Below are 115,343 nucleotides of genomic sequence, written 5' to 3' on the forward strand. Positions count from 1 at the left end.
AAATAATTTTGCCTCCCATAGAATTGGCAAAGGAGCTTATAACTTGTAGTAGCTTATTCTTTGCTTTATCAGGGATATCACTAAATTTACCATTAGTAAAAAAATATTGTTTATATTCAAGCTTTTGATCTTCTGCTAATTTATTATCCCAAATTTCCTTTGTATTAATATTAATCATCTCCTAATATTCTTTAATTATAATGGTTTTAAGTTAAACTTTTACAATATACTTTTAGATTTTTCATGCTCTTCTTCAAATCAAACATATAATATAAATATAATTTTTAAAATGAATTCTCATCTTTACTTTTTTATTTTTATTTCATAAATATTTCCAATAAACCTTAATATCAAAATAACAAGTATGATTGAAAAATATCTTACGAGCAACATAAGCTTTAATTTTATTTGTGGTATGCTTCTGCGTATCGGTTAATGATGCGGTTTTTAATTATATAATTTCATTTAATAAGGTAATGAACAGTTTTTTGATAAATGTTATTCTTCTAAAATTCTTTTTAATTTACACACTAAAAAATATCCTCCTTAACAATAATAAGTTATTTAAATTATTGATTAAGGAGGATATCTTTATATCTATTTATTTCTCAATCTAGAACTAGATTTTTATCGTGCTTTCAGTTCATTTCCTGTCATCCATTTATGATTTTTAATGATTTTACCATTATCTTTGGATTTGTAATCAACTACGTAAACAGTCGTCTTTTTCACGTTATCTATATTGGCTGTAGCACCTTTCATACCAGACATATGACTTGCTTCTAATTTAACAGTATCGCCCTTACTAAATCCATCTTTAGGTGCATCTTTGATCTCTTCGTTTACGACCCATTTATGATTGTTTACTTTTTCATTTCCATTTGTGGGTTTATAACTTACAACATAGGCATATGTTTTATACGCACCTTTTACAGTAGCTTCTGCACCTTTCATACCTGGCATATGTCCTGCTGTAATCGTTACTTTATCTCCTACTTTAAATTCACCCTCATTAGTCGATGTCATATCTTCAGGAACTTTACTTTCATCATTATGCTTCATATGGCTCTCACTTTTTTGGTCATTAGTGTCTTTATCTTTTTCATCATTATTGGAGCAAGCTGATAATATTAGTAATGATCCTAATATCATAAAAAATAATTTTTTAATCATAATAAAACTCCTATCTTTTATTTTAATTTTAATGTAAAGGCATTAATTGCAACGATAACCGTACTTAGTGACATTAAAATAGCACCTAAAATCAAGCCGATAAATGCTAAAATACCAGCTGCTAAAGGTACAGCAACAATATTATAACCTGCACCCCACCATAAGTTTTGCACCATTTTTCTCATAGTATTATTTGAAAGGGTCAAGAAATGAATAATATCTGATGGATTACTTTTAACAAGTATGATATCACCTGAATCTACTGCAACATCTGTGCCTGCACCAATTGCTATACCAATATCGGCTCTTATAAGACTCGGCGCATCGTTGATACCGTCTCCGACCATCATGACTTTATTACCGTCACTTTGATAATCTTTTATAATGCTTTCCTTATCTTCTGGCATGAGTTGTGCGTGGACATCACTAATACCTAATTCTTTTGCGACAGCGTGTGCCACTTCATTATTATCACCTGTAAGCATGACTGGTGTAATATTTCTTGATAGTAAATCAGCTACCATTTGTTTTGAGCTTTCTTTAATTTGATCTCCTTGAGCAATCATGCCAATGACTTGTTGATCCTCAATTAAATAGCTGATTGAATTACCTTGTTGAGCTAATTTAGTAAACAAGTCATCGTCATAATTAAGTTTATGTTTATCAAGATAAGAGACATTTGTTATTTTATATGTTTTATTATCAATTAGACCTTCTAATCCGACACCCGGAATATTATTAACGTCTTGTGGATTAGTAAATGAAACATTTTTACTTTTCGCAAAATCAACAATACTTATAGCTAATGGGTGATTAGATTGACTTTCTAATGAGGCGAAAAGGCTTAATATTGTATCATTACTCAAATCATTTTTAAAGCTCTCATAATGATTCACAGAAAAGTTACCCTCAGTTAAAGTACCAGTTTTATCCATCATTACATAATCGATATGTTGAGCTATTTCTACAGACTCTCTATTTTTAATAATTAAACCATTATGTGCACCAATTGAAGTCGAACGTGCAGTGACTAAAGGTATTGCCAAGCCTAAAGCATGTGGACAAGCAATGACTAACACAGTTACAAGACGTTCTAATGCAAAATCAACATCATTTTGAATGAGCATCCAGACAATAAAAGAAATCACGCCAACAATTACAGCAAAGTAGAATAAATAACCCGCTACTTTATCAGATAACAATTCAGCACTAGATTTATCATTTTGTGCTTGATTAACAAGTCCCATAACTTGAGAAAGATATCCATCTTCTCCCACAGCTGTAACCTTGACTTGTATTGTTCCAGACCCATTAATAGAACCCCCGATGACGTTGTCATTTTGATTTTTTTGTACTTTTTTAGATTCTCCAGTGACTAGGGATTCATCTATAGATGTTTGTCCTTGAACGATAATACCATCTGTTGGAATGCTTTCTCCGGCTTTTACTTCGACGATATCATCAGTCATGATGTCTGATATTTTAACTTCTTCGCGTTGGCCATTATCCATAACTTTAATCGCACTATTAGGTAACAGTTCTGCCATTTTCTTTAAAGCATCTCCAGCATTTCCGACAGCATTCATTTCTATCCAATGTCCTAATAGCATAATTAAAATTAAGGTTGCTAATTCCCAAAAAAAGTCCATTGTATGACCAGTTGCACTACTAAAGTTATTCATATAAAAAGCATACAAGCTATAAATATAAGCTACTGAAATACCTAGGGCAACTAAGGTCATCATGCCTGGTTTTTTTGTAGCAATTTCATCTTTACCACCAGACAAGAACGGTTTACCACCATAAAAGAATAAAATTGTACTTAATACTAACACTACCCATTCAGAACCTGGAAATGTGAATTGAAAAGGTAAGTTAACACCCATCATTGGCGATAAAAGAATGATAGGTATTGCAAAAATTAATGAAACAAAAAACTTAACTTTAAAATTTCCATGATGATGTGCATGGCCACTATGATGATGTGAGGCATGGTTATCATGATGCATGTGATTGGAATGATTCATGTGATTTTGATGATTATGCTCTTCACCATTATTATTCAAATTAACCCCTCCTATTTATGAAAATATTATATTAGCTATACTTATACTATAACACATACCCCCTAGGGGTATAAACATTTTCGATTTATCTCCATTTATGGATTTATTTATATCATTCCGAAAATGATGTCTCCACGTCCTACATTAGACCTTGTCATCGATGTTTAAAACAAGGTTTTAATTAAATGTATTATTGCAAAAAGTATTATCTATATAGATATTTGTCTATATAGATGATAATCTATAATAAAGGAGGGATGACATCCATATGTCTTATAAGGAACTATCATTACAATTAAAAATTTTATCGGATCCAAGTCGATTAGAAATATTAGACTTATTATCTTGCGGTGAATTATGTGCTTGTGATTTATTAGCGTATTTTCAATTTTCACAACCTACATTAAGTCATCATATGAAAATTCTAGTAGATAATGAATTAGTATCTACACGAAAAGACGGTACTAAGCGCATGTACCGACTTAATCATAAGTCCTTAGATTCAATCAACAATGAATTAACTTATATTAGCTCTCCTACTCAACAATGTATGTGTAAAAAGATAAAGACAGGTGAATGTACATAATGACTATTCTAGCGATTATTATTTTTCTTTTAACTCTCATGTTTGTTATTTGGCAACCTAAGGGGTTAGATATTGGTATTACAGCATTGTTTGGTGCTATCATCGCTATTATTACAGGCGTTGTCAGTCTCTCGGATGTTATTGAAGTTACAGGGATTGTTTGGAATGCGACGTTAACCTTTGTCGCTGTTATACTCATTTCATTAATTTTAGATGAAATTGGATTTTTCGAATGGGCAGCTATACATATGGTCAGAGCTTCAAATGGTCATGGGTTTAAAATGTTTGTCTACATTATGTTGTTAGGCGCTATTGTAGCAGCTTTCTTTGCGAACGATGGAGCTGCATTAATTCTCACTCCAATCGTGCTCGCTATGGTAAGAAATTTAGGGTTTAATCAAAAAGTCATTTTTCCTTTTATCATTGCAAGTGGATTCATTGCAGATACTACGTCTCTTCCACTAATTGTAAGTAATTTGGTTAATATCGTTTCTGCTGACTACTTCCATATTGGATTTATTGAATATGTAAGTCGCATGATGATTCCCAATCTATTCTCTTTACTTGCAAGTATTGTTGTATTATGGCTATATTTCAGAAAATCCATACCTAAAACGTTCGATACAGAAAATCTATCAGATCCTAAAAGTGTAATTAAAGATTCTAAGTTATTTAAGCTTTCATGGATAGTATTAGCAGTACTACTAGTTGGATATCTTGTTAGCGAGTTTATCCAAATTCCTGTATCAATTATTGCTGGTATTATTGCTTTTATCTTTGTACTGTTAGCTCGCAATTCCGAAGCTGTGCATACGAAACAAGTAATTAAAGGTGCACCATGGAATATTGTCCTATTTTCAATTGGTATGTATTTAGTCGTATTCGGCTTGAAAAACGTAGGCATCACCACAATTTTAGCTGATGCATTATCCAATATTTCAAGTTATGGACTATTCAGTAGTGTTATGGGCATGGGCTTTATATCTGCTTTGTTATCATCAATTATGAATAATATGCCTACAGTTTTAATAGATGCAATTGCTATCGGACAATCGAATGTAGTTGGAACAATTAAAGAAGGTATGGTTTATGCGAATGTCATAGGTTCTGATTTAGGACCTAAAATAACACCGATTGGTTCTTTAGCAACATTATTGTGGCTACATGTCTTAACACAAAAAGGTGTGAAAATTTCGTGGGGAACATACTTTAAAACTGGAATTATCATTACTATTCCAGTCCTATTTGTAACACTCTTAGGTTTATACCTTACACTAATCATATTTTAAGAAAAGAGGCTTTAATTATGGATAAGAAAACAATTTATTTTATATGTACTGGTAACTCTTGTCGTAGCCAAATGGCTGAAGGTTGGGGAAAGGAAATATTGGGTGAAGATTGGAATGTCTATTCTGCTGGTATAGAAACGCATGGTGTTAATCCTAAAGCAATAGAAGCTATGAAAGAAGTGGATATTGATATCTCAAACCATACATCAGATTTGATTGATAGTGATATTTTAAAACAATCAGATTTGGTCGTAACATTATGTAGTGATGCAGACGATAATTGCCCTATATTACCACCTAATGTTAAAAAAGAACACTGGGGCTTTGATGATCCAGCAGGAAAAGAATGGCCAGAATTTCAACGTGTTAGAGATGAAATTGGAAAAAGAATACAAGAATTCAAAGAAACGCTCGTTTAATGTGAGCGTTTCTTTATATTTAAGTCATACATTTTATTAATAATGATTTCATTTCTATATCTTTGATATAATAGTATGCCATTTTCCCATCCTTGTAAAAATCCAGCACGTCTCTTTTATACAGCGCTCTCAAATGATGTGATGTTGAAGCTATACTCAAACCTAATGTTATAGATAAGTCGCAAACACATAATTCTTTCTCTTTAATTAGAGCTAATATAATTTTCAGCTTATTCTCATCACTTATCTTTAATAATGTATTGATAAGCCGTTGAGTTTTTTCTTCTTTTAAAAATCTTAAAGCATAATTCACTTTTTCCTCATGAACACAAATGACGTCACAAATTTTATTGTTACTCATATTAAGTCACACCTTAATTTATAATATAAATCCTAATATTGTTTGTATGGTTTCATTTTCAATAATAATAAATAAGCCCAATGCTATGTAGATAACAGCCATAATCCAACGACTGAACTTCTCAACAATTTCACCCACACCAGGAATTCTAGCTAGTTTTTGTGCTGTGAATACTAAAAAGAAAATTAAAACTAAAAATACAATTAAGGTAGTCAGTAATTCAACAATATCCAATGTTACAAAATAAGGGACAAATAAACCAATATTATCTGCACCACAACTTGCAATTGTCACTAAAGAAACAGTTCCTACTAATTTGGACAAACCTTTTTCGTTTAATTCTTTTTTTGCTCTTTTTTCGCCTTCACAATCATCATAAATAGCAACTTTTATACCTAAGTAGATGGGGATCAAACCTAATAAACCTAATATCCATTTCTCTGGAACATAATTTAACACAAAAGCTAAAAATAAACTGACTAATATGAGGATAATCGATCCTAAATATTGACCTATATAAATATCCCTATATTCTTTTCTAGTCTTTGCTCTAGCAAAAAATATTAATAAAATCACTAATAAATCTACCGCAGTTGCAATATAAAGTATTGCCGCAGTTATAATAGTCTGAACCATAGAGCACCTCATTCAAATATACATTTGAATGAATTGTATCATATATTGCATATCTTATGAATAATAAATATTAGAACCGAAAAGTGACACTTTAACTGATAGTAAGGGGCTGTGTATATACGAGTGATTTATAGATTCTTTGAGAATACGACTTAAAGCGATTTTAATTTGTCAGTTCATTGCATTTTGTTTTTTTAACAATTTCAATAATAAGAAGCACCTTATAGAACCTTCCTCATATTTGTCTTACAGGCCACATTATTACATTAATGGTACAATGCCACATAATAATTATATGAAAATATAATTATTTTATTTATTCTTACACTCATACACGCAAATTAACTTATGCTTTTCTTAATTTAGAAGCTTATCACTATAGAAAAATTGAAAAGTAAATGTCTGATATGAGCTTATTTAAACAAAGAGCACATAAGCGTTGTCAAGAGAATCATTTGATATACGTCGATTTTAAGTGTAAATATTAAAAAATCGCCTGGAACAAAAGTAATGTTCCAGGCGTGGCTATGATAAGTCTTATAATAGTTTCGCAAGTGCGACCATGACAAATTGTAATGGTAAACGAATGACATGCTGCTTAACACTATCTGTTCTATCTCTTTCATCTTTATAAGAGATGTTCTTACGTGCAGCGTAAATATTTGCAGGAAATACGAGCCAAAGGAATCCTTGTACTACTTTTCTTACGCGTGATCTATTTTTAGCACCGAGTACATAAAAAACAATTATAAATTCTAATATGCCCGAACACTTAACTATTGCGTGTTTGAAAGGTAAATAGGACGCCACGATTTTTAAAAACATATCTTTATTTTTAAAGTGTGAAACACCACTTTTATAAAACAGTAAACTAAATATGAATCTTACGATGATATTTTTCATAGTCTTCTCTATTCTTCAGCGACTTTGACAACTTGTTTACCAAAATTCTCTCCTGTGAATAACTTTCTAAATGCAGAAGGTAAATTGTCAAAACCTTCATCTATCGTCACTTCAAATTTAATTTTACCTTCAGACACCCATTGTGCGAGTTGTTCGCTTGCTTCTTTAAAATGATCAGCGAATTGTGCTACTACAAAACCTTGCATCAATGCTTGATTTTTAATCAACGTTCCTTGGATACGTGGTCCAATATCGTCTTTTTCATTATTATATGCTGAAATTGCACCACATACCGGAACGCGTGCAAATCGATTTAAGTATTTAAACACTTCATCAGAAATTGCGCCGCCAACATTTTCAAAATACACATCAATACCATCTGGTACAGCCGCTTCGAGTTGCTGTGCGAAATCATCTTGTTTATAGTCAATGGCCGCATCAAATCCTAATTCATCTGTTAAATATGTTGTTTTCTGCTTACCACCAGCAATACCGACAACTTTTGCGCCTTTAATCTTAGCAATTTGTCCTACGACAGAGCCTACTGCACCTGATGCAGCTGACACGACAACCGTCTCGCCAGATTGTGGCTGACCAATTTGAAGCAATCCTGTATAGGCTGTCATTCCCGGCATGCCTAAAACACTCAAATATAAATGTAATGGTACATCTTTTGATGGCACAGGGGTCACATCGTCTCCATTCACTGTATTTATCTTTTTCCATGGTAATATGCCTGTGACATAATCGCCGACAGATAGACGTTCATCGTTCGATTGTGTGACTTTTCCAACAATATGACCTTGTAATGGCTCATTCACTTGGAAAGGTTGAACATAACTTTTTGTATCATTCATTCTGCCTCTCATGTAAGGATCTACAGATACATAAATGGATTCTACTTGAACCTCACCTGCATGTGGTTCTCGAGTTTCTATTGTTTCAAATCTAAATACATCGTCTTGAGGGATACTTTGTGGTCGTTTTGCAAGTACAACTTGTTGATTATTCATTTATTATTCCTCCAGATATTTAGTCGTTGCATCTAATAATTCCAAATCACCATTGATGATTTGGAATTCGTGACCTTGTAATACTTCATCAGTTAATACAGAAACAAGCACTTCTGCTACATCTTCTCTTGTAATAGACGGATTTTGTACATTTTCAAATTGCGCACTCATATTGAATTGTTGCGTTTCATGTTCGTTTGTTAAAGCGCCTGGATGCACGATGGTATATTTTAAATTTGCATGTCTTAAGTAGTCATCCGCATAATGTTTAGCAATGGTGTATGGTTTCAAGTCGCCTGACGCATCAAACGCTTCTCGGCGTGAGTCGTACGTTGATACCATAATAAAGTGTTGATGATCGATCTGTTCACTTGCTTTAATTGCTTTCACTGCACCGTCTAAATCTACAATGATTGTTTGATCGTCACCTGTGCTCCCACCAGAACCGACGGAAAAAAGGATTTGATCATACGATTTAAATAATTCTATTAATTCATCAATAGATTGTTTTGCGACATCAATGTAAGTTGCATCGATACCATCTGCTTTTAAAGCTTCAACTTGTTCTTCTTTCCTAACACCGGCAGTAAAATCAACATCTCTTGCTTTCAGTTTACGTACGAGATGTTGACCGACGCCACCATTAGCACCGATAATTAATGATTTCATGTGTATCGCTCCTTTATAAAATTATTGATTAGCTAAGATTTTTAAAGCATTTTCAGCAACTGCATGTCCTGATTGGGGATTTTGACCAGTGACAATGCGACCATCTACGACTGCAAAATTACTCCAGTCAGCCTCTTTTTTAAAATGTGCACCGTTACTAATAAATTCGTCTTCTAATAAATATGGCATGTATTCAGTTGTACCATTTGCTTGTTCTTCACTATTTGTAAAACCAGTCACATCTTTATGACGAACGAGATAATCGCCATTTTCTTTAATATCGAGTAGACCAGCCGCACCATGACATACAGAAGAGAGAACGCCTTGGTTATTGTAAATACTTAGCGCAATGTCGTTTAGTTCTTTGTTATTTCTTAAATCCCAAATCGCACCATGTCCACCTGCAAAGTAAATGGCTTGATAGTCGCTAGGATTAACCTCTTTTGGAGATAATGTTTGTCCAAATTTATTCATATAATCATGATCCGTGTAGTATTCCCAGTCCTCGGCTCCCATCATTTCAGGGCTAAGACTGATAGGATCAAGAGGCACATACCCACCATTCGGACTTACAAAATCAACATCATAACCTGCGTCATAGAAATCTTTCGCAAAGTGCGTAACCTCTGAGAACCACGCACCTGTAGGTCTTTCTAAATTATCGTATTTCGCAATGTTTGTTACAACAATTAAAGCCTTTTTCATTGTCTTTCCTCCTCATTCATGTTTATATAGAATACAATATCAGTTAAACCTTGGTTTAAGAGAAAGGATATGCTTACATGAAACAATATTACATTGAATATGTCTCAGATTATTGCAATATACCTAAAAGCAAACTGCGTTATTACGAGAAAAAGAGTATCTTAAAACACATCGACAGAGATAGCAATAACAAGCGTTTATACACAGACGACGATATCGAAATGATTAAATTTATCCAGTGCTTAAGCAATTTGAATATGCCATTAAAAGAAATCCGAAAAAACACAGACATGCTTTATCAAAACCAAATAGATGTCCCAAGCGTGTTACGCGCACACCTAGAATTCTTGAATGAACAACGGAATTTGATCAGTACACATATCGACTTAATTGAACAAAAATTACAAACTGCCATGACTGAGTGACGAGGGAAAAGGGAGTGTGTGAATTAAAAGAACGATGAGAAGAGTATGGAGGAATAGTTAATGAATAAGCATAAGGAAATTTTAGATTTTAAAGATGAAGTGTGTATGTAAAGGCGATAGGTGGATACGCAAAGCTGGAATGAGTCAGAAAATTGCGTCGGGTGGATAAGCTAGAATAGAATGAGTGGGCGATGGATGGATAGGCTAAAACGGTTATAATATACCTTATACCTAAAATTACAGAGTACTAAAACTATCTTATCTGACATCTCTTGACGAGTTCTGCTTATCGGTTGTTGATGGGGTTTTTTGTAATTGATTTTTCGTACAGCTAGATAAAACGATATATTACTACTATAAATACTTTACATCTAATATCAACTAGTAGCATAAATGCTTAATATATACAAAAAGCTCTCTCAAGTTGTAAGACTTAATAGAGTATATTATTTGTTATCTTTTTACATAAAATTACTTATTGGTACTTTTGTAATTTCAATTACTATCCCATTTCATAAAATATTCATATTCTTGAGTTTCTACTTCAAATTCCTTAGATCGTATTTCAAATTGATGTTTTGTATAAAAACGAATGGCTCCTTCATTCTTCTCATTTACATGTAAATTAAGTACATTATAATCGCTTTTTAATCTTTCCAATAAAAACCTTCCTATACCTTTATTACGGTAATTATCTGTAATAAAAAGACCTGCAATATATTGTTCAATCCACTTTATAACGAAATTACTTAATACAAATAATTATAACAAATCAAGAACCTATGTTCTCTCTATATATTCACAATTCTTAAGATATAATTATTTAAAAAATAGAAATGAGTGATTTAATGTATAGCAATTGGGGACGTGAGTTACAATCAATAATTGAAAATATAGATACGAAAGACGTAAAAGAAGTGATGAGTCAAGCAAGTAAGTCTTATGAGGAATTAAATAGTAAACGCTACACTCGTAACAAGGAAAAATATCCAATGATTTTAAATGACATAGTTAAATATGAATTATATCTTCTTGATGGATGCAATAATGTAGATGAGGAAAACAAACCAAAAAAGTGGGAAGATCATGATTTATTTGTGCCAACTAAAACTAACTTTTCAGCAAATTTCAAAAAGTTTTGTCTTGCACTTGGTATTGATTCTGAAAATTTTAAAATTGGAAAATTCTATGCATTTAAATATGATAGTAAACTTGTTATACATGATATATTGTCGAATAACTCTGATTATATCCATTTTTTAAAAAATGGCGTTAATAAAAAAGACTTAGAATCTACAAATAAAATTAATGATAACATATATTATTTTATAAAAAATGAAATTACTAATCCTATTGATTATAAAACTGCTATGACAAATTATTATTTATATTTCTTAATCGATTCAAATATCGAAGTTGGTATAAAATCTAAGGTTATCGATATTATAACAGCACCAAATGTTAGCAGTGCTCAAAAAATAGATATAATTAATTACTATATGGATGAATTAGATGAACTCAAGGACGAAGTTAATGCAAGATTAGCTGCAACCCAATCTTATAGCTATAGTGACTATTTAGAACAAGAATGCCGTGTTCAAATTGACGTAAACCTTGCAAAGTATTTAACTAAAAAAGAAACTCAAGCATCTGCCCCTAAATCCTTAGTAACTAGATTATTAAGTCAAAGCGAGCTAGTAGATCCACCAGAGTACACCAAAGAAAATCGCAACAAACTTATTTCTGAATTAAAAAAAGCTTTAAATTATCATTTAAAGAACAACAACGATAAAAATAACCTTGATGATTCTGAATATTTTTATATCACGTCAAAATAGTAACCATCATTATAGAAGTGCCGATTTTTCATCGGCACTTCTTTTTTGTCAATATATTTCTTCATAATTTTTGTCTGGAATTTTAAAGGTTATTTTACAGACTTACTCCTCACACTATTACCTATATAGTTATATATGTATTCGGCCGATACACAAATTAATACATTCGGAGGTAAATAATTATGAAGTACGAAGGTGAATATTTTGTAAAGCACACACCAAGTGTTCCATTTATCATTATTAGTAAGAATAGTAAATGGAACTCAGTTTATCTGAAAACAGGCCCGAATCCAAAGCGTCAAAAGCGTAATTGGAAAGGCGGTAACAACTAATGACGAACAACATATTCAAGCAATATCCATACTGGTTAGATTCAACTGCATGGTATGAACTTATTCGAGCAAAAAACAAAAATGACGAAGATAAGATAATTCGTTTATCTAGTCCAATCATCATAAAAAACAAATTTCTCGACCCTACTACAGGGGTTGAGAAATTGACTATCACGGATGGCAAAAATATTGAACGTATTGAAACGTCAGATATTCTAACGACACAAAAGTTACCTAGACTGGTTATGTTTGGGTTCAGCATCAATGAAAAGTACATTAAATCGCTAGGTAATGCACTACAATTAATGCGTCAATCACTACCCATTTCTACATTGTATACAGGTGTAGGTGTCTTACGTACTGATGAAGGTACTGTCATTTCATTAGATGAACCATATCTTTCAAAAGACATCGAGCAGTCTCAGGCTGATGAAATCATTTGTGAAACAAAGTATGACTTACAACCTAAAGGTACATTTGAAGGCTGGTGGAAAATGTATCTTGATGAAGTAAAAGGAAACTTGTTACTGGAGCTTGCTGTGATATTTGGTGTTTCTTCATTAGTGACTGCGTTCTTAAAAACAAAGCATGAAGTCGAATATTTTGGCACGATATTTTCATTTATGGGGAACTCTAGTACGGGTAAATCGACTGCAGCGGCATTAGCAGTTTCAATAGCAGGTAATCCATCTAAAGGTGACCAAACATTATTCAGAGGTTGGAACGGCACCCGTAATGCAATTGAAGGATACTTAAGTAACAACTTTGGTGTTCCTATTGTATTAGACGAATTATCAGCAGCGACCTTTAAAGATACCAATGGTTTGCTTTATTCGCTTGCAGAAGGTCAAGGTCGCCTACGTGCTAATCGAGAGGGAAATGTAAAAAAACCTCACCATTTTGGATCTAGTGTGATTAGTACAGCAGAACACACGATTTTTAAAGATGCTAGTGCAAATGATGGTTTGAGAGCAAGATGCATCGAAATTTCTGATGTCTTTACAACAAGCGCTGACAATGCAGACGCCATTAAAAAAGGAACATCAAAAAACTATGGACACGTAATGCCGTTAGTAGCTGAATACCTTCTAAATCGTGAATCTGAAGTAATCAAGTGGTTTTATAAAGAACATGATTGGTTCAAAGCACAGCTTAACAATGAAACAAACAATGTAGGTATACGTATGTTCAAGCGCTATGCCACCATTACGACTTCAGCACGAATATTAGAACGTGTAATCGCAACTCCTATCGATTTGGATGCAGTTAGAGAATATCTAGTTAGTTATCATGTAGATTCCGTAAGTGAGCGCAGTTTGGGATCCAAGGCGATTGATAGTGTAGTTCAGTTCGTGGCACGCAATCGTAGTAAGTTTGCGGAAAATGAAAAACTCTCCATAATGACTGAAAATTATGGCCTTATTGAGCTGAAAGACGATCACATTCAAGTCAAGATGCTTAAAGATGTTTTTAAACATATGTTAGAAGAAAACCAATACCAAGATGTAAAAAATGTAATAGATAGTTTAAGAGCAGAAGGATATATCCAGATGGATTCCGATCGGATAGCTATCAAACGTAATGTCAAAGATACTCAAGGCAAAACAAAAACGATCTTGTTCTACCATCTTGTATTGCCTAGTGAGTTTGCACCTGTTCTCGGTTTAAGCTCAAATTCTGAACCATTCACACCACCGCAATTTGATAATAATACAACAAATAAGGAATTACTCAACAAATTTGTTAAAGACGGTAGAGAATGGGAAGAAAAGGGCGATTTAGAACTCTAAATATGAATATCGCTACAACGCGCTATGTGCGTTGTAGCTCATTAAATTAATCGGAGACATAAAAATGAAAACAAAAGTCAACTTATTAAATTACACAATTGATTCGGTAGAAGTCGATGATCATCAAAAACCTATTGTCGTTAATTATATCGACAGATACTACCATATGCAACAATATGTATTAACTGAAACGGAACAGAAGCTACTAAAATTTTATCACTTGTACCCTGAATTCATAAATGAAAAAGAGATAACTGAACATATTGTTCCAAGTACACGGAGTGAACGAATAACAATGCAACATGTTATCAATTCAATATAATTTGATATTTGGAGGTTGAACCATATGGACGAATTAATCACATTACTCGCTGATTTAGTGATTGAAGAAATTAATCATGCTGATGACTAATAATAACGCCCAACACCAGGCAGGTGTTGGGCTCATCTATAAATTCGTTCATAAATATATATTATCACTTCGAAAGGAGGAAACAAGATGAAACAAGCAATTGGTTACTTACGACAGAGCACTACAAAGCAACAATCCTTAGCAGCTCAAAAACAAACCATCAAGGTATTAGCCGAAAAACATAATATTCAACACATTACCTTTTATAGCGATAAACAATCAGGACGTACTAATAAGCGGAATGGTTATCAACAAATTACTGAACTGATTCAACAGGGACAATGTGACGTATTATGTTGCTATCGTCTAAATCGACTTCATCGTAATTTGAAAAATGCATTAAAGCTCATGAAATTATGTCAAACGTATCATGTTCATATCTTAAGCGTTCATGATGGCTACTTCGACATGGATAAAGCATTCGATCGGCTCAAACTCAATATTTTCATCAGCTTGGCCGAACTAGAATCTGATAATATAGGCGAACAAGTCAAAAATGGAATCAAAGAAAAAGCGAGACAAGGTAAACTAATTACAACACATGCCCCCTTTGGGTATCACTATCATAATGGTACTTTCACAATAGACACAGTAAAATCACCAACAGTAAAAGCTGTGTTCAATTATTACCTTCAAGGTTATGGTTATAAAAAAATTGCGCAATACTTAGAAGCTGATGATAAATTCATTAATCGCAAGCCCTATCAAGTGCGTAATATTATCCTTAACCCTAATTACTGTGGCCGTGTTATCAATCAATACGGACAATATGAAAACATGTTCCCAGCTATTGTCAGTACAACGATATACGAAGAAGCTCAAGTTACCCGAACTCAGAAACAAGTCAAACGTAAGCCGTCAGAAAATCAACTCAAACAAAAAATCAAATGTCCCTATTGCCATTCGACACTCACAAACATGACCGTCCGAAAACCAAATCATTCATTGCGTTACTATGTCTGTCCGAAAAATATGAATAACGCTCGCTTTGTTTGTGAATTTAAAGGAATCAACGCACAAGAATTAGAAACAAGTGTTTTAGCGACTTGTCAGGACTTCTTTCAAAATCAACAGCTCTATTCAAAAATAAATCATACTATTCAACAACGACTCAAAAGACAAAGAGATATAGAAACTAAAACTACACTCAATCACGAGCAGCTGATAGAAAAATTAGCCCAAGGCAAAATTGATGCAGATACGTTCAGAGAACAATCGCAATCATTTCGACAACAGTCAAACCCTATAACATCAATCAATGCACATCAAATTCGAAAGGTTTTTCAAAATATCATACAACAACGTTTCACGTTAAACATGTTGTACCCTTACATTGATGAAATTCATATTACCAAAAATAAAACACTTACGGGTATCTATTTCAAAAATGAGCCCTTAAACATCGTCAATCAAACGGCGCAATCATCGATTGCTTAATCAGAAAGGATGAAAAAGTCATGCAACAACTCAAACAAAAACGTGTCGGTATCTATGTCCGTGTATCGACTGAAATCCAAAATACAGAAGGTTATAGTATTAATGGCCAAATCAATCAGATTAGAGACTACTGTCAATTTCACCATTTTGAAGTCACAGATATTTACGCTGATCGTGGTATCTCAGGAAAATCTATGAACCGTCCTGAGCTCCAACGTATGTTGAAGGATGCGAATGAAGGTCATATCGATTGTGTCATGGTGTACAAAACAAACCGACTGGCACGTAATACATCAGACTTACTCAAAATTGTCGAAGATTTGCATAAGCAAAATGTCGAATTTTTCAGTTTGTCTGAACGTATGGAAGTCAATACTTCTTCTGGAAAACTCATGTTACAAATACTTGCGAGCTTCTCTGAATTCGAACGCAATAACATTGTCGAGAATGTATTCATGGGACAAACCAGACGTGCACAAGAAGGCTATTATCAAGGGAATTTGCCACTAGGATATGACAAAATACCTGATAATAAACACGAACTGATGATTAATCAACATGAAGCGAATATCGTGAAATATATATTCGAATCTTATGCCAAAGGACATGGTTATCGTAAAATTGCCAATGCCCTCAATCACAAAGGATATGTTACTAAAAAAGGTAATCCTTTTAGCATCAATTCAATAACCTATATCTTAGTCAATCCATTCTACATTGGTAAAATTCAATTTGCGAAGTACAAAGATTGGAATGAAAAGCGTCGTAAAGGACTAAATGATAAACCTATTATAGCTGATGGTAAACACCCTCCTATTATTAGTCAAGAATTATGGGATAAAGTCCAATCACGCAAAAAACAGGTCAGTCAAAAACCTCAAGTTCATGGGAAAGGAACCAATCTATTAACAGGTATTATTCACTGCCCACAATGTGGTGCACCAATGGCAGCTAGTAACACAACGAACACATTGAAAGATGGTACTAAGAAGCGAATACGTTATTATTCTTGTAGTAACTTCCGAAACAAAGGCTCAAAAGTATGTTCTGCGAATAGCGTTAGAGCCGATGTCATTGAGAAATACGTTATGGATCAAATAATTGAAATTGTCAAAAGCGATAAAGTTCTCAAACAAGTTGTCGAACGTGTTAATCAAGATAATCAAGTCGATGTAGCTGCACTCAATCATGATATTGCTTATAAACAACAACAATTTGATGAAGTAAACATCAAACTTAAAAATCTCGTTCAAACCATCGAAGACAATCCAGACTTAACATCTGCACTCAAACCAACCATTCATCAATATGAAACAAAACTGAATGATATTACAAACCAAATGAATCAACTCAAGCAGCAACAAAATCAAGAGAAACCATCTTATGATACGAAACAAATCGCTGCCCTATTACAACGAATATTTCAAAATATAGAATCCATGGATAAATCACAGCTCAAAGCATTATACCTAACGGTTATTGACCGTATTGATATTCGTAAAGACGAGAATCATAAAAAACAATTCTATGTCACTCTCAAGCTCAATAATGAAATTATTAAACAACTTTTTAATAATAACAATCTAGACGAAGTGCTCCTCAGCACTTCGTCTTTGTTTTTGCCTCAAACACTCTACTTTCAAATATAATATCTATGTACTGTCCTTTCGTCATTCAATAACACTCATCTAACAAATATATTCAACACGCTAACAAATCATGGCTCAATGTGAAGCTTATATTGATATGACGAAAGAACATCTCAAAACAAAATATAAGTGGGATAGTAACGGGATTGGCTAACTTCATGTAGGAGAAGGATTACGCAAGCGTAATCCCAAAATCCCGTTATTATTTATAAATAAATAATATAAAAAGAAAAAGTAAGTCGTAATAACACCACCAAATCCAAATGATATATAAATATATACCTATATTTCCCAACAAATGAGCGGGATAACGGGATTTTCTTGTCATATCAATGTTTGTAGCAGTTTTTCATATGGGATTTTCTCTTATTCCCACCGGGATTCGTAATAAATGACAAATCAAATATATATTATCCCAATGATGTATATCAACTACATCACTATCACACTATCTAGGAGGCAACGATATGAAAACAACCACTCAAGAACTCAAACAATATATAACTCGTCTATTCCAACTATCTAACAACGAAACATGGGAATGTGAAGCGTTAGAAGAAGCAGCAGAAAATATACTTCCTACTCGTTTTGTAGACCATACCCCACTTGCGCATCTTACACTTGACACTTATACCTACTATAATGATGAGCTACATGAGCTAAGTATCTATCCATTTCTAATGTATGCTAATAATCAACTCATCAGTATTGGTTATCTAGATCATTTTGATATGGATTTTCTCTACCTCACTGATACTAAAAATACGATTATCGATGAACGTCATCTACTAAAAGAAGGAGGGAATCACCATGAATAATTGGATCAAAGTGGCACAAATATCTGTTACAGTCATTAACGAAGTGATTGACATCATGAAAGAAAAGCAAAATGGAGGAAAATAGTATGCAAATCAATCGATATATCACAAGAGGCATTAGTGAACACTTATCTCTAGACCTTCAAATCTTACTTTGGAACATGGTAAAAGAACGGGACAATCAACCTCAGACAGATTACCTACACATTTTTAAACTGCAAGAAGATGAGAATATACTCTCAATCACACATGAACAAGAACAACCTGCATACAAATTGGAATATCACTATACAAACTATGTAAAAAATCAAAATGCATTACCTAAGAAAGTCTACGTCATCCGAGAAGATGATGTAGACGTTTTTTATTATGTGATGCTTTTACCAGAAGAATACTAAAGGAAGTGATGATATATGAATACAATTAAAAGTACAATACACACAGAAGCTATATTCAGTAGTGATAAAAAACACCGCTACTTACTCAAAAAGACATGGGATGACAAGAAACCGGCTTGTACTGTGATAACGATGTATCCTCATTTAGATGGTGTATTATCACTCGATCTTACAACTGTTCTTATCCTTAACCAATTAGCGAATTCTGAACAGTATGGTGCTGTATATCTTGTAAATCTATTTTCCAATATTAAAACGCCTGAAAACCTTAAACATATCAAAGAGCCATACGACAAACATACAGACATTCACTTGATGAAAGCAATTAGTGAAAGTGACACAGTGATTCTAGCTTATGGTGCTTATGCGAAGCGGCCTGTTGTCGTCGAACGTGTTGAGCAAGTGATAGAAATGTTAAAACCTCATAAAAAGAAAGTCAAAAAGCTTATTAATCCAGTAACAAATGAAATCATGCATCCTCTTAACCCTAAAGCACGTCAAAATTGGACATTAAAATAAAAGGAGGATTATCTATGAACCATGACACTACACAATCAGACTGGCGAACGGTTGCTAATTGTTTAGCATCGCATGATTACGTTTCAATAGTAAAAGGACTAGTACATCATTTCGCAGCAATTGAAGATGAAAAGATTCTTGATAAAATCTATGATGATTTTATGAATGATGATTCTATAACAACGGTACTTAACAATAATTTTAAAGATATTATCAATCGCTATTTAACAAAATGAAATGTATATTTCAATAAAACTAGAGCATCCTTCACTTTACGGTGAGGGATGCTCTCAACTTATTTTTTTGGTATTTTCAATTAACATAATAGGTTTTTATCAGTATCAAATAAACATCTTTTGTAGTAAGCCTTGTTTACGGTATTCAGCTTCTGATGAAGCTAAACGAACACATTCAAGGCTTTCATTCATAATAATCCCCCTTATCAAATTTTAGTTTAGTAAGTAATCACTAACTATGCAAATAATATATGCTTTTTTATTAAATATCAAATACTTCCATTTCTAAATGTTGTTGACAAAACAAAATAAATGTATATCATAGTGAGTGAACACTCACCTAAATAAAAAAGGAGTTTTTTCTATGAAATTTATAAGAAATTATTGGCAATATTGTACATTTTTCATTTTTGTTGGACTTACATTCTATATGGGTTTTTGGGGTCATGAACAGTTATCGACTATACAAATTATTTTAATGTATAGCTTAGTTGCATTAGCTATACATCAATTTGAAGAATATGTTTTTCCAGGTGGTGCACCGTTAGTTATTAATAAAGCGACTTATGGTGAAAAAAATGATTATAAACACTATCCAGGAAATACATTGTCTATTAGTATCGTTAACATTAGTGCATATATTTTCTATATTCTAGCTATTATCTTTCCACAGTTTATATGGTTAGGATTAGCAACGATGATATTTAATATTGTTCAACTTTTCGGACATGGCATTTCAATGAATAAAGCGATGGGAACTTGGTACAATCCTGGTTTAGCTTCTAGTATATTTTTATTTACACCCATAAGTATTTATTACATTATTTATATTCATACTGAAGGTTTAGCAGATATTTTCAGTTGGATTGGTAGTATTATTACATTTATTATAATTATGATACTAACTGTAGTCTTACCAGTTCAATTATTAAAAGACAGAAATTCGAAATATGTCATTTCGAATTGGCAGATTGAAAGATTTAATAAAGTAAAAGAGCTATGTAAAATTTCAAGTAAAAAATAGGTGATTAACATGTCAGAAATTCAAAATATCAAAATAGATTTAGAAATGATATTAGAAAATCAAAAAATTACTCCTAGTAAGAAAAAAGTACTGTTAGCAAGCATAGACTTATTTTCAAAATATGGTTTCAATGCTGTGAGTACATCTAATATTGCTAAAAAAGCAAAGGTAAGTGAAGCGATAATATTTAAATACTTCAAAAATAAACGTGGCTTATTATTGTCAATAATTACACCAGTTATTGAACATTGTATTCCACAATACGAAAGTATATTTGCTGAAAATTTAAAAATTGAAAATCATAGTAATTTAAAAGATCTTGTTCATTTTGTTGTAAATGATCGTCTCAAATTTTTTAAACAAAACAAGGAGATTGTCAATATATTATTAAGTCAAATACTTATAGATGATGAAATCAAATCGTTATTAGCTACATCTTTAGAGCAAAATCATTCTAAAAATGCTAGTAAAATTTTTAAAATCTTTAAACAAACAGAAGAATTAGCATCAGATATAACTTATATTTCATTGTTGAGAATTATCATGGGACAATTACTGATGTATTTTGTCCAAATTTATCTATTTAAATCTACAACATTAGAACAAAACCATCTTGAATCTCAAATTTACAGATCTTTAAAACATGGAGAGGAATAATATAATGAAATTTTTATTGCGCCATTTCTATAATATTAGTGTATTTATTGGTATTATTATAATTTTACTTACAATAGTATTTTGGCAAGATCTAGTTGTTTTGCAACGTCTAGCATTACTTAATCTTGCAATATTAAATTTTCACTTCTTTGAAGAATTTGGTTTTCCAGGTGGCTTTCCTAAATTTGCAAATACAATGTTTGCATACAAAAATAGTCCTAGACCAGAGAGATTTCCATTAAATCAAATGTCTGCGTTTCTTACAAATTGGGGAACAGCATTAGTTTTATATATTCCACCTATAATTTTTCCAAATGAGTTATGGTTTGGTTTAGCGCCAATTATTTTTGGTGGTTTTGCTCAATTAATTATACATGGTATTGTAAATAACCGAATGTTAGGCACATATTACAATGCTGGTCTTTTGAGTGTATTAATTGGTCATTTACCGATAGCTATCATTTATATTTATTATATTCACACTCATAATATGGTTTCATTTTGGGATTATATTATTGGAATTATTATAATGGTTTTATGGTATGTAGTTGGTATTCGTGTCATTATTAACAAAAGTTTAGAGGATATGAATTCACCTTATCCATTTGCTCCTGAAGAAATGAAAAAATTTAAGCATTAAATATAGAGGGGTTTAATTATTAATATGATACTTAACTTTAGAAATAATGGATAATATACTTTATTTCAAACTGTTGGTAAAATTAAAGATTTTTATAGCAAATATTTATTGGGTGATTTTATGCTCATATAGCAAGTAAGTTACAAATAATAAAAATCAAGGAGCGAAAAGACCCTAAATATAATTTATATGTATATTATGTTTGGGGCCTTTTAGTTCTAACAACTGTATGAATTTAATACATATAATAAACGCTAATTTTGTAACAGCAATTATTATCTAAAGTATTACACTGCCATTCTTTTTTAAACTCTGAAAATCTTAGTTCTGGAGTATTTGTTTGGTCAGTCATATTTTAACACTCCTAGCCCTTTGAGGTAGTCGTTCATTTCTGATTCCACATTATATATTTACTCTTTCACTGCCTAATTCCACAAGTTGTTGAAATATTTCTAATGTGTATATCTTTTGATATATCATTCATTTAGCCATCTTAAAATTTAATCTTTTATTAAATATATCAAAATTTGGTATTAATTAATATTGTATGCTTTACTTTTAATCAATAAATTAATAAAAACCGCATCACTTATGATATGCTTCGCCACGCATGATTTTGAAGGCGCGGTAGATTTGTTCGATTAAGACGACGCGCATCATTTGGTGTGGGAAGGTCATTTTGCTGAAGGAGAGTGCATAATTGCTGCGGTTTAAGACGTCTTGGTGTAGACCGTTTGATCCTCCAATTATAAATACAAAGTCACTTTGGCCTTGAGTCATACGCGTTTGTAATTCGTTGGCCAGATCTTCTGATGACAACATTTTTCCTTGAATTTCTAATGTGATGACTGTGGATTGTGGTTTTATTTTAGCGAGTAGTCGTTGTCCTTCTTTTTCTTTGACTTGTTCTATTTCTTTGTCGCTCATATTTTCTGGGGCTTTCTCATCTGGTACTTCTATAATTTCAACTTTGGTATAAGATCCTAGCCGTTTCTCATATTCTGCTATTGCTTGTTTCCAATATTTTTCTTTTAGTTTTCCTACTGACAGGATTGTAATTTTCATTTTATCCTCCATGTAAATATGTATGATTTATCTAACTTATCCACAAGATATTCACTTGTGCACACTATTCCCTCTTATTATAACAATAATATTTATACTTTCTTAATTATTTTTGAGATTTATGCACATTTCCTGTGTAATAACCTGTTATTTTGTGGATAACTCTGTGTATAATGTGGGTATTTTTGTGTGTATTGTACACAATACTGGATAACTATGGACATTTTAGTGGATAACTTTGAGGGTGTCTAAGCTCAATAATTACATTTATAGCATATATAACCTACTTTTTAGACTAACTTACGTATTATTTTCCTCATTTTTCATTACTTTTCCACAGAATATTTTCAAAAAAAGAACCTACTTAAGAAAAATACTTAAGTAGGTCGGGTGTCTTACTGTTATTCAATTATAAAGTATAAATTGGTGTTGCTTGAGCTTTATCCGTATCGCAGAGAAGTACTTCTTTCTCTGTATCAATATCGTGTTCATTTAAAACTTGGCCTACACTCATACGAGCAAGGTCTTTCATGTTGTTATCTTGAGATAAGTGAGACAAGTAAATGCGCTTCGTGTTACCTGTGATGACATCTGTCATAGCGAGACCAGCATCTTCATTGGACACGTGTCCCATATCACTGAGGATACGTTGCTTTGTCTTCCAAGGATAACGACACATGCGTAACATATCAACATCGTGATTACTCTCGAACATGAATGCATCGCTACCACGAATCATACCTTTCATACGGTCTGACACATAGCCTGTGTCCGTCAGCATCGTGAATTTCTTATAGTTATTGTTGAAGATATAGAATTGTGGGTCAATCGCGTCATGTGAGACGTTGAATGACTCGATATCGAATCCTGCAATAGATTTTGTTTCATATGGATTGAAGATGAACTTCTGATCCATTGGGATACGACTGTCTTTCTTCTCAATGGCTTTCCAAGTGTTCTCATTCGCATATATTGGAAGGTTATATTTACGTGCGAGAACACCTAGACCTTTAATGTGATCAATGTGTTCATGTGTGACTAGTATGCCGTTTAGATCCTTGATATTTCGATCAATCTGGCTAAATAGCTCTTCCATTTTCTTGCCGGTTAGACCTACGTCTACTAGTAGGCTACCTTTCTCACTTTCTACGTAAGTGGCATTACCTGTACTACCACTTGCTAATACACTCATACGTATCAAGCGGCTTCATCCTTTCTAATATGTACAATCTGTATTTGTTTGAGAATTGTTTGTGTGGTGCGGGTAAGACGTGCATTTGGTTCTAGTAGTTCTTGAGTTTTATTTTACTTTTTTGCACGTTAATGTGAGTTATAAATGAGGTTTCGAGGTGTGTTGATTCTAAATATGAATTCTCGAAACGAAACGTTCTCTAAAATTCCTTTATATTATACTATACCAATTTTAGAAGGTGTGTGCCAATTGTCAGTTTATGAATAATTAGTGTCGCGAAGTATCATTTTTTGACTGCTTCGTCATAGCATAAAGAAACGACCACTCTGTTTCGGGGAGTGGTCGTTTTGTGTGTTGTGGTACGAGAAACGTCGCCGGAATGATAGACGGGCTTCAGTGAGCAGGTTTTTCGGCAGAAACTCTCAAAGTCTCGTCAAAACTAAAGAACAGTTTTGCTCGCTTTTCGATTCTGCTCAAAACCTAACCGCTCACTTCAGCACCTTAATTGACGGGCTTCGAAAAGCAGGTTGTTCGACAATAATACGCATCGCGCTAAAATTTGAGGAACAATTTTCGCTTGATGCTAGTTATTGCTCGCGACCTAAGCGCTTTTCTCAGCACCTAGTTAATAACTTTTGGGTTTTTGGTGGTGGCTTCGACGTAATAGGTTTCTATGTTGTCTTTGCCGTGGTGTTTAACTTTGATTTCCCAATTGGGTTGTAGTAATTGTACGTTGGTTTCTTTGACGACTGAGTAATAGCCTAGGCGTGCGTCGATGACTTGGTCGTTTCGTTTTAGATATCTGTTGAAGTAAAGTGCTTCGACGGCTTTTCGTGGGCTAATGACTTGTTTCTTTGTACTATTTGAACCTTCTGCGATATGGATATTATTCATCGCTGTTTGTTTGTAACTTGTTGCTTTTCCATCATTTAAATTAAAGGTTAAACGTGCTTTACTGTTATTCATAATTGGATAACCTTCAAAGGTTTGTTCGTAAGTGATTTTATCTGAACTTAGATCACTCAATTGATATTGTTTACCGTTATAAATACTATCTGCAATAAAATCTTTAATGTCTTTTAGGTTCTTATCGCTTACTTTCACAGTTTTGTCTATATCGCCTTCTAATGTCTTGTTTTTGTCTGATGTATCTAAGCTTGAATGTTCTTTAGCGTAGCTCGAGAAGTCTTTAGAGCGTGCTGTAATTTGTGCGAGTTTCGTATCCTTAACTTTCTTATTAAGTACGTCTGTAGGGACTTTAATTTCTTCTTGTTGAAAATTAACGTTGTTCCCACTTTCTGCGTCATTAATCTGTGCTTTATTGACTTTATCGATGTATATCATGACGAGTAAGATGTTGACGAGAATAAATACGAAAATGAATAGCGTCTTTGTGCGTTTCCAATTCATTTATTCAAGCCTCCCATCTTTATAGGCGTACCAATTGCCATCGTATTCTACGTACCATTGTGGTGTGAATTCACTGTTGCGTTGAACTTCTATATCATCTTTATCTGGTTTGTCATCCATATCATAGCCGACTGCAATGTTGGTTACCTTTTCAAAGTCAATATTATTATTATTGGCAAGTGCTGAACGAACGGATTCGGCTGTAGGTAATGTCTTAGGTTCTTCACTGTTCAGTTGAACGCTGCTCTTAAGTAATGAGCGTTGGTAATCGAAGACGCCTTTTTTACCCCATGTGACTTGAATTTCATTTAAATTCTGGTTGTTGAATGTAGGGTAACCATTCAAGAAGCGTTGGTAAGTCAGTTTACCTGTCTTATTATCTGTACTGAATAAACGATAATCTTCGTTAAGGAATCCACCATGGCCGTTGATAAATTCAAAGGTACCTGGAATTGTTTCTTCCATATTGCTTGAGCTTTTCGCGTCTTCAGATAGGTTTTTATAATGATACATTTCACTGTTATCGTCATAGTTCGCGACGCCTGTGTTGTTGTTATATGTTGTCGCACCACTTTGAGAGCTTCGTACGATAGTTGAATCTTCAAAGAGAATGGAATTCATTCGTTCGACGTTCATTGTTGAGAAGACCATACGATATGATTTTAAATCTTTAGGTTTACTTGGCGCGAAGACGTGTGTTGCTTTATCGATAGTGTCTTTATTAGTGATAATTTCAGTATATGGTTGCATATCTGACTTAATACTGTCTAAGGCGCTATCTATATTTTTACCTTGTGCTGATGTTTTTAATTTCACGACTTCGTGACGGTCTTTACTTATCGCATAAAGCACCACGTGATTGTCATTATCTTGGTCTATAAGTAATCGATTGAAGTTAAAGTGGTTGGGTACGTTCGCATCGATGTTCAATACCTGACTTAAGTATGTCGTTAAAGGTAAATCGTATGTGAAATCTAGCACGGTAAAGTCATTACTTAGTTCTGGTATAACAAGGTTATGATCTCTGCGCATATGTGACACAGATTTAACTTCTTGATTCTTCAATGGCTTCGTAATGCTATCAAGTGCATCACCTGTTGAGACCGTTCCTTGTGGTTTATCATCCTTTGAATGAATGATCTGAAATGGTGTAACCGTGCCTTCCATGCTTGCTGTCATAGGTTTACTTAGTGGTTTCGGCTCGTTCTTTTTACTGCTATCTGAGTTAGTAACATTATTGAGGTCAGGTGTATAGTTCCAGACCAAGTATGTCAAAACGATACTGATGAGTACGAGAAGACCTAGGATAATTGATTTAATATGTTCTTTACTATTCATCCCAATCACCGTCTTCAATGATTTCACAAGGAAGTGTGATGAAGATAGACGTACCTTGACCTTCTACGCTGTTTGCCCAGATGCGTCCATTGTGCGCTTCAACAATTTCTTTGGAAATTGCGAGACCGAGTCCTGTACCACCCATCTTACGTGTACGTGCTTTATCAACACGGTAGAATCTATCGAATATTTTATCTACTTTATTGATTGGAATTCCAATACCATTATCTTTTATACGAATGGTCATTCTATTGTAAAGTGCATTTTGTTTCACATGAAACTCAACACGTTTATCACCGCGTGAATATTTCATTGCGTTAGTGATGACGTTGTCGAATACTTGTGTCATCTTATCTGGATCGATTTCTGTGAATATTGTTTGTTGTGGGATTTCTCTTACGAATGTTGTATCTTTCGCTGCCATTTCATGTCGATTAATAATTTTATTAATGTACATGTTGAAGTCAACGATTTCTTTAGTAATTTGGTCTGACTCGTTGTCCATTTTGGATAATTGGAGTAAGTCGTTAACGAGTCGTATCATACGTTCTGTTTCTTCACGTGTAACGGATAAGAATTGTGGTGCAAGGCTTTCATCTTGCCAAGCGCCTTCTTCGAGTGCTTCGATATAGCTGTTCATTGATGTGAGTGGCGTACGTAGTTCGTGTGAAACGTTTGCTACGAATTCGCGACGTTCACGTTCAACTTGTTGTTGTTCTGTTACATCATGTAACACGGCAATGTAACCTGTGACGAATCCTGTTTCTTGCACGATGGTACTAAAGTTGACACGCGCAATAATGCCCTCTTCTTCGTTAATATCTAATAGGAAGGAATCATTGTTTTCTTGGATTTCGTCTAATGAGAATTCATTTTCAAGGTTAAGAAGACCGAGCATGTAGTAGCCGATGACGTCTTCTTTCGCGAGACCGAGCATCTTAAGCGCCATATCATTCGCAATACGCACGCGTCCACGGCGGTCTGTCGCGAGGATACCATCACTCATATGTGTGATAACTGAATCTAGACGTCGTTTCTCACTTTCGGTGTTGGCTTGCGCCTCTTGCACACGTTTAGATAGGTTGTTGAAGGCAAGTGCGAGCTCACCGATTTCGTCGTTACCATAAATCTTCACGCGTTGAGTATAGTTACCTTTAGACATCTCAACAGTCTGGTTACGCATATCGGTAATTGGTTTGGTAATCGTTCGGGCGATAAAGAAACCGAGGATTACTGTGATGAATAATGATATAGCTGTACCGACGATAAAGATTTGGTTAATGTTATTGAGTTGGTTATATACGTCGTTGATTTTCGATTCTATGTAAATATCACCGATAGTTTGTTTGTCGACTTTAACTGGTATGTTATAAACCCAGACACGTTCTTTACCACTACCATAGTCTTTAAGGACCATGTGGTTGTTGGTTTCACCGAGAGAAAGTGCCTTTTGGACGGAACCGTCATTCGCTTTTTGATTAATTAGACTACGGTTAGACTGCTTTGTCGTAGCCATAATAATTTGGTCTTTATCAACGAAGCGAATTTCTCCGATTTCTTGACGGTTGGCATATTCACTCAAAAGGTTTTGGATATCCTTTTGAGCGTTTACCGTACCTTTGTCATTATCGTTATAAACTTTTTCTATATTAACATCTAACTGCTTCGCATATTGCGTTATGTTCTTTTTAAAATTATCGAGTAATTCTTTTTCTAAACTATTAGTAAAATACAAACCGATGATTTGCATACCAATAATAATCAGTAATACATAAACAATAACGAGTTTAGTGTGAAGGGATTGTAATTGTTTAAGCCACTTCATAGGATGTTGCCTCTAATCATGTTGTTGGAGGAAGTATCCAACGCCTCTACGTGTCACAATGTATTCTGGGTGCGATGGATCGTCTTCAATTTTTTCGCGTAAACGACGAATCGTTACGTCAACTGTACGTACGTCACCGAAATAATCATAACCCCACACTGTTTGTAATAAATGTTCACGTGTCATTACTTGACCCATATGTTTAGAAAGGTAGTGGAATAATTCAAATTCACGATGTGTTAATTCGATATCTTCACCACGTTTTTTAATTGAGTAAGCGTCTGGGTAGATGACGATATCTTTGATTGTTATTTCGTTTGTAGCGCCACTCACTTCTTGAGCTGGTTGTGAATAATGGCGACGTAAGTTTGCTTTCACACGGGCGATAAGTTCACGCGTGCTGAAAGGTTTTGTTACATAGTCGTCTGCACCAAGTTCAAGTCCTAATACTTTATCAATTTCTGAGTCTTTCGCTGTTAACATGATGATTGGCATTTCGAATTTTTTACGTACTTCGCGACATACTTCCATGCCATCTCTGCCTGGTAGCATGATGTCTAAGAGTACGATATCTGGTTCTTCTTCATAGATTAAATCTACTGCATCGTTACCATCGTAAGCGCAGAATACTTCGTATCCCTCTTTCTTCAAATTAAATTCTAAAATATCAGCAATTGGTTTTTCATCGTCGACAACAACAACTTTTCTAGCCATATATTTTAACCTCTTTTCTCAAAGTGTAATTCTTCCGTTCGTTTAATTATGTGAAGGCTATATTTTTCTCTATTATACCTTGTGAAAGGTGATGTATGTAATATATATAGCGCATAGTTACCTAATATATAATTTACCATTTATGAACGGGTAATTCTATTTTTGTATTAAAAATTATAGAATAATATTATTTATAATTTTACCATTGAAATACTGTATTACAAAATATGTTGAACAGTTGCAAATAGCTCAAATTATCTATATATCAGTGTTTTCATTATTTTGTAATATAAATATTTGGTGTAAAACGTATGCTTATGCGATTCTCCCTTTTGAAAATGTAAACAAATAGCGTAAATGTTAAGTTTTTATTGCAACGTCATAGATATTGTAAAGTGAGCGTTATGTGTGGGTGAGGATGGAGTTATTACTTTATATGAGTGGATGGATTGTAATAGGAATAAAACGGATATGTAGGTATAAAAAAATGCCTACCCTATTGGGTAGGCAATACGGTCCCGACGGGAATCGAACCCGCGATCTCCTGCGTGACAGGCAGGCGTGTTAACCGCTACACTACGGGACCTATCATGGTGACTCCTACGGGACTCGAACCCGTGTTACCGCCGTGAAAGGGCGGTGTCTTAACCGCTTGACCAAGGAGCCGTTCTTAAGCACAAAATAGATTATAGCATAGCTCATCTTTTCGTGACAAGCTATTTTTTACATAAATTTAACAATATTTTTTAACGGTTAATAAATGAGAAATATTGCTATAAAAGTGTTGATGGCACCGTTTAAAACGGGATTAAATATAGCGCATTAAACTACTTTCTTCTATATAAATAAAGTAAGACCGACTCGTTGTAATGAAACGAGTCGGTCTTTTTGAAGCTAGGATATCATTTATGATCTCAGCTTTCTTTTATACTTTGTTTTACCATAATTGTTCTAATAGGTTTGTTTGTTCACGGTCTGGGCCTACAGAGAAGATTGAAATGTGTACGCCACATAATTCTGAAATACGCTCTAGGTATTTGCGTGCATTTTCAGGGAGTTCTTCTAGACTGCGACAACCTGTGATATCTTCTGTCCATCCTGGAAGTTCTTCGAAGATTGGTTTGCAGCGTCTTAATTGATCTAAGTTAGCTGGGTATTCAGTGATTTCTTCGCCATCTAACTCATATGCTGTACAAATCTTAACTGTATCTAAACCTGTTAAAACGTCAATAGAGTTGATTGAAAGGTCTGTGATACCACTTACGCGGCGTGAATGACGTAGTACCACTGAGTCAAACCAACCTACACGGCGTGGACGTCCTGTTGTTGTACCATATTCACGACCTACTTCTCTAATGTGATGACCATCTTCATCGAATAATTCTGTAGGGAATGGACCGTCACCTACACGTGACGTATAAGATTTACATACACCGATGACTTTAGAAACTGATGTAGGGCCTACACCTGTACCTACTGTGACGTTACCGGCAACTGGGTTACTTGACGTAACGAATGGGTAAGTACCGTGATCGATGTCTAACATGACGCCTTGGGCACCTTCGAATAATACTTTGTCGTCTGCAACATTAGCATCATCTAAGATTTTAGCTGTGTCAGTGACATATTCTTTTAAGCGTTGACCTGCTGCATAGTACTCGTCAAAGATTTCATCAAACGTAGGGCATGTTTCGTTGAACATTCCTTTGAAATAAGCATTTTTATATTCAATGTTTTCTTTAAGACGACGTTCGAATGTTTCTTTCTCTAATAAGTCTGCTACTCGAATACCAATACGTTGTGCTTTATCTACGTAAGCTGGGCCGATACCTTTTTTAGTTGTACCGATTTTATTATCTCCACGACGACGTTCTTCATATTCGTCTTGAGCTAGGTGATAAGGTAAGATGACTTGTGCACGGTTAGAGATACGTAAGTTGTTAGTTGAAATACCACGTTCATTTAAACCGTCTAATTCTTTCAATAATGCTACTGGATCTACAACTACACCGTTACCGATAACTGCTAATTTATCTTTATAAAAGATACCTGATGGTACCAAATGTAATTTGTATGTTTCTCCACCAAATTGAATTGTGTGTCCTGCATTATTACCACCTGAGAATCTAGCGATAACATCTGCTTGTTCTGCTAAGAAATCTGTGATTTTACCTTTACCTTCGTCTCCCCATTGTGTCCCAACTACTACGATTGATGACATAAGAGCACCTCCAAGTTTTTCTCGTTTAACCATTAGATATTCTACCAATATGCCTATAAGATTGCAAATAAAAATCGAACATTAAATTTGTTTAGGTTGTTTGCAATTGATTCATCTTGTTTTTGCTTTTTATACAGTTTCATCGTTGTGGTATCAGTTCTTTTGAGTTCATTTTCCGGAAAATGATATACATACTTCAAGTGATTGCAAAGAATGAAAACAAAATAAAAACCGTACAATAAAAATAAAAATAAGTTTATTGTACGGAAAAAATAAATTTTATGTCATTTCTGCATGAGCATAATCAATGTCTGTAAATTTATTATATTGTTTCATGAAATGAAGTTTCACAGTTCCTGTTGGGCCGTTACGTTGTTTAGCAATTATGATTTCAATTTCACCGTTATCATCATTCGTTTGTGGCTCAAAGCCTGCATCATCGTCATCATCTTCATCTTCGCCACGATTGTAGTAATCATCACGGTATAAGAAAGCAACGATATCAGCGTCTTGCTCGATAGAACCAGATTCACGAATATCACTCATCATTGGACGTTTATCCTGACGTTGTTCAACACCACGTGAAAGCTGACTCAGTGCGATAACTGGGCATTCTAGTTCACGTGCAATGGCTTTAAGTGTACGTGAGATTTCTGATACTTCTTGTTGACGGTTGTCTGAGAATCGAGAACCGCTACCTTGAATTAATTGTAGATAGTCAATCACTATCATATCTAAGCCGTGTTCTTGTTTAAGACGGCGACATTTAGATCGTAAGTCATTAATACGAATACCTGGTGTATCATCGATAAAAATCTTAGTTTTTGATAATTTACCAACTGCAATCGTAAAACGACTCCAGTCTTCTTCTGTCATCGTACCAGTTCTTAAGCGGTTTGAATCTACGTTACCTGAACTACAAATCATACGCGTTGCTAACTGGTCTGCACCCATCTCAAGCGAGAATATGCCTACTGTAAACATATCTTCATGTGTCGCAACTTTTTGAGCGATATTAAGAGCGAAGGCAGTCTTACCTACGGAAGGACGGGCCGCTAAGATGATTAAATCATTACGGTTAAACCCAGCAGTCATTTGGTCGAGATCTCTATAACCTGTTGGAATACCAGGCGTTTGACCACTATTTTGGTCGAGTTCTTCGGCAGTCTCATACACTTGTCCTAAGACATCTCTAATATCTTTAAACCCGTCACTTTCTCTTGTAGAAGAAAGTTCAAGGATACGTCTTTCGGCATCACTTAGGATTGTATCTAGTTCTAATTCATCATTATAGCCATCATTTGCAATACTATCTGCCGTTTGAATTAACTTACGTTTTAACGCGTGTTTAAAGACGATATCTGTATAATATTGAACGTTTCGCGTTGTTGGAACGTTAGTCGATAGCTCTGCGAGATATTGAGGGCCACCCGCTTCACTTAAGCTTCCATCACTAGATAGTTGATCCATAAGTGTGACAACGTCGATTTCTTTGTTATCTTCATTAAGATGCATCATTGCTCGGAAGATATGTTGATGGGCGCCTCTATAAAACGACTCAGGAAGGAGGACTTCCTGAGTTGTATTAATCAATTCTGGATCTATAATAATGGCACCTAAGACAGATTGTTCAGCTTCATTGCTATGCGGCATTTGATTTTGCTCATACATTCCATCCATTGTTTGCTTTACACCTCTTATTTCAATCCATCTTTGTTATTTTCGAAATTACTGTTCTACTGTGTGTACTCTAATTGTACCTTCTACTTCTTTATCTAATTTAACTGGCACATTTGTATAACCTAACGCGTGGATACCATGTGGTAAGTCCATTTTGCGTTTATCAATTTTAATATCATGTTGTTTATTTAATGCTTCGGCAATTTGTTTAGTACTGATTGAACCAAACAATTTACCGCCTTCACCTGTTTTAGCTGATACTTCAACTTCGATGTTTTCTAATTTTTCTTTAAGTGCTTTCGCATCATCGATTTCTTGTTGTCTGTCTGCTTCAGCACGTTTATTTTGTTGTTCTAATTGTTTTAAGTTACCAGGAGTTGCTTCTACAGCATAGTTGTTTTTAAGTAAGAAGTTGTTTGCGTAACCTACTGGTACGTCTTTTACTTCGCCTTTTTTACCTTTACCTTTAACATCTTGTTTGAAAATTACTTTCATGCGTCTTCACTCCTACTCATTTGTTCTGTAATTGCTTGCTGTAATTGTTCTATAGCCTCTTCTATAGTGACACCTTTAATTTGTGTGGCTGCATTTGTAAGGTGTCCACCACCACCTAATGCTTCCATCGTTAATTGAACGTTGATAGAACCTAGTGAACGTGCAGAGATACCAATGAGGTTATCTTCACGTTTAGCCACAACATAAGATGCCTCGATACCTTCTAAACTTAACAACTCGTCGGCTGCTTGTGCAACCGTAACAGGATGGTAGATTTTATCATTTGAACCATGAGCGATTGCTACGCCATGGTCTTGTAATTGAACCGTTCTAATGAGTTCTGAACGATTAATGTAAGTATCTACATCATCTTTTAAGAAGTGTTGCGTTAAGATTGTATCCGCACCATGTGCACGTAAATAACTTGCAGCATCAAATGTTCTTGAACCTGTTCTTAGTGTGAAGTTTCTCGTATCTACTATAATACCTGCATACATGACTGTTGATTCTAAACGTGTCAATCTTTGTTCAGTTGGTTGATATTCTAATAATTCAGTAACAAGCTCTGCAGTTGAACTTGCATATGGTTCCATATATACCAATAGTGGGTTTGAAATAAAGCTTTCGCCACGTCTGTGGTGGTCAATAACGACTTTACGGTTTGCTTTATTTAAGACATTTTCATCTAAGACCATTTCAGGCTTGTGCGTATCCACGACAACGACTGTCGTCTTAGACGTCATCATATCCCAAGCTTCATCTGATGTGACAAAGCGTTCTTTCAATTCTGGTTTCTTATCAATTTCGTCCATGACACGACGTAAAGTCGGATCAATATCTGAATCATTGAGAACGACAAAGGCTTCTAAATTATTCATTAATGCAAAACGTGAGACACCAATTGCTGCACCAATTGCATCTAAATCAGGGCGTTTATGTCCCATAATAATTACCTTGTCGCCTTCAGTTAAGATGTCTTTAAGTGCGTGAGAAATTACTCGGGCACGTACACGCGTACGTTTCTCCATAGGGTCAGTCTTACCACCGTAGAAGCGAACGTTACCATTCATATTTTTAATGGCAACTTGGTCGCCTCCTCGACCGAGTGCTAAGTCTAAACCAGATTGTGATAAATCCCCTAGGTCAATAAGGTTCTCTGTACCTTCACCGACACCGATACTTAAAGTGAGTTGTGCACGGTAACCAACACTTTTCTCTCTCAACTGACTTAAAATTTCAAAGTTTGAATCTTCAAGTTCTGCTAATATCTTTTGGTTAAGATATGCAACGAATTGATCAGAATTATAACGTTTGAAATAAATATTGTATTCTTGTGCCCATCTGCTAATGACACGTGTAACCATTGAGTTGATTTCTGAACGTTGTGTATCGTTCATATTCTGCGTAATCTCGTCATAGTTGTCTAAGAACAACGTTGCGATAATTGGCTTTGAATCTTCATACAACTCATTGGTATGTACGCTTTCTGTGATATCAAAGAAATATAAACAATGTTCATTCTCTGAATATCGCACATGGTAATGATAATTGTTATGTTCAATTTCTACTTCTTGTACTTTTTCTAATTGTTTCAATATGTTAGGAAAGACTTCGTTTACATTTTCAGAAATCACATTGGTTTCAACGTGTTCTGTCATGAATTGGTTCATCCATTCAATGTGGTTATCTTCATCTAACACAATCATCCCAATCGGCAAATGTTTGATTGCTTTATTGCTACTTGCCGAGATGTGACCACTTAAATCATCCACATAATTATCCATTTTAAGAAAAGCTTGTCTCAATAACACGCCACTAATGATAATCATCACGACGAGGATTGCTGCAGCAATGCCAGCGACGATTTGGTTGAAAATAAACCATACGATGACTAATGCAATGGCTGTAAGTACCATTAGTATAAAAGGTATGAGCAATGCTTTTTTAGTGGATTGACGGTTCATTCTTCCACCTCTAATCACTTAGTTAATAATCATTTTTTAATAATTCGTTTTAAATTAATACATAAATCAATAACTCCAAGTAAACCAACGATATGTGTCATCGGTGTAAGTAGTGTCCCCACTACCATTAATAAAATCGTTACAGCATTCGGCCATCTCTTAGCTTTACCGAAGAAATGTATAACGCTTAAACCTTGGATATACATCACTAATGATAACACAACCTCAAAGTTCAAGACGATACTTTGGAATATACTTGGTTGGTTCGCAAACATTACACAAATAAGAACTATAAGATAAATCCATAATAGTACACGATTCATTTGCCATGCGAATAATGGCTTAAAGATCGGAGTTGCGACCTTAAACTTACGTAAGATAGGAAATGTAATAATCAGATTAATTAAGATTAAAAGGAAAATGACTATAATAAGATAACTAGGGAGTTGGACCGTTGATTGTCGGAAACCTTCCTCAAGAATCTGTCTATAGTTAGAATCTAATCCACTTGTTAAGATGGCATCATGCATCGCATCTTTAAATGGCTTAATTAATACGGCTGCTTTTGGAATTTTTTCGAATGTTTGTAATAACATGAATCCAATCAATGTTATTAAACTTAATGAAGCCGTTGAAACATAAAGAATTCTTTCTTTTGAAGTTCTTTCCTTAAGTAATTGACCGATGATAAAACTTAAAATTAAGATAAGTACCATCATACTTAAGACAAATGTATTACCTAATAACGTTGTTAGAATCACTGTTACTAAAGCGCTAATTCCAAATGATTGTACAGAGCGGTTCCATAGCACGATGCCAGGAATCGTTGCAAATAAACATAAAATTAAGCCGAGAATAGGTAATACATGTGTTACTAAAGCGACTATCAGTAATGAAATAGTTGCAATAATAGTTGCTTTAGGTTGTATTTTTGAAAACACACACGCCACTCCCATACTTTTTGACTATAACTTCTATTTTAACCTCTTTGCCCAAAATTAACAATTATAGGTGCTTCATTTGATGAGTATCAAATGTTAGCACCTATTATGCAATCGCATTAGCGATTGTAATCCTCTAAAACAATAATGACTTCGTCATTAATTAGTAGCACTTATGCAATCGTGATTAACGATTGTAATCCTTTAAAAGTTTGGAGTATCAAATGTTAGCACCTATTATGCAATCGCATCAGCGATTGTAATCCTTTAAAACACCAGTGACTTCGTCATTAATTAGTAGCATTTATGCTAAAGACATACTTACTTTGCTTAGCCAAAGTTTAGTATGTCTAAAATAGCTGTGTTTATTTCCTTTTAAATTGTTTTAAGTTCAAGAAATGGTAGAGGTTTGGAGCCCAATCGTTAAAGTTTAGAAGGAAGCCGTCATGTCCTACATTATCTGGCACAAAGAAATGGCGATGATATTTAAATCTCTCTCCGACTGCTCTTACTTGATCATCTGGATAAAGTAAATCATCTATAAACCCCATCGTTAGAACCTTTGTATCTAAAGATTGATAGACTTCATCAACATCATCTCGTCCTCTATCAATATTGTGACTATCTAAGACGTCGAGCAGTGTTAAATAACATTGTAAGTCAAAGTTTTTCTTAAATTTATTACCTTGATACTGTTGATATGTTACAACTTCATCTGGCGTAAAACGTTGGTCATAACTTTTAGAGGAACGGTATGTTAAGAAGCCTAGTTGTCGAGCGATACTTAAGCCTTCCTTCCCACCAAGATGAATTGCTTGTCGGGCGATCTCGTTGAAAGCACGACTGTACGATGACGTTTTACCAGTTGCTGCGAGAATAATGGCTTTGTCGATTTGAAATTGATTATTATACAGCAATTCCATTGCTTGCATACCACCTAGACTTGCTCCAATTAGGATGTTTACCTTCTTGAAGCCAAGTGCTTTGATTCCTTTTTCAATCGCCTTAACAATATCTCTTAATGTAAGATGTTGTGGAAAATTAGGGTCATTAAGTTTTGAACTTGAACCAAAGGGACTACCAATAACGTTGAAAGTTAGAAATTGATAATCATGACGTGGAATATAACCACCATCTATAATTTCACGCCACCATCCATGTTTCTCGTCTGTTCCATAAGTTAAGTGATTACCTGTTAATGCGTGACAAACAACAACTAATGGTTGACCTTTATATCCAACGTGTTCATAGCGTAATTTTAAATTATTAATGGTTTCTCCTGATTCAGTTGTAAATGTCCCTAATTCTAACGTATCTACTCTGTAATTCGTCATCGTTAACGCTACCTCCTCTTACAAAAAAGCTTCCTACTCAAATGAAAAAGTAGGAAGCTGGTCAGTACTTATCATTCGAGATTCTCGTTGGTTGTAGCACCGTGCTATCATTAGTCGGTTGCTGAAGCATCGTCGGGCCAATTCCCTCAGCTTCTCGAAATAAGATTTGATGAATTAATTTGTATATTGATGTTGAATAAGTTTCAATCTTAAATAGTCTGAATTTTCTAATTAATATAATTTTAACTAAAATGGTTTATGACTTCAATACTTTGCTGTCATTTTCAGGAGTTAAAAAATTAAACGTAAACAAGCGATAGTAATAATACCTCCAATTATTGTGATAGTAAGGCTACGTGTGAAAATGGCAAGGAGTACTGTTGGTATAGTCGCAATAATATATGACAAATTGAGCGTATATCCAAAGGCGTTATCGTGTTGTTGTATGACGCCATCAATGACAAGTGCGGTAAATAATGTGATAGGAATAAATGAAAGCCATTTAACGACAATTTCAGGTAAATGAACTCTAGATATCATCATAAAGGGAATAATTCGAATGAGTAACGTTACAATTCCACATAAAATAATAAGTATCAGTGTGTGTAAATCTGTTGTCATTTATCCATCACCACCCCTAAGGCTGCAGCGAATGTTGCGGCTATTAATATTGCTACATATGAAGGCATCACTAAACTTAAAAGAAGCATCATTGTGATTACACAGATAATTAAAATTATATATATACGAAATCTTGATTTCTTCACTGACTCAAATTGAGATATACCTAAGAAAATGAACATTGCAGTAATCGCATAGTCTAATCCAAGTGCATTAGGATTAGAAATATATTTGCCGAAAAGGGCGCCGGCCACACACGAAATAGTCCAAAAAAGATATGCTGTGATATTAAGACCATGAAGCCAACGATCATTAATCTTTTCACCTTTAATATATGGCGTAATAGCAACTCCGAAGGTTTCATCGGTTAATAATGTACCGAGACCTACCCTATTCCATAATCCATATTGTTTATAATTAGGCGCCAAAGTCATACTTAATAGAAACATACGTGAGTTAACGATAAGTGTGGTTAGAACGATAGCAGATATTGGAGTACCTGTAATCGCTAAAGCGCAAACAATAAATTGTGCGGCACCGGCGTAAATAATGAGACATAATAAAATAATTTCTAAGATACTAAAGTTTTGAGAGGCTGCTACGATACCAAATGATAAACCTACTCCTGCATATCCAAATAAAGTAGGAATACATTCTTTTACCCCTTGCTTAAATGAAAGATGGGTCATTTGATCAGCCTCCATTCCACTTTCTAAAATAGTAAAATAAGTCTATTATATTTGGAAAAGTTGTTCAATATTTTTAGACTTCGGTTTGTGTGACGTAAGACAAACCTCATAGTCAAATCGTTGTAAATACAACGATTATAAAATTTCAGAATTTTGTTTCTTCTTTTAGACATCCCTCTCATTTTTGAAGATTTGAAGTTGAATTATTTCTCTTCCCCTACCCTGTTCAACAAAAAAAACTGTCGACAAAATCGTTAAGATCATGTCGACAGTTCAAATAATTAATTGAGTCATTCATCGTTGTATTGTAGTAATTATTCAGCCTATTTTTAAGTTATTATTTTGTAGGTTTAGAAATTTTAGTTTTTCCACCCATGAATGGAACTAATGCTTCAGGAATTGTGATTGTACCGTCTTCATTTTGATAATTTTCAACGATAGCTGCAAATGTACGACCTACGGCTAAACCACTACCATTTAATGTATGAGCTAATTCTGGTTTAGCTGAGTTATCACGTTTAAAGCGAATGTTAGCACGACGTGCTTGGAAATCAGTACAGTTTGAGCAAGAACTAATTTCTTTATAGTCATTGTAACTTGGTAACCATACTTCTAGGTCATATGTTTTACTAGCGCTGAAGCCAATGTCGCCTGTACATAAGATAACTCGACGATATGGTAATCCTAATTCTTCTAAAATTGATTCAGCATTTTTAGTCATATCTTCTAAAGCATCCCAAGAATCTTCAGGTTTTTCGATACGAACCATTTCAACTTTATCGAATTGGTGTAAACGAATTAATCCTCTTGTATCTCTACCAGCTGAACCCGCTTCACTACGGAAACATGCCGTTTGCCCAGTAAATTTTTCAGGTAACACTCCTGGTTGAATGATTTCATCTCTGTAGAAGTTTGTTAAAGGTACTTCTGCTGTTGGAATTGTGTATAGGCCTTCTTTTTCGACTTTAAATAAATCTTCTTCGAATTTAGGAAGTTGACCTGTACCAAACATAGTATCTGCATTCACTAATTGAGGTGTCATCATTTCTGTGTAACCATGTTGAGTTGTATGTTTCGTAATCATGTAGTTCATTAATGCACGTTCTAATAATGCTCCATCTTTAGTTAAGTAAACGAAACGCGCACCAGATACTTTAGCAGCACGTTCGAAGTCTGCCATTTTTAATTCTTCAACTAAATCCCAGTGTGCTTTTGGTTCGAAATCGAATTCACGTGGTGTACCCCATTTTTTCAATTCAACGTTTTCTTCATCTGAATCCCCTTGAGGTACATCGTCGTTAATTAAATTTGGAATACGGATTAAAATGTCTCTCACTTTATTATCAACTTCATTTAATTTAGCATCGTTTTCTTTAATTTCATCACCTAAGTTACGCATTTCTGCAATAACGTCATCAGCATCTTCTTTATTACGTTTCTTCTGAGCGATTTCTTCACTGACTTTATTACGTCTTGCTTTCATTTCTTCAGTTTTACTGATTAATTGACGTCGTTGTTCATCTAATTCTAAAACTTCGTCAACGACCTTAGGATCGTCTCCTCTTAATTCAATTTTGCTCTTAACTTTTTCTGGTTCATTTCTAAATAAACGAATATCTAACATGTAACCTTCATCCTTTCCCAAATAAAATATAGATTTATTGGGGGCACGTATGTATAAAATCATAAAAAAAGACCACATCCCAGACAAGGGACGTGGTCTACGCGTTGCCACCCTATTTAACAATTTAAAATAAACGTTGAATCACTTATTCTAAACTGCACTTAACTAAAATAACGGTTATTACCGATTGCTCTCATAAAGTAGGTAGATTCACACCAAAGTCGATTACTTGTTCTCACTAACCACAAGTTCTCTGAAATCGTCCGGTTAATGCTACTTAGCCTACGAACAATGTTTTATTAAGTTATTTTTAATATAGCAAAGTCTTTTGAACTTTTCAAGTAAATGTAAATGTGTGTAAACTACCTCGTATTTATGCTCTGTGATAAGCATCATCTTTTAGATACTGCGCTACCGCTTCGATATCTTTGTGGAATTGTCGATCTTGATTGATTGAAGGCACGATTTTACGATATTCTTCATATTTCTCACGTGTTTTAGGAGATAATTTATCTACACCTTTTAATTCCACAGCTTGCAATGCGATGACACATTCAATCGCAATCACACGACGTGTATTCTCAATCATTTGGTAACCATGTCTTGAAGCAATTGTGCCCATTGATACATGATCTTCTTGGTTTGCTGAAGATGGAATTGAATCTACACTCGCTGGATGTGCGAGGGTTTTATTTTCAGAGACAAGGCTTGCAGCAGCATATTGCATAATCATAGCGCCACTTTGTAACCCTGGCTCAGGACTTAAAAATGCAGGTAAATCTCCATTTAATTGAGGATTAATCAAACGTTCTAGACGTCGCTCTGCAACGTTGGCTAATTCACTCACACCTAATTTCAGATGGTCTAATGCAAGTGCGACTGGTTGACCGTGGAAGTTACCACCTGAAATCACTAATGTTTCATCATCCTCATCGAAAATAAGAGGATTATCGTTAGCTGCATTCATCTCAAATTCTAATTTTTCTCTTACATAATTGAACACTTGGAAACTTGCGCCATGGATTTGAGGAATACAACGTAAACTATAAGCGTCCTGCACTCGTAATTCAGCTTGACGTGTCGTAAGCTGTGAATCTTCAAGCCAGTTAAGCATGCGTGCTGCCACATCTACTTGTTCTTTAATATTCCGGACTTTGTGCACGTTATGATTATACGCATCTGTAATACCATTTAAAGCTTGATGCGTGAGTGAAGCAATCCATTCCACTTGATAACCTAAATCCTCCGCTTCAATGAAATTAATCACACCTTGAGCTGTCATTGCTTGTGTCCCATTGATAAGTGCCAAGCCTTCTTTAGCTTGTAGTTTTAACGGTTCACGACCTAACTCATTAAGGACGTAGCGACTGTCAACTTGTTCATTGTTATAATAAACGTCACCCTCACCAATGAGTGCAAGTGCAAGATGTGATAAAGGTGCTAAATCCCCTGATGCCCCTAATGAACCTTGTTGCGGAATCACTGGAATAATACGTTCGTTAATGAAGAATTTTAGTTGTTCAACTAACTCAAGTGTCGCACCTGAATGCCCCTTCAATAATGTATTTAAGCGCAACACCATCATGACTAATGCCACTTCTTCTGAAAATGGTTTCCCGATACCACATGCATGTGAACGAATGAGATTGACTTGTAATTCGTTATATTGACCTGGATCGATTAAAACATCACTAAATAGACCGAAGCCAGTTGTGATACCATAGATTGTTTCTTTATTCTGTATGATACGTTCAACGACTTGGCGACTTTTCGTCACTCGTTCAATGGCATCCTCTGAAATATCAATTTGTAAGTCTTGGCTTAAAAACGTTTTAATTTCCTTAATAGTCAAAGCCTCTCCATCTAAAATTAATGTCATATAAACAACCCCTTTGTTTAAATTTTAACCCCATTACAGGAAAGTATACGTTTTCATTTTTATATTAACAACACTTTTTGCACTTTTTATAATGCATTATCAATGTAATAATTTAACAGGTTAAAGAAATAGGAATATTATTATTTATTATTTTAATAAGGTAGATGGAAATGGTATTTTTGATATTTTGTGGGGATAGAGGTATTCATTATTAAATTTCTAAAATAGCTATTGACTAAAGAGTATTACAGGTATAGTATTTTCTATTGTATTTAAAAGAGATTGGGCAATTTTAAAGGACTTTAATTTCTTAAAAATGGATGTACACAACAATTTATAAAGTGAAATTTAAGACGGTCGGATGTCTTGTGTACGAGATGCGAGAAGTGAGTTTTTTAACGGAGGTTATGTCATTATGGAAACGTTAGATTCAGTTAACATTCCTATAAGAAAAGATGAAACGCATAAAGGCGATTATGGTAAGATTTTATTAATTGGTGGTTCTGCCAATATGGGTGGCGCAATTATGCTTGCTGCGCGCGCATGCGTCTATAGTGGTAGTGGATTAATTACAGTCGCAACACATCCTAATAATCATGCAGCATTACATTCACGTTGCCCAGAAGCAATGGTAATTGATATCAATGATACGAAGATGCTAACTAAAATGATCGAAGCTACCGATAGTATCTTAATCGGGCCTGGATTAGGTGTGGACTTTAAAGGTAATAATGCGATTACGTTTTTACTACAAAATATTCAACCACACCAAAATCTTATTGTAGATGGAGATGCAATTACTATATTTAGTAAATTGAAACCTCAAATTCCTACATGTCGTGTGATTTTCACTCCTCATCAAAAAGAATGGGAACGTTTAAGTGGGATTCCTATCGAAGAACAAACATATGAACGTAATCGTGAAGCTGTTAATAACTTAGGTGCTACTGTTGTATTAAAACAACATGGTACTGAAATTTACTTTAAAGATGATGCTTACAAATTATCTATCGGTACCCCTGCAATGGCTACTGGTGGTATGGGAGATACACTTGCTGGTATGATTACAAGCTTCGTTGGTCAATTTGATAGTCTTAAAGATGCTGTTACAAGTGCGACTTACACACATAGTTATATTGGAGAGAAATTATCTGAGTCTATGTATGTCGTACCACCTTCTCGTTTAATCAGTGAAATTCCTTATGTTATGAAACAATTAGAAGGTTAAGTTATAGAAACGTTATATACTAAATTCTATTTACGATGCACACCTCAATGACGTTCACTTATTGTGAATACCTATTGCTGGTGTGCTTTTTTTTATAATAAAAAAGACTACCCTCAAGCAGGGTAGTCTAAAAATTAACAGGATCTCACTATAAAGCGAGAACCTGCTTTGATATCTATTATTCGTTGTCATCATCGTCGTCTGAAGCACTTTCAATATCTTCATTTACACGATCCATAAAGTCTTGTCGAACATCGATTCTATCATCATTAGCGTTATCGTCTGATTCGTCATTAGTTACATCTTCAGCTTCTTCTGTATGAATAGCATTACCAGGTGTTTGGTCATCAATAACTTCTTCAGTTGCTGTCTCGCTAGCATCAGTATCATCTGAGTCTGCTTGATTATCTTCTTCCTCTTTAACTTTAGCTACTGTTGAAACAAATTGGCCTTCGCCTAATCTCATTAGACGTACACCTTGTGCAGCACGACCATTTTGAGAGATATCTTCCACATCTAAGCGAATGATTACACCTGCATTGGTAACAACCATTAAGTCTTCTTCACCAGTAACTGTTGTGATACAAACGATATTACCGTTACGTTCAGTAATTGTTGCTGTTTTAATACCTTTACCACCACGATTAGATAATCGGTATTCATCTACTGGCGTACGTTTACCGTATCCATTTTCAGTAACAACTAGAACTTCATCTTCACTTTCTGCGTGAGCCACGTCTAAACCTACAACCACGTCGCCCTCACGTAGTGTGATACCTTTCACACCTGCTGCTGTACGACCTAAAGGACGTAAGGCAGATTCAGGGAAGCGAATAAGTGATGCGTGCGATGTACCGATAAGTATATCTTCATTACCAGTTGTTAAGCGTACGGCTATCAGTTCATCGTCTTCTTTGAAGCCTATTGCGATTTTACCGTTCTTATTAATACGTGAGAAATTGCTTAACGCTGAACGTTTAACAATACCTCGTTTTGTAGCAAATACAAGGTAATGTTCTTCACTTTCAAGATCTTTAACCGCAATCATCGTACTTATCGTTTCGTCATTCTCAAGTTCTATCGCGTTCACGACTGGGATACCTTTAGATTGACGAGATAACTCAGGAACTTCATAACCTTTGAGTTTATATACACGACCTTTATTCGTGAAGAAGAGCACGTTATCGTGTGTACTTAAAGTAACTAACTGACTCACGAAATCTTCTTCAAGTGTGTTCATACCTTGTACACCACGTCCGCCACGGTTTTGTGAACGATATGTAGAAACAGGTAATCGTTTAATGTAATTATTATGACTTAAAGTAATTACAATTTGTTCTTCTGGGATTAAATCTTCATCTTCAATATCGTCTAATCCACCTAATTGAATTTCAGTACGACGTTCATCTCCAAATCGTTCTTTGATTTCAGAGAGTTCATCACGAACCAATTGTAATAATACTTCTTCATCAGCTAGAATTTCTTCTAATTCTTTAATGTATTCAAGTAATTCATTATATTCAGATTCAATCTTATCGCGTTCTAAACCTGTTAAACGTCTTAAACGCATATCCAAGATAGCTTGTGCTTGACGTTCGGATAGCTTAAAGCGTTCTTGTAAGCTTTCCATCGCGATTTTATCTGTTTCTGATTCACGAATTGTCGTGATAATTTCATCAATATGATCTAGAGCTATTCTTAAACCTTCTAGAATATGCGCACGGTCTTTAGCTTTTCTTAAATTGTACTCAGTGCGTCGTCTTACAACTGTTTTTTGATGCTCTAAGTAGTGAATTAATGCTTCTTTTAAGTTAATTAACTTAGGTCTGCCATTGACTAAGGCAATCATATTTACACCGAATGATGTTTGTAACGGTGTTTGTTTGTATAAGTTGTTAAGAATAACGCTTGCATTCGCATCTTTACGTACGTCAATAACGATTCTAACACCTGTACGTAAACTTGTTTCATCTCGTAAGTCGGTAATACCATCGATTTTTTTATCTCTAACAAGTTCAGCAATTTTCTCAATCATACGTGCTTTATTAACTTGGAATGGTATTTCAGTTACTACGATACGTTGACGTCCACCACCGCGTTCTTCAATCTCTGCACGTGAACGCATTTGGATAGAACCACGACCTGTTTCATATGCACGGCGGATACCACTTTTTCCTAAAATAAGACCTGCAGTCGGAAAGTCAGGACCTTGAATATCTTCCATCAATTCATTGATCGTGATATCAGGATTCTTACTTAAACTTAATACACCATCAATGACTTCTGTTAAATTGTGAGGAGGAATATTAGTAGCCATACCTACGGCAATCCCTGCAGCACCGTTAACTAAAAGATTTGGGAAGCGTGCAGGTAAGACTGACGGCTCTCTTTCATTACCATCATAGTTGTCGATAAAATCAATTGTATCTTTGTTGATATCACGTAAAAGTTCTAACGTAATCTTAGTCATACGTGCTTCGGTATAACGCATTGCTGCTGCGCCATCACCATCCATTGAACCAAAGTTACCTTGACCATCTACTAGAGGATAACGGTAACTGAAGTCTTGTGCCATTCTTACCATGGCTTCGTAAATTGAAGAGTCACCATGAGGGTGATATTTACCCATAACGTCCCCAACAATACGTGCAGATTTCTTATACGGTTTATCTGGTGTCATACCTTGTTCATTCAGACCATATAATATACGACGGTGCACTGGCTTTAAACCATCTCTAACATCAGGTAATGCACGTGACACGATAACACTCATGGCATAGTCTAAGAATGATTCACGCATTTCACTGGTTATATTTCGTTCATTAATTCTTGATTGAGGTAATTCAGCCATCAAGATATCCTCCTTCAAAAGTTCAATTCATAATGCTTAGAAATCTAAGTTGGCGTAAACTGCATTATCTTCTATAAATTGTCTACGATTTTCAACAACATCACCCATTAACATTTCAAATGTTTGGTCTGCATCAATTGCATCTTCAAGTCTTACTTGTAACATTGAACGATGTTCTGGATTCATAGTCGTTTCCCATAATTGGTCTGCATTCATCTCACCAAGACCTTTGTAACGAGAGATTGACCATTTAGGAGTAGGGTTTAATTCAGCTTTAAGCTTGTCTAACTCTCTATCGTTAAATACATAATACTTTTGTTTACCTTGCGTTAATTTGTATAAAGGTGGCTGTGCAATGTAAACATAACCCGCTTCAATTAACGGTCTCATAAAGCGATAGAAGAATGTGAGTAATAGCGTTCTAATATGCGCACCATCAACGTCCGCATCAGTCATGATTACGATTTTATGATAGCGTGCTTTTGAAATATCAAATTCTCCACCAATACCTGTACCAAAAGCAGTAATCATTTGGCGAATTTCATTGTTATTTAGGATACGATCTAAACGTGCTTTTTCCACGTTCAGAATTTTACCTCTTAACGGTAAAATCGCTTGAGTTCTTGAATCACGACCTGATTTTGTAGACCCCCCGGCAGAGTCACCCTCTACTAAGAAAATCTCACTCTCTTCAGGATTTTTACTAGAACAATCTGCTAATTTACCAGGTAAACTTGATACATCTAATGCTGATTTACGACGTGTAACCTCACGTGCTTTTTTAGCTGCTACTCGTGCTCTAGACGCCATGATACCTTTTTCAACGATAATTCGACCTACGGCAGGATGCTCGAATAAGAAACGCTCGAAGTATTCAGCGAATAACTTATCCACTACTTGACGTACTTCAGAGTTACCTAATTTTGTTTTAGTTTGTCCTTCGAATTGAGGATCGCCGTGTTTAATTGAAATAATAGCTGTTAGACCTTCACGTGTATCCTCACCTGAAAGTTTATCTTTGTCTTCTTTAATAATCTTACTTTGAATACCGTAACTATTAAGAATACGTGTTAACGCACGTTTGAAGCCATCTTCGTGCGTACCACCTTCGTACGTATGAATGTTATTGGCATATGTTAATAAGTTAGTCGCATATCCACTGTTATATTGAAGAGCGATTTCAACCTCAATATCATCTTTTGTTTGATGTATGTAGATAGGTTCTTCATGAAGTGGTTCTTTATTTTCATTTAATAATTCTACGTAAGATTTAATACCGCCTTCATAGTGATATGAATCCTCACGGCCTTCCTCTTCACGCTCATCTCTTAACGTAATTTGGATACCTTTGTTTAAGAAAGCAAGTTCGCGTATACGTTGTTGTAATGTTTCATAATTATAAACAGTTGTCTCTGTAAAAATTTCGCCATCAGCTTTAAAACGAATTGCCGTACCTGTTTGATCTGTTTCACCGATTTCTTTTAAGTCAAATTGAGGTACACCTTTTTTATACGCTTGGTGGTAAATAGTATCATTTCTGTACACATATACTTCTAAGTCTTGGGAAAGCGCGTTAACTACTGATGAACCAACACCATGAAGCCCACCTGATACTTTATATCCTCCACCGCCGAATTTACCTCCAGCATGTAATACCGTTAAGATAACTTCGACAGCAGGACGTCCCATTTTCTCCTGAATATCAACTGGAATTCCACGGCCATTGTCAGTAACTTTTATCCAATTGTCTTTCTCAATTACGACTTCTATTTGATTAGCATAACCTGCTAATGCTTCGTCAATACTATTATCAACAATTTCCCATACTAAATGGTGCAAGCCTCTTTCAGAAGTTGAACCAATATACATACCTGGTCTTTTACGCACCGCTTCAAGACCTTCTAATACTTGTATCTGTCTAGCACCATAATTATCTGTGTTGTTTACATCTGACAATGTATTCACCATCACTTTCTTATTACTTTAGTAATTCGCCTTGACTTATACGGTATAACTTTGCATTATTCATAATTTCATGGTCTATACCGTCAACAGAGGTTGTAGTCACAAATGTCTGTACTTTATGTTGGATTGTACTTAGAAGATGCGTTTGACGTGAATCATCAAGTTCACTGAGTACATCGTCCAGTAATAATATTGGATACTCTCCAACTTCAATGTTCATTAATTCAATCTCTGCCAATTTGATCGACAATGCTGTAGTTCTTTGTTGTCCTTGTGATCCATATGTTTGTGCATCCATGCCATTAACATTGAATCCTAAATCATCTCGATGTGGTCCATAAAGACACACACCTCTTTCTTTCTCTCTTTGAAGGTTATCGTTTAATAATTCGATGACCTCCTCGAGCAATTCTGACTCTTCCTTTTCATAATCACTTAACTTTAAACTTGGTAAATATTTAAGTCCTAACTTCTCACGCTCATTCGTAATCCCTGAATGAATCGGTTGCGCAAGTTCTTCCAGTTCTTTTATAAAATGCTCACGACGTAACGTTACCTTTAAAGCATATTGAGCAAATTGTTGATTTAACACTTCTAACATTGTCGTATCTGTCTTCTGCCCAATTTGTAATTGCTTCAAATAGTTATTCTTTTGCTTAAGAATACGTTGGTATTGAGCTAAATCATTTAAGTAAACGGCTGAAATTTGTCCTAACTCCATGTCTATGAAACGTCGTCGTATCTGTGGTGAACCTTTAACAATATTCAAATCTTCCGGAGCAAATAAAACGACATTCAAGTGTCCCACATATTGAGTCAGTTTACTTTGTTCAAGGTGATTGACTTTAACTTGTTTACCTTTTTTAGTTATAAACATTGTAAGTGGCATTGTGCCATGTCTATAACTCAGCTCACCTTCTATTTTAGCATAGTCAGCCTTAAAACGTATGAGTTCCTTATCATTCGAAGTACGATGACTTTTAGCTAGCGCTAGCGTATAAATTGATTCAAGTAAATTTGTCTTTCCTTGCGCGTTTTCTCCTATGAGGATATTCACTTCAGGATGACAATCTAATGTAACCTCTTCATAGTTACGATAATTCTCTAATTGGAGTGTATTAAGTTTCATTGTTCACCTTGATGGATGATTAGAAAAGAACCAGTATCTTCAGGTAATTCTGTGATATCAATTCGGTCGTTATGTTCTAATTTCTTCCCGCGACGTGTCTCACGTTGGCCGTTTATTAAAACTTCGAAATCTTGAAGGAACCATTTAGCTTGTCCACCAGATTCAATAATGCCTTCAGTTTTAAGAAATTGACCTAAAGTTATGTTTCCTTCTACAACAACTTCTTGAACCAAAATTATCACTCCATTTCTTTATGTGTCATTAATATATTATACCTTTTTTTGCCTTAGATTTCATTTAAAATAAAGAATGAAATCGTTTACTTTGATATATATTTTTATTTTTCAAAATCTGCAATCTACTTGGTAAATTTTTTTAGTTTTAAGAGACATCATATTTTAATTGTGTATGCTTCTATAATTTAAATTTAAAGGGGTATTTTACTTAATTTTAACAAATAGGAGGTTTACCCTTAAAAATTTACTGATGTTTCTTAAAATGCCTCTCATTATCTTTAAAATGAATTTAAAGTAACTAAAAAGAGATTGTCTAAGTGACAATCTCTAAACTCATTATAGCATTATTAAATTTTTATGTTTTAATTCTTAAAGTCTAACTAATAAGTTCTAATTGGTAAAATCAATTGAGTTACTGAATCGTCATCTTTCGGTTTCAAAATAAATGGTTTCATTGTTCCAAAGAATTCTACTTCAACTTCATCATTATCGATGGCTTTTAGAGCATCCATCATGTATTTAGAGTTGAATGAAATTTTTAAGTTTCCACCTTCAACATCATTTGCAGTTACTTCTTCTTTTACTGTACCAATTTCTGGTGATGTTGATGATAATTCTACTAACTCATTTCCAGTGCTCAATTTAATAACATTATTTCCACCTTCACGTGCTAAAAGAGATGCACGATCGATAGCATGATAGAAATCACCGTTATTGATGCCTAACTTAATTTCATAGTTTTCTGGGAATAAACGCGTTGTATCTGGATAATGACCTTCAAGTAAACGAGAGATAAAGTTAACGTTTCCTACTCTAAATAGAACTTGGTTTGATGCAAAGAAGATATCAATATCTTCGTCACTATCACTCATAATTTTATTTAATTCTGATAAAGCTTTACCTGGAATGATGACATTTTTATTTTCAGAAGTATCTTCCAATTGTAACTTTCTTACAGCCAAGCGGTGTGAGTCAGTAGCAGTGCATATTAATTCATTATCTTGTATAAGCCAGTTCACACCAGTTAACACTGGGCGTGTTTCTGAGGTGGACACTGCAAAATTTGTTTGAGCAATGATGTTTTTAAGCACTTTAACTGATAATTGAATTGCGTCATCTCTTGATACTTCAGGTAATAATGGATATTGATCTGGATCTAATCCACTTAAGTTAAATTCTGAATGTCCTGAAGTAATCAATGTTTGGAACTGTTCATTTGTAGATAATTTAACATCTTTACCAGGTAACTTTTTGATGATATCTACGAAGAAACGACCAGGGAGTACTACTGATCCTGTTTCTGAGATTTCAACGATGTCCTCACCGTCAACTTGTTTAGGAATTGTAATTTCAATTGAGATTTCTGAATCTGAACCAGTTAAAATCACTTCATTATCTTTAGCATCAATTTTGATACCAGTTAAAATTGGTAATGTTGTTCTAGGTGAAATTGCTTTTAATGTGTCATTAAGTTGATTAATAAAATAATCTCTTTTAATTGTGAATTCCATCATTAATTTCTAAACTCCTTCCAGTCGTTTATATATAATTATATAGGTTTTAAATTCATAGTAATAGTAGTAGGGACTGTGGATTGGTGGATAAGTCCATAAATGTCCGAAATAGAAAAGTTATGCACATGTGGATAAACTGTGTATGCTGTGTACTACTTTTAAACATTATCCACAATCCTTTGCTTTATCCACTTCTTAACTCTCATATTTTGAGAAAATTATTTACTTCATTTTCATTGTAATTATTCCCGAAATTTATCTTTTTAAATCTGGTTGCTTAGAGTATAAGACTTATCTTGTTATTTCCCGTTACTGATTTCTAATTTCTTTTTCTAAGTTTTCGATTTCTTGTTTAAAAGTAGGATCTGCTTTGATGTCGTTAGCTATCTTTTCATGTGCATGAATGACAGTGGTATGATCTCGTCCACCAAATTCTTCTCCAATTTTTGGTAGTGAGAAATCAGTCAATTCACGGGATAGATACATGGCAATTTGACGCGGATAAGCAATAGATTTAGTACGTTTTTTAGCACTGAAATCCTCAATACGTACACTATAATATTGACCAACGACTTTTTGAATATCTTGAATTGTAATTTTTTTGGATTTAGGTGCTTGAATAATATCTTTTAGAGCTTCAGCAGCTAATTCTGTAGTTATCGGTTTGCCTTGAAGTTTGGAATAAGCTAAAAGTCTAGTGAGTGCACCTTCAAGTTCACGAATATTTGACTGGATTTGATTGGCAATATAATTAAGTGCTTCTGGTGGTATATCAAGGTTTTCTTCTTCAATTTTCTTTTGTAATATCGCCATTCTTGTCTCGTAATCAGGTGGTGTAATGTCAACGATTAATCCCCACTCGAAACGTGAACGTAATCGATCTTCTAATTTAGCAATTTCTTTAGGTGGACGATCACTTGAAATAACTATTTGCTTATTGTTCTGATGTAATTCATTAAATGTATGGAAGAATTCTTCTTGCGTCTGTTCTTTATTTTGAATGAATTGAATATCATCTATAAGTAATACATCGATGTTTCGATACTTCTCACGGAAAGCTTCAGTCTCATTATCACGAATAGATTTGATAAATTCGTTAGTAAATTTCTCACTAGATGTGTAAATCACTTTAGCACTAGGTTGATTACTAAGAACATGATGGCCAATCGCATGCATCAAGTGTGTTTTACCTAAACCTACGCCCCCATAAATGAATAATGGGTTATAAGCTTCAGCTGGTGCTTCAGCTACAGCTAAACTTGCAGCATGTGGGAAGCGGTTCCCTGGACCAATAACAAATGTATCGAATGTGTTATGAATATTAAATTGTTCTTTACCACCATCATTATCTTCAATTGTAGATGTTGACGTTTGTGGTTCTTGAGGTTTATTAGATGCACCATTGTTATAGTCGGCGAGTTCATCTTCAGTAATAAATAGCGGTTTCACTTCATAACCAATGACATCATATATAATAGCTTGCATTATTTCAGAGTATTTTTGATTAAGCCAATTCGCATTAAAAGATAGGCTCGTTAAAATAATGGCTTCGTCATTTTTAAGTGAATAGAGTTGAGTATCTTTAATAAACGTATGATAACTGGTATGTGAAATTCTTTCTTGAGCAAGTTCTAAAACTTTGTCCCAAATTTCTTTCTCTGACATAAAAACTCCATCTTTCTTAAAATTTTTGACTTATACACATAAATAACATTAGTGGATAAAAATAATCACAGCATGTTAATAATTATCCACAAGTTAATCACATATAGTGGATAACTATCACAATACTATGATTTATTCACAGTAATTATGTATAAAAGTTTAATAAATAAATCCTTATAAAATCATTGATTGAACGACTTATCCACATAATTATACTTTTTAACTTAGACAGATGTCAAATGACTGTGAATATGTTCTTAAATTTGGCATAACTATGTGTATGAACTCTATTTTATCCACAGAAATAAGCAATAGTTTTGTGAATAAGTGGATAACTTTATATAATCTTCATTATTTCTTAACAATCGTTTGGGAAATAATTTATAACACATGTATGAAAAATGTATAACTAATATAAAGTTCTTGAGCTGCAAGAATCGTAATGATTTAAAACTGAAAATTTAATTGAAAGATATGCTATACATCATAAAATCATCTTGCTTTATAAAAGGGATTTTGTTATATTGTAGTAGTTGCTTGAATTATGACTAGATAATAATGAGCTAAGTAAGAAATTTCTTAATAGCAGACACAATAAGAGAGCAATTGCTCAAATGAAGTATGTTAGTACTATAGGCTGCAACATACTTTGATAATTTATCTATGTATATGAGCCAGTTTCAAGGTATGAAATTGGAAATATTAGATAATTGAATACAGATGGAGGTGTTTTGCATGGTAAAACGTACTTATCAACCAAATAAACGTAAACATAGTAAAGTTCATGGTTTCAGAAAACGCATGAGCACTAAAAATGGCCGTAAAGTTTTAGCGCGTCGTCGTCGTAAAGGCCGTAAAGTTTTATCAGCATAAGATCACTGACTCATCAGTGGTCTTTTTTTTCGTTTTAATTAGGAAAAAAGATTCATTTGAAATATAAACATTCATATAATGGATAATTGAATAAGCGAGTGATGTTATGTGGAAAAAGCATATCGTATAAAGAAAAATTCAGATTTCCAAACTATTTATAAAAAAGGTAAATCTGTAGCGAATAGACAATTTGTGGTTTATACCTATAATAATAGTGAAAATAAACATTTTCGCTTAGGTATTAGTGTTTCTAAGAAATTGGGTAATGCTGTAACTAGAAATAGAATTAAAAGAGCTATTAGAGAAAATTTTAAAGTTCACAAAGAAGATATTATAGCTAAAGATATTGTTGTTATTGCGAGGCATCCAGCTAGAGATATGACAACTTTAGAAATTCAAGGTAGTTTAGAACATGTACTTAAAATAGCTAAGGTATTTAATAAAAAGATAAAGTAGGGTAGGGGATATGCTCTAAATAAGACTAACCGAAGTCTTACCTCAGACAAACGTAAGCCTAACTCGAATACTTTAAAAACACTATATTAGCTTTTTATAGAGAAACAATTTACAATGTTATAATGAAATTTTACTTGAATAAGGAGGCGAGACTCTTATGGATTTTGATACGATTACTAGTATTTCAACACCTATGGGCGAAGGAGCTATCGGTATTGTCCGTTTATCAGGCCCACAAGCCATTGAAATAGGAGATACCCTTTATAAAGGAAAGAAAAAATTATCTGAAGTAGATACACATACGATTAACTATGGTCATATTATTGATCCAGAAACTAATGAAACTGTCGAAGAAGTGATGATATCTGTGCTACGTGCACCAAAAACATTTACTAGAGAAGATATCATTGAAATTAATTGTCACGGTGGAATTTTAACAATTAATCGCATACTGGAATTAACTATGACGTATGGTGCACGTATGGCTGAACCAGGTGAATATACGAAGCGTGCTTTCTTAAATGGTCGTATTGATTTATCTCAAGCAGAGGCAGTTATGGATTTCATACGCTCTAAAACTGATCGCGCCTCTAAAGTAGCAATGAATCAAATTGAAGGTCGTTTAAGTGACCTTATTAAAAAACAACGTCAATCCATATTGGAGATTCTCGCTCAAGTAGAAGTTAATATTGATTACCCTGAATATGATGACGTTGAAGATGCCACAACTGAGTTTTTACTTGAACAGTCTAAGAATATTAAAGAAGAAATTAATCGACTGCTTGAAACAGGTACTCAAGGTAAGATAATGCGTGAAGGATTATCAACCGTTATCGTTGGTCGTCCTAATGTAGGTAAATCTTCAATGTTAAATAATCTTATTCAAGATAATAAAGCGATCGTTACTGAAGTAGCTGGTACGACTAGAGACGTTTTAGAAGAATATGTCAATGTACGAGGGGTACCATTACGATTAGTTGATACAGCAGGTATACGTGATACAGAAGATATTGTAGAAAAGATTGGTGTCGAACGTTCACGTAAAGCATTAAGTGAAGCGGATCTAATCTTATTTGTTCTTAACAATAATGAACCTCTAACAGAAGACGATCAAACATTGTATGAAGTTGTGAAGAACGAAGACGTTATTGTAATTATTAATAAAACAGATTTAGAACCACGTTTAGATATAGATGAAGTTAAAGAAATGATTGGTGACATGCCATTAATCCAAACTTCTATGTTAAAACAAGAAGGTATAGATGAATTAGAAATTCAAATTAGAGATTTATTCTTCGGTGGAGAAGTTCAAAATCAGGATATGACATATGTATCTAACTCACGTCATATTTCTTTATTAAAACAAGCTAGACATTCAATTCAAGATGCGATAGATGCTGCTGAATCTGGTGTGCCTATGGATATGGTTCAAATTGATTTAACGCGTACTTGGGAAATACTTGGTGAAATCATTGGAGAATCAGCGAGCGATGAGTTAATTGATCAACTGTTTAGTCAATTCTGTTTAGGTAAATAATGATATTTAATATTTAAGGAATAAGACGGTAGGGTGTCTTCATTTTCCGGAAAAGTTTTTAAGAATATAAGGAGGTAAAAAAGTGGTTCAAGAGTATGATGTAATTGTCATTGGAGCTGGTCATGCAGGAATTGAAGCGGGCTTAGCTTCAGCAAGACGTGGTGCGAAAACGTTAATGTTAACAATTAATTTAGATAATATTGCCTTTATGCCATGTAATCCATCCGTTGGTGGCCCTGCAAAAGGTATTGTAGTGCGTGAAATCGATGCGTTAGGTGGACAAATGGCTAAAACGATTGATAAAACACATATCCAAATGCGTATGTTGAATACTGGTAAAGGGCCGGCTGTAAGAGCATTACGTGCACAAGCAGATAAAGTGTTATATCAACAAGAAATGAAACGTGTAATCGAGGACGAAGATAACTTAGATATTATGCAAGGCATGGTGGATGAGTTAATTATTGAAGATAATGAAGTGAAAGGTGTACGTACGAATATTGGAACAGAATACCTCTCTAAAGCAGTAGTTGTTACAACAGGTACGTTCTTACGTGGTGAAATCATCTTAGGTAACATGAAATACTCTAGTGGTCCAAACCATCAATTACCTTCTATCACTTTAGCTGACAACTTGAGACAACTTGGATTTGATGTAGTTCGATTCAAGACAGGTACGCCTCCACGTGTGAATGCTAAAACAATCGACTATTCTAAAACTGAAATTCAACCCGGTGATGATGTAGGTCGTGCATTTAGTTATGAAACGACTGAATATATTTTAGATCAATTACCTTGTTGGTTAACATATACAAATGGTGAAACACACAAAGTGATTGATGATAATCTTCATTTATCTGCGATGTATTCAGGTATGATTAAAGGTACTGGTCCTAGATATTGTCCATCAATTGAAGATAAATTTGTTCGTTTTAACGATAAACCTAGACATCAACTTTTCTTAGAGCCTGAAGGTCGTAATACGAATGAAGTGTATGTACAAGGTTTATCTACAAGTCTTCCTGAACATGTTCAACGTCAAATGTTAGAGACAATTCCTGGTCTTGAAAAGGCAGACATGATGCGCGCAGGTTATGCAATCGAATATGATGCGATTGTGCCTACACAGTTATGGCCAACCCTTGAAACAAAATCAATTAAGAACTTATATACTGCAGGTCAAATTAATGGTACGTCAGGGTACGAAGAAGCGGCAGGACAAGGTATCATGGCAGGTATTAACGCAGCAGGTAAAGTGCTAGGTACTGGAGAGAAAATCTTAAGTCGTTCTGATGCATATATCGGTGTATTAATTGATGACTTAGTGACTAAAGGAACTAATGAACCATATAGATTATTAACTTCTCGTGCTGAATATCGTTTATTACTACGTCATGATAATGCAGATTTACGTTTAACTGATGTAGGTTATGAGTTAGGCATGATTTCTGAAGAACGCTACGCACGCTTTAATGAGAAACGTCAACAAATTCAAAATGAAATTCAACGCTTAACTGACATTCGTATTAAACCAAACGATCACACTCAATCTGTTATCGAGTCAAAAGGTGGCTCACGCTTGAAAGATGGTATCTTAGCAATTGATTTATTACGTCGTCCTGAGATGACTTATGATACGATTTTAGAGATTCTAGAAGAAGACCACCAACTACCTGATGCAGTTGAAGAACAAGTTGAAATACAAACGAAATATGAAGGTTATATCAATAAATCTTTACAACAAGTTGAAAAAGTAAAACGTATGGAAGAGAAGAAAATTCCTGAAGACTTGGATTATAGTAAAGTAGATAGTTTAGCTTCTGAAGCTAGAGAAAAATTAGCAGAAGTAAAACCATTAAATATTGCACAAGCTTCACGTATATCTGGTGTAAATCCAGCAGATATCTCAATTTTACTTGTCTATTTAGAACAAGGGAAACTTCAAAGGGTGAATCAATAATGAGTGTAGAATGGCTATCTAAGAATTTAAGTGAACATGGCATTGAATTGTCTGAAACGCAAAAAGAACAATTCCAAACGTACTATCAATTACTTGTTGAGTGGAATGAAAAGATGAACTTAACAAGTATCACGGAAGAACATGATGTATATTTAAAACACTTCTTTGATTCAATTACACCTAGCTTCTATTATGACTTCGATGGAGAATTATGCATTTGTGATGTTGGAGCTGGTGCAGGATTTCCAAGTATTCCTTTGAAAATAGTTTTTCCTGAATTGAAGGTAACGATTGTGGATTCACTTAATAAACGAATTCAATTTCTCAATCACTTAGCCGCAGAGTTAGGTCTCCAAGATGTCAGTTTTGTGCATGATCGTGCGGAATCTTATGGTAAGGGAGCCTACAGGGAGTCTTATGATATCGTTACAGCACGTGCAGTTGCACGTCTTACTGTACTGAGTGAATTGTGCTTACCTTTAGTTAAAAAAGGTGGCCAATTTATCGCACTTAAGTCATCTAAAGGCGAAGAGGAATTGCAAGAAGCGAACTTTGCTATTAATATTTTAGGTGGAAACGTGAAAGAAACATTTTCATTTGAATTGCCTGAGGATGCTGGTGAAAGACAAATGATAGTGATTGATAAACGTAGACAGACTTCTAAGAAATACCCAAGGAAACCAGGTACGCCAAACAAATCTCCACTACTTGAGAGCTAAGAAGAGACATACTATATAACAAATAATTGAGAGGGAGAGAATGGATAATGAAGAAACCTTTTTCAAAATTATTTGGTTTAAAAAATAAAGATGACATCGTTGGTTATACTGAAGAAGAGCGCAATAATAATGTTGAATCCATTCATATTGAACGTATCGTACCCAATCGTTATCAACCAAGACAAGTATTTGAGCCAAATAAGATAAGAGAATTAGCTGAATCGATTGAAGAACATGGGTTATTGCAACCCATCGTTGTACGTCCGATTGAAGAGGATATGTTTGAAATTATTGCTGGTGAGCGTCGATTCAGAGCATTACAATCATTGCATAAACCACAAGCTGACGTCATTATTCGTCACATGAACGATGAAGAAACGGCAGTAGTTGCGTTAATTGAGAATATTCAACGTGAGAATTTATCTGTGGTTGAAGAAGCGGAAGCTTATAAAAAATTGCTTGAAATAGGAGATACTACGCAAAGTGAATTAGCGAAGAGTCTAGGTAAAAGTCAAAGTTTCATCGCTAATAAATTACGCTTATTAAAACTTGCTCCTAACGTGATTAAACGACTTCGTGAAGGAAAGATAACTGAAAGACACGCCCGTGCTGTCTTGGTTTTACCCGAAGATGAGCAAGAAGAATTAATTGAGCAAGTCATTAATCAGAAATTAAACGTTAAACAAACTGAAGATAAAGTACGTCAAAAGACAGGTCCTGAAAAAGTTAAAGCTCAGACTTTCCAATTTTCACAAGATGTGACTCAAGCGAGAGATGAAGTGGGTAAAAGTATTGAAGCCATCGAGCAGTCTGGCTTACGTGTTGAACATAAAGACAAAGACCATGATGACTATTATGAAATAAAAATTAGAATATATAAGAAATAGTAAGAAAAGAACGAGTTAATGCAGTATATTGTTGCACTAACTCGTTTTTTTTATTGAAAGTATTTACTTTTTAAATAGTTTAAAAGGCGTGACTCTAAGTAAGATTTTACCATTGTGATTACGGTTGTCTGTGACCACTTTTACAATGGATTGGGCAGCTTCACTGACGGTACGCATGAGTAGACCTTTTTGATGATTGTTTAAATCAGTCGTCACTCCACCTGGCATGATACCGAAAATTTCCACTGGTATTTTACTTTTCTTGAATTGTCTTGCAAAGAGCTTAATCATTGAGTTAAGTGGTGCTTTCGTTGCAATATAACTAAATGGCTCAAAGAAACTTGATGGTTTCAGAGGAATGGTTAAATTCACGATTCTACCTTTGTTAAGGGCTAAAATTGGCGTGAAAGCTTTAATCATTTGGAAATTGCCGAAGAAATTAACCTCTGTTAAAGATCTTAACTCATCAACATCCACATCTAATGGCTTAGCCTGCATATTTCCTGAAACACCTGCATTATTAATTAAGACGTTAATATCACTGTGATGTGCTCTAATGTATTGTGCAGCTGAATCTATTGTTTCAGCGTGATTTAAATCTATTCTAACCCATTTTACATTAATTCCTTCTCGTTGAAGCGTATTAACTGCTTCCATTCCTCTTTGCTCATTTCTAGCCCCGAGTAATATGTACCAACCTTGCTCTCCAAGTTGTTTTGCTGTTTCAAAGCCTATGCCTTTATTCGCACCTGTAATTAAAACTTTTTTACTCAAAGTGATTTTCTCCTTTATATGTTTGATGAAGGGATGTTAATTGAATTTTCGAGAATTTAAAAAAGATTAGAAATTTAATTCAGTTACCTCATGAATGATATATGTTGGATTCTCAGATTTTAATTCCTCAATACTGTGTGTACCCCAAGTGACTGCACATGATGCCACTTTTGCGCTATTTGCCATTTGCATATCAAATATAGCGTTCCCGATATAAATAGTTTCTTCATTTTCTAATTGGTATTTATTCAAGATATAGTTGATGCCATCAGGTGAAGGTTTATAATGATTAACTTTGTCTGACCCTATTACTTCTGTAAATAAGTGATCTATGTCTAAGATCTCTAAGTTACGAATGAGCACATCTGTTTTCTTACTTGATACTACAAATAACTGTTTATCTTTTGAGAGTGATTGGAGTTGTTCAGTCATATGTTTATAAAGTTTTAAATAAGATGATTCAACCTCTTTGTAATTTTGCCTAAAGGTTTTGATAAGTGCTTCTAACTGATGGTCATCTAAATCAACGGAACTCATTAAACTGAATGACTTTTCTATTGGTATTCCCATATAATACTCAATCAGATTTACTGTCGGTTCTTCTAGCCCTCTTTCTTTAAAAGATTTCTGCGTAGCAACTATACTACATTCTTTAGAATCTGCAATTGTACCATCGAAATCAAAGATTAAATTTTTGTACATGAATGTCTAACCTCACTTAATTAGAAAATGATTTTATAAAAACTTTAACATAAAATTATCAAGCGACAAACTAAACTATAAATAAGTTATTTTAGATAATGCAAAAACTTTAATAATTGTTTTACGTGAAACACATACTATTGGTATTTTTAGAAAATTAGGTATTTTAGTGGAAATGTTTACAACGCACTATAATCGATTTACACTAAAAGTAAACGAAACGTTTCGTTTAATAATTAAAATTGATAAGAAGGGTTATTGTGTTTGGTATATCGATTTCAAGTGCTATTCTCCATTTTGTAATAGGTGGTCTTGCAGTTGCGCTCGCATCAGTTATGGCAGATAAAGTCGGTGGTAAGTTAGGTGGTATTATAGCCACTATGCCGGCAGTCTACCTTGCTGCAGTGATTGCTTTAGCTATAGATCATCGAGGTCAACAACTGATTCAAATGTCTATACATCTTAGTACAGGTGCGATTGTAGGAATTATATCTTGTATAGTTACTGTATTCTTTACCTCACTATTTATAGGTAAAAAAAATTATAAGAGTGGGACTATATTTTCAATTGTATGTTGGCTTGTCATTTCTATAGCAATATTTGTAGTTAGACATATTTAATGATGGAGGCATTGTAATAATGAAATTAGTATTAATAAAGTTTCTCGTTGGTGGATTAGCAGTATTAGTGAGTTACATTGTATCAATGGTATTACCTTGGAAAGAGTTCGGAGGTATCTTTGCAACTTTTCCAGCAGTGTTCTTAGTTTCAATGTTTATCACAGGCATGCAATTTGGTGATAAGATGGCAATGCATGTGAGTAGAGGCGCAGTTTTTGGTATGATAGGCGTATTATTTAGTATTTTAGCTACTTGGGGACTTTTACAATCAACACAAATGTGGTTAGTTAGTATTATTGGTGGATTTATTGTATGGTTTGTAAGTGCAGTAGTTATATTTGAAATTGTTGAATTTATTACGCATAAAAGAAGGGTTAAACATGGCTGGAAGACCGAAAGATCCAACAATAAATAAGAAAATTTATGAAGAAATTAACCGTTTATTAGAAACAATACATTTTAGAGACATAACAATTGATCAGATTTCGGAAAATACTGGTATCTCTAAAGCGACGATTTATCGCAGATGGAAAGATAAATCGTCAATTATTATGGATATGTTCGTTGAACAATCACAAAAGATATTTATCCATGAGAGCGACAATTTATATGAAGATTTGTATCATTTTTTAGTGAAAATCAAAGATATTTATAAGACGAAATTAGGTAGTGCAGTGATTGAAATTTTAATCAGTCATCAACAGATCGAAGCACGAGAAACGTTTATGACAGATTATTTTAATAGTAATCGAAGAACATTAAAAAAGATTATCAGCAAGCATATTAAAGATGAAGAGCAAGACTTATTTATAGATCTTATCTTCTCGCCTATTTACTTCAATATATTAATCAAACCCGACTCATTAGATGAAAATTACATTGAAAAGATGTTGAAAAGAATTATAGAAGCGTATGAACTAGAAACGAAAGAGTAAACGTTCCTTAAATAAGGAACGTTTTTTATGTAGAGGGTAGACTGAACGAAGTGTTAATTTATTAATATTTAGTGATCAGACAACTTTTTATTTAATAAAATATAGTAATAGCATTAAAAATATTGAAATCGGAATAATGATGCTTTCTGCTCTCATCATTGATTTAGAAAGATTTTTAAATTCTTTATCTGAGGCATTATTGTTTTTTAATTTAAAGTATTTTATTCCAAGATATATGGCAGGTAACAAATGAAGTAGTAAAAAAACTATTAGTATAGTAATCATCAAAATCCTCCTCCAAAAAAATAATAGCATCTAATGAAAGCGAGCTTTAAATAAAAATAATTAATTAATATACTATGCATTTCTATGTAATCTAGTATAATTAAATTAATAAGAGTTCATGCATTAATATTACCAATCCCCTCACTATCTCGAGTAGTGAGGGGATTTTTTAGTTATTGCTAATATCGCCTATTTTTTCTTTTTCTCATTCAAGCTAATAATAATTGGTAACATACCACAACAAATGATTATCAATAATATTAATCCTGAATTCATTATTCGTACCTCTTTTAATATTATTTAGCATTCATATTAGGCATTGATTGGCCAGAAGCCCCACTTATTAATCCAAATCCAACCATTAAAATTAAAGCAACGATACCTAATATAATAGATGTTTTCTTAGATAAGCGACTCGTTGAATAATAAACCACACCTGTTAAAAATGCTTTTAATAAGTTAGTCAAGTTTAATGCCATTAAAAACTTGTTGCCTTTAGCGAAGATGTTTAAACTGTCTAATTTGTATTCAAAAATACTTAATCCAAATAATAATTGAATAATAGTAATAATAAGAGAGAAAGCATTAATTATAATAGAATAAGAAAGTGCAGCAGAAAAGATACTGCTACCTTTAGCATCAGATTTAAATATTTTAGAAATAACTAAGAAAATCACAAAAACTATTCCAGCGTTAAAAAGCATACCAAAGAAACCAGTTATTATTGTTATTATCAAGTAAACTCCAGAATTCATCTGACCATTAGTTTGTGATAATACAGAATCTTTTGTAGCAAAGTAACTTACGAATGCAGTTATTATGGCTAAAACTATTAAAATTAACAACTTCACTAACCATTTTGGATTTTCTCTTAACTTACTAAAATGATTTACAAATGGAACGCTTGAGTTTTCTAGTTGATTATTTTCGATATTTTGATTTTCCATAATATGTATATCTCCTTTGTTTATTAATATCACTTAAATGTTAACATTTAAATCTATTTTATAAAATAAGCAATTTAAAATTTTAGTTAAATTTCATTGCCTATACATAATAATTTTAGAGAATGAATGTTTTTTCAATATTAACATTTCTAAGATTTTGTAAATTTTATATATAAAATATTACTAATTTTACATTTGTGTTATCATTTCAATTGCAATCAATTATTAAGGAGAAATAGATATGAAAAAGAAAATATTGTGGATCATCATAGGAATTGCAATCATTCTATTATTAATTATCGCTGCTTTTATCGTGAAACAGGTAAATGGGTCAGGTAAGAAAGACAGTGAAGGTTACGATACATATACAGTTAAAAAAGAAACACCTATTAGTTTAGAGGGGAAAGCTTCTCCTAAATCTGTAAAGACATATAATAATAACAGTTCAATTGGGACATTTTTAAGTACATCTGTAGACGATGGACAGAAGGTTAAACAAGGGGATCGTATAATTAATTATGATACGAATGCTAGTAAACGTGAACAATTAGCGAATAAAGTGAACCAAGCACAAAGTCAAGTGAATGATGATTATCAAAAGATTAATCAAAGCCCTAATAATAGCCAATTACAATCTAAACTTACTCAAGATCAAAGCTCATTAAATGAAGCACAACAGTCATTAGCACAACATGACAGACAAGTGAATGACAGTATGTATGCTTCATTTGATGGTAAAGTGAATATCAAAAATGATTCAGATGTCGGTGATGGACAACCAATATTACAGTTGATTTCAGATAACCCTCAAATTAATGCGACTGTTACAGAATTTGATATTAATAAAATTAAAGAGGGAGATAAGGTTGACGTCACTGTAAATAGTACAGGTAAAAAAGGTGAAGGTAAGATTATCAAAATTGATGAGCTTCCTACTAGTTATGATTCCGGTAGTGAGGGTGAAGCAGCTGGTGGTGCTCAAGCAGGCGGTGAAGAAGGTGAAGGTTCAGGCGCTCAAGCTTCTAATCCAACTGTAAATAATCCTTCTGGAGGTAAAGAAGGCGATACATCTAAATACAGAGTAGTTATTGGAGATTTGGATATCCCAGTTAGATCAGGTTTCTCTATGGATGCGAAGATTCCTTTAAAAACTAAAAAACTACCTGATAATGTATTAACTAAAGATAATGATGTGTTCGTGGTTGATGAAAATCATAAAGTTCATAAACGTGATATCAAAATTGAACGAAACAATGGTCAAATTATCGTTAAAAAAGGTCTTAAATCAGGTGATAAAGTCATTAAAAATCCTAAAGGTAATTTAAATGATGGAGAAAAAGTTGAGGTGTCATCATGATTGAGTTGAAAAAAATCAATCGACACTTTAAAAATGGTAATGAATCTAATCATATTTTAAAGGATATTGATATTCATATTGATGAAGGAGAGTTTATCGCTATCATGGGTCCTTCAGGCTCTGGAAAGAGTACGCTCATCAATATTTTAGGATTTATCGATCGTGGATATGAAGGGGAATACCTTTTTAATAATGAAAATTATCAAAAAAGCTCAGACAACAAGCTTTCTGAAATACGAAATCATACTGTAGGGTTTGTCTTTCAAAACTTTAAATTGATCCAAAATAATACAATTCTTGAAAACGTTAGTATCCCTCTTATTTATAACGGAATAGGGAGTAAAGAGCGTAAAAATAAAGTTTTAGACGGTCTTCAAGACGTCGGTCTTAAAGGTAAAGAGGATTTATTACCGAATAAATTATCAGGTGGTCAACAACAACGTGTGGCCATCGCTAGAGCGATTATAAATAATCCGAAGTTTATTATCGCTGATGAACCTACAGGTGCGCTTGATTCTAAGACGTCTCAAGATATTATGGAACTCTTTGTTAAATTAAATAAAGAAAAAAGAACGACAATGATTATGGTTACACATGATCGTGATGTAGCGGATAAAGCTGATCGTATCATTCATATTTTAGACGGTCGTGTGCGAGAGGAAGAGGTGTTGACGCATGAATAACTTTTCTAATGTTATTGCTGTCGCCTTTCGCTCAATTTTAAAGAATAAACGTCGAAACATCTTTACGATGATTGGGATTATCATCGGTATAGCAGCTGTCATTACTATTATGTCTTTAGGTAATGGATTTAAGAAATCAACAAATGAACAATTTGATGAAGCGGGTGCGGGTAAAGATCAAGCTTCTATTTCATTTATGACTGAGAATATGGAGGCACCTAAGAATAATCCGTTTAAACAAGAAGATATAAGTGTAGTAGAACAAATTAAAGGTGTTAAGAATGCCAAAATAAAAGAAGACGATGATAGCACGTATTCAGCTAAAATTACCAATTCACATGGTGGTGGTGATGTCAGTCTTAAAAAACAAAACGAGCTTACCGATGTAGACAAAGGCAAAGGTTTTACTAAAGATGATAATGACACTGAAGAGAAAGTCGCTGTCATTGATAGTAAACTTGCGAAAAAAGTGTTTAATAATAATGCGATAGGTAAGTCTATCTATGTGAATGGCGAAGGATTTAAAGTTGTTGGTGTATCTGAAGGTTCAGGAATGGACGCTGGCGGTATGGGTATGCCTGAAGAATCAACAGTACAACTCCCTACAAAGACATTCAATAAATATATGGGTAACTTGTCTCAGGGTATGCCTCAATTATTAGTTACTGTGGATAAGAGTTCTGCTAAAAAAGACGTTGGTAAAAAAGTTGAAAAAGAACTGAATAAAAAAGGTACTGGCACATCTGAGGGGCAATATAGTTATCAAGACAATGAAGAAATGATGAAAGGTATCGGAAAAGTATTAGATACCATTACTTACTTTGTTGCAGCAGTTGCAGGTATTTCACTCTTTATTGCTGGTATTGGTGTGATGAATGTGATGTACATTTCAGTTACTGAGCGTACAGAAGAAATTGCGATCCGACGTGCATTTGGTGCCAAAGGTCGAGATATCGAAATACAATTCTTAGTCGAGAGTGTGGTCCTATGTCTTATTGGTGGTATTATCGGATTAATACTCGGTATTATCATAGCGACACTAATTGATGCTGTGACGCCAGAAATGGTTAAGAGTTCCGTCAGTCTAGGCTCCGTAATCTTAGCTGTTGGTGTATCTACCCTAATCGGTATTGTGTTCGGTTGGATACCAGCACGTGCCGCATCTAAGAAAGAATTAATTGATATTATTAAATAACGATTGCTTCTATATAATTATCTCAAAAGCGTGAGTAGTTACTTTAATGTTGACTACTCACGCTTAAATTTTAATAATTGTTATTTTTATATACTGAATTCTGATATAAATTCTACGAGTAAAATAAATTATTTAACTTTTATCTCGTGGGGCTAATATAAAATTTAACATTACAATTATAATAAATATCACTAAAAAGATAACTATTGGTATTGGCGTTTCTTTTAAAAATGTTACACATAAGCACATGGTTATAGCTTGCAGTATAGTCGTTAAAGTCGACAAAATAGTTTCTAATTGCTTGTGTGCTTTAGGCGTTCTTGAAAATAAACCATCTTTATCCAAAAACAAACCATACGTTTGTATTAATCCGTTACTTGAAATCAAAGTGCCAATAGTAAGACTAATATTAGTAATATTTTTGTTAGTTCCAGTAAATGAAAAATCTTTCCATAGTAACAACCAAGCAATACCAAAACTAAAAATTATAACTAAATAGTTTAAACTAGTTATGATTACTACTTTTTTGCTTACTTTTATACTATCAACTCCAAAGTCTCGAATTAGTTATACGCATTTTAATACCCTATATATTTGCTCTTTGTCTACCCACTTAAAAAACACATAATATAACAATGGTAATTCCTAAATTATGAATTCTTCACATTTAAGCTCTTTAATTAAGTATTAAAAAAAGAGCCAAATTAATCTAAAAAAACAATTCAGAAGACTTATTGATTTAATTTTATTGTTTTAACCTCGGGACTTTCTGGAAGAAATGCGTGTTTGATTTTTATAGTTAATGTAGCTGTCTTTCCATTGATATCAACATTATAATAACCTATATGACCACTTCCTTGATTGTCAGACTTTCTTTCAATAGAAATAGTATCTTGTTCTTTTAAAAAATGATATGTCTTATTATCTTTAGTAATATTGTTTAATTTCTTGGTTTCCTTCTTTTGAACGTATTCATTAATTTGTTTCTCGCTGGATTGACATACCCATGTATCAAATAGAAAAAAATTTACAAAAATATAACAAATCGCTAAAACAATGATTATACCAATAATATAAAATGCTTTTTTCATTTAAATTCACCTTATCTTCTAAAAATTTTATAATTTACGATAACTTAAAAATGTAGTCTTTTCTACATAATTTAATTAATTTTAAAGGAGATTTAAAAATTGAAAAATTTTTCAAAAATTAATTTTAATTGGTGTTTTAGTTTCCGGTACAGGTATAGCAAGTTTGCAAACCAATGCAACTCACTCAGAAGAAAATCACGACTCGAATCCTAAAAATGTTAAATTAGTTGGAACTTATGATGCTTCGCAAGTTGATTCGAAAACGATGAAACAATTCAAAGAAATTGAAAAAGAAGATAATAATTTTCATATTACTAAAAATGGAAATAAAGTCGTTGTAGAAGATATGTTACCTAATCCAGAAAAGAAAACTTCAAGTTACTCAGCCGATGGAAGTAGTGGAAATAATACAAAAGTAATTAATTTTACAGATTTTGTTGGTAACATGGATGGTAAAGACGATGGTAAAATACCAAATGGAATAGCTCTCTATAGTAAAACCTATAAAGGACAAAAAAGTGGAAAAAGAGTTAAAAAGGGAACTCATGTGCATTGTAATAGATTTAATGGAACAAAATCTGATCATAAATACTGGTCAAAAGTACATCCGAGAGCTTATGTAGATTTTTATAAAAGTGACTGTTGGTATCACGCTAAAGCTTATAAATGCTCATCTATAGGAAAAATGACTAAATGTGATGGTTTGAATGTTCGTAAAAAAGGAGTTAAAGATTGCTCGTCATGGAAAGGTAAACCTAAACATAAGAATTGGCCTAAAACAGCTTGGTATAGAAATTAAATAATGTATATTGTACATCAGAGAACACCGCGTAACACAGCATTATATTAACTGATTTAAAAGGCATAGACATTGGTAGAATGGTGTTTGTGCCTTTCTCTATACAATAAAGTAAAACTGGAAAGTAGATTTTTAATAGTCACTTTCCAGTTCTTTATTTAGAGACGATGCAATAAGTAAGTGTAGTCAACGTAAGTGTTAAAACGATACTTAAAACAAAGGTAGTAATGATTCTTTCTTTAAGAGACACATGACGTAAACCCACGAAAACTGTGACACTAAAAAAGACTAAACTACTAATTAAATATAAAATAAAAGCTATCCATATAAATGTATTAGGGCTGTTTAGAAATTGGTGGTAACTCTCCATTAAAAATAACCTCACACATATTATTTAGTACTTAATATATCAAATTACAGGTAATATATCGAATTATAATAATTATTTGTTAAATTGAAAATATAGAAGAAATCAAAATATAAAAATACAAATTTTAACAAAACTTTAATAAAAAAAGTTAAAAAATTTAAACGTTTGTATGTTAATTTAAAGATAGCAGTTATATTTTCAATCTTTATAAGGGAAAAAACTTATAGAGGTGATTATTTTGAAAAATTATAATGAAAAGAAAAGATTTAGTATTAGAAAGTACGCTGTAGGAGTCGTGTCTATTGTCACAGGTATAACGATTTTTATTGGGGGACAACAAGCACATGCCGCAGAAGAGACAAACCAACAAATTAATACACCTTCACATTCAAATGAAACAACTCAAACTGCTCAAAAGAATTTAAAAGAAAATGAATCACGGCCAAGTGAGTCTGAGTTATCATCTTCAAAAACTTCTCAACCACAGCAATCGGAATCAACGCAACATTCTCAACCTCAACAAACCGAATCAACTCAATCTACTCAAGCACAACAAACGAATCCAACTCAACATCCTCAAGATAAAGAAAACTCTCAAAATCAATCATTAGAAAGCACGAAAGAAGCAACTAATCATAACGATACTTCAGACACATCAGAAGCGATTGATACTAAGAAGGAAGAATCAGATAATCAAGACGTCCTTCCGTCTAAAAAAACAAATAATAGTGAAAGAAAAGCTAATAACACTTCTACGCAAGACAACGTATCATCTACTGATAACAAGCAATATGAATCAGAAAGTAAACCAACAGAAACTCAATCAACAGAAACAACTCAAGAAAATAATAAAGTAACTCAAAGCAAATCAAGCGATAATCCTTCTGAATCTCAAGAATCAACTAAGTCGCAAGATCAACAAGACCCTCAAGATAAACCAGATTCACAGCACTCACAAAAATCTGAGGATAATTTATCAACTCGTGATACTACATACCCAAAAGAATCTAAACAAAATTCCTCATCTTCACAAACTCAAGAAACAACGCAAGAGTCTCGAAACAACAAAGACGAAACTGACAATGATAATCCTCAGTCTAAGGGCGCCCATCAATCATCACAAAACACGCAACTTCGATCTACTGAAAACAATGATGACCCGAAAGACTCAACTCAATTAAAATCTTCAAATAAAGAACAAGATACTCGGGAACAAAATAATGAAAAAGAAGTAGACCAACCAACTAAGAAAACTCCATCCATGAAACAAGAAAATAAAAATACTACAAAACAATCAGTTAAAACAGATAAAACAGAAAAACCGACTTCCACAGCACCAAAAACATTACAATCTCATCAACCGAACAAACTTTCTAAACAAACGCTACAAGCTCAATATAAAAATCAATATCCTGTCGTGTTCGTTCATGGTTTTGCTGGTTTAGTCGGTGAAGATGCGTTTACACTTTACCCAAATTATTGGGGTGGAGGTAAATATAATATTAAAAGTGAATTGACTAAACAAGGTTACCGTGTACATGAAGCAAATATTGGTGCATTTAGCAGTAACTATGATCGTGCGGTTGACTTGTACTACTACATCAAAGGCGGTCGCGTAGACTACGGTGCAGCTCATGCGGCTAAATATGGTCATCATCGTTATGGTAGAACATATGAAGGTATTATGCCGGATTGGGCACCTGGTAAAAAAATTCATTTAGTTGGTCATAGTATGGGTGGTCAAACGATTCGTTTGATGGAGCATTTCTTAAGAAATGGAAATCAAGAAGAAATAGACTATCAACGTCAACATGGCGGTACGGTATCAGATCTCTTCAAAGGTGGAAAAGATAATATGATATCAACTATCACTACTGTAGGAACACCTCATAATGGTACGCCTGCTGCCGATAAATTAGGTACACGTAAAATTGTTAAAGACGCAATGAATCGTATAGGACGTCTAAGTGGTAGTAGATTGCTAGATTTAAATTTAGGCTTTTCTCAATGGGGCTTTAAACAAAAACCAAATGAAAGCTATATAGAATATGCTGAACGCGTTGCAAATAGTAGAATTTGGGATACTGAAGACCAAGCAATTAATGATTTAACAACTGCTGGTGCTGAAAAGTTAAATAAAATGACAAACTTAAACCCTAATATTGTATACACAACTTATACAGGTGCAGCTACGCATACTGGCCCTCTAGGATTTCAAATACCAGACGTAAGACAGTTATTCGCAATGGATATAACGAGTCGTATCATTGGTAGAGATAAAAATAAAAATGTAAGAGTGAATGACGGTCTAGTACCTGTATCATCGTCAATATATCCTACTGCTCAAGCATTCAAAAAAGTAGGCTTCTTGAACCCAGCTACAAGTAAAGGGGTTTGGCAAGTCAGACCTGTACAAAACGGTTGGGATCATGCAGATTTAATCGGCCTTGATCTCCCTGATTTCAAACGTACTGGTGCTGAATTAGGAAAATATTATTTAGGTATGATAAATAATATGATGAGAGTTGAGGAATTAGATGGTCTAACTAAAAAATAATAACTTCACATAGTAAAAACACCCTCAAAGGATGTGTCGAACTTTACTGACATCTCCAATGAGGGTGATATTTTTTTATGATTAAGTTATTGATCTTCTTTTTCTTCACGACGTTTTAAGAAGTATGCGCCTCCTAATAGTCCAACAGGAATACCTGCGATAGGCGTAATAATATTACTTAAAACGAATACGATGACAACTAACATTAAGATATTGAACCAGTTAATAGTTAAATTTTTTAAATCCTCATATGATTGTTTGATTAAATCTTTAATTTTCATAATAAATACCATCCTTTTTTAATTAATTATTTGAAAAATCCTTTTTAAATTGAGCGCTTAATGACACGATTTGAGTGTATAAATGCTATAAGAGCAAAGATAAGGTAGATGACTGTGTAAACAATCATTACTAGGAATACAGGTGCCATCGTTACATTGCCCATAATCTTCATAAAGGCTAGTGCCGCAAATAACGCATGTAGTAGAGCTATAATTAAAGGTAATCCAAAGTTGAATAAAATCTTTAATAATAACCCTTTAGACATATCAGAATTAGTAAATCCGATTCGTCGTAAGACTTTAAAGTTATCGATTTCATCTTCAGTTTCATCCATTTGTTTGATGTAAATAATACATCCAGCTGCGATTAAGAACGCTAATCCTAAGAATGAAGTTACAAATATGAAAATACCATTTGTTGCGTCCACCACTTTTTTCAATTCATCTTTAGAAGTTACATTTGGATCAACTTTCGACGCGATGCGTTCAGCTTTTTTCATATCGTTATGGTGTTTAATATTAAATCCATAAACGCGCACAGTATTTTTATCTGTTTTTAATGAGTTGTATACTTTAGGACTTACTTCTACTATAGGAGCTGCATATGATAATTCAGATGGATAAACTTTGGAATCGTCTTTATCTGTTACTTTTACAGTTGTTTTAGACTTACCTTTAACTGTGATACTTTGATTCATATTAAATTTCATCATTCCGATAGCGGTTTTAGTATTTGTTAATCGAGCGTTATTACCTTTAAGATCTTTATTAACAATCATTGACGTATTCTGTGAGAAACCTTCAGAATCATCTTGTGATGTCATAACGTTATCTTTAACTGTTTTAGGATTAATTGACTCATAAGTATGTTTATCGTGTTTAATATTATTTTTATCTAATTGCTGTTCAAATTTATGCGCTTGCTTACCTTTTGAGAAGTCAAAGTCTTGTGGTGTTGATGATTCAATATTATAATCCGAATTTGCTTTAGTAATAGCTGTAAAACAAAGAATTGTAACAGTTAACGCTGAAATGATGGCGATGACTGTTAATGACATCGCATTTTTCTTCATTCTATGCATGATAGAAGATGTACACACCACATCTGTGATTGAAACACGACCATTCTTTGAACGTTTAATCGTTTTAAAAATGAGTGACACTGAACTTCTAAAGAATAAGTAAGCACCGACAATTGTTAAGAATAAAATAATGAATGGTGTAGCTGATGTTTTAGTAAGTGATTTAAATACACCAAACATTTCAGTTGCCATATAATACCCTAAAGCTATCATTAAGATACCTAGGATACCACCAATAATTTCAGGAACTGTAATACGTGCTTTAGTGGCTTCAGATTGAGAACTATCTTTCATCATTGTTAAGATGCTTCTTCTTTTTAGGAAAAGGTAATTCTGAACAAGTATTAAAACAAAAGCAATGACTAACATTATGATAGTAATGATTAGTGCTTGGGGTTCAAATCCTATTGAAAGATGAACTTTTAACTTCATCAATTTAGAAGCAATGGCAAGTAAAAGTTGAGAACTGAAAATTCCAATGAGCACGCCTAAGATACCTGTAATTACAAATATCGCGAATTGCTCAATACTTAACATTCTAAGAATATTTCCTCTTGTGAGTCCGATAAGTTGGAATAATGCAAACTCTTTCGTACGTCTTTTAACAAATAAATGGTTCGCGTACATTAAGAATATAATGATAATAATAAATAAAATTGATGCTCCGAAACTAGATCCTTTTCGAATTATTCCCATAGAACCTGAATTATTAATGCTATGTGAATACTTCAAAGTTGAGAAACTAAAATAAAGCACGATACTTAATAATAAAGAGAATAAGAACATGCCATAGTGTTTGATGTTCTGTCTTAAATTTTTAAGCGTAATTTGATTAAACGTCATGAGTGACACCACCTAATGCCGATTGCAATTTGATGATTTCTTGATAGAAGTCTTGTTTAGAGTCGTCTCCTTGATAAATTTCAGAATGAATATTACCATCCTTCAACATAATTACTCTCTCAGCAAAACTTGCTGCTGATGGATCATGTGTCACCATGATAATCGTTGAATTAAATTGTTTATTCATATCTTCTAATCGATTAAGTAAATCTTGAGCACTTTTCGAATCTAGAGCACCCGTAGGCTCATCGGCAAAGATAATATTTGGTTTATGAACGAAAGCTCGAGCCGCTGCCGTACGTTGTTGTTGACCACCAGAAATTTCACTAGGATATTTATTTCCCAGGTCATTAATACCAAGAGCTTCTGTCACTTCTTTATAATTCTGTTCCATTTCTGATTTTTGGATTTTTTGGACTGAAAGTGGAAGCATAATATTTTCTTTAACGGTTAAGGTAGGCAGTACACTATAATCTTGGAAAATGAATCCAAGTTGTTTTTTACGGAAATTTGCGAGCTTTTTATTACTTAGTTTATTTATTTCATTACCATCGACTTCTACAGAACCTCCTGAGATGGTATCAATAGAACTAAGAACATTTAATAATGTAGTTTTACCTGAACCAGAAGGTCCCATGATTGCTACGAATTCTCCTTTTTCAACTGAAAAACTGATATCTTTAAGTGCTTGGTACTTTTGTTTGTCTCCATATACTTTTGATAATTTGTTAACTTTTAATATCGTCATCTTCTCACTCCTCAATGTGTTTATACTTAAATTGTAGAGAGAATCTATGGCTGTTGCCTTTATCTAACCTTACAAATTGCTTGTTATAACTTACAGGTATGTAAGATTTAATTATCTTTATAAAAATAAAACCACGACCTTTTAAAAGATCGTGGAAATAAATTAATTTAAATTTTTATTTGCGGCTTCAGAAATCTCTCTTTTTTTAACTTCTGAATAACTTAAAACTTGATCCTGTTTTGTTGTTAACTTGAGATAATGATTTGTTTTTAATTTTTTAGTTGCGGTATAGGTGATTTTCTTGCCATCACCTTTTTTATCATAACCAACAGTTTTATAAGTATAATTATAGAAGTCTGTTCCGAATTTTTCTTTTTTAACAGGTTTATCAGTTTTAACAAAATAATCTTCTTTAGGTATCATAAAATTATATTTATTTAAATCTCGTACTGTGGGGTCGTTTGGATGATGTTCACTATAAATTTTACCCACTAGCATGAGCGCACCAATTAGAAGAATAAAAACGCCTAGTGTAATTGATAGTTTCTTTAACGTTTTCATAATCTTTCACCATTTATTTCTCTAATTTACTCATTGCTTTTTTAGGAATTTCATCTTTTTTAACTTCTTCATAGCTTCTCACTGTGTTTAATTTTTCTTTAATTTTTAAATAATGATTTGGTTTAAGTTTTTTCATTCCTGTGTATAAGATTTTTTTACTGTTGCCTTTATCATCATAACCAGTAGTCTTATAAACGTTATCAACATCATCATATTGCTTAGGTTTATGTTTCATTGGTTTAGTCGTCTTCACATAATATTCTTTTGTAGGTTCTAAGGGGTTAGCCATATTTAAACTTTTAACATCTTTGTTATTGGGATGATGATTGCCATAAACTTTTAATCCGAAAAGTAATCCTACTAGTAATAAGATAATAACTACTACAGTAGTTAATGAAATTTTTAATGCTTTCATGAATAAACACTCCTTTGAAATGATTACAATTTCATTGTAGGAGGTTTATTGTAACGTTGCCTTTATCTAATCTTACAAATCAACGATTGAAACTTACACGGTTGAAAGGTTTATAAAATTAAATACTCATATGTGTAATTAAGAAAGTTTTAACCTTTAGAACTGTTTGATATGATTACATCAATTTAAAAGTTGAAACAATAGCCATACTTAATATATTTCTTAACTATAAGTGAGGTGAAAGTATGAAAATTTCATGGATTTGATGGTGGGTGTCTACAATTTTTAGGATAGTGGTGGCACTTATTTTACTAGTATTAGGTTTAATGAATGGCTTAAACAATGAAATGGAAGGATATAAATTTGCCTTTCTATTTATAGGAATATTTCTTGCGCCTATGATTTGCCAATTGATTTGGCTAATTACCAATATTATAGTCAGCAAAGGTTTTAAAGAAAGTAAATAGATGTAATCAACTAGTGTTGGGAATTTTTAATGTTCATTCTCAACATTTTTTAATTATTTGGGATATTAAAAAACAATTTGTATTACATAATTAATTTATGAGATGATGCAGTTAAATAACATTGTAAATCATTGAGTTTGGTTAAATCTTAATATGAATTTAAAAAACAATTGTTATAATTTTTATGAAACTTTAAAGGCTATAAAGGAGTATGTTTATGAAAAGGTTAATACTATTAATTAGTTTGTTAAGTTTAGCATTTATCCTAACAGCTTGTGGGGAAACTGGAAAGCAGAAAGAACCTTCGAAGGAAAGTCAAAAATCAGATAAATATGAATACGTATATTATGAAGTGTTAAACGATGGTGGGGAAGATACGCCAAATGTAGAGATTAAATATAAAGATAATAAAGGGAAATCACATTTAGAGAAAACAGATTTAGAACATGTTTATGAACATATTTTAAGTGATGGAAATAAAAAACCATACATAGTTAAAGATGGTAGCAAAATTCATGTCTATCGCCCACCTTACATGACATACGGCGATGATGATGTTGAAGGTAAAGCAGTTTCTAAAGATGAAGTATCTAAATAAGAAAAGGTGAGTTGATGAAAGGTAAAATATTAAAATTTATAAGTTTAATGATTATTATCACTACAGCCTCACTTGGTATGTTATCAACGGAATTAGACGCTGCAACATCAGGAGGGTCTAGTAGTTCTAGCTCAAGTAGTTCAAGTAGTAGTTCATCATCAAGTGCTTCCTCGTCAGCTGCAAGAGGCTCAACATCATCTAGTTCATCAATGAGTCGCTCAAGTGCAGCTAATGCGTCACGAGCTGCCCAACAATCAAGCCAACGTGCTGCGCAACAAGCAACCAGAACAAGTAGTATAGCTTCTAGTAGAAATGCTTCGAAGTATAAACAAGATGCATATCACACTAAATCTCAACAAGCACGTTCAATGATGGCACCAAGACGACGATACAGCTCAGGTGCGCCATATACTTCACAATATATGGCGACGTCATACTATAATAATTGGTTGTATTTCTATATCATTGCCTCTCATGAAAATCAGAGTAAGACAAGTAGTGTGAAGTACCAAATGAATATGTTAAAAAATCAAATGAAACCTCATGAAAAATTATACACTGTTACTATACAAACGAATAAAGGTAAACGCGTCATTGTTGTACCAAAGAAACAATACGATAAAATTAAAACCGGTAAGAATGTGAAAATTAAAAATGGTATAGTACAATAGTGAGCATTAAAGGAGAATTAAATCTTTGATAAAAAAATTTATTGAGAATGAACAAAAAAGTGGATATTTAGGTATCTTATGTACCTTAGTATTTGGTTTATTATTTAGTTCAATGTTCACACCATTTATTGGTATACCTGCAGCGTTAGGAGTGGGTTACCTTATCCACACAACTGAAGAAGAATAATTTAAAGAATCAAGGAGCCTAAACCATGAAAAAAGAGATATTAGAATGGATTATTGCAATTGCAGTAGCGCTTATCATTGTTGGATTAGTAACGAAATTCTTGTTTACTTCCTATACCGTCTCAGGTGAGTCTATGCATCCTACTTTTGAAGACAGGGATAAAGTGATGGTCAGCCGAATTTCTAAAACATTGAATCATATTAATTCTGGCGACGTCGTTATTTTCCATGCAACTAAAAAAGATGACTATATTAAACGTTTAATAGGTAAACCTGGAGATACTGTAGAGTACAAGAAAGATCAATTATATTTAAATAATAAGAAAGTGTCGGAACCATATTTAAATTATAATAAGAAACATAAAGTCGGAAAGTATTTAACTGAGAATTTTAAATCTAAAACAGTTAGAGGCGCTAATGGACATATGAAAATCCCTAAAAATAAATACTTAGTATTAGGGGATAATCGTCAAAATAGTGTTGATAGTCGTTATGATGTAGGATTAGTCGATAAAGATCAACTTGTTGGTAAAGTATTATTTAGATATTGGCCGTTAAATAAATGGAAAGGCGGATTCAATCCAGGTACTTTCCCTAATTAATAAAAATTGCCTCTTAGCAATTTAGACTACCCTCAATTAAGGGAGGTCTAGCTAAGAGGCTTTCTTTATATAATATTTACTCGTCCTCTACATTCTTTCCAACAGCTTCCCATCTCAATGCAGTCGTAATAATTAAACCAACTAAAGGAACGATGGCTAAGATAAGCATCGTATTTGTTAATCCCACAGTTGCAAGTATAATCGGAAATACAAATGTACCGATAATACTTCCCGTACGACTTACTGATTCTACGAAACCAGTAGCTTGTGAGCGTAAATATGTTGGGAATGATAAAGCCGCAATCGTCTTACCTTGTGTACCAGGTCCACCAGAATGTCCAAATAAGAACAATGCGATTAAGAATGTATTGATAATCATTGGTAAACTGTGATAGAACAAGCCCGTCATAACCATCGCGATTAACACAAGACTGAAACCAATCATTGTGAGTCGGCGTGTACCTACCTTATATGTCAGTTGTGATCCTACATAAGCACCAATAATACCTGCTATATTCACGATAGCTGTACCTAATAGCACGCCTAATTTATCTTTACTAATTATGTAAGTTGCAATTATTGGGATATATAATCCTACTCCATAGTACTGCATTCCCTGTAATGTTGAAATGGCTGTTGCTAGTACAATCCTTTTCAAATATTTAGGTTTAAATATTTCAGTACCAGATGGCTTTGAAGATTTACTCTCGGAAAATGACTCCCCCGTACCTTCAAGTTTTAAATCCACATCATAATTATTTCGTACATACTTGGTAGCTTCTTTAAGAGAGTGGTGATTAATCATCCAAGTTGGGCTCTCTTTTAAATAATTAATACGTAAAATGTAGAGTACTAAAGCAATCAAAGCACCAAAGCCAACTGCGAATCTCCATAAGTGTTCACCTGTACCCATTAAAAAGAAGGCGATTACTACTAGAGCTGAGGCAACGATTGCTACATACCATACAACCTGCCAATAGTTAACATTACGACCTTTCTGCCATTTATTACTAATTTCAGCAATGAAAGTGAATGCAACAGGACTATCCATACCGATAGCGAAGCCCATAATGAAGCGGCAGATAAGTAAAATAGCTAAATGAGGAGCAAGTGCTGCGCCTAAAGAAGTGATTACAAGGATAAGTAATGAGACAGATAATATACGCTTACGCCCGAATTTATGTGCAAGTGAACCCCCTAGAATGGCTCCAAAAAGTGCTCCAATAGGTAAGGAAGTCATAACCACTGAAAGCATTGTTGGAGATAGGTGGAATTCTTTCGTTAGCTGGTCTGTCATTGTCCCTAAAATGGTAATGTCATACGCATCTAAAAAAATCGTGCCTAATATCATAAAAAGAAGAATTTTAGATGTATGTTTCTGGTCTGCATGGTCGATAATTCTAAATAAATCATTTTTATTTTTTACGATTTCCATATTATCATTCCCTTAAATTATTTGTCTTTTTAAGCGTAATTGAGTGTCATTAAGTAACAATTAACTTGAGGTTAAAATTTTATTAACATTACTAACATATTTATTTAATAATTGTGGATAACTTTATGGATAACTAATCCCAAACACCTGTATAGCAACATTTAGAGATAAACTTCAAGTTATCCACATCATATAATAACATGTTGATAATATCCAGAATTGTGCGAAAAATCTATTTGTTTAGATTTAGAATTTAATTTTAAAAATATTCTTATCCCTTATTAAAGTCTATTATCTAAAGCATAATTGCTTTTAATCATATTAAATAAAAAAGTAGGTTATTAATGGATGATCTTAGCCATACTAAAAAACCCTCACTATTGTAATAGTGAGGGGATATATGAAACTTATTATAGTTCTTTTTTATTAAAAATTTTTATAGATAAAATATAAGTTAAGGCAAAAGTCACTAACCCCAATATGCCAAAGACAATAAACACAAGTAAACTATTTGTACTACTTAACATATTGGTCATTGAACTATTATGATGTGCACCTAAAGCAATTGCTAAAATATAGAATACGAAATATATAATAATCATGAAGAAAACGGTAATCATGATGATTGTGTTTGAATTTTCAGGGCCGAATTTAAATGTAAATGGGAATAAGGCGGAATATAGTCCTGTACAACCAATACAAACTAAAAAGGCAATCAACGCCATATTTAAGCTGTGAGTAATTATTAATACAATTGGAAAACTAATCACAAAAGAAATGACTGTGATAGCGCCAAAAAGTAAATAGTAACTCTTTACATAATCAGCACGTTTTACAGGCAATGTAGAGACGTAATACATCCATTTAGAATCTTTTTCGCGTTTGAAATTATCTGCAATAGATGAAACCAATAATACTACTACCATGAAACCGCTCATAGTTGGGTTTAAAAAAGTCATAATTATAGCTGCTATGATTCCAACAATGAAATATATAATTAATGGTTTTTTAGTTGCATATAAAGTACTCAATACTAAACCTTTCATTATTTATCACCTCTCATAATAATTTTAGTTGCATCATCAATGTTGTTAATTTGTTTGGCTTCGGGAACCTCATGATGATTGTTCACAAGACTAATTCTATTATGATTTCTTTGACGTGACGCGACCAAATAGTCGTTAGAAATATTAAATGATTCAACAGGTTGGTCAACAATGCCATAATTTTTGAGTAGTTCTTCTTTACTTTCCTTTAAAATGATTTCGCCGTCTCTCATAAATACTAATTGATTAGCGAGTTGTTCTATATCTTCTGAAATATGAGAAGAAATTAGAATGCTGTTACCTTGTGCCACAAAATCTTCAAGAATTTCAATCACTTGTTCTCGGCCTGATACATCCATCCCAGCAGTTGCTTCGTCAAGAATGAGTAACTTTGAGTCATGTGCCATTGAAATGGATAATGCTGTTTTCATTCTCATACCTCTTGAGAAGGTAGTGATTTGATTATGTGTTGGTAATTCAAATTCCTTTACCAATGAAAAGAATTTATCACTATTCCAAGTGTTATAAATATTAGTAAATACTTTGTCTATAGATGTTAAAGTCAATTTATTAGGTACTCTTAAATCATCAAACACTACACCAATATGCTCTTTATATTGAACGTCTTCTTCGCTCACTTCTTCATCGAAAAAGCGAATTGAACCACTATCTTTATGTCTATTTCCTACAATTGTATTAATGAGGGTAGACTTCCCTGATCCGTTCTTACCGATTAAGCCAATCACTTCACCCTGTCCAATTGAAAAAGAAATATTTGAAAGTCGAAATTCTGAATTTGTATATGACTTATTAAGATTGTGAATATCTAAAAGCTTTTCCATAAGACTATCCTCCTGAAAAATTAAACATGTTTAGTATTATTTATAAAATTTATTGATTTTAGTTAAATAACCAAAAGTGTTATAAACAAAAAGAATAATTAATACGATTAAGCTCAATGTTTGGTTAATGCCTGTAGAAATTGAGAATAGACCAACGATTAAACACCCTCCAATTATCAATGAGATGTTAACTCTATACAATTTATACATAGCAATTAAAGTGATATGACGTTCACCTTCATCGAATAAATTTAATGTTTTTTCGATATAGTTTTTCTCTCCTAGTTTAGGATATCTAGGATCAAATTTTCGGATGAAAAATCCTATCATCAAAGCTGGAATAATTGTAATAACGTAAGGTATTATCACAAACATTATATTTTTTGCTGACGCATTACCTAAAACAACGATTAAAATAGTTAGTAGACTGATTAGTATTTGTATTGAATAGATAAAGTCACTTTTCATCGATTTTAGAAATGCCTTTTTCTCATATAAATCTGCAGACTCATCATCAATGTGATTCCTAGTTTTAACTTTTAAATTGAGTGCATCTTTGTGTACTTTAAATAAATATAAAGTTAGAAGTATATTGATTATTGAAGATATAGTTGCAATTATGATAACGACGTTAGTTTTGGCAAAATGAGTGAATGGTGTCAGACTTAAAATTTTAATTCCGCCGAAAGAAAGACCTATCAATCCCCCAATTATTCCTCCAATAAGTGTTAATAATATGTATCTTCCTACTTTCATAAATCTCCCTCCTCGATGATAAAAATGTTTTCTACTGGTTCATTAAAAATTCTAGCTATTTTGATTGCTGTCAAAATAGAAGGTGTGAAATCATTACGTTCAATTAAAGAAACGGTTTGTCTTGAAATCCCTGCTTTCTTAGCAAGTTGCGTTTGGTTATATCCGTCTCTTGCACGTAATTCTTTAAGTCGATTTCGCAATTTCTATCAACTCCTTACATCAATAACATATATTACTTTAGTCAATTTGACAATTATATTAGTCAAATTGACGCGCATTAATGTCAAAACATTTAAGTTAATTTAAATGTCTGCTAAAAGTTTAAGAGGGAAAGGGATTGTGGTTGTCTTTACTCGAACTAAACGAGCGATTGTTAAAGGAATATTGCCGTTACATTTAATTTAAAAAATGTATTCAATTAATTGTAATGTTTATTTACATTTTTTCGCTAATAAATTAAAACAAATGTATTTTGGAAATGTATATATTTTGTTAATATATATCTATTGTTATGAAATGCAGGAGGTGCAAGTGGTGAGTTTTTATAACTTCATGAAAAACTATGAAGGTGAGAAAAGTCATTTTGGCGATTTATTTGAAGGTATGAAAGATATTGATTTTCCTGAAGATATCTCTACCCCTAGAGACATCATTGAAAGATTTCATCATTGGCTTGAAGAACCAAGTTTACATGATACAATCCATCAGGCTATTGAAACGTATCAACAGAAGTAGTTAGTTTTACCATCACTATTATCATTTATTGAAAATGAATTCTCTAAAAGTAAAGAGACTTAACAAAGTATTTAAGTGATGTGTATAAAAGACTTTCAGGGAGTGTTGAGTATGAATAATTTACACAATATTCGAGAAAAAATAATTTAGAAATTAAAGAGCTTGTAGAAGACTTAAACAAGAAATTTGGTACTAAATATGAAGTTCATCATATTTGGGAATGGGAAAATGGTAAGAACGAACCCAAAATGGAAGATGCACTTGTTTTAAGTAAGTATTTCGATGTACCTCATCAAGAGTTTTTAGATAGTGAAATGAAAAAGCTAAAAGATTCAGTTGATGATGTTTCAATTAATAAGTAATACGGCAAATGTAAAGGAAAGTAAGTATACATTTCTCAATTCATAATAATCAACAATAGTTCTCACCTTATATTCATAACATGACATGTAAAATCGAGAAGAAATAGTTATATGAGTTTTAATCATGCGGTCAGTCTACCCGGCCGTGTTAAACTCTGCTATTTCTTCTTAATTTTTTATTTAATTTTCAATAATTTGAATTAAATTACCACAAGTATCATCAAAAATAGCCATTCTAACGCTACCCATCGTGGTAGGTGTAACTTTAAAGTTCACATTTGACTCTAATAACGTTTCATATGTTTGTTGTACATCTTTAACACCAAACATTGTAATTGGAATCCCAGCTTCATATAGGCGCTCTTGATAGTCTTTAGAAATGGGATTGCCGTTTGGTTCTAGAATTAATTCTGTACCATCTTGATGTGTTGGAGAGACAAGTGTTAACCAGCGAAATCCCTCTCCGACAGGTTCATCGCGTTTTTTCTTAAAGCCTAAAACGTTTGTATAAAATTGTAATGCTTCTTCTTGATTTTCTACGAATATACTATTTGCAATAATATCCATATATTTCTCCCCCTTTATCTACTTTTTAAATAATTCCCTTATATTTTTTGTGTTATACATAATATTGGATGATTAATTAAGGTAATATTTCATGAAAGGTCAGTCTTAAAATGACAAGTTAAACGTTTTAATCATGTTAAATCATTTTTATCTATTTAGACATGTATTGTTTCTGGAAAATTAAAGCTAAATTTTGGTACTATTGTCAGTAATGAGTGGGAACGCGCGATGTATGAATACATACTTAAATCGTACCTTAAAGAACAGTAATTCAGGTGAAATTCATATTTAATATATAGACGTTTTACTGTTTTATAGATTAGGGAAAATTACATGAGACTGACATGTGGTTCGACCCCCATTTTCAGAATAAAAAGATAAATAATAAGGAGATGAATAATACATGACACGAGTAGTTCTAGCAGAAGCATATCGTACACCTATTGGCGTATTTGGAGGCGCATTCAAAGATGTACCTGCATATGATTTAGGTGCAACAGTCATCAAGCACATCGTTAAAAATACAGGTATAGATTCAAATGAAATCAATGAAGTGATTATGGGCAATGTCTTACAAGCAGGCCAAGGACAAAATCCTGCTCGTATTGCTTCTATTAAAGGAGGATTATCTGAAGCTACGCCGGCATTTACATTGAATAAAGTATGTGGTTCTGGATTGAAAGCAATTCAACTTGCATATCAATCTATCGTAGCAGGTGATAATGAGGTCGTTATTGCAGGTGGCATGGAGAGTATGTCGCAATCACCAATGTTATTAAAAAATGGTCGCTTTGGCTTCAAAATGGGCAATCAAACATTAGAAGATAGTATGGTAAGTGATGGTTTAACGGATAAATTCAACGATTACCACATGGGGATTACTGCGGAGAATTTAGTTGAAAAATATGGAATCAGTAGAGAGGAACAAGACCAATTCGCAGCTCAATCTCAACAAAAGGCGGCGCATGCACAAGAAACTGGTGGGTTTGACGCTGAAATTGTGCCGGTTGAGGTACCTCAGCGTAAAGGTGATCCTATCGTTGTTTCACAAGATGAAGGTATTCGCCAAGGCACAACAGCAGATAAGTTAGGCAAGTTACGTCCTGCCTTTAAAAAGGATGGTTCAGTAACAGCTGGTAATGCGTCCGGTATTAACGATGGTGCGGCTGCGATGTTAGTGATGACTGAAGAGAAAGCAAAAGCCTTAGGTGTTAAGCCGATTGCAATTCTTGATAGTTTCGGCACGAGTGGCGTGGATCCATCAATCATGGGGATTGGTCCTGTTGAAGCGGTTCGTCAAGCATTGAAGCGCTCGAATAAATCAGTTTCAGATATTGATGTTTTCGAATTAAATGAAGCCTTTGCCTCTCAATCATTGGCAGTTGATCGCGAACTTCAACTACCACAAGATAAAGTAAATGTGAAAGGTGGCGCAATTGCGCTAGGTCATCCTATCGGTGCATCAGGTGCGCGTATACTTGTAACGTTATTACATCAACTGAATGAAACAACAAAAACTGGTATAGCTTCATTATGTATCGGTGGAGGACAAGGCATCGCGACTGTTGTCTCTCACTATGAGGAGGAATAATGTATGGGTAAGGTCATTACTAATATAGAAACTGCCTTTGAACATTTAGAAGATGGTATGACTGTACTTGCTGGTGGGTTTGGCTTATGTGGCATTCCCGAATACAGTATTGCAGCTATTAAAGCGCGTGGTACAAAGAGACTTACTGTTGTTAGTAACAATTGTGGTGTAGATGACTTTGGCCTTGGTGTGTTACTTCAAGATAAACAAGTTGATAAGATGATTAGTTCTTATGTAGGTGAAAATAAATTATTCGAACAGCAATTTATCTCAGGTGAGTTAGAGGTAGAGCTTACACCTCAAGGAACATTAGCAGAAAAATTACGTGCAGGTGGTGCGGGGATTCCCGCATTTTACACTGCAACAGGCGTAGGTACTGAGATTGCTGAAGGTAAAGAAACACGTGTATTTAATGGCCGTGAATATGTCATGGAGGAAGCGATTCAAGGAGACTTTGCCATCGTAAAAGCTGATATAGCGGATACAGCTGGAAATTTAATATTTAATAAAACAGCACGTAATTTTAATCCATTATGTGCGATGGCTGCTCAGACAACCGTTGTTGAAGTAGAGAAAATTGTTGATGTTGGTGAAATTGATCCTAATCAGGTGCATCTCCCAGGTATCTATGTAGATTATATTTTCGAAGGTGAAAATTTTGAAAAACGCATCGAAAAAAGAACGCTAAGGGAGGGTTAAACGCATGACTGAATTAACACCTAAAGAGAAAATCTTGCTACGTGCAGGACGTGAAATTAAAAGTGATATGTACATTAATTTAGGTATTGGTATGCCAACATTGGTAGCGAATGCGATGCCTGAAAGTGTAGAGAATGTTTATTTTCAATCGGAAAATGGTTTACTTGGTATAGGCCCTTATCCGACTGAAGACGAGCTAGATCCAGACTTGATCAATGCAGGCAAAGAAACAGTGACAGTCGCAAAAGGGGCGAGTTATTTCGATAATGCAGAATCTTTTGCGATGATTCGAGGTGGACATATAGATTTAGCAATTCTAGGCGGTATGGAAGTATCTGAAACAGGCGATTTAGCGAATTATATGATTCCTGGCAAACTCGTCAAAGGTATGGGAGGCGCAATGGATTTAGTTGTTGGTGCTAAAAAGGTTGTGGTGATTATGTTCCATACCAATAAACATGGTGCGTCTAAGGTGAAAAAGCAATGTGATTTACCTTTAACTGGTGTGGGTGTTGTATCTAGATTAATTACCGATTTAGCCGTATTTGATTTTATTGATGGTCAGATGCGTTTGGTTGAGTTACAAGATGGTGTGACACTTGAAGAAGTTGAAGATAAAACAGAAGCACACTTTGTGAATTGTTTGAAGTAAATGCGACTGTGAAGGGAAAGTTGAATTAAGACGCCTCTTTCTGGTTTTCATCATTTTAATACTGATTTGAAAAATTAATAGCTACATTATAAAAGCTTTAAGTGATACTCTACTACGATATCACTTAAAGCTTTATTATATTTATTAAAATAGGAAGGTTAGATTGGGCGATGATGTAATGAATGGCTCTTTCATTAAGATTCGCGCATGTAACTCATGGCAAAAGGTGATGTACGACCTTAATTTTTGTTAAGGCTGTGTTGCACCTTGAGTTATGAATCTTTGGCAAGCCGGCTCAAAGCTTACCAAAGTGTTTGAGTATGTTATTTTAAATGATTGATATACTCGATAGTTGATTGTTTTAAATAGAATCGCTCAAATCTTTTTACTTTTATGGTTTGATTGCGAATGCTCTGACAGGGAAGCCGGGTGCATCTTTAGGTTTAGGGCTTATTGCGTAAATAATGGCCCCTCTTGTAGGGAGTTGATCTAAGTTTGTTAATAATTCAAGTTGGAATGTATCTTTACCTAGAATATAACGTTCTCCTACAATATCTCCATTTTTAGCAGTATCAACTGAGGCATCGGTATCAAACGTTTCATGGCCTATAGATTTTACGCCACGTTCTTCGATAAGAAATTTTAACGCATCTAAACCCCAGCCAGGTAAATGTTGGTTGCCGTCGGAGTCCTTGTTTTCAAACTGATCTATATCTGGCCAACGTTTAGACCAATCTGTACGGAGTGCGACGAAGGTACCGGCTTCAATTTTGCCGTGCTGACTTTCCCATTCTTCAAGGTGTTCTCGTGTCACGATGAAATCTGCATTATCTGCAACCTCTTTAGAGTAATCTAAGACAATGAGTGGTAATACTAGTTCTTTCAAGTCTAACTCTTCTAAATATCTCTTATTTTCCACAAAATGAATAGGCGCATCGATATGTGTACCATATTGAGTAACGATATTCCATCGTTGAACGTAAAAACCATGATCTTTGACGTTAAAGAGTGTTGAAACTTCGCCTTTTTCAAACTCACTAAAGCGAGGAATGTCTGGATCGAACGTATGAGTTAAGTCGACCCATTGGGCCTCTTTAAGTTGATTGAGTTGCTCCCATAAAGGATAGTTTGTCATAAGCATCACCTCTGAATGATATTAAGCTATTGTTGCATCGTTGTCATGGCGTTTCTTCTTAACGGCATTAACTAATACTGTTAAGGCATCTTTCACTTCGTCTTCTTTACGCGTTTTAAGACCACAATCTGGATTTACCCAGAATAATGAACGATCGATTTGCTGTAAAGAACGATTAATTGCTGTTGTAATTTCTTCTTCAGTCGGAATACGTGGACTATGAATATCATAAACACCTAATCCGATACCTAAATCATAATTGATATCTTCAAAGTCTTTGATTAAATCACCATGACTACGTGATGTTTCAATTGATATAACATCAGCATCTAAGTCGTGAATAGCATGAATGATTTGTCCGAATTGAGAATAGCACATATGTGTATGAATTTGTGTTTCATCATGAACGGACGATGTTGCTAACTTGAATGAGTTGACGGCATCTTTCAAGTATTGATCATGATATTCAGAACGTAATGGTAAGCCTTCACGTAATGCTGGTTCGTCTACTTGAATGACTTTAATGCCCGCTTCTTCAAGTGCTAAGACTTCTTCATCAATAGCTAATGCAATTTGATCTTGAACAACTTTACGTGGTACATCTACACGTTCGAATGACCAGTTAAGAATTGTTACTGGTCCAGTTAACATACCTTTGACTGGCTTATCGGTTAAACTTTGTGCATAGACTGTTTCTTTAACAGTTAAAGGTTCAGTCCATTTTACATCCCCGTAAATCACAGGTGGTTTAACTGCACGAGAGCCATATGATTGCACCCAACCAAACTTAGTTACTAAGAAGCCTTGAAGTTTTTCACCGAAGAATTCAACCATGTCATTACGTTCGAATTCACCATGCACAAGGACGTCTAAACCGATGTCTTCTTGGATTTTAATCCAACGTGCAATTTCATTTTGTAGGAACTCTTGATATTCACCATCTGTAATGCGATGGTTCTTCCAATCTGCACGATATTTACGTACTTCACGTGTTTGAGGGAATGACCCGATTGTTGTAGTTGGTAAATCCGGTAAATTTAGACGTGCATATTGTTTTTGTTTACGTTCTGAGAATGGTGATTTACGACTTGTAGGAACGCTATCAAAATCATACTCAAGGTTTTTGAATGATTGGCTTTGGAAACGTTCGTAACGTGCTTTGAGCTCATCATATTTTGCGCTATCATTATTGTTGAACAAACGACGTAATGCATCTAATTCGTCTAACTTTTCAGTAGCAAAACTCAAACCTTCGGCAATAGATTCATCTAACGTTTCGTCATCTAATGAGACTGGCACATGTAGAAGAGAAGACGATGGTTGAATTACTAATTGATTAGTATATTGTTGCAACGTTTCAATTAATTGCTTTTTAGCTTCAATATCTGCAGCCCACACGTTACGACCATCAATAATACCAGCATAAAGTGACTTGCGTGAGTCGAAATCTCCTGCTTCAATTTGTTTTAAGTTATAACCATTGTCATGAACAAAGTCTAAACCTAATCCGCCAACTGGTAATGAACTTAAGAATTTTAAATGCACACGTTCGAAGTAAGTTTGGATGACTAACTTTTCACCTAAGCCCGCTTGAGCAAAATACTCATAAGCTTCTTTTGTAATATCCTCATAGCTTTCGCTATCGTCAGTTACTAAAATAGGTTCATCAATTTGAATATATTCAGCGCCAGCTTGAATTAATGATGATAAAACTTCTTTATAAAGTGGAAGCAATGTTTGGACTTTTTCTTCAAATGATTGGTTGCCACCTTTAGAGAGTTTGACGAATGTGATAGGTCCAACAATCACAGGGTGAGCATTCACATTAATAGATTGAGCATATTTGAATCGTTCTAATAATGTATTTTTCTCAACTTTTGGTTCTACATTGTCCCATTCCGGTACGATGTAATGATAGTTTGTATTAAACCATTTAATTAATGCACTCGCTACATGTTCCTTATTACCGCGGGCGATATCAAACAATAAATCGTCATCGACTTCACGACCTTGGAAACGTTTAGGAATAATATTGAATAGTAGAGATGTATCAAGAATATGGTCATATAATGAGAAGTCTCCAACTGGAATACTATCTAAATGATAATTCTTTTGAAGTAATAGGTTTTCTTTGTGTAAATCAGTAAGTGTTTGATCTAATTCAGCTTTATTAATTTTTTTAGCCCAGTAACTTTCGATAGCTTTTTTCCATTCTCTTTTTCTACCTAATCTTGGGAATCCTAAGTTTGAAGTTTTAATTGTTGTCATAATATTGCCTCCTTATTAGCAGTAATTGATTTAGAGTATGCTGCGAGTTCTAGTGAGTAATCCACCTTCTGGAATGGTGTAATAATGTATAAACCATTAAAATATTCATGCACTGTATCGATTAATTCTTTTGAAAGTCGTAAACTTAACTCTTTCGTTTTTTCTTTATCATCTTTAACAGTTTTGAATTGGTTCAATACATCTTCTGACATCTTTATGCCTGGCACTTCGTTATGTAAGAAAAGTGCATTATTATAACTAGCGATAGGCATAATGCCAATGAAGAACGGTGTATTTAAATGTTTCGTTTCTTCATAAACTTGTTTAATTTTTTCTTTGCTGTAGACGGGTTGTGTAATGAAATAGCTCATGCCACTTGCGACTTTTTTCTCCAGACGCTTTACGGCGCCGTCTAGTTTACGTACGTTTGGATCGAACGCACCTGCGATGTTGAAGTTTGTATGTTTCTTCAGCGCATCACCATCTGTATTAATACCTTGGTTAAATCTCAATGCGAGTTCCGTTAAACCTTTTGAATTTACATCGTAGACATTGGTTGCTCCTGGTAAGTGACCTACTTTAGAAGGATCTCCTGTAATTGCTAGAATTTCGTTAACACCAATCAGTGATAATCCTAGAAGGTGAGATTGCAGGCCGATAAGGTTTCGGTCGCGACATGTCACGTGAACGAGTGGTTCGATATCGTATTGTTGTTTAATAAGACTTGCGGCAGCAATATTGCTTACTCGAACCGTTGCAAGTGAATTATCAGCTAATGTGACGGCATCGATACCTGCTTCATCGAGTTTGCCTACATTTTCAAAGAAGGTATCTGTGTCTAAGTGCTTAGGTGTATCAAGTTCCACAATGACCGTTGGCCCATTCTTAACTTTAGAAGTCAGATTCTGTTTAACCACTTTCGTAGGTTTGTGATTAGATGTCTTCGTGATTGGAACGACCTTCTTGTCTTTTATAGGTGTTAAACCTTGAACAGCAGTCTTAATGTAACGAATGTGCTCAGGCGTCGTACCACAACATCCGCCAATTAATCTCACACCTTCATTAATTAATTCTTGTGCTACATCTCCGAAATATTGGGCATTATCACTGTATTTAAATTCACTGTTTTCAATATCTAAGAGACTCGCGTTTGGATAACACGATAAATAGGCATTATCCGGAAGTTCTATATGTGAAAATGAACGCTGCATATGGTGTGGACCATGGTGACAATTGAGACCTACGACATTAGCCCCACATGCAACCAGTTGTTTAAGAGCGTCATTGATTTCAGTACCATCAACAAGATAGTTCGTATTTGAAGCGGTCAACTGTGCGATGATAGGAATCTCATACTTTCGACGTGTGGCGACAACAATACTTTTTAATTCGTCTAAATCGTAGTAGGTTTCAAATAGTAGCGCATCTACGCCCTCGTCAATCAAAGTATCAATTTGTAATTCGGTGTGATATTGAATCGTAGACAAACTGATGTCATCTTGTCTGACACCTCTAAAGCCACCTACAGTTCCTAAGATGAACGTGTCATGATGCGCTGCACGTTTTGCAATTTGAACTGCTGCTTTATGAATTTCTTTGACACGATGTTCTAAGCCGAAAGTTTTTAACTTTTCAAAGTTAGCACCATACGTATTGGTTTGAATGACGTTTGCACCTGCTTCAATATAAGAGCGATGAATACGTTCTACCTTATCAGGGTGGGTTAAGTTATATGCTTCAGGGCAAGTGTCGAGCCCTTCTGAATAAAATATTGTTCCGATAGCTCCATCAGCTACCAAAACGTTGTTCTGCAATTGGTTCAGAAATTGACTCATTGAAAGCCTCCTTTAAAGCGTAGTTAATATCTGCAATGATTTCTTCTGGGTCCTCTAGTCCTACACTTAAGCGAAATAAACCGAAAGTAATGCCTCTCTTATTTCTTATTGCCTCAGGAACAGCTGCGTGAGACATTGTGGCTGGGTGGGAGAGGATTGTTTCAACTCCGCCAAGACTGACAGACACAAGTGGTAAAGTTAGAGACTCTACAAAGGTTTGTGCCTTTGATTCGTCTTTAAGTCTGAAGCCAATGACAGCACCACCGGTTGAAGCCTGTCTTAAATGTATTGGATTATTTCCTGGGTAATATACTTCAGCAATTTCGTTACTTTGACTTAAGAACTCAACTAAACGTTCAGCATTTTCTACAGATTGTTTAAATCTTACAGGTAACGTTTTAAGATGCTTTGCTAACGTCCAACTATCATGAGCTGAAAGCGCCGTTCCAGTACCGTTTTGTAAGAGGTAGAGGGCATCTGCAATATCTTTACGATTAGTGATCGCTGCTCCAGCAATAAGATCACTATGACCACCTAAAAATTTAGTAGCACTATGTACTACAATATCTGCTCCTAGAGCTAAAGGAGATTGACTAAGGGGTGTCATAAAGGTATTATCTACCGCTAAGAGTAAGTTGTTTTGTTTGGCTATTCTAGCTACTGCACGAATATCCGTAATTTTGAAAAGTGGGTTCGATGGCGTTTCCACATATATGAGTTTTGTATTTGATTGAATTGCATTTTTAATTTCTAGAATGTTTGTCGCATTTACCGTCGAAAATTTAATGTTAAAACGATTTAATATTTGTTCAGTAAGACGAAATGTGCCACCATAAACGTCATCAGGAAGAATTACATGATCGTCTGATTTGAGTGTAAGTAAGACAGCAGTAATGGCTGCTATACCTGATGCATATGCGAAAGCATATTTTCCACCTTCTAAACGTGCTAATTTTTCTTCCAAAAGCGTACGGTTTGGGTTTCCACTTCTTGCGTAGTCGTATTGTGCATTCCCGCCAAGTACTGTTTGGTGAAATGTTGAAGAATCATATAAGGGTGGATTTGCTGAGTGATAATCCTGTCCTCTACGTGAATCAAAGATTACTTCTGTCTCTCTAGATAAACTCATGAAATCACTCCTACTTTAGAATTTTCTAACGCTTGAATAATATCTGCTTCAATATCGTGATAATCTTCAATACCAACTGATAGTCGAATCAGGTGTTCGTCTATTCCTCGTTTATCTTTTTCAACATCAGGCATATCTACATGTGTTTGTGTATATGGGAAGGTGATAAATGTTTCTGTACCTCCTAAACTTTCTGCGAATATGCAGATGTCTAAATTTTCCAAAAATTTAGCGACACTAAAAGCCTTATTGAGTCTTAAACTAAGCATTCCTGTACGGCCGCTATAGAGGACTTCGTCTATGGATTCTGAATGACGACAACGTTCAGCCAGTCGTTGTGCATTTTCTTGAGAGCGATCGATACGAAGATGTAATGTCTTAAGTCCTCTTTGAAGTAGATAACTGTCTAAAGGTGATAACGTTGCGCCAATCATATTATGGAATTGTCCAAGTTGTTCAGCCAAGTGTTCATCTTTCACAGTCACGACGCCGGCTAATACATCGTTATGTCCACCAATATATTTCGTTGCTGAATGTAAAACGATATCTGCACCTTCTTCAAGAGGTGTTGATAGATAGGGCGTTAAGAACGTATTATCAATGATTGTTAATAAATTGTGTTTTTTACTTAGAACATAATACGGCTCGACATCAATTTCTATCATTTGTGGATTGGAAATCGGTTCAATAAATAAAGCTTTTGTTTGTGGAGTTATATTTTTTTCAACATCTTCATAATCTAAGAAATCAACGTATTTAAATTTCACGCCATATTGTTGTTCGTAGAAATCGAATAAACGGAAAGTGCCTCCGTATAAATCAAACGCTACGAGCACTTCATCCCCAGGTTTGAAGATGTTACAAACGAGTTGGATTGCTGCCATTCCACTAGAAGTGGCAAAAGATGCAATGCCTTTTTCCAGTTTGGCAAATGATTCTTCGAACGCTGTGCGAGTTGGGTTCTTAGTGCGTGTATAATCATATCCTGTTGATTGACCTAGATGAGGATGTTGATATGCAGTAGATAAATAAATTGGATTGGCAATAGCGCCGGTATGATCCTTTGTTAGAGCAATTTGAGCTAATTCAGTATCCTTCATTTCTAGACCCTCCTAATTAAATAAATAAAAAAAGCTTCCGTCCTTTAAACCCGATTCATTCGGATGTAAAGGACGAAAGCTTAAGTTTCGCGGTACCACCTTTGTTTGTCACTTTATTACTAAAGTAACCTCTACCAGTACGCCATTATGTTTGAACAGCGTCTATTTATGGAAGTGTCAACTTCAATCACAAGCATTATCGTTATGTTAAATCATTGAGCCAAATAAAAAACTCATTTAGTCTTGGGAAGAATAAATGAGTATTAACGATACGTTGTGACGATGGTAATGAATTCCAGTACGCCATTCAACTACAATGTTAATACTGTATCGCTATAACGGGCGAACCCGTTGATACCTCATATTGGCATCAACACTCCAAGGCCATTTTCAAACTTTCTTTCAATACCTTCTCTCAGCTAACGAAGACTCTCTGTAAAAGCAGTGTAAGTTCTACTTTCCTTTTTATAGTGTGTAAAATGTTTCGTTTTGTAATTGTTAATACTTAGATTACAGAGTAGGAAATGATTTGTCAACAACTTTTCTGAAAATTTAGATTAAACAGTTTACTTAGAAGTGCGACGAATACTTTTAACATAGAGTTTCGCGTTATTGAAAAAATTACATTTGAGTTAGTATAATCATTTACTAAAGCTTGTACTACAAGAGTGAAATTTTTAAAATAATAAGTGTTAAGAAATGATGTGTTGCAAAAATTGTTAATCATTTATAGAAAGATGTGAAAATATGACGCAAAATGATGATCAGCGCTTGCAACTCGAGAGAGATGAGCAAGTTCAACATGTAGCTATAGATTTAATCAAGCCTAATCCTTACCAACCACGCAAGACCTTTGATGAGGATAAATTGCAAGATTTAGCTAAATCTATTCAACAACATGGAATCCTTCAACCTATTGTAATAAGAGAAACCATACAAGGATATTATATTGTAGTGGGTGAGCGACGCTTTAGAGCTTCACAAATCGTTGGGTTAGAAAGTATTCCTGCGATAGTTAAAAAGTTATCTGATGAAGATATGATGGAGCTCGCAATTATTGAAAATTTACAACGTGAAGATTTAAATGCGATTGAAGAGGCTGAAAGTTATAAAAAATTAATGTCGGATTTAAAGATTACGCAGCAAGAAGTTGCTCGTAGATTAGGTAAATCACGTCCTTATATTGCGAATATGCTTAGATTACTCCATCTTCCATCCGCCATTATGAAGATGGTTAAAGAGGGAGAGCTCTCTGGTGCACATGGCCGCACCTTATTATCCTTAAAGGACGAAGCTTTAATGAAAAAGGTAGGTAAAGAAGCCGTCCGGGAGTCTTGGAGCGTACGACAACTTGAGCAATATGTAAATACATATTTACAAGAAGGCGAGTCGAATGCAAAATCAAAGCAAGCGAACAATAAAAAACCGAAATTTATTCAACAACAGGAAAGGTTACTTAAAGAGCAGTATGGTTCCAAAGTTGAAATTTCCACGTCTAAAAATATTGGAAAAATCACGTTTGAATTTAAATCAGAAGACGAGTTTAAAAGAATTATTCAGCAATTGAATAGAAAGTAGTAAAGTTATAAAGCTACTTTTAAAACTGTAGACTGATTAAATCTGTATTTCTTTAAGTTATAATATGGGAATTATGGAAAATTTGAAAAGGAGGTAATACATTTATGAATCAAGTAAAGCATATTTTATCTTCTTTATTTGAACCTTTAACTAAAGTAGAGACTTATGAAAATCTTGTCATAAAAATTATTATGATTTTGATTTATATCATTGTCGCACTCATCGTTATAGCGATTTTAAATAAAGTCATTGAACAAGCTTTTAAAATACAAAATAAAAGTAAAAAAGGAAATAAGAAACGTTCTAAGACACTCGTGTCACTAGTACAAAACGTAGTAAAATATATCGTATGGTTTATTGTGATTACTACAATATTAAGTAAATTTGGTATAAGTGTTGAAGGAATTATCGCCAGTGCTGGTGTGGTCGGAGTTGCAGTAGGTTTCGGTGCTCAAACGATTGTCAAAGACATCATTACAGGTTTCTTTATTATATTTGAGAATCAATTTGATGTTGGAGATTATGTTAAAATCAATAGCGGTGGAACAACTGTAGCAGAAGGTACAGTTAAGTCTATTGGTTTGAGATCTACGCGTATCAACACTATTTCTGGTGAATTGACGATTTTGCCAAATGGTAGCATGGGAGAGATAACTAATTTCTCAATTACTAACGGCACATCTATTGTGGAACTTCCAGTCTCAGTTGATGAGAATTTAGACCAAGTTGAGAAGAAATTAAATAAATTATTTACTTCATTACGTAGTAAGTACTATTTATTTGTTAGTGATCCAGTGGTTGAAGGTATTGATGCAATAGAGAATAATAAAGCAACGATTCGTATTTCTGCCGAGACAATTCCTGGCGAAGGTGCTTCAGGTGCTCGTATTATTAGAAAAGAAGCACAAAAAATGTTTATTCAAGAAGGCATACGCATGCCACAACCTCTATTCACTCAGTACAGTGAAGAGCAAAGTAAAAGCTAATTATCATTGGAGGTCATTTTATGACGTCAAATTACGGAATAAATGATATAGTAGAAATGAAAAAACAACATGCATGTGGAACAAATCGTTTTAAAATTATAAGAATGGGTGCTGATATAAGAATTAAATGTGAAAATTGTCAGCGTAGCATTATGATTCCACGTCAGACGTTTAATAAAAAATTGAAAAAAGTTCTTGAATCTCATCAAGACGAAGAAAGTTAGGAGAATGATTAATGGCTTTAACAGCAGGTATCGTAGGCTTACCTAACGTAGGTAAATCTACCCTATTTAATGCAATTACTAAAGCTGGTGCATTAGCAGCAAACTATCCATTTGCTACGATTGATCCGAACGTGGGAATCGTAGAAGTACCAGATTCACGTTTATTTAAATTAGAAGAAATGGTACAACCTAAAAAAACAATTCCTACTACATTTGAATTTACAGATATTGCAGGTATCGTGAAAGGTGCCTCTAAAGGCGAAGGATTAGGAAATAAATTCTTATCCCATATCCGTGAAGTAGATGCGATATGCCAGGTTGTTCGTGCATTTGACGATGAAAATGTAACGCATGTATCTGGTCGAGTGAATCCTCTAGATGACATTGAAGTAATCAATATGGAATTGGTATTAGCAGATTTAGAATCTGTTGATAAGCGCTTACCTAAAATTGAAAAAATGGCTCGTCAAAAGGATAAAACAGCTGAGATGGAGTTACGCATCTTGACTAGAATTAAAGAAGCGTTAGAAGATGGTAAACCGGTTAGAAGTATTGATTTCAATGAAGATGACCAAAAATGGGTAAATCAAGCACAATTATTAACTTCTAAGAAAATGTTATATATCGCTAATGTTGGTGAAGATGAAATTGGCGATGAAGATAACGATAAAGTTAAAGCAATTCGCGAATATGCTGAAAAAGAAGATTCTGAAGTCATTGTGATTAGTGCCAAAATTGAAGAAGAAATCGCAACATTAGATGATGAAGATAAAGAAATGTTCTTAGAAGATCTAGGTATTGAAGAACCTGGTTTAGATCGTTTAATTCGAACTACTTATGACTTATTAGGCTTATCTACTTACTTTACAGCTGGTGTCCAAGAAGTTCGTGCATGGACATTTAGACAAGGTATGACAGCACCACAATGTGCAGGTATTATTCATACTGACTTTGAGCGTGGATTTATACGTGCCGAAGTTACTAGTTATGAAGATTATGTTGAACACGGTGGCGAAAATGGCGCTAAAGAAGCGGGTAAACAACGTTTAGAAGGTAAAGAGTACATTATGAAGGATGGAGACATCGTACACTTCCGCTTTAATGTATAATTGAATGAATATTATGGAGCTATCTCATTAGGAGATGGCTCTTTTTTATAAAAAAGAAGCAATGTAGTTTAGTATGCTCAAAGTGGCTAAGTGACTCAACTACATTGCTTTTATATTTGAATTTCCAAATTCTTAAAAAAATGGAATTACTTCACTTGCTTCGATTATATCTTGAGTGCTAAAGAATTGCTTTCCTTCGCCAGTGTATGCAGGTTCAAGGACCATATTTGCCTTAGCACAATAAAGCCATTCAGGGTGAATACCACAATTTAAGATATCTTGAAATTCTTGGAAATCTTTATTCCAATCTAAATTTAATTTCATGCTAAACACCTCACCTATATTATAGAACGAATGTTCGTAAAAGTGAAGTGTTTTTGTTCGATTATGTTCGTATTAATTTTAAGATGTGAACCAAGAAGCATCAACATTGCTATCAAGGTAATTGGCATCTACGTTTTGGTCTAACTCAGGTGAATAATAACTATCAGTATATTGCCATAAAACTTTTTCACGTGTAGGTTCTTCAGCTTGATAAGATGCTAACCAGTAGCCATCATACGAACTTACTGCATTTGCAACGTGATTTACCATAAAGTTTTCATAAGAATAGAAGAGTATTTTTTTGTTTCCTGCAAGTTGTCTCATTTGATTTGCCCAAGCTTGAGTAGCTGTATTCTCATCGCCACTCGTTACTGAAGATTGTTCATAGTCATTAATATAGAATGAAGCTTTTGGAGCACGATTGTATAAAGTTCTTGCTTCATAACGCGCGTCATCAGCATTCTCATACATACTATAAGAATAAACACCGAATTTCATATTATTTTTGTCTAATAAAGCTGAATTGTGCTCTAAACATTGATCTACATATTCTGAACCATACTGGCCGCGTATAATGATGAAGTCATAATTTTTCTTGAGTTTTTTAACTTGAGCGTCAGTTAAATTACCTTGCCATTCTGAAATATCTAATACTCTCTCTCCAGTGTTAGTTACAGCTGATCTAGATTTAGTTGAGAACGTTGAACGATTTTGTGTTGCGTTACTTTTTTGATTAGGATGTTTCTTTAAATATTGTTGGTAGCCATAACCCATTGTTCCTTTTTCACTTGTTGACTGACTTTTAGAAGATTCCTCTGCATTTGCGTTAACCATGCCCAAACTTGTCGCTAACATTGAAAATGAAATTATCGAGTATGTAACCTTCTTTAACATAAATGTGCTCCTTTTTTATTGAGAATTTAGAAATTACGTACAATTATATGTAAAATGTAATTTTTATGCTATAACAATTAAACTCAATTCGCAACAACGCATTTAGTACGATTTGTAATGTTTAAATATTAAGTTATACGGAACATAAAAAGTTCTTAATTTTATAAAAATTTATTATTCGAAATGAGCAGGGATATAAAGGGGATGTACTGAAATATTCATTCTTAATATCTTCATCTGTATTTATTCGATACTTATTACTTCTTGCTTTATCTATGAGACCTGTAACCCCATCGCTATTGTATCTATTAAACCAATTATAAAGCGCATGAATAGGGATTTTAGTTGACTCACTAATTTCTTTCACTGATTCTAATCTTTTAAAATAAGGTTCAATTTTATAATATCTATCAATAGCTTTTTTACATACCTCTTCACTAAAATTAGATAAATTCTTACTCATTTCAGTATCTTCATAAATTAATTTTTATACTTAAAAGTTAATAATGCGATAAATGAGTAAAATAACAAATAAATTTCTTACATACATCGATTTACCATATTAATGTTTCTTTTACTTGTCTGCATAAAAGTGAACACAAAATGAACTATTTCTAGAAAATGTGTAAAATATTTCTTTTTGTGTTATTATTTATTTTAAAAGGAGGAAATTTTATAAAAAATAATCTTTATTTTAATACAGGTGAATTATCTATAGTAATTAAAGAATTAAAATGTAAAATGATAAAAGAAATAAAAAATGAATTTTATTACGGACGATCAAGAAAAGGATCAAGAAAAAAGTTTAATGTACAATTATCTCATTTACGAGAACAGATAGCCGATTTAATTGGTGCTTATAGTGAGGAAATAACCATTACTGATAATACTACGTTTGGCCTTAATATAGTTCTTAATGGTATGAAATTTAATACTGGAGATGAAATAATAACAACTTCTATGGAACATCTTGCAAGTATATCTCCTTTAATAAATTTGAAAAACAAAAAAAGCGTAGTAATCAAAGAGTATAAAGTAAAGCAAAGATTTAATATCAAGGAACTAGAAGACCTAATTACCTGTAAAACTAAAATGATAGTTATATCTCACATATTTTGGAAGACAGGAGAAGTAGTACCTATTAAAGAAGTTATAGATATTGCACATAGTAGAGGGATAAAAGTACTAGTAGATGGTGCTCAAGCTGCAGGATCATATCCTGTAAATCTACATAATATTAATGCAGATTTTTATTGTTTTCCTGCTCATAAATGGCTTTATGGGCCTGAAGGATTAGGTTTTTTATTTGTTCGGAAAAATATCCAAAAAGATTTAGATATTATATTTTCTGGAATTTCAACCTTTGAACACTTTAATGATTATAACGATTATAGCATTCAAGACAATGGACAAAGATGGGAATTAGGAACTATGTTTAGACCTAGTGTTTATGGTATGAACGATGTTTTAAAATATTTAACTGGTTCGAGAAAAATTGAAAGCGTTTACATTAAAACACAAAGTTTAAATAATTATATGAAATGTTTAGTTTCCGATATTGCTAATATAAGTATTGTTACAGACAACAATTATAATATTTGTACTTTAACTTTCCCAGAAAACATTAACTGTAAGGCATTGAAAGAGCATTTAGAGTTTTTTTCTATTTTCACTAAAGATATCGTAGATATTAATGCCATAAGGGTATCTTTAAGTTTTATAAATAATGAAGAGGACATTCAATTTTTACTAAAAAAAATTAAAGAATATATGGAGGAATGAATAATGGAAAGAGAAAAAGTTGCTATTTTATTTACTGGTGGAAGAGATTCTTCTTTAGTTGCTTGTTTGGAATCCCTACAAGATAAAGAAGTACATTTAATAACTTGTAATAGTGGTATTGGCATAAAAAGTGAACTTTCAGAAATGAGGGTTAAAGAATTGATTGAAAGATTTCCAAATAATATTGTAGGGAGAACAATTTTACCTACATATGGACTGTTTAGAAGTATTGCAATAAAAAATTTAGAAGCCGATTTCAAAAGATGGGGTATAAATCTAGTGCTTTTAGGCGATAAATTAGCTATACATGCAGCTGCGACAGTATATTGTTTAGAACACGGTATTAAAAAAATAGTTGATGGTTGTGTAGGTTATCAAGAAGATTTAGCTGAGCAAAAGAATGTTGCAATAGAATTATTTAGAGAATTTGAAGCTAAATATGGTATTGATTACGAGTGTCCTATTTATAACTTTGGAGATCAAGACGATGTTAAATATGCTCTTATGACATTTGGATTATCTTCTAAATCTTTAGAAGGTGTTTCTATATTTGGTGATGCTTTCAGTGAACCAACGGAAGAAGTAGTAGGAGAGTACATTAAAGATAAATTAGACATATGTGAAGAACACGTGAATTTTATGACAAAAACAAAAGATTTAATGCAAAATTACCAATATTAAGGAGTCTTTTTTATGATTAAAAAAGTTGCTGCTGTCATTATAAAAAATGATTGTATTTTATCCGTTAGTAAAAAGAAAGCACCCAATTTTTATATGTTACCTGGCGGTAAATATGAAGGGACAGAAAATGACATTGAAGCGTTATCAAGGGAATTGAGAGAAGAGCTAAATGTAACTGTTTCAAAAATGGGATTTTTTGGTGATTATGAAGATATTTCTATGTTAGAAAATGAAAAGTTATTTTTAAGAACATATATCACTGAAATAAACGGCGAACCACATCCAGATAATGAGATTCATAATGTGAAATGGATACCTATTCATGCAAACTGTAACACTGAAATAGGTAGTGGCATTGCTAAATTTGTAATTCCAAAATTAAGAGGCGAGTTTTAATGTCTAAAAAACCTTCTGTTATCGGTGGAATAGCTGCTTTGTTCGTTGGAATTACATTTGGTTTTAATTCTAATATAGTCAAAATGGCTAATGTAAATGGTGTAGAAACTATCAATATAATACTATATCAATTAGTAATAGGTTTAGTATATTTTATAATCCGATATTTAGTTTCTAATCCAACTTATAAAAGTTTTACACCTAATATTTTAAAAAATCCATTTAACTATATTGCTGGTATTACTACAGCGCTAACAGGTATTTGCTATTATTCATCGATCAAATTAACTAATCCAAGCATAGCATCACTAGGTTTATTCCAATTTCCATGGATATTATTTTTGTTAGGTGTGATCTTTAACAAAGAAAGATTTAATTATAAACACATTCTTTCTATTATAATGCTTTGGATTGGCTCGTTTATTTTAATTGGTGCTAATATGACACAAATAAGTTTCCTAGGGTGCTTATGGGGCTTGTTTGCTGGAGTATCATTTGCAACAAATATGTTTACTTTACCTAAAACAACCAATCATGGATTTATAAAGGTATATATATTTGCAATAGCAGTAATTACAGCTTTATTTTGTAGTATTTTTTATATTCAGGAGTTCTCTCTTTTAAAAACCAACGTCATTTTTTATGGGACTACAATAGCTATATTAGGTCAGATTATAACATTTGAATTACTTATGTTTTCAACAAAAAGAGTCAGTTCAATTAGTATGGCAACTTTAACTACTATAGAGTTACCTGTAGCTATGATAATTTCATGGATTCTCTGGGGACCACTTCCAAATTTCATGAAAATTTTAGGCCTTATCATTACTCTAGTATCAATCATTTGGTTAGTATATGAAGAATATTCAATTAATAAAAAGGATGGATGATATTGCAAAAGACCAATCTAATTCCAATTTTTGATAGAAACTTCAAAAATATCTTAATGTGTAGAAGAATTAATCCACCTTTTAAAAATATGTATAATTTGATAGGCAGAAAGGTTGAAGAAAGTGAAAGTATTAAGTCTAGTGTATATAGGGAAATGTTAGAAGAGACATCCCTAACATGCGATGATGTGATATTGCATCCAATAATGGATATAACATATTATCAAGACAAACAGCAGATATATGTTTATTCTGGTATACTAAACAAAAAATATATATCACCTGCAAATTATGAACAACCACTTTATTGGATAGACCTTCAAAGCAACTTTAATGATCTCGATATTTTTGCAGGCAATGGTAATTTATACCATATTTTAAAACAATCTTCATACATTTTAAAAGGCGTGTGAGTAATGGCTAGAAAAGTGAAATTGGTTATTTTTGATTTAGATAATACGCTATTTTCTTTTAATAATTTATGGATAAAAGCTAATAAAGATACTTTTGAAGAATATACGTTATTTAAAGACATAGAGTATAGTGACTTTATGAAATTATATAAGAAATATGATTTATATTTTTGGAAACAGCATGATGAAGGGATTATTACCTTAGATGAATTGCGAGAGTTAAGATTAATTAAAACTTTAAAACATTTTGATATAGATATTTCTCATGCAGAAGCTAATAAGTATTTTCAATCCTTTTTTACTAAATTGCTGTCTAGTATAACTGTTAATAGAAAAATAAATGATTTGCTTTTGTCCTTGAAAGAAAATGTAAACATCGCCATCCTTACCAATGGTAAGCTTAAAGAACAGAACACTAAAATTGATAACCTCGATATTAGATCAATATTCGAAAAGAATATTTTTATATCTCAGAATATAGGTTATGAAAAGCCGGACCCTAAAGCATTTTTAAATGTCACGTCTAATCTAAACGTCAATCCTGAAGAGTGCTTGTTTATAGGAGATTCTTTTAAAAATGACATCTTGGGAGCATTAGATGTTAATATGGCTGCCATTTGGTTAACTAATTCTGATAAAGATACAGAATTATATAAAAAGAATGGTCTTTGTGGTTGCGAAGATAATATAGAAGTTCTACTAAAAAAGCTCCTTAATGATGAATATAAAGATTTTACAATTAATAACTAGTATCATATAAAAAAGGAGTGTACTGAAAATAACCATTTTCTATACACTCTCTTTCTATATCGAAATAAGTAAGAATTATATATATTTGTGTGTTCAAAAACTCAACAAAAAATCTATGTTCCCAAAAAAACTTGTGAGTGGTTCAAAAAGTAAAAGACCTAGTTTAGATAAAGCAATTGAATTTGCGAGATCAAGAGATACTATTATTTTTTGGAGATTAGATAGACTAGGATGTAATATGGAGGATTAAACACATTAGTTAATGAACTTAACGAGAGAATCATTATAAAATGAATTGTAAAAAGTAATACTCTGTGCTATAATTCTGGATTGTGAGTAATGAAAATTATTCCTTGCTTATCACATAAATGTTGATAAGCCGCATAGACCATAAGGAGGTGCAAATAAACTATGAGAACATATGAAATTATGTATATCGTACGTCCTAACATTGAAGAAGATGCTAAAAAAGCTGTAGTTGAGCGTTTTAACGGTATCTTAGCTTCAGAAGGATCAGAAGTTTTAGAAGAAAAAGACTGGGGTAAACGTCGCCTAGCTTATGAAATCAATGATTTCAAAGAAGGTTTCTATAACATCGTACGTATTAAAACAGATAACAATAAAGCTACAGACGAATTCCAACGTCTAGCTAAAATCAATGACGATATCATCCGTTACATCGTTATCCGCGAAGACCAAGATAAGTAATAATTGGACGGGGGCGTTTAAATGTTAAATAGAGTTGTATTAGTAGGTCGTTTAACGAAAGATCCAGAATACAGAACCACTCCCTCAGGCGTAAGTGTAGCGACATTTACTCTAGCAGTTAATCGTACTTTCACGAATGCTCAAGGGGAACGCGAAGCTGATTTCATTAACTGTGTTGTCTTTAGAAGACAAGCTGAAAATGTTAATAACTACTTATCTAAAGGTAGTTTAGCTGGCGTTGATGGTCGCATACAGTCGCGTAGTTATGAAAATCAAGAAGGTCGTCGTATTTTTGTTACTGAAGTTGTGTGTGATAGTGTTCAATTCCTTGAACCTAAGAATTCACAACAAGGTGGCCAACGTTCACAAAACAACGATTTCCAAGACTATGGTCAAGGATTCGGTGGTCAACAATCAGGACAAAATACGTCTTACAATAACAATAATTCATCAAACTCTAATCAATCAGACAACCCATTTGCAAATGCTAATGGCCCAATCGATATTAGTGATGATGATTTACCATTCTAAAATGAACGTATAAAAACGAAAAATAAGTCAAAGGAGGCAGTTAACCATGGCAGGTGGACCAAGAAGAGGCGGACGTCGTCGTAAAAAAGTTTGCTATTTCACAGCAAATGGTATTACACACATCGACTATAAAGACACTGAATTATTAAAACGTTTTATCTCTGAACGCGGTAAAATCTTACCACGTCGTGTAACAGGCACTTCAGCTAAATATCAACGTATGTTGACTACAGCTATTAAACGTGCTCGTCATATGGCTTTATTACCATATGTAAAAGAAGAACAATAATATATAGTTTATTGTTAAACCCCGTAGGCATAGGCTTACGGGGTTATTTTTGTGCTTTAAATTTTAGAAAAAGGGCAGTTAAAGGGCATAATTTAAGAGTTTTTGAAATTTTGAGCATAAAAAAGAGGCAACCGTCACAATAGTTAACCTCAAGTACACTTCGCAGGTGTGCACCACTATTTAGTAATAAGTATATCTTTTCATTAAATATATAACAAGATTAGTAATTTATATTAGTATAGGCAATTTTTTAATTTTTTATATCAATTTACTTTGTTTATGATAAGTTAAGTATTGACGGTATTAAATAAACAAAGGAGTCTTAAGATGGAATATAATTTAAAGGAAGTTCTTAAAAATTTATTTATCAATTTAGTGGTCACGTTTGTTGTGGCTTTTGTCTTTGATTATTTTAATATAAATAATGATAGACATGGATGGTTTTTTAATATAATAAGTAAAATTGATTTTATACATATTTTTGATAACAAAACTGCTAACGCTATAGTAATTGTGGGGTTGGTTATAACGATTATTGAACTTATTTATGATGTATTCTTCGATGATGAATAGAGAAATAAAATAATGATTTGATTATGGAGAGCAGGAGTAAGAATTTAAATTTTCCTCCTAAGTAAATACCTGCCTGCACCAAATGAAGTAAAATATTATAGTATAATATAATTATTAATTTTTATGGGTGAGTGTATTGAAAAGAATTCTTGCTACTATCTTAATATTATGTCTGTTTGGTGTTTCTTGCGATAAGAGTAAAGCTCAAAAAGATGAGGTTAAAAGTGAAAATAAATTAGTACATAAGATGTTAAATAATAATATTGTGCAATTTAAGAATAATAAATTGGTTCTCGATAAACAGATAATTAAAATCAAAAGAATTTTCATACTAAGGGATCCTCGTAATAATGTTACTGATTTAGCTATTCAATATAAAGTGAAGAGTAAATCTGATAAATACAGTGTAACTGTAAAAAACTCTTGGGAGAAAGGTTTTAGAGTTTTACAAAACGATAAACCCTTAGAGATGAGAAAGAATACAAAGCATTTGTATCATTATAGAAAATGGCTTACTAAGAATGATGAAAAAATAGAAAAAGGTGAGACGCGTAAAGGAATGGTAATTTATCACCTTAATAATGCCCAAAAGGTTGTTTTGCAAGCAAAACAAGGTTATGAAGGTAAGATATTAGCTGAACATGATTACCCTATTTCAGAACTTAAAACAGTTGATTTAAATCAACTTTCGAATCGATAAACTTACACTACTGAAAGATATCGCTATGAAGGTTATTAAAGGCAATTGTTTGTGTTTTAATAAGTTTTGTAGAGGTGATTGAAATGAACAATATTGAAATGACTAAAAATCAAAAATTACTTGCGGCTTTAAGTTATTTTAGTATCTTATTCGCGCCGTTGCTATTTCCATTTTGCGTATGGATATTCGCTGATAAACCAATCTCAAAATATGGTAAAAATTCATTAATTAATCATATTACATGGACTATATTTGTTTGGATAATGAAAAGTGCTTTTAATAATGCTAAATACGCACATAATGGTGCTCATGCGCATCCTGATGCAGTTTTCATTATTAGTTTAATTGTTGGAATTATCTTTGGTATTTTAGCTTTAATCTGTTTGATTATAAGCATTGTTACTGGGGTTAAAATATTAAATCAAGGAAAGAAATGATAAAAAAGCTAAGGTAATACGTTTATTATACTGAAACGCACTATCTTAGCTTTTCTTTTTATATCGCGTGCTACATTCTAATATCCACATCATCTAAATGCTTTTGATACTCTTTAACTTTACTTTCAAGAAACATTTGATACGGAGCGTTGAAGAAATCAGCTAAATGCAATGCATCTTTAAATTTAGGTTCGTGGTAGTGATTTTCCCATTCCCAAATTTGATGAGCTTCGTAGTGCGTTCCGTATTTCTCATTTAACTGTTGGGCTAATTCCTCAATTTCTAAATGGCGTTTAGTTCTTAAATTATATAGAATATGTAAATTCATATGAAACAACTCCAATTCTTGCTGATATCATCATGGTGTATTTTTATTCTATAATTATAAAAATGAGCTTTCAATGTGATATTAAATCTAAATGTGTCGTTATATTTAATTTTTGTGGTAATAAATTAATAATATAAAAAATTAGGGGGTGCTAGAATGAAAATATTTGATTCACATTTTCATATTATTAATTTTGATTATCCTGTAAAAGAAAATAAAGGTTATATGCCTCCAGAATTTAAAGAAGAAGATTATGAAATATGGCAAAAAGATCTAGGAATCGATGGTGGTGTAATTGTCTCTGGCTCATTCCAAGGATTCGATCAAGATTATTTAATACATGCACTTAAAAGTTTAAAAGGACTCTTTGTAGCTACAACTCAACTACCTGTAGAAACGTCTGATGAAAAAATCATAAAATTAAACGAATTAGGAGTACGAGGAGTAAGGTTTAATGTAAAAAGAGGAGGTTCGGAAGATTTAAGACATCTTAAATCTTTTGCACAGCGTGTCTATGATTTAGTGGGATGGCATACTGAGCTCTATATTGAATCAAAAAAATTGGGTGAAATTAAAGATATTATTTTAGAATTGCCTCAAGTTTCAATAGACCATCTCGGGCTTACTAAAGAAGGCTTTGAAGATTTAAAAGATTTAGTTCGTAATGGGGTTTATGTAAAAGCGACAGGTTTCGGTCGAATAGAGGTTGATCCTTTACAAACTCTTAAAGCACTGATGGAAATTAATTCTAATGCGATTATGTTTGGCACAGACTTACCATCTACTCGAGCAAAACGTCCATTTGAGAAGTCAGACATTGAACTGATTGAGAAAAACTTCTCTAAAGAAGAACAAGAAAAGATCTTTTACAAAAATGCGATGCATTTTTATAGGATTACAAAGTAGTAATCATTGATTTTTTTCTTTTTTATATTCAATTTTTCTAATTATTAGAGAAGCAATAGTACAAACTATAATTAAGATAATTAACGTAGTCATAATATAGATTTGTTTACTTTTAATGTTAAATCCTATTTCAAAATTACCTTCCAGATGGCCATAAATGAAAAAATTAAATGTAATGATTAATAAAATTGTAATGACTGATAAAAAACCTATAATTTGGAAAAATTTATTTAAAAATTTGAGTATGTTCAATTTACTATTCAAATGACGTAAACCTCCTAAAATAAGAGTTTTATGAGCGCTAAGCAAATATTACTCAAATATTTTAACATACAAATTATTGTTGTCATGAAGGCAATTTTACAATGTTACTATTAAAATATACTTAGTATTTTTACGATGCATAAATACTTTAAAAGTAAGTGTTTTTTTCTATTGAAAGTAGATAATAAATGTTTCTTTTTTAAATTAAAATAAATTTTTTTCGTAAATTTGTTTAATAAATCTGTCGAAGGGTATCAATTACTATTGGATAAATAATTATTAAGTAAAGGAGACAATCATTATGTTTGGATTAATAGGTATGATCATTGTCGGTGGTATCATTGGTTGGATTGCCGGCTTAATCATGGGTAAAGATATCCCAGGCGGAATCTTAGGTAATATTATCGCAGGTATCGTAGGTTCATGGGTAGGTACTGCAATTCTTGGACATTGGGGTCCACAATTAGGTAAAATTCACATCTTCCCAGCGTTACTTGGTTCAATTATTTTAATCTTTTTAATTTCATTAGTTTTACGTTTATTCAAAAAGAAATAAACAATAAAGATAAGTTACATGAGATGACCTCATTAAGGGGTCATCTTTTTTATTGCTAAAATTTATATATCTTGCATACCTAACATCATTACCAATTATTCGAATGACAGGATGTGTCCTAGGGTAAAATATACTATAAGATCAAATAAGGAGGTTGCTCAAATGTCTGAACAAATCACTTTAGTATTAGGTGGCGGTGGCCAATATGGTATTGCCTGGGAAATTGGTTTACTAAAAGGATTAGCTGATCATGGAATTGAGCTAAGACTTTCTGAACAAATTATTGGAACTTCAGCGGGTTCACAAGTTGGTGCCGTAATCGCATCAAATAAAACTTGGGAAGAGATTTGGAATGAACAAATTGATGAAGAAATTAATGAAGTTAATCCTAACCCTAATATGGGAGAAGTATTCGATGAATATGAACGTATAACTAAAGAAGCTACTAATGGAGATGACTGGGTTGAGAAATTGTGTGAATTTGCGAAAACATACCAAGTAGCTGTAACAGAAGATGAACATATTAAAAGAATAAAAGAACGTATAGGTGATATCCAATGGGGAGATAACTTAATAATTACTGGTACTGATATTGAAACTGTACGTAGAAAGACTTGGAAGCAAGAAGATAATATAAATATCCATCAAGCTTTAAGTGCAAGTTCTTCACTTCCAGGAGTATGGCCTCCTACTACGATTGACGGTAAACAATATTCAGATGGCGGATCCTATTCAATGGAAAATGCAGATTTAGCTACTGAGACTGAGAAAGTAATTATTCTTTCACCTAATGTCCAAGTAGATACGCCTATAAGTTTGAAGCAGCAAGTTGATCAATTAATACAAGAAGGCAAACAAGTATTATCATTAATACCGAATGCTAGTGTAGTAGCTAAGTTTAATGAAATGGGTAATAATCCAGTTGACCCAAGTATTAGAAAAGTAATTGCAGCAGCATCCAGAGAACAAGGACTTGCAGATTCAAATAAAGTGAAAGAGTTTCTAAAAAATTTATAATAATGATTTATTAGATTTTAGACAAAAAAAGAGGATGGCGCTGGGTTACGCCATCCAGGAGTATTATGTTCATGAATATAAAAGACTTTGTAGTTACTACTAACTACACTCTAATAGTATCATGATTCACATTTATCTGACAATAATAATTTTTTAAATTCTTTTAAAACTATAAATCAAATTCGCAAAATAGCAATTTGAGATAAGATATTGAAAATGGAGTTTTTTCTAAAATTTCACAATTATAGAACTTCAGGGATGTCTTAGGGAGGTCTTACATTATGATTTTTTGTATGTAATAATTGTTAATGTAAAAAAACGACATCAAGGAGGGTACGCGTATGGAAGGACTATTTTCATTCATTATTATTACGTTACTGATTATCATTGTTCCAGGTCCTGATTTTTTAATTGTGATGAAAAATACAATTAATTCTAGTAAAATGAATGGGATTGTAGCAGCATTAGGAATTACTACAGGACATATTCTTTATTCTTCTTTAGCAATTTTCGGCATTATATACATATTGACTAGTTTATATTACGTCTTTTTAATTATTAAAATATTAGGTGCTTGTTATCTTATTTATTTAGGAATTCAAAGTATTAGAAGCGCGCATAGTACAATGAATTTTAGTAAGGAAGCGTTGGCAGATGTAAGAAATGTAAGTTATTTAACATCTTATCGACAAGGTTTTCTTAGTACAAGTTTAAATCCTAAAGCATTATTATTTTACGTGAGTATTTTACCTCAATTTCTCTCAAATGGAGGTATTCAAGTAAAATCAGAAGTAGCTGTTTTATCTTTATCAGTAGTACTTGTTACATGTTTATGGTTTTTATTCTGTGTGTTTATTTTCCAATATATTAAACTATTATTTAGTAAACCTAAGTTCAAAGTGGTTTTTGACTATGTAGTTGGAATCGTATTAATTGGTTTATCAATTAATTTACTACTAAGTAAAAGTAGTTAATCGTACAATTTTAAGGAGTATTATAATATGAATATCTATCTTGTAAGACATGGTGAATCTCAGTCCAATTATGATAATAAACATGGTAAACCATATTTTTGTGGCCAATTAGACGTTCCTTTAACTGAAAAAGGTATGCAAAGTGCGCAAGATTTAGTTACTTATTTTACTAATAAGAAGATTGGACATGTTTATGTCTCTGATTTGTTGAGAACACAACAAACATATGAGGGTATCTTTCCATATAATATACCTACAACGTTCACTAAATCGCTGAGAGAACGTTCATTAGGTGTATTTGAAGGGAAAAATAAACAAGAGGTTAGTGAAGATGTAGAATACGAAAGATACTTCAATGACCCAGAGTTTAAAGACTTTCGACATAGCTTTAGTCAAAAAGCACCTGAGGGTGAAAGCTATCAAGATGTTTATGAACGTATTGAGCACTTCTTTAATGAGGAGTTAAATCATGACGATGAAAATATAGTTATAATTGCTCATCAGGTAGTTATAAGATGTATATTAGTTTATTTAGGAGAACTCAATAAAGAAGATGCTTTAGATGCCGAGATTAAGAACTGTTATCCATATTTAGTTCATAAATAAAAATAGTGAATGGATATGAGTAGGCTAAATCCTCTTATATCCATTCACTATTTTTTTAGGAAATAAGACTGATGGGTGTCTTAATAATCAATATTTAAAGTTTATAATTATGCATAAGACTGTGTCTTTTTGTAGCCCACAGAAAGTGTGATAATAGTACTTACTAGTATCAAAATAACTGTTAAACCACTCATTAAACCGTCTTGTATATATCCTGTTGAAAAAGTAACTACGGCAAAGATGAACCAAAGCAATAATGCAAAAATTTGTATTATAGCCGATACAATTCTACATACTAAATTATTGAAGAATCCTAATATTAAAGCTGGTAAAGCACTCACTAATAGAGTAACGATAGCAGTGAATATTTGCCAAGGGTCGTCATAACTAATAGTATGTGGACTGCTCGGATACTTAGCGATTGTTAAAATCGCGCCAATTGATCCTAGTATCGCTAGAATTATAAAACTTACACGTAGTTTCATCGAGTCACTCCTAATAAAATTTGTAAAATTTTTAGTTTCTATATAATAAATACATTAGACACTATTAGTGTGAAGTAAATTGTTAGCGCTGTCAAAGGTTAAAAAAACAATACCTCTATTTGATGTTAAATCTCATCAAATAGAGGTATTTTTAATTGATTACTTATTAAATACTTCAGTGTTAATTCCTTTTTTATCGAGGAATTTAGTGATTTTATCTTGTTGTTTTTTATTGACGTCACCTGCATATTTAGTAGGTACGTCAACGACATTGATTGAATTTTGAGGTTGGTAATTTAATTCTTCAATATCTTCATCAACATTTGCAATTGTACTATTTAAAGCGTTGAAATAGTTGATAATACGTTGTGTTGGATCTTTATATTCTTGTGGAATGTGATTGTTTTTAACAAATTTTTTGAAACGTAAATCATTTTTAACAGCTAAATTAGATAATTCGCTTAATTTGTTTGCCTGAGATTTAGTGATTTTAGGGCTACTATCACTTTGTTTATCTAACTTATGTTGCATTACGTATTTATTATCAAGAATATCGCTATTAGCTTGTAAATATGTTTTAAGAGCACTTTTCATTTCAGACTCACTTATTTTTTGTCCCTTTTTATTAGAGGAGAAAATGTCTTTTTCTTTCATATTTTTAGCTTTTTTAGGTGCATGAGTACTACTATGACTATTTTGGTCATTATCATCCTCACTTTGATTTGAACAAGCTGAAAGTACCAAGGCGAGCACAATTAGTAAACTTAAAATTACTCTTTTTTTCATAATATGATGGAACTCCTTTAACATCTCTATAATTAAGTATTATTTTTAGTTATTACACACATTATAGAGTATCATTTATGAAAAAATATTTGAATGTTTAAGAACTACAATTCATAGTGATGTATGACTATTTTGTGTCGTGTATAAAATCATTTTCACTATTCTGATCCAATGATATAAAACTACATCGTTACAATATTAATTGAATATAAAAAAACTGCCGACAAAGTCTGATACTTTGCCAACAGTTTGAAGCAAAAGAGCCTTAACAATTAAGGCTCTTTTAGTGTGAAGATATTATGATAGGTAAATAATTATCATTTAGTTTCTGATAATATAGTCGAATGCATTTAACGCAGCGTTAGCGCCAGCACCCATTGAAATTATAATTTGTTTATTCTTCTGATCTGTCACGTCACCTGCTGCGAATACACCAGGAACGTTTGTCGCGTTATCACGATCGATGACTACTTCGCCACGTCCGTTTAGTTCAATAGCATCTTGTAGCCATGCAGTGTTAGGAACTAAACCGATTTGAACGAAAATACCATCAAGATTTACTACTTGAGTTTCACCGCTATTTAAATCTTCATAACTAATACCGGTAACATGGTCTTCACCAAGAACTTCAGTAGTTCTAGCGTTCGTTTTAATATCAACATTTGATAAAGAACGTAAACGATCTTGTAAGACATTATCTGCTTTTAATTCAGATGAATATTCAAATACAGTAACATGCTTAACAATTCCTGCTAAATCGATAGCTGCTTCAACGCCAGAGTTACCGCCACCGATAACAGCGACATCTTTATTTTCAAATAGAGGGCCGTCACAGTGAGGGCAGAATGCTACACCTTTATTAATAAGGCGATCTTCACCAGGAATATTAAGTTTTCGCCAACTTGCACCTGTAGAAATAATCACAGTTTTACTTTCTAGTACAGCATCATTTTCTAAAGTAACTTTAATTGCTGAATCAGTTTTCTCGATATTAGTAGCACGGATACCTGTCATCGTATCAATGTCATATTGTGAGATATGATCTTCAAGGTTAGAAGAAAACTCAGAACCTGTTGTTTCTTTAACAGTAATAAAGTTTTCAATTCCAGCAGTATCATTAACTTGACCACCAATACGGTCAGCAACAATACCTGTACGTAGTCCTTTACGTGCAGTATAGATAGCAGCACTACCACTTGCAGGGCCACCACCTACGATTAGAACATCA

At 33.4% G+C, this 115,343-nt stretch carries 122 protein-coding genes, 2 tRNA genes, 1 pseudogene, 1 riboswitch and 2 other annotated features (2 of these 128 only partly in view); of the genes and pseudogenes, 62 read left to right on the forward strand and 63 right to left on the reverse strand.

The features are described 5' to 3' along the window. The 3 genes from MHI13_RS21840 to MHI13_RS21850 form a co-directional block, all read right to left on the reverse strand. Positions 1-178: the 5' end (the start) of an AlbA family DNA-binding domain-containing protein gene (locus tag MHI13_RS21840; protein ID WP_002434568.1), read on the reverse strand. 998 nt of this gene lie to the left of the window's left edge; 178 of the gene's 1,176 nt are visible here — the first part of the coding sequence; it begins with the start codon at positions 176-178; its stop codon lies beyond the left edge, outside the window. Positions 179-627: 449 nt separating this feature from the next. Beyond that, the gene (locus MHI13_RS21845) at positions 628-1,173 is read right to left on the reverse strand and encodes a YdhK family protein (protein WP_031869236.1); all 546 of its coding nucleotides are present in this window, start codon (positions 1,171-1,173) and stop codon (positions 628-630) included. Between the two features lie 17 nt (positions 1,174-1,190). Continuing rightward, complete coding sequence (locus MHI13_RS21850; RefSeq protein ID WP_340762044.1) at positions 1,191-3,239, reverse strand: heavy metal translocating P-type ATPase; 2,049 nt, start codon at positions 3,237-3,239, stop codon at positions 1,191-1,193. Positions 3,240-3,507: 268 nt separating this feature from the next. Between MHI13_RS21850 and MHI13_RS21855 the strand changes: the two genes are divergently transcribed. From MHI13_RS21855 to arsC, 3 genes are read left to right on the forward strand one after another with little or no spacing between them, the layout of a single operon-like run. Then, entirely contained in the window at positions 3,508-3,825 is a 318-nt protein-coding gene (locus MHI13_RS21855; RefSeq protein ID WP_011274435.1) for an ArsR/SmtB family transcription factor, read from the forward strand. Next, on the forward strand, positions 3,822-5,114 hold the full coding sequence (gene arsB / locus MHI13_RS21860; RefSeq protein ID WP_172425791.1) for an arsenite efflux transporter membrane subunit ArsB: 1,293 nt from the start codon (positions 3,822-3,824) through the stop codon (positions 5,112-5,114). Before MHI13_RS21855 ends, arsB begins: the two co-directional genes overlap by 4 nt. 17 nt (positions 5,115-5,131) lie before the next feature. Then, positions 5,132-5,533 (forward strand): arsenate reductase (thioredoxin), encoded by a 402-nt coding sequence (arsC, locus tag MHI13_RS21865; RefSeq protein ID WP_061054996.1) that lies wholly within the window; start codon positions 5,132-5,134, stop codon positions 5,531-5,533. A 19-nt stretch (positions 5,534-5,552) separates the two neighbouring features. On the opposite strand, the gene MHI13_RS21870 is transcribed toward arsC, so the two are convergent. The 6 genes from MHI13_RS21870 to MHI13_RS21895 all read right to left on the reverse strand — a co-directional run bounded on the left by MHI13_RS21870 (position 5,553) and on the right by MHI13_RS21895 (position 9,820). Further along, positions 5,553-5,894 carry an ArsR/SmtB family transcription factor gene (locus MHI13_RS21870; RefSeq protein WP_011274432.1) on the reverse strand — a complete coding sequence of 114 codons (342 nt, stop codon included), beginning with the start codon at positions 5,892-5,894 and terminating at the stop codon, positions 5,553-5,555. A gap of 18 nt (positions 5,895-5,912) precedes the next feature. After that, positions 5,913-6,530, reverse strand: coding sequence for a CadD family cadmium resistance transporter (locus MHI13_RS21875; RefSeq protein ID WP_046308857.1), 618 nt, complete (start codon positions 6,528-6,530; stop codon positions 5,913-5,915). A gap of 537 nt (positions 6,531-7,067) precedes the next feature. Then, positions 7,068-7,433: a DoxX family protein gene (locus MHI13_RS21880; protein WP_061054994.1), complete on the reverse strand. Its 366-nt coding sequence runs from the start codon at positions 7,431-7,433 to the stop codon at positions 7,068-7,070. An 8-nt stretch (positions 7,434-7,441) separates the two neighbouring features. Beyond that, positions 7,442-8,446 (reverse strand): NADP-dependent oxidoreductase, encoded by a 1,005-nt coding sequence (locus tag MHI13_RS21885; RefSeq protein ID WP_002434486.1) that lies wholly within the window; start codon positions 8,444-8,446, stop codon positions 7,442-7,444. Between the two features lie 3 nt (positions 8,447-8,449). Continuing rightward, on the reverse strand, positions 8,450-9,115 hold the full coding sequence (locus MHI13_RS21890; protein ID WP_064210483.1) for an NAD(P)-binding oxidoreductase: 666 nt from the start codon (positions 9,113-9,115) through the stop codon (positions 8,450-8,452). A 21-nt stretch (positions 9,116-9,136) separates the two neighbouring features. Then, positions 9,137-9,820, reverse strand: coding sequence for a type 1 glutamine amidotransferase domain-containing protein (locus tag MHI13_RS21895; protein ID WP_002434046.1), 684 nt, complete (start codon positions 9,818-9,820; stop codon positions 9,137-9,139). Positions 9,821-9,897: 77 nt separating this feature from the next. Between MHI13_RS21895 and MHI13_RS21900 the strand changes: the two genes are divergently transcribed. Further along, a complete protein-coding gene (locus tag MHI13_RS21900) occupies positions 9,898-10,245 on the forward strand; it encodes a MerR family transcriptional regulator (protein WP_002434548.1) in 348 nt (115 codons plus the stop codon). Positions 10,246-10,740: 495 nt separating this feature from the next. On the opposite strand, the gene MHI13_RS21905 is transcribed toward MHI13_RS21900, so the two are convergent. Further along, positions 10,741-10,983, reverse strand: coding sequence for a GNAT family N-acetyltransferase (locus MHI13_RS21905; RefSeq protein ID WP_306299722.1), 243 nt, complete (start codon positions 10,981-10,983; stop codon positions 10,741-10,743). A gap of 110 nt (positions 10,984-11,093) precedes the next feature. Here MHI13_RS21905 and MHI13_RS21910 point away from each other — a divergent pair, with 110 nt between their 5' ends. The 13 genes from MHI13_RS21910 to MHI13_RS21970 all read left to right on the forward strand — a co-directional run bounded on the left by MHI13_RS21910 (position 11,094) and on the right by MHI13_RS21970 (position 21,995). After that, a complete protein-coding gene (locus MHI13_RS21910; RefSeq protein WP_023350832.1) occupies positions 11,094-12,083 on the forward strand; it encodes a hypothetical protein in 990 nt (329 codons plus the stop codon). 182 nt (positions 12,084-12,265) lie between these two features. Next, entirely contained in the window at positions 12,266-12,415 is a 150-nt protein-coding gene (locus MHI13_RS21915) for a hypothetical protein (RefSeq protein ID WP_002434105.1), read from the forward strand. Next, positions 12,415-14,205 (forward strand): cassette chromosome replicative helicase, encoded by a 1,791-nt coding sequence (gene cch1, locus MHI13_RS21920; RefSeq protein WP_064210484.1) that lies wholly within the window; start codon positions 12,415-12,417, stop codon positions 14,203-14,205. The genes MHI13_RS21915 and cch1 overlap by 1 nt, the downstream gene beginning before the upstream one ends. 64 nt (positions 14,206-14,269) lie before the next feature. Continuing rightward, on the forward strand, positions 14,270-14,527 hold the full coding sequence (locus tag MHI13_RS21925; RefSeq protein WP_023350830.1) for a hypothetical protein: 258 nt from the start codon (positions 14,270-14,272) through the stop codon (positions 14,525-14,527). A gap of 177 nt (positions 14,528-14,704) precedes the next feature. Continuing rightward, positions 14,705-16,054: a cassette chromosome recombinase CcrA gene (gene ccrA / locus MHI13_RS21930; protein ID WP_023350829.1), complete on the forward strand. Its 1,350-nt coding sequence runs from the start codon at positions 14,705-14,707 to the stop codon at positions 16,052-16,054. Positions 16,055-16,074: 20 nt separating this feature from the next. Continuing rightward, positions 16,075-17,703, forward strand: a complete 1,629-nt coding sequence (gene ccrB / locus MHI13_RS21935) for a cassette chromosome recombinase CcrB (protein ID WP_064210485.1) — start codon at positions 16,075-16,077, stop codon at positions 17,701-17,703. A 467-nt stretch (positions 17,704-18,170) separates the two neighbouring features. Beyond that, a complete protein-coding gene (locus tag MHI13_RS21940) occupies positions 18,171-18,521 on the forward strand; it encodes an SAUGI family uracil-DNA glycosylase inhibitor (protein ID WP_064210486.1) in 351 nt (116 codons plus the stop codon). Between the two features lie 86 nt (positions 18,522-18,607). Continuing rightward, entirely contained in the window at positions 18,608-18,919 is a 312-nt protein-coding gene (locus MHI13_RS21945; protein ID WP_053018072.1) for a DUF960 family protein, read from the forward strand. Between the two features lie 15 nt (positions 18,920-18,934). Next, complete coding sequence (locus MHI13_RS21950) at positions 18,935-19,438, forward strand: DUF1643 domain-containing protein (protein ID WP_064210487.1); 504 nt, start codon at positions 18,935-18,937, stop codon at positions 19,436-19,438. A 14-nt stretch (positions 19,439-19,452) separates the two neighbouring features. Continuing rightward, positions 19,453-19,674: a hypothetical protein gene (locus MHI13_RS21955; RefSeq protein ID WP_064210488.1), complete on the forward strand. Its 222-nt coding sequence runs from the start codon at positions 19,453-19,455 to the stop codon at positions 19,672-19,674. Between the two features lie 364 nt (positions 19,675-20,038). Then, on the forward strand, positions 20,039-20,698 hold the full coding sequence (locus MHI13_RS21960) for an HXXEE domain-containing protein (RefSeq protein WP_023350823.1): 660 nt from the start codon (positions 20,039-20,041) through the stop codon (positions 20,696-20,698). A 9-nt stretch (positions 20,699-20,707) separates the two neighbouring features. After that, positions 20,708-21,355 (forward strand): TetR/AcrR family transcriptional regulator, encoded by a 648-nt coding sequence (locus MHI13_RS21965; protein ID WP_064210489.1) that lies wholly within the window; start codon positions 20,708-20,710, stop codon positions 21,353-21,355. A 4-nt stretch (positions 21,356-21,359) separates the two neighbouring features. Then, a complete protein-coding gene (locus MHI13_RS21970) occupies positions 21,360-21,995 on the forward strand; it encodes an HXXEE domain-containing protein (protein WP_064210490.1) in 636 nt (211 codons plus the stop codon). 585 nt (positions 21,996-22,580) lie between these two features. Here the strand turns inward: MHI13_RS21970 and rlmH are convergent. The 18 genes from rlmH to hutH form a co-directional block, all read right to left on the reverse strand. Next, positions 22,581-23,060 (reverse strand): 23S rRNA (pseudouridine(1915)-N(3))-methyltransferase RlmH, encoded by a 480-nt coding sequence (gene rlmH / locus MHI13_RS21975; RefSeq protein WP_002434124.1) that lies wholly within the window; start codon positions 23,058-23,060, stop codon positions 22,581-22,583. Between the two features lie 409 nt (positions 23,061-23,469). Then, positions 23,470-24,252: an MBL fold metallo-hydrolase gene (locus tag MHI13_RS21980; protein WP_002445012.1), complete on the reverse strand. Its 783-nt coding sequence runs from the start codon at positions 24,250-24,252 to the stop codon at positions 23,470-23,472. A gap of 621 nt (positions 24,253-24,873) precedes the next feature. Then, positions 24,874-25,662 carry a two-component system regulatory protein YycI gene (locus MHI13_RS21985; protein WP_002434134.1) on the reverse strand — a complete coding sequence of 263 codons (789 nt, stop codon included), beginning with the start codon at positions 25,660-25,662 and terminating at the stop codon, positions 24,874-24,876. Beyond that, positions 25,663-27,000 carry a two-component system activity regulator YycH gene (gene yycH, locus MHI13_RS21990; protein WP_002434631.1) on the reverse strand — a complete coding sequence of 446 codons (1,338 nt, stop codon included), beginning with the start codon at positions 26,998-27,000 and terminating at the stop codon, positions 25,663-25,665. Then, a complete protein-coding gene (walK, locus tag MHI13_RS21995) occupies positions 26,993-28,825 on the reverse strand; it encodes a cell wall metabolism sensor histidine kinase WalK (protein WP_002434451.1) in 1,833 nt (610 codons plus the stop codon). Before walK ends, yycH begins: the two co-directional genes overlap by 8 nt. Before the next feature lie 12 nt (positions 28,826-28,837). Then, positions 28,838-29,539 carry a response regulator YycF gene (gene yycF, locus MHI13_RS22000; RefSeq protein ID WP_002434481.1) on the reverse strand — a complete coding sequence of 234 codons (702 nt, stop codon included), beginning with the start codon at positions 29,537-29,539 and terminating at the stop codon, positions 28,838-28,840. Between the two features lie 513 nt (positions 29,540-30,052). After that, positions 30,053-30,125 (reverse strand) — tRNA-Asp (locus MHI13_RS22005). 5 nt (positions 30,126-30,130) lie between these two features. Further along, positions 30,131-30,205: transfer RNA gene (locus tag MHI13_RS22010), tRNA-Glu, on the reverse strand. A gap of 271 nt (positions 30,206-30,476) precedes the next feature. After that, positions 30,477-31,760 carry an adenylosuccinate synthase gene (locus tag MHI13_RS22015; protein ID WP_002434422.1) on the reverse strand — a complete coding sequence of 428 codons (1,284 nt, stop codon included), beginning with the start codon at positions 31,758-31,760 and terminating at the stop codon, positions 30,477-30,479. Between the two features lie 279 nt (positions 31,761-32,039). After that, entirely contained in the window at positions 32,040-33,440 is a 1,401-nt protein-coding gene (dnaB, locus tag MHI13_RS22020) for a replicative DNA helicase (protein ID WP_002434020.1), read from the reverse strand. Between the two features lie 48 nt (positions 33,441-33,488). Then, positions 33,489-33,935: a 50S ribosomal protein L9 gene (gene rplI, locus MHI13_RS22025; protein ID WP_002434521.1), complete on the reverse strand. Its 447-nt coding sequence runs from the start codon at positions 33,933-33,935 to the stop codon at positions 33,489-33,491. Continuing rightward, on the reverse strand, positions 33,932-35,899 hold the full coding sequence (locus MHI13_RS22030) for a DHH family phosphoesterase (protein WP_002434098.1): 1,968 nt from the start codon (positions 35,897-35,899) through the stop codon (positions 33,932-33,934). Before MHI13_RS22030 ends, rplI begins: the two co-directional genes overlap by 4 nt. Positions 35,900-35,928: 29 nt before the next feature. Beyond that, the gene (locus tag MHI13_RS22035) at positions 35,929-36,855 is read right to left on the reverse strand and encodes a YybS family protein (protein ID WP_103157034.1); all 927 of its coding nucleotides are present in this window, start codon (positions 36,853-36,855) and stop codon (positions 35,929-35,931) included. 350 nt (positions 36,856-37,205) lie between these two features. Continuing rightward, a complete protein-coding gene (gene metX / locus MHI13_RS22040) occupies positions 37,206-38,174 on the reverse strand; it encodes a homoserine O-acetyltransferase MetX (protein WP_002434107.1) in 969 nt (322 codons plus the stop codon). 65 nt (positions 38,175-38,239) lie between these two features. Next, positions 38,240-38,340, reverse strand: a riboswitch (SAM riboswitch). 125 nt (positions 38,341-38,465) lie between these two features. Next, positions 38,466-38,795, reverse strand: coding sequence for an AzlD domain-containing protein (locus tag MHI13_RS22045; protein WP_002434079.1), 330 nt, complete (start codon positions 38,793-38,795; stop codon positions 38,466-38,468). Beyond that, positions 38,792-39,484, reverse strand: coding sequence for an AzlC family ABC transporter permease (locus tag MHI13_RS22050; RefSeq protein WP_002434554.1), 693 nt, complete (start codon positions 39,482-39,484; stop codon positions 38,792-38,794). The genes MHI13_RS22045 and MHI13_RS22050 overlap by 4 nt, the downstream gene beginning before the upstream one ends. Positions 39,485-39,821: 337 nt before the next feature. Then, the gene (serS, locus tag MHI13_RS22055; RefSeq protein ID WP_002434130.1) at positions 39,822-41,108 is read right to left on the reverse strand and encodes a serine--tRNA ligase; all 1,287 of its coding nucleotides are present in this window, start codon (positions 41,106-41,108) and stop codon (positions 39,822-39,824) included. 83 nt (positions 41,109-41,191) lie between these two features. After that, positions 41,192-41,405, reverse strand: a binding site (T-box leader). A 76-nt stretch (positions 41,406-41,481) separates the two neighbouring features. Then, positions 41,482-42,987 (reverse strand): histidine ammonia-lyase, encoded by a 1,506-nt coding sequence (gene hutH / locus MHI13_RS22060; protein WP_002434518.1) that lies wholly within the window; start codon positions 42,985-42,987, stop codon positions 41,482-41,484. 415 nt (positions 42,988-43,402) lie between these two features. Here hutH and MHI13_RS22065 point away from each other — a divergent pair, with 415 nt between their 5' ends. Then, on the forward strand, positions 43,403-44,215 hold the full coding sequence (locus MHI13_RS22065) for an NAD(P)H-hydrate dehydratase (RefSeq protein ID WP_002434139.1): 813 nt from the start codon (positions 43,403-43,405) through the stop codon (positions 44,213-44,215). Between the two features lie 178 nt (positions 44,216-44,393). On the opposite strand, the gene gyrA is transcribed toward MHI13_RS22065, so the two are convergent. The 6 genes from gyrA to dnaA form a co-directional block, all read right to left on the reverse strand. Beyond that, positions 44,394-47,066 (reverse strand): DNA gyrase subunit A, encoded by a 2,673-nt coding sequence (gene gyrA, locus MHI13_RS22070; RefSeq protein WP_002434154.1) that lies wholly within the window; start codon positions 47,064-47,066, stop codon positions 44,394-44,396. A gap of 36 nt (positions 47,067-47,102) precedes the next feature. Then, positions 47,103-49,034, reverse strand: a complete 1,932-nt coding sequence (gene gyrB, locus MHI13_RS22075; RefSeq protein ID WP_064210492.1) for a DNA topoisomerase (ATP-hydrolyzing) subunit B — start codon at positions 49,032-49,034, stop codon at positions 47,103-47,105. 10 nt (positions 49,035-49,044) lie between these two features. Further along, positions 49,045-50,160, reverse strand: a complete 1,116-nt coding sequence (gene recF / locus MHI13_RS22080; RefSeq protein ID WP_002454367.1) for a DNA replication/repair protein RecF — start codon at positions 50,158-50,160, stop codon at positions 49,045-49,047. Further along, positions 50,157-50,402 carry a S4 domain-containing protein YaaA gene (gene yaaA, locus MHI13_RS22085; protein ID WP_002454368.1) on the reverse strand — a complete coding sequence of 82 codons (246 nt, stop codon included), beginning with the start codon at positions 50,400-50,402 and terminating at the stop codon, positions 50,157-50,159. The genes recF and yaaA overlap by 4 nt, the downstream gene beginning before the upstream one ends. Positions 50,403-50,776: 374 nt before the next feature. Next, on the reverse strand, positions 50,777-51,910 hold the full coding sequence (dnaN, locus tag MHI13_RS22090) for a DNA polymerase III subunit beta (protein WP_002434447.1): 1,134 nt from the start codon (positions 51,908-51,910) through the stop codon (positions 50,777-50,779). Positions 51,911-52,219: 309 nt separating this feature from the next. Further along, a complete protein-coding gene (gene dnaA, locus MHI13_RS22095) occupies positions 52,220-53,575 on the reverse strand; it encodes a chromosomal replication initiator protein DnaA (protein ID WP_064210493.1) in 1,356 nt (451 codons plus the stop codon). Between the two features lie 735 nt (positions 53,576-54,310). Here dnaA and rpmH point away from each other — a divergent pair. The 6 genes from rpmH (at position 54,311) to noc (ending at position 60,007) form a co-directional block, all read left to right on the forward strand. Continuing rightward, complete coding sequence (rpmH, locus tag MHI13_RS22100) at positions 54,311-54,448, forward strand: 50S ribosomal protein L34 (protein WP_000240855.1); 138 nt, start codon at positions 54,311-54,313, stop codon at positions 54,446-54,448. Between the two features lie 108 nt (positions 54,449-54,556). Continuing rightward, positions 54,557-54,904, forward strand: a complete 348-nt coding sequence (gene rnpA, locus MHI13_RS22105; RefSeq protein WP_002434022.1) for a ribonuclease P protein component — start codon at positions 54,557-54,559, stop codon at positions 54,902-54,904. Between the two features lie 157 nt (positions 54,905-55,061). Then, on the forward strand, positions 55,062-56,441 hold the full coding sequence (gene mnmE, locus MHI13_RS22110) for a tRNA uridine-5-carboxymethylaminomethyl(34) synthesis GTPase MnmE (protein ID WP_002434464.1): 1,380 nt from the start codon (positions 55,062-55,064) through the stop codon (positions 56,439-56,441). 82 nt (positions 56,442-56,523) lie between these two features. Continuing rightward, entirely contained in the window at positions 56,524-58,401 is a 1,878-nt protein-coding gene (mnmG, locus tag MHI13_RS22115; RefSeq protein ID WP_002434136.1) for a tRNA uridine-5-carboxymethylaminomethyl(34) synthesis enzyme MnmG, read from the forward strand. After that, on the forward strand, positions 58,401-59,120 hold the full coding sequence (gene rsmG, locus MHI13_RS22120) for a 16S rRNA (guanine(527)-N(7))-methyltransferase RsmG (RefSeq protein WP_002434584.1): 720 nt from the start codon (positions 58,401-58,403) through the stop codon (positions 59,118-59,120). The genes mnmG and rsmG overlap by 1 nt, the downstream gene beginning before the upstream one ends. Before the next feature lie 47 nt (positions 59,121-59,167). Next, positions 59,168-60,007 carry a nucleoid occlusion protein gene (noc, locus tag MHI13_RS22125; protein ID WP_002434625.1) on the forward strand — a complete coding sequence of 280 codons (840 nt, stop codon included), beginning with the start codon at positions 59,168-59,170 and terminating at the stop codon, positions 60,005-60,007. A gap of 63 nt (positions 60,008-60,070) precedes the next feature. On the opposite strand, the gene MHI13_RS22130 is transcribed toward noc, so the two are convergent. Together MHI13_RS22130 and MHI13_RS22135 are read right to left on the reverse strand one after the other, a co-directional pair. Beyond that, positions 60,071-60,781, reverse strand: coding sequence for an SDR family NAD(P)-dependent oxidoreductase (locus MHI13_RS22130; protein WP_002434427.1), 711 nt, complete (start codon positions 60,779-60,781; stop codon positions 60,071-60,073). Between the two features lie 66 nt (positions 60,782-60,847). After that, a complete protein-coding gene (locus tag MHI13_RS22135) occupies positions 60,848-61,483 on the reverse strand; it encodes an HAD family hydrolase (protein ID WP_064210495.1) in 636 nt (211 codons plus the stop codon). Positions 61,484-61,743: 260 nt separating this feature from the next. Between MHI13_RS22135 and MHI13_RS22140 the strand changes: the two genes are divergently transcribed. From MHI13_RS22140 to MHI13_RS22150, 3 genes are read left to right on the forward strand one after another with little or no spacing between them, the layout of a single operon-like run. Next, entirely contained in the window at positions 61,744-62,103 is a 360-nt protein-coding gene (locus MHI13_RS22140) for a DUF3147 family protein (protein ID WP_002434439.1), read from the forward strand. Between the two features lie 19 nt (positions 62,104-62,122). Then, complete coding sequence (locus tag MHI13_RS22145) at positions 62,123-62,518, forward strand: DUF3147 family protein (protein WP_002434060.1); 396 nt, start codon at positions 62,123-62,125, stop codon at positions 62,516-62,518. Beyond that, on the forward strand, positions 62,484-63,038 hold the full coding sequence (locus tag MHI13_RS22150) for a TetR/AcrR family transcriptional regulator (protein ID WP_002434602.1): 555 nt from the start codon (positions 62,484-62,486) through the stop codon (positions 63,036-63,038). Before MHI13_RS22145 ends, MHI13_RS22150 begins: the two co-directional genes overlap by 35 nt. An 87-nt stretch (positions 63,039-63,125) precedes the next feature. Here MHI13_RS22150 and MHI13_RS22155 read toward each other — a convergent pair whose 3' ends face one another. Both MHI13_RS22155 and MHI13_RS22160 read right to left on the reverse strand, forming a co-directional pair. Next, positions 63,126-63,323 carry a hypothetical protein gene (locus tag MHI13_RS22155; protein WP_064210496.1) on the reverse strand — a complete coding sequence of 66 codons (198 nt, stop codon included), beginning with the start codon at positions 63,321-63,323 and terminating at the stop codon, positions 63,126-63,128. A gap of 296 nt (positions 63,324-63,619) precedes the next feature. Beyond that, positions 63,620-64,270 (reverse strand): YIP1 family protein, encoded by a 651-nt coding sequence (locus MHI13_RS22160; protein ID WP_064210497.1) that lies wholly within the window; start codon positions 64,268-64,270, stop codon positions 63,620-63,622. 241 nt (positions 64,271-64,511) lie between these two features. Here MHI13_RS22160 and MHI13_RS22165 point away from each other — a divergent pair, with 241 nt between their 5' ends. From MHI13_RS22165 to MHI13_RS22175, 3 genes are read left to right on the forward strand one after another with little or no spacing between them, the layout of a single operon-like run. After that, positions 64,512-65,627, forward strand: a complete 1,116-nt coding sequence (locus tag MHI13_RS22165; RefSeq protein WP_064210498.1) for an efflux RND transporter periplasmic adaptor subunit — start codon at positions 64,512-64,514, stop codon at positions 65,625-65,627. After that, positions 65,624-66,310, forward strand: coding sequence for an ABC transporter ATP-binding protein (locus tag MHI13_RS22170; protein WP_064210499.1), 687 nt, complete (start codon positions 65,624-65,626; stop codon positions 66,308-66,310). The genes MHI13_RS22165 and MHI13_RS22170 overlap by 4 nt, the downstream gene beginning before the upstream one ends. Next, positions 66,303-67,505, forward strand: a complete 1,203-nt coding sequence (locus tag MHI13_RS22175; protein ID WP_064210500.1) for an ABC transporter permease — start codon at positions 66,303-66,305, stop codon at positions 67,503-67,505. The genes MHI13_RS22170 and MHI13_RS22175 overlap by 8 nt, the downstream gene beginning before the upstream one ends. A gap of 731 nt (positions 67,506-68,236) precedes the next feature. On the opposite strand, the gene MHI13_RS22180 is transcribed toward MHI13_RS22175, so the two are convergent. Beyond that, positions 68,237-68,596, reverse strand: coding sequence for a hypothetical protein (locus MHI13_RS22180; protein WP_002434113.1), 360 nt, complete (start codon positions 68,594-68,596; stop codon positions 68,237-68,239). A gap of 163 nt (positions 68,597-68,759) precedes the next feature. On the opposite strand from MHI13_RS22180, the gene MHI13_RS22185 reads away from it, so the two are divergent. Both MHI13_RS22185 and lip read left to right on the forward strand, forming a co-directional pair. Next, positions 68,760-69,395 (forward strand): hypothetical protein, encoded by a 636-nt coding sequence (locus MHI13_RS22185; RefSeq protein ID WP_064210501.1) that lies wholly within the window; start codon positions 68,760-68,762, stop codon positions 69,393-69,395. 608 nt (positions 69,396-70,003) lie between these two features. Beyond that, positions 70,004-72,322, forward strand: coding sequence for a YSIRK-targeted triacylglycerol lipase (gene lip, locus MHI13_RS22190; RefSeq protein ID WP_064210502.1), 2,319 nt, complete (start codon positions 70,004-70,006; stop codon positions 72,320-72,322). An 86-nt stretch (positions 72,323-72,408) separates the two neighbouring features. Here lip and MHI13_RS22195 read toward each other — a convergent pair whose 3' ends face one another. The 5 genes from MHI13_RS22195 to MHI13_RS22215 all read right to left on the reverse strand — a co-directional run bounded on the left by MHI13_RS22195 (position 72,409) and on the right by MHI13_RS22215 (position 76,252). Then, on the reverse strand, positions 72,409-72,603 hold the full coding sequence (locus MHI13_RS22195; protein ID WP_002434632.1) for a VraH family peptide resistance protein: 195 nt from the start codon (positions 72,601-72,603) through the stop codon (positions 72,409-72,411). A gap of 44 nt (positions 72,604-72,647) precedes the next feature. Next, on the reverse strand, positions 72,648-74,528 hold the full coding sequence (locus tag MHI13_RS22200) for an FtsX-like permease family protein (RefSeq protein WP_002434032.1): 1,881 nt from the start codon (positions 74,526-74,528) through the stop codon (positions 72,648-72,650). Further along, positions 74,518-75,276, reverse strand: a complete 759-nt coding sequence (locus MHI13_RS22205) for an ABC transporter ATP-binding protein (protein ID WP_002434458.1) — start codon at positions 75,274-75,276, stop codon at positions 74,518-74,520. Before MHI13_RS22205 ends, MHI13_RS22200 begins: the two co-directional genes overlap by 11 nt. 162 nt (positions 75,277-75,438) lie before the next feature. Continuing rightward, complete coding sequence (locus tag MHI13_RS22210) at positions 75,439-75,837, reverse strand: YxeA family protein (protein WP_064210503.1); 399 nt, start codon at positions 75,835-75,837, stop codon at positions 75,439-75,441. 13 nt (positions 75,838-75,850) lie between these two features. Further along, the gene (locus tag MHI13_RS22215) at positions 75,851-76,252 is read right to left on the reverse strand and encodes a YxeA family protein (RefSeq protein WP_002434100.1); all 402 of its coding nucleotides are present in this window, start codon (positions 76,250-76,252) and stop codon (positions 75,851-75,853) included. A gap of 684 nt (positions 76,253-76,936) precedes the next feature. Between MHI13_RS22215 and MHI13_RS22220 the strand changes: the two genes are divergently transcribed. Genes MHI13_RS22220 through lepB form a run of 4 tightly spaced genes read left to right on the forward strand, consistent with a single transcriptional unit; the run spans position 76,937 to position 78,776 of the window. Then, complete coding sequence (locus MHI13_RS22220; protein ID WP_002434626.1) at positions 76,937-77,317, forward strand: hypothetical protein; 381 nt, start codon at positions 76,937-76,939, stop codon at positions 77,315-77,317. 14 nt (positions 77,318-77,331) lie between these two features. Then, positions 77,332-77,988 (forward strand): hypothetical protein, encoded by a 657-nt coding sequence (locus MHI13_RS22225; protein ID WP_064210504.1) that lies wholly within the window; start codon positions 77,332-77,334, stop codon positions 77,986-77,988. 25 nt (positions 77,989-78,013) lie between these two features. Then, complete coding sequence (locus MHI13_RS22230; protein ID WP_002434595.1) at positions 78,014-78,175, forward strand: VraH family peptide resistance protein; 162 nt, start codon at positions 78,014-78,016, stop codon at positions 78,173-78,175. Between the two features lie 25 nt (positions 78,176-78,200). Beyond that, complete coding sequence (gene lepB / locus MHI13_RS22235; protein ID WP_002434115.1) at positions 78,201-78,776, forward strand: signal peptidase I; 576 nt, start codon at positions 78,201-78,203, stop codon at positions 78,774-78,776. 76 nt (positions 78,777-78,852) lie between these two features. On the opposite strand, the gene MHI13_RS22240 is transcribed toward lepB, so the two are convergent. The 5 genes from MHI13_RS22240 to MHI13_RS22260 form a co-directional block, all read right to left on the reverse strand. Then, positions 78,853-80,211, reverse strand: a complete 1,359-nt coding sequence (locus tag MHI13_RS22240) for an MFS transporter (RefSeq protein ID WP_064210505.1) — start codon at positions 80,209-80,211, stop codon at positions 78,853-78,855. A gap of 410 nt (positions 80,212-80,621) precedes the next feature. Continuing rightward, a complete protein-coding gene (locus tag MHI13_RS22245; RefSeq protein WP_002434506.1) occupies positions 80,622-81,257 on the reverse strand; it encodes an ABC-2 transporter permease in 636 nt (211 codons plus the stop codon). Beyond that, positions 81,257-82,099 (reverse strand): ABC transporter ATP-binding protein, encoded by an 843-nt coding sequence (locus MHI13_RS22250; protein ID WP_002434510.1) that lies wholly within the window; start codon positions 82,097-82,099, stop codon positions 81,257-81,259. The genes MHI13_RS22245 and MHI13_RS22250 overlap by 1 nt, the downstream gene beginning before the upstream one ends. 36 nt (positions 82,100-82,135) lie before the next feature. Then, positions 82,136-82,855 (reverse strand): DUF3169 family protein, encoded by a 720-nt coding sequence (locus MHI13_RS22255; RefSeq protein WP_002434141.1) that lies wholly within the window; start codon positions 82,853-82,855, stop codon positions 82,136-82,138. Then, on the reverse strand, positions 82,852-83,055 hold the full coding sequence (locus MHI13_RS22260) for a helix-turn-helix transcriptional regulator (protein ID WP_002434049.1): 204 nt from the start codon (positions 83,053-83,055) through the stop codon (positions 82,852-82,854). The genes MHI13_RS22255 and MHI13_RS22260 overlap by 4 nt, the downstream gene beginning before the upstream one ends. 334 nt (positions 83,056-83,389) lie before the next feature. Between MHI13_RS22260 and MHI13_RS22265 the strand changes: the two genes are divergently transcribed. Further along, positions 83,390-83,590, forward strand: a complete 201-nt coding sequence (locus tag MHI13_RS22265; RefSeq protein WP_016898412.1) for a YozE family protein — start codon at positions 83,390-83,392, stop codon at positions 83,588-83,590. Positions 83,591-84,132: 542 nt separating this feature from the next. Here MHI13_RS22265 and MHI13_RS22275 read toward each other — a convergent pair. Then, a complete protein-coding gene (locus MHI13_RS22275; protein ID WP_002434067.1) occupies positions 84,133-84,519 on the reverse strand; it encodes a VOC family protein in 387 nt (128 codons plus the stop codon). A gap of 403 nt (positions 84,520-84,922) precedes the next feature. Between MHI13_RS22275 and MHI13_RS22280 the strand changes: the two genes are divergently transcribed. Genes MHI13_RS22280 through MHI13_RS22290 form a run of 3 tightly spaced genes read left to right on the forward strand, consistent with a single transcriptional unit; the run spans position 84,923 to position 87,461 of the window. Continuing rightward, a complete protein-coding gene (locus MHI13_RS22280) occupies positions 84,923-86,110 on the forward strand; it encodes an acetyl-CoA C-acetyltransferase (protein WP_002434102.1) in 1,188 nt (395 codons plus the stop codon). Positions 86,111-86,113: 3 nt separating this feature from the next. Next, complete coding sequence (locus MHI13_RS22285; RefSeq protein WP_064210506.1) at positions 86,114-86,809, forward strand: CoA transferase subunit A; 696 nt, start codon at positions 86,114-86,116, stop codon at positions 86,807-86,809. A 4-nt stretch (positions 86,810-86,813) separates the two neighbouring features. Further along, on the forward strand, positions 86,814-87,461 hold the full coding sequence (locus tag MHI13_RS22290; RefSeq protein ID WP_002469647.1) for a 3-oxoacid CoA-transferase subunit B: 648 nt from the start codon (positions 86,814-86,816) through the stop codon (positions 87,459-87,461). 391 nt (positions 87,462-87,852) lie between these two features. On the opposite strand, the gene MHI13_RS22295 is transcribed toward MHI13_RS22290, so the two are convergent. Genes MHI13_RS22295 through MHI13_RS22315 form a run of 5 tightly spaced genes read right to left on the reverse strand, consistent with a single transcriptional unit; the run spans position 87,853 to position 94,928 of the window. Next, positions 87,853-88,596 (reverse strand): cyclase family protein, encoded by a 744-nt coding sequence (locus MHI13_RS22295; protein ID WP_002434088.1) that lies wholly within the window; start codon positions 88,594-88,596, stop codon positions 87,853-87,855. 21 nt (positions 88,597-88,617) lie between these two features. Continuing rightward, the gene (gene metE / locus MHI13_RS22300; protein ID WP_340762076.1) at positions 88,618-90,864 is read right to left on the reverse strand and encodes a 5-methyltetrahydropteroyltriglutamate--homocysteine S-methyltransferase; all 2,247 of its coding nucleotides are present in this window, start codon (positions 90,862-90,864) and stop codon (positions 88,618-88,620) included. Beyond that, entirely contained in the window at positions 90,861-92,699 is a 1,839-nt protein-coding gene (locus MHI13_RS22305) for a bifunctional homocysteine S-methyltransferase/methylenetetrahydrofolate reductase (protein WP_064210507.1), read from the reverse strand. The genes metE and MHI13_RS22305 overlap by 4 nt, the downstream gene beginning before the upstream one ends. Then, on the reverse strand, positions 92,653-93,828 hold the full coding sequence (gene metC / locus MHI13_RS22310) for a cystathionine beta-lyase MetC (protein ID WP_064210508.1): 1,176 nt from the start codon (positions 93,826-93,828) through the stop codon (positions 92,653-92,655). Before metC ends, MHI13_RS22305 begins: the two co-directional genes overlap by 47 nt. Further along, positions 93,825-94,928, reverse strand: coding sequence for a PLP-dependent transferase (locus MHI13_RS22315; protein WP_002434054.1), 1,104 nt, complete (start codon positions 94,926-94,928; stop codon positions 93,825-93,827). The genes metC and MHI13_RS22315 overlap by 4 nt, the downstream gene beginning before the upstream one ends. A gap of 65 nt (positions 94,929-94,993) precedes the next feature. Next, positions 94,994-95,406: a binding site (T-box leader), on the reverse strand. A 269-nt stretch (positions 95,407-95,675) separates the two neighbouring features. On the opposite strand from MHI13_RS22315, the gene MHI13_RS22320 reads away from it, so the two are divergent. From MHI13_RS22320 to ychF, 4 genes are all read left to right on the forward strand, one after another. Continuing rightward, positions 95,676-96,506, forward strand: coding sequence for a ParB/RepB/Spo0J family partition protein (locus MHI13_RS22320; RefSeq protein ID WP_002434495.1), 831 nt, complete (start codon positions 95,676-95,678; stop codon positions 96,504-96,506). A gap of 104 nt (positions 96,507-96,610) precedes the next feature. Then, positions 96,611-97,492 carry a mechanosensitive ion channel family protein gene (locus MHI13_RS22325; RefSeq protein ID WP_002434037.1) on the forward strand — a complete coding sequence of 294 codons (882 nt, stop codon included), beginning with the start codon at positions 96,611-96,613 and terminating at the stop codon, positions 97,490-97,492. A gap of 20 nt (positions 97,493-97,512) precedes the next feature. Beyond that, positions 97,513-97,716 carry a DUF951 domain-containing protein gene (locus MHI13_RS22330; RefSeq protein WP_002434463.1) on the forward strand — a complete coding sequence of 68 codons (204 nt, stop codon included), beginning with the start codon at positions 97,513-97,515 and terminating at the stop codon, positions 97,714-97,716. A gap of 11 nt (positions 97,717-97,727) precedes the next feature. After that, entirely contained in the window at positions 97,728-98,825 is a 1,098-nt protein-coding gene (gene ychF / locus MHI13_RS22335) for a redox-regulated ATPase YchF (RefSeq protein ID WP_002434081.1), read from the forward strand. Positions 98,826-98,957: 132 nt separating this feature from the next. Here ychF and MHI13_RS22340 read toward each other — a convergent pair whose 3' ends face one another. The 3 genes from MHI13_RS22340 to MHI13_RS22350 all read right to left on the reverse strand — a co-directional run bounded on the left by MHI13_RS22340 (position 98,958) and on the right by MHI13_RS22350 (position 100,506). Then, entirely contained in the window at positions 98,958-99,149 is a 192-nt protein-coding gene (locus MHI13_RS22340) for a hypothetical protein (RefSeq protein WP_002434516.1), read from the reverse strand. 78 nt (positions 99,150-99,227) lie between these two features. After that, complete coding sequence (locus MHI13_RS22345; protein WP_002434109.1) at positions 99,228-100,043, reverse strand: GH25 family lysozyme; 816 nt, start codon at positions 100,041-100,043, stop codon at positions 99,228-99,230. 133 nt (positions 100,044-100,176) lie between these two features. Further along, positions 100,177-100,506 (reverse strand): helix-turn-helix domain containing protein, encoded by a 330-nt coding sequence (locus MHI13_RS22350; protein WP_002434606.1) that lies wholly within the window; start codon positions 100,504-100,506, stop codon positions 100,177-100,179. Between the two features lie 179 nt (positions 100,507-100,685). On the opposite strand from MHI13_RS22350, the gene MHI13_RS22355 reads away from it, so the two are divergent. The 13 genes and pseudogenes from MHI13_RS22355 to MHI13_RS22415 all read left to right on the forward strand — a co-directional run bounded on the left by MHI13_RS22355 (position 100,686) and on the right by MHI13_RS22415 (position 108,193). Further along, entirely contained in the window at positions 100,686-101,825 is a 1,140-nt protein-coding gene (locus tag MHI13_RS22355) for an aminotransferase class V-fold PLP-dependent enzyme (protein WP_241497415.1), read from the forward strand. 3 nt (positions 101,826-101,828) lie between these two features. Beyond that, entirely contained in the window at positions 101,829-102,506 is a 678-nt protein-coding gene (locus tag MHI13_RS22360) for a hypothetical protein (protein WP_002434477.1), read from the forward strand. Between the two features lie 12 nt (positions 102,507-102,518). Continuing rightward, positions 102,519-102,902, forward strand: coding sequence for an NUDIX hydrolase (locus tag MHI13_RS22365; RefSeq protein WP_002434156.1), 384 nt, complete (start codon positions 102,519-102,521; stop codon positions 102,900-102,902). Then, positions 102,902-103,792, forward strand: a complete 891-nt coding sequence (locus tag MHI13_RS22370) for a DMT family transporter (protein ID WP_002469640.1) — start codon at positions 102,902-102,904, stop codon at positions 103,790-103,792. Before MHI13_RS22365 ends, MHI13_RS22370 begins: the two co-directional genes overlap by 1 nt. Next, complete coding sequence (locus tag MHI13_RS22375; RefSeq protein ID WP_232502465.1) at positions 103,789-104,205, forward strand: NUDIX domain-containing protein; 417 nt, start codon at positions 103,789-103,791, stop codon at positions 104,203-104,205. Before MHI13_RS22370 ends, MHI13_RS22375 begins: the two co-directional genes overlap by 4 nt. A gap of 3 nt (positions 104,206-104,208) precedes the next feature. Then, a complete protein-coding gene (locus MHI13_RS22380; RefSeq protein ID WP_002434512.1) occupies positions 104,209-104,955 on the forward strand; it encodes an HAD family hydrolase in 747 nt (248 codons plus the stop codon). Positions 104,956-105,070: 115 nt separating this feature from the next. Then, positions 105,071-105,234: pseudogene (locus MHI13_RS22385) on the forward strand (recombinase family protein); the annotation flags it as partial. A gap of 132 nt (positions 105,235-105,366) precedes the next feature. After that, entirely contained in the window at positions 105,367-105,663 is a 297-nt protein-coding gene (gene rpsF, locus MHI13_RS22390; RefSeq protein WP_002434058.1) for a 30S ribosomal protein S6, read from the forward strand. 21 nt (positions 105,664-105,684) lie between these two features. Then, the gene (ssb, locus tag MHI13_RS22395; protein ID WP_002434425.1) at positions 105,685-106,194 is read left to right on the forward strand and encodes a single-stranded DNA-binding protein; all 510 of its coding nucleotides are present in this window, start codon (positions 105,685-105,687) and stop codon (positions 106,192-106,194) included. Between the two features lie 46 nt (positions 106,195-106,240). Continuing rightward, entirely contained in the window at positions 106,241-106,483 is a 243-nt protein-coding gene (rpsR, locus tag MHI13_RS22400; protein ID WP_001831354.1) for a 30S ribosomal protein S18, read from the forward strand. Positions 106,484-106,810: 327 nt separating this feature from the next. After that, the gene (locus MHI13_RS22405) at positions 106,811-107,056 is read left to right on the forward strand and encodes a hypothetical protein (RefSeq protein WP_002434479.1); all 246 of its coding nucleotides are present in this window, start codon (positions 106,811-106,813) and stop codon (positions 107,054-107,056) included. Between the two features lie 127 nt (positions 107,057-107,183). After that, on the forward strand, positions 107,184-107,756 hold the full coding sequence (locus tag MHI13_RS22410) for a DUF5067 domain-containing protein (RefSeq protein ID WP_232502466.1): 573 nt from the start codon (positions 107,184-107,186) through the stop codon (positions 107,754-107,756). Between the two features lie 83 nt (positions 107,757-107,839). Then, positions 107,840-108,193 (forward strand): membrane protein, encoded by a 354-nt coding sequence (locus MHI13_RS22415; RefSeq protein WP_002434504.1) that lies wholly within the window; start codon positions 107,840-107,842, stop codon positions 108,191-108,193. Between the two features lie 70 nt (positions 108,194-108,263). Here MHI13_RS22415 and MHI13_RS22420 read toward each other — a convergent pair whose 3' ends face one another. Further along, entirely contained in the window at positions 108,264-108,521 is a 258-nt protein-coding gene (locus tag MHI13_RS22420) for a helix-turn-helix domain-containing protein (protein ID WP_002434565.1), read from the reverse strand. A 156-nt stretch (positions 108,522-108,677) separates the two neighbouring features. On the opposite strand from MHI13_RS22420, the gene MHI13_RS22425 reads away from it, so the two are divergent. Then, complete coding sequence (locus tag MHI13_RS22425) at positions 108,678-109,427, forward strand: amidohydrolase family protein (RefSeq protein WP_002434558.1); 750 nt, start codon at positions 108,678-108,680, stop codon at positions 109,425-109,427. A gap of 3 nt (positions 109,428-109,430) precedes the next feature. Here the strand turns inward: MHI13_RS22425 and MHI13_RS22430 are convergent, their stop codons facing one another. Then, the gene (locus MHI13_RS22430) at positions 109,431-109,691 is read right to left on the reverse strand and encodes a hypothetical protein (RefSeq protein ID WP_002434577.1); all 261 of its coding nucleotides are present in this window, start codon (positions 109,689-109,691) and stop codon (positions 109,431-109,433) included. 301 nt (positions 109,692-109,992) lie between these two features. On the opposite strand from MHI13_RS22430, the gene MHI13_RS22435 reads away from it, so the two are divergent. From MHI13_RS22435 to MHI13_RS22450, 4 genes are all read left to right on the forward strand, one after another. Next, positions 109,993-110,247: a GlsB/YeaQ/YmgE family stress response membrane protein gene (locus tag MHI13_RS22435; protein WP_002434433.1), complete on the forward strand. Its 255-nt coding sequence runs from the start codon at positions 109,993-109,995 to the stop codon at positions 110,245-110,247. A 162-nt stretch (positions 110,248-110,409) separates the two neighbouring features. Further along, entirely contained in the window at positions 110,410-111,264 is an 855-nt protein-coding gene (locus MHI13_RS22440; RefSeq protein WP_002434588.1) for a patatin-like phospholipase family protein, read from the forward strand. Between the two features lie 341 nt (positions 111,265-111,605). Then, on the forward strand, positions 111,606-112,238 hold the full coding sequence (locus tag MHI13_RS22445; RefSeq protein WP_002434620.1) for a LysE family translocator: 633 nt from the start codon (positions 111,606-111,608) through the stop codon (positions 112,236-112,238). 27 nt (positions 112,239-112,265) lie between these two features. Continuing rightward, entirely contained in the window at positions 112,266-112,844 is a 579-nt protein-coding gene (locus MHI13_RS22450; RefSeq protein WP_002434466.1) for a histidine phosphatase family protein, read from the forward strand. Between the two features lie 107 nt (positions 112,845-112,951). On the opposite strand, the gene MHI13_RS22455 is transcribed toward MHI13_RS22450, so the two are convergent. From MHI13_RS22455 to ahpF, 3 genes are all read right to left on the reverse strand, one after another. Then, the gene (locus MHI13_RS22455; RefSeq protein WP_064210510.1) at positions 112,952-113,329 is read right to left on the reverse strand and encodes a hypothetical protein; all 378 of its coding nucleotides are present in this window, start codon (positions 113,327-113,329) and stop codon (positions 112,952-112,954) included. A gap of 159 nt (positions 113,330-113,488) precedes the next feature. After that, positions 113,489-114,115, reverse strand: a complete 627-nt coding sequence (locus MHI13_RS22460; protein ID WP_002434599.1) for an NDxxF motif lipoprotein — start codon at positions 114,113-114,115, stop codon at positions 113,489-113,491. A 321-nt stretch (positions 114,116-114,436) separates the two neighbouring features. Continuing rightward, a protein-coding gene (gene ahpF / locus MHI13_RS22465) for an alkyl hydroperoxide reductase subunit F (protein WP_058121724.1) crosses the window boundary here: on the reverse strand, positions 114,437-115,343 show its 3' portion. Its footprint extends 617 nt past the window's final position; the window shows 907 of its 1,524 coding nt (coding positions 618-1,524); its start codon lies off the right edge, out of view — the gene reads right to left on this strand; its stop codon occupies positions 114,437-114,439.

It is taken from the genome of Staphylococcus sp. FSL K6-0223 (genome assembly GCF_038008285.1).

Excerpts from the sequence above, each read along its gene's own strand:
- MHI13_RS21845 (WP_031869236.1), bottom strand. The coding sequence starts at position 1,173 with ATGATTAAAAAATTATTTTTTATGATATTAGGATCATTACTAATATTA.
- MHI13_RS21855 (WP_011274435.1), top strand. The coding sequence starts at position 3,508 with ATGTCTTATAAGGAACTATCATTACAATTAAAAATTTTATCGGATCCA.
- arsC (WP_061054996.1), top strand. The coding sequence starts at position 5,132 with ATGGATAAGAAAACAATTTATTTTATATGTACTGGTAACTCTTGTCGT.
- MHI13_RS21870 (WP_011274432.1), bottom strand. The coding sequence starts at position 5,894 with ATGAGTAACAATAAAATTTGTGACGTCATTTGTGTTCATGAGGAAAAA.
- MHI13_RS21875 (WP_046308857.1), bottom strand. The coding sequence starts at position 6,530 with ATGGTTCAGACTATTATAACTGCGGCAATACTTTATATTGCAACTGCG.
- MHI13_RS21880 (WP_061054994.1), bottom strand. The coding sequence starts at position 7,433 with ATGAAAAATATCATCGTAAGATTCATATTTAGTTTACTGTTTTATAAA.
- MHI13_RS21885 (WP_002434486.1), bottom strand. The coding sequence starts at position 8,446 with ATGAATAATCAACAAGTTGTACTTGCAAAACGACCACAAAGTATCCCT.
- MHI13_RS21890 (WP_064210483.1), bottom strand. The coding sequence starts at position 9,115 with ATGAAATCATTAATTATCGGTGCTAATGGTGGCGTCGGTCAACATCTC.
- MHI13_RS21895 (WP_002434046.1), bottom strand. The coding sequence starts at position 9,820 with ATGAAAAAGGCTTTAATTGTTGTAACAAACATTGCGAAATACGATAAT.
- MHI13_RS21900 (WP_002434548.1), top strand. The coding sequence starts at position 9,898 with ATGAAACAATATTACATTGAATATGTCTCAGATTATTGCAATATACCT.
- MHI13_RS21910 (WP_023350832.1), top strand. The coding sequence starts at position 11,094 with ATGTATAGCAATTGGGGACGTGAGTTACAATCAATAATTGAAAATATA.
- MHI13_RS21915 (WP_002434105.1), top strand. The coding sequence starts at position 12,266 with ATGAAGTACGAAGGTGAATATTTTGTAAAGCACACACCAAGTGTTCCA.
- cch1 (WP_064210484.1), top strand. The coding sequence starts at position 12,415 with ATGACGAACAACATATTCAAGCAATATCCATACTGGTTAGATTCAACT.
- MHI13_RS21925 (WP_023350830.1), top strand. The coding sequence starts at position 14,270 with ATGAAAACAAAAGTCAACTTATTAAATTACACAATTGATTCGGTAGAA.
- ccrA (WP_023350829.1), top strand. The coding sequence starts at position 14,705 with ATGAAACAAGCAATTGGTTACTTACGACAGAGCACTACAAAGCAACAA.
- ccrB (WP_064210485.1), top strand. The coding sequence starts at position 16,075 with ATGCAACAACTCAAACAAAAACGTGTCGGTATCTATGTCCGTGTATCG.
- MHI13_RS21940 (WP_064210486.1), top strand. The coding sequence starts at position 18,171 with ATGAAAACAACCACTCAAGAACTCAAACAATATATAACTCGTCTATTC.
- MHI13_RS21945 (WP_053018072.1), top strand. The coding sequence starts at position 18,608 with ATGCAAATCAATCGATATATCACAAGAGGCATTAGTGAACACTTATCT.
- MHI13_RS21950 (WP_064210487.1), top strand. The coding sequence starts at position 18,935 with ATGAATACAATTAAAAGTACAATACACACAGAAGCTATATTCAGTAGT.
- MHI13_RS21955 (WP_064210488.1), top strand. The coding sequence starts at position 19,453 with ATGAACCATGACACTACACAATCAGACTGGCGAACGGTTGCTAATTGT.
- MHI13_RS21960 (WP_023350823.1), top strand. The coding sequence starts at position 20,039 with ATGAAATTTATAAGAAATTATTGGCAATATTGTACATTTTTCATTTTT.
- MHI13_RS21965 (WP_064210489.1), top strand. The coding sequence starts at position 20,708 with ATGTCAGAAATTCAAAATATCAAAATAGATTTAGAAATGATATTAGAA.
- MHI13_RS21970 (WP_064210490.1), top strand. The coding sequence starts at position 21,360 with ATGAAATTTTTATTGCGCCATTTCTATAATATTAGTGTATTTATTGGT.
- rlmH (WP_002434124.1), bottom strand. The coding sequence starts at position 23,060 with ATGAAAATTACAATCCTGTCAGTAGGAAAACTAAAAGAAAAATATTGG.
- MHI13_RS21980 (WP_002445012.1), bottom strand. The coding sequence starts at position 24,252 with ATGAGTGTATTAGCAAGTGGTAGTACAGGTAATGCCACTTACGTAGAA.
- MHI13_RS21985 (WP_002434134.1), bottom strand. The coding sequence starts at position 25,662 with ATGAATTGGAAACGCACAAAGACGCTATTCATTTTCGTATTTATTCTC.
- yycH (WP_002434631.1), bottom strand. The coding sequence starts at position 27,000 with ATGAATAGTAAAGAACATATTAAATCAATTATCCTAGGTCTTCTCGTA.
- walK (WP_002434451.1), bottom strand. The coding sequence starts at position 28,825 with ATGAAGTGGCTTAAACAATTACAATCCCTTCACACTAAACTCGTTATT.
- yycF (WP_002434481.1), bottom strand. The coding sequence starts at position 29,539 with ATGGCTAGAAAAGTTGTTGTTGTCGACGATGAAAAACCAATTGCTGAT.
- MHI13_RS22015 (WP_002434422.1), bottom strand. The coding sequence starts at position 31,760 with ATGTCATCAATCGTAGTAGTTGGGACACAATGGGGAGACGAAGGTAAA.
- dnaB (WP_002434020.1), bottom strand. The coding sequence starts at position 33,440 with ATGGATGGAATGTATGAGCAAAATCAAATGCCGCATAGCAATGAAGCT.
- rplI (WP_002434521.1), bottom strand. The coding sequence starts at position 33,935 with ATGAAAGTAATTTTCAAACAAGATGTTAAAGGTAAAGGTAAAAAAGGC.
- MHI13_RS22030 (WP_002434098.1), bottom strand. The coding sequence starts at position 35,899 with ATGAACCGTCAATCCACTAAAAAAGCATTGCTCATACCTTTTATACTA.
- MHI13_RS22035 (WP_103157034.1), bottom strand. The coding sequence starts at position 36,855 with ATGGGAGTGGCGTGTGTGTTTTCAAAAATACAACCTAAAGCAACTATT.
- metX (WP_002434107.1), bottom strand. The coding sequence starts at position 38,174 with ATGACGAATTACAGAGTAGATACGTTAGAATTAGGGACATTTACAACT.
- MHI13_RS22045 (WP_002434079.1), bottom strand. The coding sequence starts at position 38,795 with ATGACAACAGATTTACACACACTGATACTTATTATTTTATGTGGAATT.
- MHI13_RS22050 (WP_002434554.1), bottom strand. The coding sequence starts at position 39,484 with ATGACCCATCTTTCATTTAAGCAAGGGGTAAAAGAATGTATTCCTACT.
- serS (WP_002434130.1), bottom strand. The coding sequence starts at position 41,108 with ATGTTAGATATTCGTTTATTTAGAAATGAACCAGAAAAAGTTAAGAGC.
- hutH (WP_002434518.1), bottom strand. The coding sequence starts at position 42,987 with ATGACATTAATTTTAGATGGAGAGGCTTTGACTATTAAGGAAATTAAA.
- MHI13_RS22065 (WP_002434139.1), top strand. The coding sequence starts at position 43,403 with ATGGAAACGTTAGATTCAGTTAACATTCCTATAAGAAAAGATGAAACG.
- gyrA (WP_002434154.1), bottom strand. The coding sequence starts at position 47,066 with ATGGCTGAATTACCTCAATCAAGAATTAATGAACGAAATATAACCAGT.
- gyrB (WP_064210492.1), bottom strand. The coding sequence starts at position 49,034 with ATGGTGAATACATTGTCAGATGTAAACAACACAGATAATTATGGTGCT.
- recF (WP_002454367.1), bottom strand. The coding sequence starts at position 50,160 with ATGAAACTTAATACACTCCAATTAGAGAATTATCGTAACTATGAAGAG.
- dnaN (WP_002434447.1), bottom strand. The coding sequence starts at position 51,910 with ATGATGGAATTCACAATTAAAAGAGATTATTTTATTAATCAACTTAAT.
- dnaA (WP_064210493.1), bottom strand. The coding sequence starts at position 53,575 with ATGTCAGAGAAAGAAATTTGGGACAAAGTTTTAGAACTTGCTCAAGAA.
- rpmH (WP_000240855.1), top strand. The coding sequence starts at position 54,311 with ATGGTAAAACGTACTTATCAACCAAATAAACGTAAACATAGTAAAGTT.
- mnmE (WP_002434464.1), top strand. The coding sequence starts at position 55,062 with ATGGATTTTGATACGATTACTAGTATTTCAACACCTATGGGCGAAGGA.
- rsmG (WP_002434584.1), top strand. The coding sequence starts at position 58,401 with ATGAGTGTAGAATGGCTATCTAAGAATTTAAGTGAACATGGCATTGAA.
- noc (WP_002434625.1), top strand. The coding sequence starts at position 59,168 with ATGAAGAAACCTTTTTCAAAATTATTTGGTTTAAAAAATAAAGATGAC.
- MHI13_RS22135 (WP_064210495.1), bottom strand. The coding sequence starts at position 61,483 with ATGTACAAAAATTTAATCTTTGATTTCGATGGTACAATTGCAGATTCT.
- MHI13_RS22145 (WP_002434060.1), top strand. The coding sequence starts at position 62,123 with ATGAAATTAGTATTAATAAAGTTTCTCGTTGGTGGATTAGCAGTATTA.
- MHI13_RS22150 (WP_002434602.1), top strand. The coding sequence starts at position 62,484 with ATGGCTGGAAGACCGAAAGATCCAACAATAAATAAGAAAATTTATGAA.
- MHI13_RS22155 (WP_064210496.1), bottom strand. The coding sequence starts at position 63,323 with ATGATTACTATACTAATAGTTTTTTTACTACTTCATTTGTTACCTGCC.
- MHI13_RS22160 (WP_064210497.1), bottom strand. The coding sequence starts at position 64,270 with ATGGAAAATCAAAATATCGAAAATAATCAACTAGAAAACTCAAGCGTT.
- MHI13_RS22165 (WP_064210498.1), top strand. The coding sequence starts at position 64,512 with ATGAAAAAGAAAATATTGTGGATCATCATAGGAATTGCAATCATTCTA.
- MHI13_RS22170 (WP_064210499.1), top strand. The coding sequence starts at position 65,624 with ATGATTGAGTTGAAAAAAATCAATCGACACTTTAAAAATGGTAATGAA.
- MHI13_RS22175 (WP_064210500.1), top strand. The coding sequence starts at position 66,303 with ATGAATAACTTTTCTAATGTTATTGCTGTCGCCTTTCGCTCAATTTTA.
- MHI13_RS22180 (WP_002434113.1), bottom strand. The coding sequence starts at position 68,596 with ATGAAAAAAGCATTTTATATTATTGGTATAATCATTGTTTTAGCGATT.
- MHI13_RS22195 (WP_002434632.1), bottom strand. The coding sequence starts at position 72,603 with ATGAAAATTAAAGATTTAATCAAACAATCATATGAGGATTTAAAAAAT.
- MHI13_RS22200 (WP_002434032.1), bottom strand. The coding sequence starts at position 74,528 with ATGACGTTTAATCAAATTACGCTTAAAAATTTAAGACAGAACATCAAA.
- MHI13_RS22205 (WP_002434458.1), bottom strand. The coding sequence starts at position 75,276 with ATGACGATATTAAAAGTTAACAAATTATCAAAAGTATATGGAGACAAA.
- MHI13_RS22210 (WP_064210503.1), bottom strand. The coding sequence starts at position 75,837 with ATGAAAACGTTAAAGAAACTATCAATTACACTAGGCGTTTTTATTCTT.
- MHI13_RS22215 (WP_002434100.1), bottom strand. The coding sequence starts at position 76,252 with ATGAAAGCATTAAAAATTTCATTAACTACTGTAGTAGTTATTATCTTA.
- MHI13_RS22220 (WP_002434626.1), top strand. The coding sequence starts at position 76,937 with ATGAAAAGGTTAATACTATTAATTAGTTTGTTAAGTTTAGCATTTATC.
- MHI13_RS22225 (WP_064210504.1), top strand. The coding sequence starts at position 77,332 with ATGAAAGGTAAAATATTAAAATTTATAAGTTTAATGATTATTATCACT.
- lepB (WP_002434115.1), top strand. The coding sequence starts at position 78,201 with ATGAAAAAAGAGATATTAGAATGGATTATTGCAATTGCAGTAGCGCTT.
- MHI13_RS22240 (WP_064210505.1), bottom strand. The coding sequence starts at position 80,211 with ATGGAAATCGTAAAAAATAAAAATGATTTATTTAGAATTATCGACCAT.
- MHI13_RS22245 (WP_002434506.1), bottom strand. The coding sequence starts at position 81,257 with ATGAAAGGTTTAGTATTGAGTACTTTATATGCAACTAAAAAACCATTA.
- MHI13_RS22250 (WP_002434510.1), bottom strand. The coding sequence starts at position 82,099 with ATGGAAAAGCTTTTAGATATTCACAATCTTAATAAGTCATATACAAAT.
- MHI13_RS22255 (WP_002434141.1), bottom strand. The coding sequence starts at position 82,855 with ATGAAAGTAGGAAGATACATATTATTAACACTTATTGGAGGAATAATT.
- MHI13_RS22275 (WP_002434067.1), bottom strand. The coding sequence starts at position 84,519 with ATGGATATTATTGCAAATAGTATATTCGTAGAAAATCAAGAAGAAGCA.
- MHI13_RS22280 (WP_002434102.1), top strand. The coding sequence starts at position 84,923 with ATGACACGAGTAGTTCTAGCAGAAGCATATCGTACACCTATTGGCGTA.
- MHI13_RS22285 (WP_064210506.1), top strand. The coding sequence starts at position 86,114 with ATGGGTAAGGTCATTACTAATATAGAAACTGCCTTTGAACATTTAGAA.
- MHI13_RS22290 (WP_002469647.1), top strand. The coding sequence starts at position 86,814 with ATGACTGAATTAACACCTAAAGAGAAAATCTTGCTACGTGCAGGACGT.
- MHI13_RS22295 (WP_002434088.1), bottom strand. The coding sequence starts at position 88,596 with ATGACAAACTATCCTTTATGGGAGCAACTCAATCAACTTAAAGAGGCC.
- metE (WP_340762076.1), bottom strand. The coding sequence starts at position 90,864 with ATGACAACAATTAAAACTTCAAACTTAGGATTCCCAAGATTAGGTAGA.
- MHI13_RS22305 (WP_064210507.1), bottom strand. The coding sequence starts at position 92,699 with ATGAGTCAATTTCTGAACCAATTGCAGAACAACGTTTTGGTAGCTGAT.
- metC (WP_064210508.1), bottom strand. The coding sequence starts at position 93,828 with ATGAGTTTATCTAGAGAGACAGAAGTAATCTTTGATTCACGTAGAGGA.
- MHI13_RS22315 (WP_002434054.1), bottom strand. The coding sequence starts at position 94,928 with ATGAAGGATACTGAATTAGCTCAAATTGCTCTAACAAAGGATCATACC.
- MHI13_RS22320 (WP_002434495.1), top strand. The coding sequence starts at position 95,676 with ATGACGCAAAATGATGATCAGCGCTTGCAACTCGAGAGAGATGAGCAA.
- MHI13_RS22325 (WP_002434037.1), top strand. The coding sequence starts at position 96,611 with ATGAATCAAGTAAAGCATATTTTATCTTCTTTATTTGAACCTTTAACT.
- MHI13_RS22330 (WP_002434463.1), top strand. The coding sequence starts at position 97,513 with ATGACGTCAAATTACGGAATAAATGATATAGTAGAAATGAAAAAACAA.
- ychF (WP_002434081.1), top strand. The coding sequence starts at position 97,728 with ATGGCTTTAACAGCAGGTATCGTAGGCTTACCTAACGTAGGTAAATCT.
- MHI13_RS22340 (WP_002434516.1), bottom strand. The coding sequence starts at position 99,149 with ATGAAATTAAATTTAGATTGGAATAAAGATTTCCAAGAATTTCAAGAT.
- MHI13_RS22345 (WP_002434109.1), bottom strand. The coding sequence starts at position 100,043 with ATGTTAAAGAAGGTTACATACTCGATAATTTCATTTTCAATGTTAGCG.
- MHI13_RS22350 (WP_002434606.1), bottom strand. The coding sequence starts at position 100,506 with ATGAGTAAGAATTTATCTAATTTTAGTGAAGAGGTATGTAAAAAAGCT.
- MHI13_RS22360 (WP_002434477.1), top strand. The coding sequence starts at position 101,829 with ATGGAAAGAGAAAAAGTTGCTATTTTATTTACTGGTGGAAGAGATTCT.
- MHI13_RS22365 (WP_002434156.1), top strand. The coding sequence starts at position 102,519 with ATGATTAAAAAAGTTGCTGCTGTCATTATAAAAAATGATTGTATTTTA.
- MHI13_RS22370 (WP_002469640.1), top strand. The coding sequence starts at position 102,902 with ATGTCTAAAAAACCTTCTGTTATCGGTGGAATAGCTGCTTTGTTCGTT.
- MHI13_RS22375 (WP_232502465.1), top strand. The coding sequence starts at position 103,789 with ATGATATTGCAAAAGACCAATCTAATTCCAATTTTTGATAGAAACTTC.
- MHI13_RS22380 (WP_002434512.1), top strand. The coding sequence starts at position 104,209 with ATGGCTAGAAAAGTGAAATTGGTTATTTTTGATTTAGATAATACGCTA.
- rpsF (WP_002434058.1), top strand. The coding sequence starts at position 105,367 with ATGAGAACATATGAAATTATGTATATCGTACGTCCTAACATTGAAGAA.
- ssb (WP_002434425.1), top strand. The coding sequence starts at position 105,685 with ATGTTAAATAGAGTTGTATTAGTAGGTCGTTTAACGAAAGATCCAGAA.
- rpsR (WP_001831354.1), top strand. The coding sequence starts at position 106,241 with ATGGCAGGTGGACCAAGAAGAGGCGGACGTCGTCGTAAAAAAGTTTGC.
- MHI13_RS22405 (WP_002434479.1), top strand. The coding sequence starts at position 106,811 with ATGGAATATAATTTAAAGGAAGTTCTTAAAAATTTATTTATCAATTTA.
- MHI13_RS22415 (WP_002434504.1), top strand. The coding sequence starts at position 107,840 with ATGAACAATATTGAAATGACTAAAAATCAAAAATTACTTGCGGCTTTA.
- MHI13_RS22420 (WP_002434565.1), bottom strand. The coding sequence starts at position 108,521 with ATGAATTTACATATTCTATATAATTTAAGAACTAAACGCCATTTAGAA.
- MHI13_RS22425 (WP_002434558.1), top strand. The coding sequence starts at position 108,678 with ATGAAAATATTTGATTCACATTTTCATATTATTAATTTTGATTATCCT.
- MHI13_RS22435 (WP_002434433.1), top strand. The coding sequence starts at position 109,993 with ATGTTTGGATTAATAGGTATGATCATTGTCGGTGGTATCATTGGTTGG.
- MHI13_RS22440 (WP_002434588.1), top strand. The coding sequence starts at position 110,410 with ATGTCTGAACAAATCACTTTAGTATTAGGTGGCGGTGGCCAATATGGT.
- MHI13_RS22445 (WP_002434620.1), top strand. The coding sequence starts at position 111,606 with ATGGAAGGACTATTTTCATTCATTATTATTACGTTACTGATTATCATT.
- MHI13_RS22450 (WP_002434466.1), top strand. The coding sequence starts at position 112,266 with ATGAATATCTATCTTGTAAGACATGGTGAATCTCAGTCCAATTATGAT.
- MHI13_RS22455 (WP_064210510.1), bottom strand. The coding sequence starts at position 113,329 with ATGAAACTACGTGTAAGTTTTATAATTCTAGCGATACTAGGATCAATT.
- MHI13_RS22460 (WP_002434599.1), bottom strand. The coding sequence starts at position 114,115 with ATGAAAAAAAGAGTAATTTTAAGTTTACTAATTGTGCTCGCCTTGGTA.